Consider the following 115,343-nt stretch of genomic DNA (forward strand, 5'->3'; position numbering starts at 1 on the left):
ACCGCGCCGTTGTAATTGGTGTCCGGGGTGAAGGTGTAAGCGCCGTTGGCGCCGATCACCAGGGTGCCGACGTTGGCGATGGTTGCGGTCTGGCCCGCGTTGAAAGTGCCAGGAACGCCGTCGATGGCGAAACTCACCACGCTGACCGGGCCGTCGACGCTCGAGGTGCCGGTGAGGACGCTGCCGGTGACGGCGGTGTCTTCAGTGGTGGTCACGTTTTCGCTGAGGTCGGTGAAGCTGTCGTCGACCGGGGTGACGCTGATGTTGAGGGTCGAGGTGACGTCCGTGCCGGAACCGTCAGTGACGGTGTAGCTGACGGTTGGCACCGCGCCGTTGTAGTTATCGGCCGGGGTGAAGGTGTAGGCGCCATTTGCCCCGATCACCAGGGTGCCGACATTGGCGATGGTCGCGGTCTGGCCGGCGTTGAAAGTGCCAGGAACGCCGTCGATGGAGAAATTAACCACGCTGACAGGACCGTCGACGCTGCTCGTGCCCGTCAACACACTGCCGCTGACGGCAGTGTCTTCCTGGGTAGAGACCGTTTCGCTGAGGTCGGTGAAGCTGTCGTCGACCGGCGTCACGTTGATGGCCAGGGTCGAGGTGACATTGCTGCCGGAACCGTCGGTGACGGTGTAGCTGACGGTCGGCACCGCGCCGTTGTAATTGGCGTCCGGCGTAAAGGTGTAGGCGCCGTTCGCCCCGATCACCAGGGTGCCGACATTGGCGATGGTCGCCATCTGGCCGGCGTTGAAAGTCCCAGGAACACCGTCGATGGTGAAATTCACCACGCTGACCGGACCGTCGACACTCGAAGTACCGGTGAGCACGCTGCCGGTCACGGCGGTGTCTTCTTGAGTGGAGATCGTTTCGCTGAGGTCGGTGAAGCTGTCGTCGACCGGCGTGACGCTGATGGTCAGGGTCGAAGTGACATTGCTGCCGGAGCCGTCGGTGACGGTGTAGCTGACGGTCGGCACCGCGCCGTTGTAATTGGTGTCCGGGGTGAAGGTGTAAGCGCCGTTGGCGCCGATCACCAGGGTGCCGACGTTGGCGATGGTTGCGGTCTGGCCCGCGTTGAAAGTGCCAGGAACGCCGTCGATGGAGAAATTCACCACGCTGACCGGACCGTCGACACTCGAAGTACCGGTGAGCACGCTGCCGGTCACGGCGGTGTCTTCAGTGGTGGTCACGTTTTCGCTGAGGTCGGTGAAGCTGTCGTCGACCGGTGTAACACCGATGTTCAGGGTCGAGGTGACGTCCGTGCCGGAACCGTCGGTGACGGTGTAGCTCACCGTTGGCACGCTGCCGTTGTAATTGGCGTCCGGCGTAAAGGTGTAGGCGCCGTTGGCCCCGATGAGCAGGGTGCCGACGTTGGCAATGGTCGCGGTGCTGCCGGCGGCGTAGGTGGTTTCACCGATGGTGAAGTTGAGCACGCTGACCGGGCCGTCGACGCTGCTCGTACCGGTGAGGACGCTGCCGTTCACGGCGGTATCTTCAGCGGTGGTCACGTTTTCACTGAGGTCGGTGAAGCTGTCGTCGACCGGTGTAACACCGATGTTCAGGGTCGAAGTGACGTTGCTGCCCGAACCGTCAGTGACGGTGTAGCTGACGGTCGGCACGCTGCCGTTGTAGTTGGCGTCCGGCGTAAAGGTGTAGGCGCCGTTGGCGCCGATCACCAGGGTGCCGACGTTGGCGATGGTCGCGGTCTGGCCGGCGTTGAAAGTGCCAGGAACGCCGTCGATGGAGAAACTCACCACGCTGACCGGGCCGTCGACGCTCGAGGTGCCCGTCAACACGCTGCCAGTGACAGCCGTGTCTTCAGCGGTGGTCACGCTTTCACTGAGGTCGGTGAAGCTGTCATCAACCGGTGTAACACCGATGTTCAGGGTCGAAGTGACGTCCGTGCCGGAGCCGTCGGTGACGGTGTAGCTCACCGTTGGCACTGTGCCGTTGTAATTGGCGTCCGGGGTGAAGGTGTAGGCGCCGTTGGCGCCGATCACCAGGGTGCCGACGTTGGCGATGGTCGCGGTCTGGCCCGCTGTGAAGGTGCCAGGCACGCCGTCGATGGCGAAATTCACCACGCTGACCGGGCCGTCGACGCTCGAAGTGCCCGTCAACACGCTGCCGCTGACGGCGGTGTCTTCCTGGGTAGAGACCGTTTCGCTGAGGTCGGTGAAGCTGTCGTCGACCGGGGTGACGTCGATGTTCAGGGTCGAGGTGACATTGCTGCCGGAGCCGTCGGTGACGGTGTAGCTCACGGTCGGCACGCTGCCGTTGTAATTGGTGTCCGGGGTGAAGGTGTAAGCGCCGTTGGCGCCGATCACCAGGGTGCCGACATTGGCAATGGTCGCGGTGCTGCCAGCGGCGTAGGTGGTTTCACCGATGGTGAAGTTGAGCACACTGACTGGGCCGTCGACGCTGCTCGTGCCGGTGAGGACGCTGCCGGTGACGGCGGTGTCCTCAGCGGTGGTCACGCTTTCGCTCGCGTCGGTGAAGTTGTCGTCGACCGGGGTGACGTTGATGGTCAGGGTCGAGGTGACATTGCTGCCGGAACCGTCGGTGACGGTGTAGCTCACGGTCGGCACGCTGCCGTTGTAATTGGCGTCCGGCGTAAAGGTGTAGGTGCCGTTGGCCCCGATGATCAGGGTGCCGACGTTGGTGATGGTTGCGGTCTGGCCGGCGACGTAGGTGGTATCACCGATGGTGAAATTGACCACGCTGACCGGACCGTCAACGCTCGAGGTGCCGGTGAGGACGCTGCCGGTGACGGCGGTGTCTTCAGTGGTGGTCACGTTTTCGCTGAGGTCGGTGAAGCTGTCGTCGACCGGGGTCACGCTGATGGTCAGGGTCGAGGTGACATCGCTGCCGGAACCGTCGGTGACGGTGTAGCTCACGGTTGGCACGCTGCCGTTGTAATTGGCGTCCGGGGTAAAGGTGTAGGTGCCGTTGGCCCCGATCACCAGGGTGCCGACGTTGGCGATGGTCGCCGTCTGGCCGGCGTTGAAAGTGCCAGGAACGCCTTCGATGGTGAAATTCACCACGCTGACCGGACCGTCGACGCTCGAGGTGCCCGTCAACACACTGCCGCTGACGACGGTGTCTTCCTGGGTAGAGACCGTTTCGCTGAGGTCGGTGAAGCTGTCGTCGACCGGGGTCACGTCGATGTTCAGGGTCGAGGTGACGTCCGTGCCGGAACCGTCGGTGACGGTGTAGCTGACGGTTGGCACGCTGCCGTTGTAATTGGCGTCCGGAGTAAAGGTGTAGGTGCCGTTGGCCCCGATCACCAGGGTGCCGACGTTGGCGATGGTCGCGGTCTGGCCGGCGACGTAGGTGGTATCACCAATGGTGAAGTTCACCACGCTGACCGGGCCGTCGACGCTGCTTGTGCCAGTGAGGACGCTACCGGTCACTGGGGCATCTTCAGTGGTGGTCACACTTTCGCTGAGGTCGGTGAAGCTGTCGTCAACCGGGGTGACGTCGATGTTCAGGGTCGAGGTGACATTGCTGCCGGAACCGTCGGTGACGGTGTAGCTCACGGTCGGCACGCTGCCGTTGTAATTGGCGTCCGGAGTAAAGGTGTAGGTGCCGTTGGCCCCGATCACCAGGGTGCCGACGTTGGCGATAGTCGCGGTCTGGCCGGCGACGTAGGTGGTATCACCAATGGTGAAATTGACCACACTGACCGGGCCGTCGACGCTCGAGGTGCCAGTAAGGACGCTGCCGGTCACCGGGGCATCTTCAGCGGTGGTCACGCTTTCGCTGGCATCGATAAAGCTGTCATCAACCGGCGTAACACCGATGTTCAGCGTCGAGGTGGAGCCGTCGGTGACGGTGTAGCTCACGGTTGGCACTGTGCCGTTGTAATTCTCGGCCGGTGTGAAGGTGTAGGCGCCGTCGGCCCCGATCACCAGGGTGCCGACGTTGGCAATGGTCGCCGTCTGGCCCGCGGTGAAGGTGCCAGGAACACCGTCGATGGTGAAGGTGACCACGCTCAGGGTGTTATCGATGTCGCTGTCATTGTTCAGCACGTTGCCGATCGCGGCGGTGTCTTCAGCAATGGTTTGGGTGTCGGCAGTCAAAATGCTCGGATCATCGACCGCGGTCACGGTGAGATCCAGAGTGCTGCTCGAGCCGGTGCTGGTGGTGTACGTGACTTGCGGTACGGCACCGTTGTAGTTGGCGTCCGGAGTAAAGGTGTAGTTGCCATTGGCGCCGATGGTCAACGTACCGACGCCGACGATGGTCGCTGTCTGGCCTGCGCTGAAACTGCCGGTGACGCCGGCGATGGTGAAGCTGGCGATGCTGAGCGGTGTCTCGGCATCGCTATCGTTGTTCAGTACGTTGCCCGTCGCGACGCTGTCTTCGGCCAGAGTGCCCGTATCCGCAGTCAGTACGCTCGGAGCGTTGAGGGTCGTGATGGTCGTGGAGTTCTGGTTGCCAGTATCGAGCGTAGTGGGAGTGGCCGTGGATTCAGGACCGGCGGTTGGGAAGCCGATGGTCGGGTCGACGCGGCCTGCCGTGGCGTCAAGCATCACGAAGCTGTGACCGCCCCCGGCGGCACCACCCGAACCTGAGGCGGTCGGGCCCGCGGCGGTGGCTTCAAGGTCTTTGGTCGGGTCGGCACCGGCGGCAATGGCTTGTTGCAGCTCTTCAACGGACGGCGCGGCTTGTGCGGTGGCCGCTGCCAGGTCAGCACTGGAGTCCGGCGCGTCAGCACTCCACTGAGTGTCGCGGCCCAGGTCGAGGGTGCGGCCATCGGCCAGTTCCAGGGACACGGCACCGGACAGGCCAGTGTCGATCTGGTCCCCGGCGAACAGTTTGTCGCCTTCAACGAGAACGCGGCGGATGCCCTCTGGGGACACCACGAAAACTTGACCGACAATGCTTTTGACGATGGCAACAACACTGCTCATTGAAGACTCTCCGGGGTGTCACGTTCAGTTGACTTCCATAGACCTGATGGCGTCTGCGCCGACCAGTCTGGACGTTACATTGCAAAATAGATGCACAAGTTTGACGCTTCAATTCGTCAATATTTTGGCTATATTTTTTCGCTATTAACTTTATGCCAAACTATTGACCTTCTTGGAGCCATCCTAAACAATCGCCCCAGTAATGTCACATTGATATTTGAGCTGTGACCTGTCCTTGGTATGTGATCCAGTTCCGCTTTCGAACTTTCCGACATACGGTCATTCCGCTCGCCATCTTCCGACACGGCGCGTTTTTCAGTCGTGATTCAAGACAAGAAGTCCTGGGAAATTCCTACAATGCGTTCGCCTTTGTTCATGGCTATACCCTTCGCGCTCGCCGCGTCTTTCGTACAAGCGCAATCCTTACCCGAAGCCATGCAACAGGCATTGGATGTCCATCCGGAAGTCCAGGCAGGGGTAAACAGTCGTTTGGCTGCGGACTATCAGTTAAAGGCAGCGCAAGGGGGATACCTCCCACGAGTGGACTTGCTGGGTGGTTATGGCCGCGAAGGCACTGACAGCGTCACCACACGCGGGGACGGCAGCAACAACCACTGGGAAAATCTGAACCGCAGTGAATCGAGCTTGCGACTGACCCAAATGGTTTTTGACGGTTTTGCGACGACCAGCGAAGTAGGGCGTCAACAAGCCACCGTCAACTCCCGCGCCTATTCGCTGCTGAGTACTTCCGAGCGTACCGGGCTGACCGTGGCCCAGGTCTATCTCGACGTGCTGACCCGTCGCGAATTCGTGCGCCTGGCCGAGGACAACCTCAAGAGCCACCAACGCATTTACGACCAGATCCAGCTGCGCACCCAGCGTGGCGTCGGCAGCGGCGCCGACCTCGATCAGGCAGAGGCGCGGATGGCCCAGGCGCGCAACAACCTGATCACCGAGCAGACCAACCTGGCTGATGCCGAAACCAACTACCTGTCCGCTGTCGGCCAGATGCCCGATCAACTGGAGCGCCCGGCGAGTTTCCTGGCGCTGATGCCGGCCAACCTGAATGAAGCCCGCGCGCAGATGCTGGAAAACAGCCCGATCCTGCGCTCGGCCGAATCCGACATCGCCGCCGCCGAAAAGCAGTACGACACGGCCAAGTCGACCTTCTACCCGCGCTTCGATGCTGAACTGGGTCGCACCGCAGACAACGATATCGATGGTCAGAACGGCCATAACAACGAATGGCAGGCCATGCTGCGCATGCGCTTCAACCTGTATGCCGGCGGCAGCAACAAGGCCGACCTGGAATCCAAGGCCTACCTGTCGAACCAGGCGCTGGACATCCGCAACAACGCCCTGCGCCAATTGAATGAAGAACTTGGCCTGGCCTGGAACGCCCTGAACAACGCCAATGCCCAGGTGCCGATCGCCCAGCAGTACGTTGATCACAGCACCGCCGTGCGAACCGCTTACCAGCGTCAGTTCAGCCTCGGCGAGCGCACTCTGCTCGATTTGCTCGACAGCGAGAACGAGTTGTTCACCTCTTCTCACCGTCTGGTGGAGATCAAGAACATTCAGTTATTTACTCAGTACCGAATCAAGGCGACCATGGGCGAGTTGCTCAAGAGCCAGGGAGTGGTCGCACCATTGGCATCCGTTGTGCAGAACGACGTGAAGCCGAAGGTCCAATTGCCCGGTATGAATTGAGCAGGACCTTCATTGTTCAATTGTTAGCCAAGAGTGCCGAGCGTGGAATCAGAAGTCAGTCGGGTTCAACTCATTCATGATCCGCGCGCGTTGCATGACGATCCGTTGCTGGATGGTCTGCTCGCTCTTTGCATGCTGCACCAGAAACCGGCCAGCGCGGCCATGCTCACCACCGGCCTGCCACTGCCCGAGCAGCGTTTGAGTGTCGAGCTGCTGCCACGTGCGGCGGCTCGTGCGGGGCTGCAAGGTCGGGTGTTGCAGCGCAAGCTGGGGGACATTCCGGCGATTGCCATGCCGGCATTGTTGCTGCTCAAGGACGGTCGCAGCGCCGTCCTGCTTGGCTGGCAAGGCGAAGATCAGGTGCGGGTGCTGCTCAGCGAAAGCGATGGCGGTGAGTCCCTGGTCAGCCGCGAGCTACTGGCTGACGATTACACCGGTAAAGTCTTTTTTGCCCAGCCGCAGCACAAATTCGACGTCAATCACGGCACGCTGATTCCGCGTGCGCGCTCGTGGTTCCGTGACACCCTCAAGCGTTCGCGCTGGTTGTACGCCGACGCCATCGCCGCCAGTTTCCTGATCAACATCATTGCCATGGCCGCGCCGTTGTTCGTGATGAACGTCTACGACCGTGTCGTGCCAAACCAGGCCGAAGCGACGCTATGGGTGCTGGCTGTCGGCATCTCTGGCGCCTACCTCTTCGACCTGATCCTGAAAAGCCTGCGCAGCCTGTGCCTGGACCTGGCCGGCAAGAAAACCGACCTGATCATCTCGGCCACGCTGTTCGAGCGCATCGTCGGCATGACCATGAAGTACCGGCCGGCACGGGTCGGCAGTTTTGCCCAGAACATCCATGAATTTCAGAGTCTGCGCGATTTCCTCGCCTCGCTGACCCTTACCAGCCTGATCGACCTGCCGTTCACCCTGCTGATTTTCATGGTTATCGCGATCCTCGGCGGCCATCTGGTGTGGATACCGGTGCTGGCCTTCCCGATCGCCCTGGCCATCGGTTATGCGTTGCAGAAACCCCTGGTAGCGACCATGGAGCGGACCATGGCGCTGGGAGCCGAGCGACAGTCGAGCCTGATCGAAACCCTGGCCGGGCTGGATGCGGTAAAGGTCAACAACGCCGAAAGCGAACGCCAGTATCAGTGGGAACAGACCATCGGCACCCTCAGTCGCCTTGAGTTGCGGGTGAAGATGCTGTCCGGCCTGGCGATGAACATCACCTTGCTGATCCAGCAACTGGCCGGGGTGATCATGATTGTCTTCGGTGTGTACCAGATCATCGACGGTCACCTGAGCATGGGTGGCCTGATTGCCTGCTATATGCTCAGTGGCCGTGCGCTCAGCCCGCTGGCGTCGCTTTCCGGGTTGCTGACGCGCTATCAGCAGGCACGGGTGACCATGACGTCGGTCGATCAAATGATGGAGCTGCCCCAGGAGCGCAATTTCGAAGAGCGCCCGCTCAGCCGCAAGGTGCTGCAGGGCGCCATTGAATGCCGCCAGCTCAATTTCACGTACCCCCAACAGCAGAACCTAGCGCTGAAGAACATCAATCTGGTGATTCGTCCCGGCGAGAAGATCGGCATCATTGGCCGAAGCGGCTCGGGCAAGAGCTCGCTGGCAAAACTGCTGGTAGGGCTCTATCAGCCGGATGATGGCTCGTTGTTGGTCGATGGCGTGGATATCCGCCAGATCGACGTCAGCGAGCTGCGCTACAACATCGGCTATGTGCCCCAGGACATTCAGCTGCTCGCCGGTACCTTGCGCGACAACCTGGTTTCCGGTGCGCGTTATGTCGAGGATGAACTGGTGTTGCAAGCGGCTGAGCTGGCCGGTGTCCACGAATATGCGCGTCTGCATCCGCAGGGTTATGAGCTGCAAGTGGGCGAACGCGGGCAGAACCTCTCCGGCGGCCAACGGCAAAACGTGGCCCTGGCCCGTGCATTACTGCTCAATCCGCCGATCCTGCTGCTCGACGAACCGACCAGTGCCATGGATAACACCGGTGAAGAGCGCCTCAAGCAGCGCCTGGCAGCCGTGATCGAAAACAAGACCGTGGTGCTGGTGACTCACCGGGCATCGCTGTTGTCGCTGGTGGATCGGCTGATCGTGATCGACCGCGGGCAGATACTCGCCGACGGCCCGAAAGCCGCGGTGATGGAAGCGTTGAAGAAGGGGCAGATCAGTGTTGCTTAAGTCGGGTAAGGGTTCGATCCTTCGCTACTTCAAGGGCTCTGCTTCGCTTCAGGGCCAGCCGCTGCCGGAGGTCAACAAGGCGTTGATCGAAGACGCGCCGCGTGTGGTGCGGCTGACGATCTGGGCGATCATCTCGTTCTTCGTATTCCTGATGCTCTGGGCCAACTTCGCGGTCATCGACGAAGTGACCAAGGGCGATGGCAAGGCGATTCCATCGTCAAAGATCCAGAAAATCCAGAACCTTGAGGGCGGTATCGTTTCCGAGCTGTTCGTCAAGGAAGGCCAGATCGTCGACGCCGGTGCCCCGCTGCTTCGCCTGGACGACACGCGATTTGCCTCTAACGTCGGTGAAACCGAAGCCGATCGGTTGTCGATGGTGTTGCGGGTCGAGCGTCTGAGCGCCGAGCTCGAAGATCGTCCCCTGAACTTCCCCGAGGATGTACTCAAGGCCGTGCCGGGTCAGGCCAAGAACGAAGAGTCGCTCTATATGAGTCGCCGCCAGCAGTTGCTCGACGAGATTGGCGGCTTGCAGGAGCAGTTGATCCAGCGCCAGCAAGAGCTGCGCGAATTCACCTCCAAGCAGGCGCAGTACCGCCAGCAATTGGGCTTCCAGCGTCAGGAAATCAGCATGTCCGAGCCATTGGTGGCCCAGGGCGCGGTATCGCCGGTGGAAGTCCTGCGCCTCAGGCGTGCCGAAGCGGAGACCCGTGGCCAGCTCGACGCCACCACCCTGGCTATTCCGCGAGCCGAGTCGGCGATCAAGGAAGTACAGCGCAAAATTGACGAAACTCGCGGCAAGTTCCGTAGCGAAGCCCTGACCCAGCTCAATGAAGCACGCACCGATCTGAACAAGGCCCAAGCCACTGGCAAGGCCCTGGAAGACCGGGTCAGCCGGACACTGGTCACCTCGCCGGTGCGGGGTATCGTCAACAAGCTGCTGGTCAATACCATCGGCGGGGTTATCCAGCCAGGCAGCGACCTGGTGGAAATCGTGCCGCTGGACGACACCTTGCTGGTCGAGGCGAAGATCCGCCCGCAGGACATCGCGTTCCTGCATCCGGGGCAGGAAGCGACGGTGAAATTCACTGCCTATGACTACACCATCTACGGTGGGCTGAAGGCCAAGCTGGAACAGATCGGTGCCGACACCATTACCGACGATGACAAGAAAACCACCTACTACATCATCAAGCTGCGCACAGAACGCAGCCACTTGGGCACCGACGAAAAGCCCTTGTTGATCATTCCGGGGATGGTGGCTTCCGTGGACATCATCACCGGCAAGAAGACTATCCTCAGCTACTTGCTCAAGCCGATCATCCGTGCGCGGGCCGAGGCACTGCACGAGCGCTAGATCTCTAGATCTTTAGTGGATTCACTGGCCCCATCGCGGGCAAGCCCGGCTCCCACAGGTTTTTGTGTCAAACACATGATCGTGTTTCAACAAAGAACCTTGTGGGAGCCGGGCTTGCCCGCGATGGGGCCAGTCAAAACACCAAAACCCTGTCAGAAAGTGACAAATAACGTCACTCCGCAATCCACGCAGTCCCTTTTCAATCGCCATATCGTTATTCATTAACGGTATTTAAATTTCAATTCTTATATCTATAAAGTCAATCTCCTGCGTACCTGCCGACCAATCGGCGCGCCGCACGACACGAACCAACACGGAACCTCCGTGAGTTTCTGATCGACGCGCGCGCCCTTGAGCGTGCCGTGCGTGGGAGTGATTTATGTCTGCAGCCTCAGCTTCGCCAAGCATCGCGCCACAATTCTTTGAAATCCGCCCTTTCAGCGGAGCGGTGGGCGCCGAAATCCTCGGCCTCGATTTGTCCCGCCCGATCAATGATCAGGACTTTGCCCGCATTCACCGCGCGCACCTGGACCATCATGTGGTGGTGTTCCGCGACCAGCGCATCACCCCGCAACAGCACATCGACTTCAGTCGTCGTTTTGGCGTGTTGCAGATTCACGTGCTCAAGCAGTTCCTGCTGGCAGGGCATCCGGAAATCCTCATCGTTTCCAACATCGTCGAAAACGGCCAGAACATCGGCCTGGGTGATGCCGGCAAGTTCTGGCATTCCGATCTCTCCTACAAACAACTGCCGAGCCTGGGCTCGATGCTGCACGCCCAGGAGCTGCCAGCGGAGGGCGGCGACACCTTGTTCGCCGATATGCACAAGGCCTGGGACAACCTGCCTGAGGCGCTGCGCAAAGCGGTGGAAGGCCGCTCGGCCGCGCACTCCTACACGGCGCGTTACAGCGAGACCAAATTCGAAGGCAACTGGCGCCCGACCCTGACCCCGGAGCAACTGGCCCAGGTTGCGGAGGTCGTCCACCCGGTCGTGCGGACACACCCGGAAAACGGCCGCAAGGCGTTGTTCGTCAGCGAGGGTTTCACCACCCGCATCGTTGGCTTGCCGGAGGACGAGAGCCAGCAACTGTTGGCCGAACTCTACGCCCACAGCGTGTTGCCGCAAAACATCTACCGCCATCAATGGCAGCCCCATGACCTGGTGTTCTGGGACAACCGTTCACTGATTCACCTCGCCGCCGGCTGCCCCAGCCATCTGCGCCGCAAGCTGTATCGCACCACCATCCAGGGCGACGCGCCTTTCTGAATTGCCGGAGATTTGATCATGTCCAAACGTCTGCCCTTTGCACCCCTGGCCGCCGCCATCGGCCTGGGTTTCAGCCTGATCGCCGGCAGCCTGGTGGCGCCGACCGTGGCCCACGCCGAAGGTGAAATCCGCATCGCCGAACAGTTCGGTATCGTCTACCTGCTGCTCAACGTGGTGCGCGATCAGAGCCTGATCGAGAAGTACGGCAAGCAGGAAGGTATCGACATCAAGGTCGACTGGACTCAGCTCTCGGGCGGCGCGGCGGTCAACGATGCGCTGCTGTCCGGCTCGATCGACATCGCCGGTGCCGGTGTCGGCCCGCTGCTGACCATCTGGGATCGCACCCACGGCAAGCAGAACGTCAAGGCCGTGGCTTCTCTCGGCAACTTCCCGTACTACCTGGTGAGCAATAATCCCACGGTCAAGACCATCGCCGACTTCACCGAGAAGGACCGTATCGCGGTGCCGGCCGTGGGGGTTTCGGTGCAGTCGCGCTTCCTGCAATACGCGGCCGCCAGGCAGTGGGGTGACAAGGAATTCAATCGCCTCGACAAGTACACCATCGCTGTTCCGCACCCTGACGCGACAGCGGCGCTGGTAGCCGGTGGCACCGAGTTGACCGGCCACTTCTCCAACCCGCCATTCCAGGACCAGGCGCTGGAAAATCCCAATGTACACGTGGTGCTGAACACCTATGACCTGCTCGGCCCGAACTCGCCGACCGTGCTGTTCGCCACCGAGAAATTCCGCAACGAGAACCCGAAAACCTACAAAGCCTTCATCGAAGCGCTGACCGAAGCCGCACAGTTCGCACAGAACGATAAAGGCGCGGCGGCGGACACTTACATCCGCGTGACCAAGGCCAAAATCGACCGCGCCGCGTTGCTGAAAATCATCGACAACCCGCAGTTCGAGTTCAGCGTCACGCCGAAAAACACTTACCCGTTGGCCGAGTTCCTCTACCGCGTCGGCGCGATCAAAAACAAACCGGACTCGTGGAAGGATTATTTCTTCCAGGACGCCAAGCCGCTGCAAGGGAGCTGACCGAAATGAACGCCCCTTTGCAAGGCCACACGGTCAGCAATCCGATCGCGGCAGCCCAGGCGCTGCTGTCGGTCGATAACGTCAGCCTCGAATACCGCACGCCGCAGCGGGTGGTGCGGGCGACCCATCAAGTCAGCTTCGAGATCGACCCGGCGGACCGTTTTGTCCTGCTCGGGCCGTCCGGTTGCGGTAAGTCGACCTTGCTCAAGGCCGCCGCCGGATTCATCCAGCCTGTGGAAGGCGAGATCCGTCTGCAAGGCCAGCGCGTCGATGCGCCCGGGCCGGACCGGATCGTGGTGTTCCAGGAGTTCGATCAACTGCCGCCGTGGAAAACCGTCAAACAGAACGTGATGTTTCCGCTGCTGGCCTCGAAAACCCTCAAGCGCAAAGAGGCTGAAGAGCGGGCGTTGCACTACCTGGACAAGGTCGGTCTGGCGGCGTTTGCCGATGCCTATCCACACACCTTGTCCGGTGGCATGAAGGCTCGGGTTGCCATCGCCCGGGCGCTGGCGATGCAGCCGAAAATCCTCCTGATGGACGAACCCTTCGCTGCCCTCGATGCGTTGACCCGACGCAAGATGCAGGAGGAACTGTTGCTGCTCTGGGAGGAGGTGCGCTTCACGCTGCTGTTCGTCACGCACTCCATCGAAGAGGCGCTGGTGGTGGGTAACCGCATCCTTTTGCTGTCGCCGCATCCGGGGCGAGTGCGGGCGGAAGTGCACAGCCACCAATACGATTTGCACAGCCTCGGCGGTGTGGCGTTTCAAGAATCGGCGCGCCGCATTCACCGGCTGTTGTTCGATGAAGGTCAATCGCCGCAAGCCGAGCATGAGCTGGATTTCGCTGATATCCGCATCGCTTATTGAGCCAGTTGAGAGGAGGGCCCGATGAGCCATTTATCATCCCCGCGTGAAGCGTTCGAAACGGTTTTGCAGCCACTGACCAGCGTGCCGCTGGAGCGTGAACTACCCCTCGGGCAACGCCTGTGGCAACAGGGTTGGTTGCGTAAAAGCCTGATTCTGGTGTTGCTCGCTGTGCTCTGGGAGGCCGTTGCGCGCTATCAGAACAACGACCTGCTGTTGCCGAGCTTCTTGCAGACCGCTCACGCGCTGTACGACGGCCTGCTCAGTGGCGAGCTGCTGGGCAAGGTGTGGATCTCTCTGGTGGTGTTGCTCAAGGGTTACCTGATCGGCATCGTCCTGGCGTTTGGCCTGACGACACTGGCGGTGTCGACGCAATTCGGTCGCGACTTGCTCAGTACCCTGACTTCGATGTTCAACCCGTTGCCCGCCATCGCGCTATTGCCGTTGGCACTGTTGTGGTTCGGCCTGGGGCAGAACAGCCTGATTTTCGTGCTGGTGCATTCGGTGCTCTGGGCCTTGGCGCTGAACACCTACGCCGGGTTTCTCGGCGTCTCGGAAACACTGCGCATGGCCGGGCGCAACTATGGCCTCAAGGGCATGCGTTTTGTGCTGTTCATCCTGATCCCGGCGGCGCTGCCGTCGATCCTCGCCGGGTTGAAAATCGGCTGGGCTTTTGCCTGGCGGACGTTGATTGCTGCCGAGTTGGTGTTTGGCGCGACCAGCGGCAAGGGTGGGTTGGGGTGGTACATCTTTCAGAATCGCAATGAGCTGTACACCGACAAGGTGTTTGCCGGCCTGGCGGTGGTGATTCTGATTGGGTTGCTGGTGGAGAACCTGGTGTTTGATTCGTTGGAGCGGGTGACGGTGAAGCGCTGGGGCATGCAGCGCTGATCGAAAATCAAAAGATCGCAGTCCTCTGTAGGCGCTGCCGAAGGCTGCGATCTTTTGATCTGCTAGCATTGCACCTGGATCAATCCTGATCGGCCATGAGTGCCCTGCATGCAACTCCCGGACATGAACCTGTTGGTCGCCCTCGACGCCTTGCTCGACGAGGGCAGTGTGGTGGGGGCGGCGCGGCGGATGAACCTGAGCCCGGCGGCCATGAGCCGGACATTGACGCGCATCCGCGAAGCCATTGGCGACCCGATCCTGGTGCGCGCCGGCCGTGGCCTGGTGCCGACACCCAAGGCGCTGGAATTGCGCGAGCAAGTGCGCAGCGTGGTGGAGCAGGCCGGGTTGCTGTTTCGGTCGGCCGATGCGGTGGAGCTGAGTTCGCTGCGGCGGCGGTTCAGTATTCGGGCCAACGACTTCTTTGTCGGTGTTTACGGCGGCAGGTTGTTCGACACCCTCGACCGGCAGGCGCCGCACTGCGAATTGCGTTTCGTCCCGGAAGGCGATGGCGATGATGAGGCCTTGCGCGAAGGGCGGATCGATCTGAGCGTCAGCAACACACGGCCGCTGACCCCGGAAGTGAAGGTTCAGAACCTGTTTTCCACCCACTTCGTCGGCCTGGTGCGCGAGGATCATCCGCTGCTGGACGAAGAGATCACGGCTGAGCGCTATGCCGGTTATTCCCATATCAGCATGTCCCGGCGTGGCATTGCCCGGGGGCCGATCGATACCGCGCTCAATGCCCTGGGCCTGGAGCGGCGGGTGGCGGTGATTGCGCCAAGTTTTCATGCGGCGATGTTTGCCTTGCCCGATTCCGACCTGATCCTGCCGGTGCCCAAGGAAGCCTTGCTGAGCGTGCGGCGGCTGGGGTTGAAACTGCGCTCGTTCAACCTGCCGATTCCGTTGCCGACCCTGATGCTGACCCAGGCCTGGCACCCGCGCTTCGACAAGGACCCGGCGCACCGCTGGCTGCGTGAAACCCTGAAAACCTGCTGCGATGAGACGTGGCTGGCGGCTCAACCGTGAGCTGATCAGTTCCCCTGTGGGAGCGAGCTTGCTCGCGATGAGGCCGGCAGCCTCGACATCCCTATTGACTGACCTGCCGTTATCGCGAGCAAGCTCGCTCCCACAGGAGGGTATCGTTGCGTCTGACGCATTTATAACCTGCCAATAAGTTGATTTTCGTCAGGCATCACGCTTTTTAGAATGCTTCGGTCTTTCCACGCCGGAGCTCGCAGTACATGACTTCCCTTACCGTGACGGCACCTGCCGCGGCGGCCAGCACGGCAGCCGCACCGCCGGTCTTCGGCCCACGGATCATCATCGGCCTGGTGGGCGTGCTGCTGGCGGTGCTGGTGTCGGGCCTGAACGAGATGGTGACCAAGGTCGCGCTCGCCGACATCCGCGGTGCATTGGCTATCGGCTACGACGAAGGCACCTGGCTGGTCGCCTGTTACACCGCGACGTCGGTGGCGGCCATGGCGTTTGCGCCGTGGTGTGCGGTGACGTTCTCGTTGCGACGTTTCACCCTGGGCGCCATCAGCCTGTTCACCCTTTTGGGTGTGTTGTGCCCCTTCGCCCCGAATTACGAAAGCCTGCTGTTGCTGCGCACTTTGCAAGGTCTGGCGGGCGGCGCACTGCCCCCCATGTTGATGACCGTGGCCCTGCGGTTTCTGCCTGCCAACGTGAAGTTGTATGGCCTGGCCGGTTATGCCCTGACGGCGACGTTCGGTCCGGGCCTGGGCACGCCATTGGCCGGGCTGTGGACCGAATACGTCGGCTGGCAATGGACCTTCTGGCAAATCATCGCGCCGTGCCTGATGGCCATGGCCGCGGTAGCGTACGGTTTGCCCCAGGACCCGCTGCGCCTGGAGCGCTTCAAATCCTTCAACTGGCGCGGATTGCTGCTGGGCTTTCCCGCCATCTGCATGCTGGTGATCGGTATCCTGCAGGGCAACCGCCTGGACTGGTTCGAGTCGAACCTGATCTGCGGATTGCTCGGTGGTGGGCTGTTGCTGCTGGTGCTGTTTTTGGCCAGCGAGTGGTCGCAGCCGATACCGTTTTTCAAGATGCAGATGCTCGGCATCCGTAACCTGTCCTTTGCCTTGCTGAGCCTGGCGGGCGTGCTGGTGGTGTTGCAGGCGGTGATCATCATTCCGTCCAGCTACCTGGCGCAGGTCCAGGGTTATCGCCCGGTGCAGACCGCACCGATCATGCTGCTGGCGGCGCTGCCGCAATTGATTGCGCTGCCGTTGGTGGCGACCCTGTGCAACTTTCGCTGGGTTGATTGCCGCTGGGTGCTGGGCATCGGCCTGGGCATGCTGGCGTTGTCGTGCGTCGGCGGCTCGCAACTGACGTCCGCGTGGATTCGCGACGATTTCTATGTGCTGCAATGGCTGCAGATTTTCGGTCAGCCCATGGCGGTATTGCCGCTGCTGATGCTGTCCACCGGCAGCATCAGTCCGTTGGAAGGGCCGTTCGCATCGGCCTGGTTCAACACCGTCAAAGGCCTGTCGGCGGTCATCGCCACCGGGGTGATCGAAGCGCTGACCACGGCCCGTCTGCATTTTCATTCGACCATGCTGGTCGATCGCCTCGGCAACTCGCCGCTGGCCGAGCGCGACAGTGCAAGTCTCGCTCATCGTCTGCATGAGCAAGCACTGGTGCTCACGTCCTCTGATCTTTACCTGTGCATGGCCGGTGTCGCCGTGACCTTGATCCTGCTGATTTTCTGGCTGCCGACGCGGATCTATCCGCCGCGCACACCGACCTGAATGCTCCACTGAAACAGAAGGTTTTTATGAACACCCAAGCAAAGCAGAAAGTCGCGGTGGCCGTGGCCGTCGCATTGGCCGTCGGTGGGGCGCTGTACCTGGCAATGCCTGGCCTGTTCGGCAAGCGTACCCAGCAGAACACCAACGATGCTTACGTCTCGGCGGATTTCACCCTGGTCGTGCCGCGGGTCGCCGGGTTTATCAAGGAAGTGCTGGTCGAGGACAACCAGCAGGTCAAGGCGGGGCAATTGCTGGCGCTGATCGATGACCGGGATTTACGCGCCGCCGCCCAGGCCGCCGACGCCGAAACGCTGGTGGCCAGGGCGCAGCTGCAAAACGCCCGGGCGACCCTGGAGCGCCAGGCATCGGTGATTGCCCAGGCGCAATCTTCGGTGGTTTCGGCCAAGGCGGAAATGGCCTTTGCCGAGCATGAATTGAACCGCTACAAGCACCTCGCCGGGGTGGGCGCCGGCACGGTGCAAAATGCGCAACAGGCGCAAACGCGCATCGACCAGGCTGGCGCGCGGCTGGCCAATGCCACGGCGGTACTGGCGGCGGAGCGCAAGCAGGTGGAGATCCTGACGGCCCAGCGCGATGCAGCCGAGGGCGGGCTGAAACGGGCGCAAGCGAAGCTGGAAATGGCCAGCTACGAATTGTCCTATACAAGGATCGTGGCGCCACAGGACGGTATGGTCGGAGAACGCGCGGTGCGGGTCGGCGCCTACGTCACGCCGGGCAGCAAGATCCTCGCCGTGGTGCCGCTGGCGCAGGCTTATGTGATGGCCAATTTCCAGGAAACGCAACTGACGGATGTGCAGCCGGGGCAGGCGGTGCAGGTGCGCGTCGACAGCCTGGGCGGTGCGGCACTCAACGGTCGTGTCGAAAGCATCGCACCGGCCACCGGGGTGACGTTTGCCGCGATCAAACCGGACAACGCCACTGGCAACTTCACCAAAGTGGTGCAGCGGATACCGGTGAAGATCGTGCTGGAGCCGGGACAACCGCTGGCCGAGCGCTTGCGAGTGGGGATGTCGGTGGAGGCGAGTATTGATACGGCCATCGCCAAGGCGAAAGAGGTTGTTCAGCGATGAAGATTTTCGTTGATAGCGCTGACGCCTTCGCGAGCAAGCCCGCTCCCACAGTTGACCGCATTCCCCTGTGGGAGCGGGCTTGCTCGCGAAGAGGTCATCAGCCTCGCCTGACTTTTTCTGCCTTGTTTGTGCTGAGCCTGTCAGCCTGCACCGTTGGCCCGGACTTCCAGAAGCCTGATGCACAGCAGATCACCGAATGGGCAAAACCATCAAAGGCAGCCACCAGCCAGGCCATCGCCGAAACAATGGCCGAGCGCTGGTGGGAGGTGTTCCACGACCCGAAACTCTCGGCCTTGAGCCAGCGCGCCCTGACCGACAACCTCGACCTGAAGCTGGCCGGCAGCCGTTTGCAGCAAAGTCGTGCGGTGCGCCAGGTCATCACTGCCAACCGCTACCCCAACACGGCGGCCAGTGGCAGTTACGGGCGCAATCGTAACAGCGCTGAAGGCTTGAACGACCCGTCAGGACACAATGGCCAATCCGCCTTCAACCTGTGGAATGCCGGCTTCTCCGCTTCCTGGGAGCTGGACTTCTGGGGCCGCGTGCGTCGGGAAACCGAAGCGGCCGACGCCACCTTGGAGGTCGCCGAGAACGACCGGCGTGGTGTGCTGCTGTCGGTGCTGGCCGAAACCGCCCAGGACTACATTCAATTGCGCGGTGTGCAGAACACCCGGCTCGTCACCGAACAGAACCTCGGCGTCGCCCGCCATAGCCTGAAGCTCTCGCAACTGCGCCTGGCCGACGGCGTCGCGACGGATCTGGATGTCGCCGAAGCCGCCGCGCAGGTGTCGGCCATCGAATCGCGCCTGCCCGCGCTGGAGCAGCGCCAGTGGCAACTGATCAATGCCTTGAGCCTGTTGATGGGCGAAGCGCCCCAGGCATTGGCGGCGGAGTTATCCACAGACGCCCCGGTGCCACAAACGCCGCGCCAGGTCGCCATTGGCTTGCCCTCGCAACTGGCTGAGCGTCGACCGGACATTCGCCAGGCCGAAGCGCGACTGCATGCCGCCACGGCCAGCATTGGCGTGGCCAAGGGGGATTTCTATCCGCGAATCACCCTGTCGGGGAACATCGGCTCCCAGGCCATGCAGCTGAGCGATTTTGGCTCCTGGGGTTCGCGTTCGTTCGGGATCGGCCCGCAATTGAGCTTGCCGTTGTTCGACGGTGGCCGTTTGCGGGGCGTGCTCCAATTGCGCGAAGCACAACAACAGGAAGCGGCCATTGCCTATCAGCAAACCGTGTTGCGCGCCTGGCATGAAATCGATGACCAACTGACCGCCTATAACGCCAGCCAATTGCGCCGTGACAGCCTGGCCGAAGCCGTGCGGCAGAACCGCATTGCGCTGGACACCGCGCAACAGCAGTACGTGGAGGGCGTGGTGGATTTCGTCACCGTACTCACCGTGCAAGGGGCGTTGCTGGCCACGCAGGAGCAGTGGGTCGAGAGCTCGACCGGCGTGTCGCTGGCGGCCGTCGGGTTGTACAAGGCGTTGGGTGGGGGGTGGCAGTCGGTCTATCCGTTGGCCGAGACGGCGCAGCGCTGATACACAGGCAATGGTGGCCATCTGCTTGACGCTCATCGCCGCTGCCGTAGACTCCGTTGATCCGAAAGGGAGAACGGTCATGCGGATTTTCTGTGTGTTGGGGTTGGGTTTTTTCTTCGTCGCGAGCGTTGTCCAGGCGCAAACGCCCGGGGCAGACGATCCGCTTGCGCAAATGGATGCGAGCGCCAGTGCTGCAACCAGCACCGAGGCCCGTGGTGTATTGCGCGCCAGGGACCAGGCCGTACTGGCCAGTGAGGTCCCCGGGCGGATTGTCGAATTGCCGTTCAGCGAGGGCGAATCGTTCAAGAAAGGCGATACCCTGGCGCGGTTCGATTGCTCGGCCTATCAGGCGCAGCTCAATGCCGCTCAAGCGGCCAGCCGTGGCGCAGGTGAAGAACTGGCGCACAACCGGCAACTGGCCGCGCTGAATTCGGTCGGGCGTTTCGAAGTGGCACGTGCCGAGGCCAAGGTCAGTGAAACCCAGGCGCAGTCCCAGGTGTATCAAGTGCAGGTCAAGCGTTGCAGCGTGCTGGCGCCGTTCGATGGCCAGGTCGTCGAGCGCAAGGTACAGCGCTATGAAAGCGTTCCTGCCGGCGCGCCATTGCTGGACGTGGTCGATAATCGCACCTTGGAAATCCATCTGCTGGTGCCCTCGCGTTGGATGGCCCGACTCAAGCCCGGCCAGACCTTCAGTTTTGTTCCCGATGAAACCGGAAAGCCGTTGGACGCGACGGTCAAGCGCCTGGGCGCGCGCATCGATGAAGGCAGTCAGACCTTGCTGCTGGTGGCCAGCGTGCCCGATGCCAGCGGGTTGCTGGCGGGCATGAGCGGCACGGCGCATTTCGCGGAGTTCAAGTGAACGCGCCGGTGAGCGGCGGTGCCGAACAGGTGTTCGCACGCTTTCTAGATCTGGAGCGCCAGACCCGCGCAGCCCGAACGCCCGCCCAATTGGCCTACAGCCTGGTCAATGATGGCCAGGCACTGTTTGGCTTTCGCCATGCGGCCCTGTTGATCGCCGGGAAGGTGCAGGCCGTGACCGGTGTCAGCGCGGTGGAGCCGAATTCGCCGTTTGTCGCGTTCGTCGAGCAGGCGGTGGCGCAGTTGTTCAAAGGTGAGCAGTTGCAGCAGGCGCGGGTCATTGCCGCCGATGTCATCAGCGAATCGCTGCAGGCGGAATGGCAAAGCCTGTCGGCGGCGCAGGTGTTCTGGCTACCGCTGATCGATCGCCAGGGCGAAGTGTTCGGCGGGTTGTGGCTGGCCCGGGATGTTCCGTGGAACCCTGCCGAACAAGTGCTGCTGTCGCAATTGGGCGATACCTACAGCCACGCCTGGCAGGCGTTGCAACCGCGCAAGCCGTGGCGCCTGCGCTGGACGCGCAAACGCCAGGCATTGCTGGTGGCAATGCTATTGCTCGGGCTGTTGATCCCGGTGCGCCAATCCGTTTTGGCACCGGCCGAAGTGGTGCCGCTGGGCGGTCGGGTGGTGGCGGCGCCGCTGGACGGTGTGATTGCCGAATTCCTGGTCAAACCCAACCAGACGGTGAAGACCGGCGATCTGCTGCTGCGCTTCGAAAGCACCACGCTCAAGGCTCAGGCCGATGTTGCCGAACGCGCCCTCGGGGTTGCCGAGGCGGAACTCAAGGCCAACTCCCAGCGCTCGTTCGCCGATGCCGAGTCCAGCTCGAAACTGGATTTGCTGGCCGCCCGGGTCGAACAGAAACGCGCCGAGCGTGACTACGCCCGTGAGCTGCTCAAACGCAGCGAAGTGCGCGCCGAGCGCGATGGCATCGCGGTATTTGCCGATGCCGAGCGCTGGACCGGCAAGCCCGTGCAGACGGGCGAGCGGCTGATGGAAATCGCCGATCCGGCTCAGGCGCAATTGCGTATCGAACTGGCCGTGGGCGATGCGATTTCCCTGGAGCCCGGCGCCGAGGTCGCCTTGTTCCTCGACAGTGACCCGCTGCAACGGCATCTGGCCAGGCTCGAACGTTCGGCTTATGAAGCGCAGCCCACGGCGGGCGGACAGTTGGCCTATCGCCTGGATGCGAATTTCGACGCGGCACCCCCGCGCATCGGTTTGCGCGGCACGGCGAAAATCTTCGGTGACCGGGCGCCGCTGGCGTTGTACCTGCTGCGTCGACCGCTGGCCGGTTTGCGTCAGAGCGTGGGCCTGTAAATGAGCCTGCCCGGCCTGCGTGCCGACCTGCAATTATCCCCTGCAGCGCCGGCGCTGGACGGTGCGCCCTGCTGGACGCTGGCCGATCCGGTGCGGGGGCGTTACTTCAAGCTCGGTACCACGGCCATGCGATTGTTGCGTCACTGGTCGCTGGGTGAACCCGAGCAAGTCCTGCAAGCGGCCAATCGTGAGCCGGGACTGGCGCTGGGTGCTGCGGATCTTGAGCAGTTGCTGGTGTTCTTGCGCAGCCACGACCTGATTACCGCCCTCGATCCCCAGCAGCGGGCCAGTTACAGCCTTAAAGCGGCTGCGCAACACCAGAGCCTGTGGCACCAGTTGCTGCATCAATACCTGTTTTTTCGTATTCCGCTGTGGCGTCCCGAGCGTTTTCTCAACCGTGCCTGGCCATGGCTGGAGCGCTTTGGCCCGCGGGCGCTGCGCTACGGCTTGCCCACTGTGCTGGGGTTGGGGGTGTTTCTGGTGTCGCGGGACTGGCAGCGGTTTATCGCGACCTTTCCGCATTTGTTCAGCCTTGGCGGCGCATTGGCGTTTGGCGTGGCCCTGTTCTTCGCCAAGCTCTGCCACGAATTCGGTCATGCGTTCATGGCCAAGCGCGCCGGGTGCCGGGTACAGAGCATGGGCGTGGCGTTCATGGTGCTGCTGCCGATGTTCTATACCGATGTCAGCGATGCCTGGCGGGTCAATGATCGCAAGGCCCGGTTGCTGATTGGCGCGGGCGGGGTGCTGGCCGAGTTGCTGTTGGCGTGCATGGCCTTGCTGGCGTGGTCGTTGCTGCCCGACGGGCCGGCTCGCACCGCGGCGTTCATGCTCGCCAGTGCTACGTGGATCACGACGTTGGTGGTCAACCTCAACCCGTTCATGCGCTTTGACGGTTATTTTTTGCTCAGCGATTTCTGGCAGGTCGATAACCTGCAAGGCCGGGCGTTTGCCTTGTGCCGCTGGCGCCTGCGCGAGTTTTTGTTCGGTTACGGTGCCACGGTGCCGGAGCCTTGGTCGCCGACAATGCAACGGCGTTTACTGATCTGGGGGTATGGCTCGTGGTTATGGCGCGCGGTATTGTTTTTCGGGATCGCTCTGGCGGTCTACCACCTGTTCTTCAAGGTGTTGGGGATCTTCCTGATGCTGGTGGAACTGGTGTGGTTCATCTTTCTGCCCATCATGAGTGAATGGCGCCAGTGGTGGAGCCGCCGCGAGCAGGCGCATGGGCCGCGGGTGCTGCTCAGCAGTCTGGCGGTGCTCGGGCTGTTGTTGCTGCTGATCCTGCCGTGGCGCAGTGCCGTCGAGGTGCCGGCCATGCTCGAAGCGGGACGGGTCAGCACCTTGCATGCGCCCGTGGCGGCACGGATCAAGGCGGTGAATGTGCAGGACGGGCAGTCGGTGGCCCAGGGCGATGTCCTGATCGAACTGGAGTCTCCTGATCTCGATTCGCGCCAGGCCATCGCGCGCCGTGAGATCGAGATTCAGCAGTTGCAGATGCGTCGTCAGGCCGGCCGCAGCGAAACGGCTTCCGATGCCGGGATCGTCGAGCAGCGCCTGGCCGAAGCGGTCGCGGAATACCGGGGGCTGGCGGCTCAGCGCGAGCGTTTGCTATTGCGCGCCCCCCATGCCGGCACGGTGCGCGACCTGCTGCCGCAATGGGCGGTGGGGCGCTGGCTGTCGACCCGGGAGCCGCTGGCTCGGGTTGTCGAGCGGGGTGTGCGCTTGCGCGGCTATCTGGCCGAGGCGGAGCTCTGGCGCGTGGCGCCGGGTGCCACCGGGCGGTTTATCGCGGATGATCCGATGCACCCGGCGATTGCCGTGCAACTGAGCGAAATCGATACCAATGGTGCGGCGTTTGTCGATCAGGAAGCGCTGACATCCGATCACCACGGGCCGATTGCCGTGCGCCGCGATCAGTCTCAACGGGCCGAGCCGGTACAGGCGCAGTACGGCGCGCGCTTGACGCCGCTCGATCCGGCCCCGGCGCCCGTGCAGCCGTTACGCGGCGTGGCCGTGTTGCAAGGCCGTGGTGAGTCGGTGCTGGGCGTTGCCTGGCGACGGCTGGCGGCGCTGGGTGTCAGGGAAAGCGGATTTTAGCTCGACCGGCTCTCCTCGCCGCAGGTCGTTTGGTCTGCGGGCCAGCATCGACGATGCTCGGGCTGAAGGTCTAAAGTGAATCGCGAGTAACCTGTCACTGAGCGTTGCAAGGGGAGGCGATGGAGGCGCGCAGAGAGACGCCGATGGGCGACACGCAGGGGCCACGCGCAAATCCCGGTTTCGCCAGGGGGGCGCAACTGATTATTCGCTGGGCGCGGGAGCATTGGCTGGTGCCGATCCTGGTCCTGGCGGCGCTGGTGCGCTTCTACGATCTGACGGCGGCTGCGATCTGGGGCGACGAGGGTTCCAGCCTGTTGCTGGCGCGTTATTCATTGCCGGACATCTGGCTTCACGCTGCCTACGACGTGCATCCGCCGCTGTATTTCATGCTGCTGCACAGTTGGATGGCCGTCTTCGGCGACGGCATATTTTCGATCCGCTGTCTCAGCGCCCTGCCGGGCATCGCCTCGGTCGGGCTCGGCGTGTGGCTGGTGGATCGACTGGCTACCCGCCGCGCCGCGATACTCGCCGGCTTTCTGCTGGCACTGCTGCCCACGGCGGTTCGCTACAGCCAGGAAGTGCGCATGTATTCGCTGTTGGGGATGTGGTTGCTGGGGGCGACGATTGCCCTGGTGTACTGGATCCGCAAACCGCAACGCCGACGTTATCTGGTGATTTACGTCCTGCTCATGAGCGCGGCGTTCTACACCCATTACTTCACTGCGCTGTGCGTGCTTTGTCATTGGTTGTACCTGGGCATCATCCGCGTGCAGCCGGGGTATCGCCTGCGATGCATCCAGCGTGGCGACTGGTGGCTGGCGAACCTGGCCATTGTCGCGCTTTACCTGCCGTGGATACCGGGGCTGGTCGATCTGTTGCAGCACATCGATCAACTCAAGGCCAACGGGGATGTCGGCTGGGAAACACCGGTCACTTTCGACTCCCTGCCGTCCATGGTGTGGTCGCTATTGATCCAGGACGATGGCGAAAACCTTCCGCCACTGGTGTTTGCCGCCCTGCCGCTGGCCTTGCCGATATTGGCGGGGGTGGCGCTGGTGCGGGACCGAAGCGTGTTCCGGGGCAGCGCGTTGCTGGCGGTCTACACCCTGGTTCCGATATTGCTGGTGTTTGCGGTGTCGTTCATTTCACCGATGTTCATCGAACGTTATCTCACCGCCTATGCCCTGGGCCTGCCGATGCTGGTGTCGTTGGCGATCGACCGCCTGTACAGCGGCTCCCGCGTGGTGGCGTTGACGGTGCTGGTGCTGTTTGTCGGTGTCGAACTGGTGGGCTTGAACAACAACGCCACGGTCGACATCCATGACCAGATCAATGTTCTGGTCGATGACGTCAACCAGCACTTCCAGCCCGGCGATCAAATCGTCACCAGCGACATGCTCTGGTACTTGAGCTACGTCTACTACAACCGTACCGGTGCCAAGCCGCTGCTGTACACCCCGCCACATGCCGACGGAACCTCGGGCCGTCCGAATGACTATGGTTTCGGCACTCTGACGGAGCCGGACGAGTACCTCGACAGCCTCGGCGATTTGCCCAAGGGCACCCGGCGAATCTGGTTGATCAGCACCGCCGACGTGCCGGATGAGTTTGCCCCCGTGCCGGCACAATGGCGGCTGGGCCGTCAGGTCAAGGCCGGTGGCGTTGTCGCCAGGTTGTATGTGTCCCCGTTGGCTGGGAAATAAGCAGCGTTGAGGCTAAAACGGTTCAGCCATTCGATGGAGATTAAATAGTCGGTTTCCAGTGGAATTGACTCCGAATTGATATCAAAACACCACTAGGCGTGGACTTTACCTTCGGTTACGCTTTGTCCTACAAAATGGACTTGCGGCTAATGGTGAAGGGATTGCATCAGTTTCATTTTATCTCCGGCTTGCCGCGCTCAGGCTCGACGCTGCTTTCTGCCATTCTTTTGCAGAACCCGCGTTTCCATGCCGGAATGACCAGCCCCGTGGGTTCCCTGTTTTCCGGTGTTCTGGATCAGTGCAGCGCGGGCAGCGAGTTCGGCGCGGTGATCGACACCGACATGCGCCGCCGCCTGTTGCGCGGTCTGTTTGATTCCTTCTATGCCGACAAGGCCGACAAACCGGTGGTGTTCGACACCAATCGCCTTTGGAGCGCCAAGCTGCCGGCCATCAACGATCTGTTTCCCAAGGCCAAGGTGATTGCCTGTGTGCGCAACGTCGCCTGGATCATGGACAGCATCGAGCGTCTTTACCGCGCCAATCCCTATGAAAACACCAAGCTCTTCGGCGATGCCGTCGAGCGCAACACCGTCTACAGCCGTTGCGAAACCCTGGCACAACGCAATCGCCTGGTGGGTTTTGCCTGGGCGGCGCTGAAGGAAGCCTACTACGGCGAACACGCCGACTCCTTGCTGATCATCGACTATGACTTGCTGACCCAGGCACCGGAGCGGGTGCTGCGGCTGGTCTACGACTTTATCGACGAGCCCTGGTTCGAGCACGACTTCGAGCACCTGGCGTACGACGCCCCGGAATTCGACCAAGCCCTCGGGGTAACCGGCCTGCACAAGGTCCGACCCAAGGTTGCCGTACAGGCCCGGCGCACCATCCTGCCGCCGGATCTGTTCAAGCAATACTCAGACTTGTCCTTTTGGCTCGATGGCTCTGCCAGCGCCGCCAACGTCATTCGTATGAAGTCCGACGCCGCGAACATTTGATCGCGGCGTTTTTCATTGATGCGTTACGTACATTCGTTCGAATTCGGGTGAGCAGCATGTGGTGGAGCATTTTTGGCGGAGCAAAGGCAAAGTCACGGGTAACCGAAGGCCAGCGGACGCCAGCGGCGCCCATGATCATGTCCCTGGAACCGCGCATGCTGTTCGACGGTGCTGTCGCTGCCACGGTGGCCGATACCGCCGCCCAGGCGGACAACCATTCCACAGCCGATACCGCCAAGGCGCCGACTGCCGATCACCCGACGGCGAGCAAGGATACCCACGGCCAGGCCGATGCCACACCGGCGGCCAGTCCCGTTGCGGTGCCGGGGCAGAGCGTGGTGTTCGTCGACTCCCGGGTGAAAGATGCCGACAGCCTGCTCACAGGCGTCGCCCCCGGGACCCAGGTCGTGAAACTCGACGCGGGCAAGGATGGGCTGCAACAGATAGCCGACTACCTCGATCAGCACCAGGGCATCAGCTCGGTGCAGATCATCGCCCACGGCAACGCCGGTGACCTGTGGCTGGGCGACAGCTATCTGTCGGCCGACAACGTCGCCGCCCGCAGCGCGGTGCTGGCGGAAATCGGCAAGGACATCAACGCTGGCGGCGACATCCTGATCTACGGCTGCTACACCGCCGAAGGCGAGCGCGGCCTGAGCTTTGTCGATTCGCTGGCGCAAATGACCGGCCGCGATGTAGCGGCGTCGAACAACCGTAACGGCGTGGGCGGTGACTGGGATCTGGAAATCGCCACCGGCAACATCGAGAGCGCCAACGCCCTCTCGAGCACGGCCATGAGCGACTATCAGTGGGGCTTGGCCACCTGGTCCGCCTCCAACAATGCCAACACAGGCGTCGGTTCGTTGCGCGCGGCGATCGCCTCGGCGCAGAACGGCGATATCGTCACCTTCAACAGCGGCATGACGGTGCAGCTGACGTCCGAGTTGTTGATCAACAAGAACATCACCGTTGATGGCGACTTGAACAACGACGGTGCGGCTGACGTGATTCTCGACGGCCAGTACAGGACCCGAGTGATTGAAGTGGCGGCTGGCAGTACCGTGAAACTCGATGGCCTGGTTATCACCCGTGGCCTGGTGTCGGGCACGGGCGGCAACGGTGGCTACGCTGCCACGGGCTCGATGGCCGGGGGGATTTTCAACGCAGGGATTCTGACCCTCAATAACGTTACCGTGACCTCCAACGCCGCTTCTGGTGGCGGTGGTGGCGGCGGTATCACCGGCGCTTTTTACGGCGGTGGGGGTGGAGGTGGCGGCGGCTTGGGCGGCCAGGGCGGCGGGCATGGCGGTTCGGCAGGGCCGGGCACCGGCACGTTGGGCGGCGGTGTGGGCGGCGGTGGCGTCGGCGGTTACGGCGGCGGTTATGACGCCACCCACATGGGCGGTCGCGGCGGTACCACCACTGGCGGAGCTGGCGGCATAGGCGTTTCCTATTACAGCAGCGGCGGTAACGGTGCGACGGCCACCAATGGCACGATTTCCATTGGCGGTGGCGGCGGCGGGGCCGGTTGGGACAAGGTGGGTGGCGCCGGTGGCAATGCGGTGGGCGGGATCTACAACGCCAGCAGCGGCACCCTCACCATCGTCGGCACCTCGACCATCAGCAACAACATCGGCGCTGGTGGCGGCGGTGGCGGTGGCGGTGGCCAGGGCAGCAATGCCAGCAATGGCGGCCTGGGCGGCCGGGGCGTCGGTGCGATCTGGAACAAAGGCACGCTGCTGATGACGGCCGCCAACTTCGCCGCCCTGGCCGGTAATGCCGCGGCCAGTGGTGCAGGCGGTACCGCGCAGGGCGGAGGTACAACCGGTACCTCGCCGACCTCTGTCGCGACCATCTACAACGACGGAGGCGTACTGAATACCGCGTATTCACCGCCGCCGACCGCGACCATTGTGGTGTCGGACAATGCACTGAAAATCGGCGAAACCTCGCTGGTGACGATCACCTTCAGTGAAGCGGTGACCGGTTTCACCAATGCCGATCTGACCATCGCCAACGGCACCTTGACCGCGGTAAGCAGTAGTGATGGCGGCATCACCTGGACAGCAACGTTCACACCGTCCGCCAGTATTTCCGATACGACCAACGTCATCACCCTGGACAACACGGGGGTGATAAACGGTCTGGGCACTGCCGGCGTCGGCACCACCAACTCCAACAACTACACGGTCGACACCGTACGCCCGACCGCCAGCATCGTGTTTGCCGACACGGCGCTGAGAATCGGCGAAACCTCCCTGGTGACCATCACCTTCAACGAAGCGGTCAGCGGTTTCACCAATGCCGACCTGACCATTGCCAACGGTACCTTGACCTCGGTGAGCAGCAGCGATGGCGGCATCACCTGGACGGGGACTTTCACGCCGAGCGCGAGCATCACCGACGCGACCAACCTGATCACCCTGGACAACACCGGGGTCAGTGACCTGGCGGGCAACGCCGGCAGCGGCACCACCGATTCCAACAATTACGCCATCGATACCGTGCGGCCAACGGCGACCATCGTGGTGACAGACAATGCGCTGAAAATCGGCGAAACCTCGCTGGTGACCATCACCTTCAGTGAAGCGGTCAGCGGATTCACCAACGCCGACCTGACCATCGCCAACGGCACCTTGAGCGCGGTCAGCAGCAGCGACGGCGGCATCACCTGGACCGCCACCCTCACACCCTCCTCAAGCACCAACGACACGACCAACCTGATCACCCTGAACAACACCGGGGTCAGCGATCTGGCGGGCAACGCCGGCAGCGGCACCACTGATTCGAACAACTATGCGATCGATACGCTTCGTCCGACCGCCACCATCGTGGTGGCGGACAATGCGCTGAAAATCGGCGAAACCTCGCTGGTGACCATTACCTTCAGCGAAGCAGTGAGCGGTTTCACCAACGCCGACCTGACCATTGCCAACGGGACTCTGACAGCGGTGAGCAGCAGCGATGGCGGCATCACCTGGACCGCGACTTTTACCCCGACCGCCAGCATCACCGACACGACCAACCTGATCACCCTGGACAACACCGGCGTGGCAGATCTGGCGGGCAACGCCGGCAGCGGCACCACCGACTCCAACAACTATGCGATCGACACCGTACGCCCGACGGCAACCATCGTAGTGACGGACACGGCGCTGAGAATCGGCGAAACCTCGCTGGTGACCATCACCTTCAGTGAAGCGGTCAGCGGTTTCACCAACGCCGACCTGACCATCGCCAACGGCACCCTGACTGCGGTGAGCAGCAGCGACGGCGGCATCACCTGGACGGCGACCTTTACACCTTCCGCGAGTATCAATGACACGACCAACCTGATCACCCTGGACAACACCGGCATCGCGGATCTGGCGGGCAACGCCGGCAGCGGCACCACTGATTCCAACAACTACGCCATCGACACCGTGCGTCCGACCGCCACGATTGTGCTGGCGGATACAACACTGGCAGCGGGCGAAACCTCGCTGGTGACCATCACGTTCTCCGAGGCGGTGAGCGGATTCACCAACGCCGACCTGACCATTGCCAACGGCACCCTGACTGCGGTGAGCAGCAGTGACGGCGGTATCACCTGGACCGCGACCTTCACGCCAACCGTCGGCGTGAGTGACCCGAGCAACGTCATCACCCTGAACAATACCGGCGTGACCGACATCGCCGGCAACACCGGCAGCGGCACCACCAACTCCGGTAATTACACCATCGATACGGTGCTGCCGACGGCGACCATCGTGGTCGCCGACAATGCGTTGAAAATCGGTGAAACGTCACTGGTGACCATCACTTTCAGCGAAGCCGTCAGCGGTTTCTCCAATGCCGACCTGACCATCGCCAACGGCACGTTGAGCGCGGTGAGCAGCAGCGATGGCGGCATCACCTGGACCGCGACCTTCACCCCGAGCAGCGCCATCACCGACTCCAGCAACGTCATCACCCTGGATAACAGCGGCGTGCAAAACGCCTCGGGTAACGCCGGCAGCGGCACCACCGATTCCAACAACTACGCCATCGATACCGTACGCCCGACCGCGACCATTGTGGTCGCGGACTCGGCGCTGGCGGTGGGTCAGACATCGGTGGTGACTATCACGTTCTCCGAGGCGGTGACTGGCTTTACCACGGCCGACCTGACGGTGAACAACGGTACCCTGAGCAGCCTGAGCACCAGCGATAACATCACTTATACCGCGACCCTGACGCCAACGGCGAGCATCACCGATCCGACCAACCTGATCACCCTGGACAATACCGGGGTGACCGATGGGGCCGGCAACGCCGGCAGCGGTACCACCGATTCGAATAATTACGCGATCGACAGCCAGCGCCCGACGGCCACCATCGTCCTGGCGGACGCGACCCTGAGTGCCGGAGAAACGTCGTTGGTGACGATCACCTTCTCCGAGGCGGTGACCGGTTTCGACAACAGTGACCTGAGCATCGCCAACGGCACGCTGAGCGCAGTCAGCAGCAGCGACGGCGGGATTACCTGGACCGCGACCTTCACCCCGACCGTCGGCGTGAATGACTTGAGCAACGTCATCACCCTGAACAATACCGGTGTCACCGACGTGGCGGGCAACACCGGCAGCGGCACCACCAACTCCGGCAATTACACCATCGATACGGTGCTGCCGACGGCGACCATCGTGGTGGCCGACAATGCGTTGAAAATCGGTGATACGTCGCTGGTGACCATCTCCTTCAGCGAAGCCGTCAGCGGTTTCACCAACGCCGACCTGACCATCGCCAACGGCACCTTGACCTCCGTCAGCAGCAGCGACGGCGGCATCACCTGGACCGCGACCTTCACCCCGACCAGCGCCATCACCGACACCAGCAACGTCATCATCCTGGACAACAGCGGTGTGCAGAACGCCTCGGGCAATGCCGGCAGCGGCACCACCGATTCCAACAACTACGCCATCGACACCGTGCGCCCGACGGCCACCATTGTGGTCGCGGACACCGCGCTGAGCATCGGCGAAACCTCGCTGGTGACGATCACCTTCAGTGAAGCGGTGAGCGGTTTCACCAACGCCGACCTGACCATCACCAACGGCACGTTGACCGCGGTAAGCAGCAGCGACGGCGGCATCACCTGGACGGCAACCTTCACGCCTTCGGCGATCATCAACGACACGAGCAACCTGATCACCCTGGACAACACCGGGGTCAGCGACCTGTCGGGCAACGCCGGCAGCGGTACCACCGACTCCAACAGCTACGCCATCGACACGGTTCGCCCAACCGCCACGATCGTGCTGGCCGATACGACCCTGAGCGCCGGTGAAACCTCGTTGGTAACCATCACCTTCTCCGAGGCGGTGAGCGGTTTCGACAACGCCGACCTGTCCGTTCCCAACGGAACGTTGAGCGCGGTGAGCAGCAGCGACGGCGGCATCACCTGGACCGCGACGTTTACGCCAACCGCAGGCATCAGTGACGCCAGCAATGTCATTACCCTGGCCAATACCGGCGTGACCGACGTGGCGGGCAACACCGGCAGCGGCACCACCAATTCCGGCAACTACACCATCGATACGGTGCTGCCGACCGCGACCATCGTGGTGGCCGACAATACGTTGAAAATCGGTGATACGTCGATGGTGACCATCACCTTCAGCGAAGCCGTCAGCGGTTTCACCAACGCCGACCTGACCATCACCAACGGCACCCTGAGCGCGGTGAGCAGCAGCGATGGCGGCATCACCTGGACCGCGACCTTCACCCCGACCAGCGCCATCACCGACACCAGCAACGTCATCACCCTGGACAACAGCGGTGTGCAGAATGCTTCCGGTAATGCCGGCAGCGGCACCACCGACTCCAACAACTACGCCATCGACACCGTGCGCCCGACGGCCACCATTGTGGTCGCGGACACCGCGCTGAGCATTGGCGAAACCTCGCTGGTAACGATCACCTTCAGTGAAGCGGTGAGCGGTTTCACCAACGCCGACCTGACCATTGCCAACGGCACGCTGAGCGCGGTGAGCAGCAGCGATGGCGGCATCACCTGGACCGCGACCTTTACGCCGAGCGCCAGCATTATCGACTCCAGCAACGTCATCACCCTGGACAACAGCGGGATCGCTGACCTGGCGGGCAACGCCGGTAGCGGTACCACCGACTCGAACAACTACACCGTTGATACCCTGCGTCCGACCGCGACCATTGTCATGGCGGACCCGACGCTGAGCGCCGGTGAAACGACCCTGGTGACTATTACCTTCAGTGAGTCGGTGAGCGGTTTCACCAACGCTGACCTGTCTGTGCCCAACGGCACGTTGAGCGCCGTGAGCAGCAGCGACGGCGGCATCACCTGGACGGCGACCTTCACACCGAACGTCGGGATCAACGACACGTCCAATCTCATCGCCCTGGACAACACCGGCATCGCCGACCTGGCGGGCAACGCTGGCACCGGTACGACCAACTCCGCCAATTTCACCATCGACACCGTGTTGCCGACGGCCACCATCGTGGTCGCCGACAACGCCCTGAACATTGGCGAAAGTACGGTAGTGACCATCACGTTCAGCGAAGCGGTGACCGGCTTCACCAACGCCGACCTGACCATCGCCAACGGCACGTTGAGCGCGGTGAGCAGCAGCGATGGCGGCATTACCTGGACAGCCACCTTCACGCCGACCGCCAACATCACCGACGCCAGCAACCTGATCACCCTGGACAACAGCGGCGTGCAGAACGCTTCCGGCAACGCGGGTAGCGGCAGCACCGATTCGAACAACTACGCCATCGACACCGTGCGCCCGACGGCGACCATCGTGGTCGCCGACACTGCCCTGAGTGTCGGCGAAACCACGCTGGTGACGATCACGTTCGATGAAGCGGTGACGGGTTTCACGACGGCCGACCTGAGCGTGGCCAACGGCACTTTGAGCAGTTTGAGCAGCAGCGACGGCGGTATCACCTGGACAGCGACCCTCACACCGACCACCAGCATCACCGACACCAGTAACGTCATCACACTGGACAACAGCGGGATCGCCGACCTGGCGGGTAACGCCGGCAGCGGCACCACCGATTCGAATAATTTCAGCATCGACACTCAGCGTCCAACCGCGACTATCGTGGTCGCCGACCCGACCCTGAGCGCCGGTGAAACCACCCTGGTGACCATTACTTTCAGCGAGCCGGTGAGCGGTTTCACCAACGCGGACCTGTCTGTTCCAAACGGCACCTTGAGCGCGGTCAGCAGTAGCGACGGCGGCATCACCTGGACGGCGACCTTCACACCGAACGCCGCGATCAATGACACGTCCAACCTGATCACCCTGGACAACACCGGGGTCGCCGACCTGGCCGGCAATGCCGGCATCGGCACGACCCAATCCGCCAATTTCACCATCGACACCGTGCTGCCAACGGCCACCATCGTGATCGCTGACAACGCCCTGAACGTCGGCGAAACCTCGCTGGTGACCATCACCTTCTCCGAGGCAGTGAACGGCTTCACCAACGCCGACCTGACCATCGCCAACGGCACGTTGAGCGCGGTGAGCAGCAGCGATGGCGGCATTACCTGGACAGCCACCTTCACGCCGACCGCCAACATCACTGACGCCACCAACCTGATCACCCTGGACAACAGCGGCGTGCAGAACGCTTCCGGCAACGCGGGCAGTGGCAGCACCGATTCGAACAACTACGCCATCGACACCGTGCGCCCGACCGCCACCATCGTGGTGGCCGACACGGCCCTGAATGTCGGCGAAACCTCGCAGGTGACCATCACCTTCAGCGAAGCGGTGAGCGGTTTCAGCAACGCCGACCTGACCATCGACAATGGCACCCTGAGCGCGGTGAGCAGCAGCGACGGCGGCATCACCTGGACGGCCACCCTGACACCGTTGGCGGCTATCACCGACACCAGCAACCTCATCCGGCTCGATAACAGCGGTGTTCAGGATGCGGCGGGCAACACCGGCAGCGGCACCACGGACTCGAACAACTACGCCATCGACAGTCAGCGCCCGACCGCGACCATCGTCATGGCCGACACCGACCTGCGTCCCGGCGAAACGACCCTGGTGACCATCACCTTCAACGAGGCAGTCAACGGTTTCACCAATGCCGACCTGACCGTCGCCAACGGTACCTTGAGCGGGTTGAGCAGCAGCGACGGTGGCGTTACCTGGACCGCGACGTTCACGCCGACCGCCAGCATCACCGACACCACCAACCTCATTACCCTGGACAACACCGGTGTTACCGACGCGGCAGGCAACGCCGGGAGCGGGGTGACCAACTCGGCGAATTACCTGGTGCAAACCAGTGTGCCGACCGCCAGCATCGTGATCGCCGACACGTCGCTCAAGGCCGGCGAAACGACCCTGGTGACCATCACCTTCAACGAGGCAGTCAACGGTTTCAGCAATGCGGACCTGAGCGTCGCCAACGGTACATTGAGCAATGTCAGCAGCAATGACGGCGGCATCACCTGGACGGCAGCCTTTACGCCAGCCTCGAACGTGACTGACGCCAGCAACCTGATTACGCTCGACAATAGCGGCGTGGCCAATGCGTCGGGCAATACGGGAGCGGGCACCACCGACTCGAACAACTTCGCCATCGATACCGTGCTGCCGACAGCGACCATCGTGGTCGCCGACACGCAGCTCGGCATCGGCGAAACGACCACTGTGACCATTACCTTCAGCGAAGCGGTGAGCGGTTTCGACCTGTCGGACATCAGTGTTGCCAATGGCACGCTGTCGAACCTGAGCAGCCGCGATGGCGGCGTGACCTGGACCGCGACCCTGACGCCGACCGCCAATGTCAGCGATGCAACCAACCTGATCGTGCTCGACACCGGACGAGTGCAGGACATTGCCGGCAACTTCGGTGCAAGTATCGCCATCTCCAACAACTACGCGCTCGATGCGACCCGGCCGACGGTGACCATCGTGGTTGCCAACCCGAACCTCGGTATCGGTCAGACCACTACGGTGACCTTCACCTTCAGCGAGGCGGTCAGCGACTTCGACCTGTCCGACCTGAGCGTGACCAACGGCGACCTGAGCAATCTCGCCAGCAGCGATGGCGGCAAGACCTGGACCGCGACGTTCACACCGACGGCCAATGTCACCGACCCAAGCAACTTCATCGCGCTGGACACCGGCAACGTCACCGATCTGGTGGGCAATACCGGCAACACGGTCGCGGTGTCGAACAATTACACACTCGACAGCGAGCTGCCGACCGCCACCGTGGTAGTCGCCAATCCAGACCTGGGTGTGGGCCAGACCTCGCAGGTGACCATCACCTTCAGCGAAGCGGTCAGCGGTTTTGATTTGTCCGACATCAGTATTGCCAACGGCACCTTGTCCGATCTGCGCAGCAGCGATGGCGGCAAGACCTGGACCGCGATGCTGACGCCGACCGCCAACGTCAATATCGCCAGCAACGCGATCATCATCAACCGCGCCGGTATCAGCGACATGGCCGGCAACAGTGGCAGCGGCGTGAGCCAGTCCGACAACTTTGTCATCAACACGGTGCCGACCTCGTCGGTCGTGGTCGTTTCACCAGACCCGGCGTTCCGCACCAACACCCCGGTGACATTGCCCGATGTGCCCAACGTGCCGCTGCAACCGTTCGTTTTCACGCCACCGGTGGGCAATCTCGCTTCACCGCTGACCTTCCAGCCGTTGTTCGAACAACGGGTGATCGGCAACGGCATCCGGCCGTTGGGCGATATCTTCATGAACCACGGTGCACTGACCCCGAGTTTCATCGCGCAGGTTTTCACCAGCAATGACAGCGGAGGCGATGGTTCGGGGCATGGTTTCCTCGGATTCGGTGGCGGCGACGGCGGTGTGTTCAGCACCAGCACGCTATCGAGCCTGTTCAATCAGGACAGCAATGCGGAGCGCGATTCGTTGAACGCCTTTGGCAGTCAGTCGATCAAGTCCGGCGATGTTTCCCAGGGCCTGCGCGGGGTATTTGGCGCACCGACCCTGGGTCAGCAATTGCAACAACTCCAAGACAACGAGCAGCAGCAGGTCGACAAGCTGGCCGCCGCTCTGAAGCTGGCCGGCATCAGCGAAATGCAGGCCTGATGAAAACTTTCACTTTTGATGCGGCACCCAGGGGCGATGCAAGGATGAAAAAAAGTCATAAGTTGTTCGGCGCCAGCCTGCTGGCACTGGCGATCAGCGGATGCGCAGTCACCAGTGAGCCGATCGAACGCAGTGTCAGTGAGCAGCGGGCCAAAAGTGACCTGCAAGCCATGTACAAGGGGCAGGAGCCCCTTGGCGGCCCATTGACCCTGCACCAGGCCATGGCCCGTGCGGTGAAGTACAACCTCGAAGGCCGGTTGAAAATCATGGAAGAGGCCCTGGCCAAGCGTCAGCTCGACCTCGCCAGTTTCGACATGCTGCCGCGCATGGCGCTGGACGCCGGATACGTGGGGCGCAACAACGTCAACGCCTCCAGCAGCCAGAGTGTGCGCACCGGCACGCAGTCCCTGGAACCTTCGACCTCCCAGGACCGCGACCGTGATGTAGCGGACCTGACCATGGTCTGGAACGTGCTCGATTTTGGTGTCAGCTACATCAGCGCCAAGCAGCAGGGCGACCAGCGCCTGATCGTTCAGGAGCGTCGGCGCAAGGTGATCAACACCATCGTCCAGGACGTGCGTTCGGCGTACTGGCGGGCGATGGCTGCCGAACGCCTGCTCACACAGATCGACAGCCTGATGGCGCGGGTTGAGACCGCGCGCAACAACAGCCAGAGCATGAGCCAGCAGCGCATTGGCGACCCGGTGCAGGCCCTCGGGTATCAGCGCTCGCTGATCGAGGCGACCCGCCAACTGGAAGAGCAGCGTCGTGCGTTGTCACTGGCCAAGACCGAACTGGCAACCCTGATCAACCTGCCGATGGGCACGGAGCTGACCCTGGCGACCGATAACGGTTATGAGATTCCCGAGCTCAAGGTCGACCTGGCCAGTCTCGAACAGGAAGCCCTGACCAGCCGTCCGGAACTGCGTGAACAGGACTATCAGACCCGCATCAGCGCGGCCGAAACCCGCAAGGCCATGCTGCGCCTGCTGCCGGGCCTGGAATTCTCCGCAGGCGGGCATTACGACAGCAACTCGTTCCTGGTGGAGCAAGGCTGGGCCGATTATGGCGTCAAAGTCACCTGGAACCTGTTCAACGTGATCTCGGCTCCAGCGGCGATCGACGTAGCCAAGGCTGGTGAAGAAGTCGCCACGGCGCGCCGTCAGGCGATGTCGATTGCTGTGCTGGCGCAGCTGTATGTGGCCAATGCCAACTACCGCGAGGCCTTGCGCCAGTTCAAGACCAATCAGCAATTGTCGGACATCGACGGGCAAATCGTCGGTCAGTTGCGCAACCGTCACCAGGCGGACGGTATCGGCGAGCTCGATCTGATCCAGGGGGAACTCAACACCTTGCAGGCCGATTTGCGTCGTGACCTGTCCTACGCGGACCTGCGCAACGCCTATGGGCAGATTTTCGCCAGCGCCGGTCTCGACCCGCTGCCGGATCAAGTGCAATCGACACAAGTCCAGTCCATCGCCACGGCCCTGGCCAACCGCGAAGCGGCCTGGGCGGCAGGTGATATTACGGTGCCGGTGACGCATGCCCCGGTGCGCTGACGTGAAGGCCCCGACCGCCAGCGTCAGCCGGGCTCAGCGAGAGCGACGCAACGGTCATCGCGGCGCGGCGATCCTGCTGACCGGCCTGCCGGCGGCAGGCAAGTCGACCCTTGCGCAAGCGCTGCACGCCGAGTTGTTTGCTCGCGGACTGCAAAGCGTGGTGCTCGATGGTGACGGGCTGCGGGTGGGGCTCAACCGAGACCTGGGCTTTGGCGACAGCGATCGTCAAGAGAACATCCGCCGCGCCAGCGAACTGGCATCGTTGCTGGTGGAGAACGGACACATCGTGATCCTGGCGATGATCGCGCCCTTGGTGGAGTTGCGTGATGTGTTCGCCCGGCGACTCGGTGACGACTACCGGGAAGTCTGGTGCAGCGCGGCCCTGGCGGTGTGCGAGCAACGTGATCCGAAAGGTCACTATGCCCGTGCCCGACGGGGTGAGTTGACCGGCTTTACCGGGGTCTCTGCGCCGTATCAGGCGCCGGTCGATGCGGCGCTGGTGCTCGACACCGGGGTACAAACGGTCGAGGCCTGCCTTGATCGACTGCTGACCTGGCTCGCTGAATCCGAAGTGCTGCCCAGGTCCTGACCGATCGGCGTTCAGGGTTTTGGCGACAAGTCAGCCATGCCCTTGAGCAACTCGATCGGCAACGGAAAGACGATGGTCGAGCTCTTGTCGCCGGCAATCGAACTCAGGGTCTGCATGTAGCGCAGTTGCATGGCCCCCGGTTGGCGGCCCAGCATTTCGGCGGCCTGCATGAGTTTTTCCGAGGCCTGCAATTCGCCTTCGGCGTGGATCACCTTGGCGCGCCGTTCCCGCTCGGCTTCGGCCTGCTTGGCGATGGCACGGACCATCGATTCGTTGAGGTCCACGTGCTTGATCTCGACGTTGGCGACCTTGATGCCCCAGGCGTCGGTCTGGGCGTCGAGCACTTGCTGGATGTCCAGGTTCAACCGTTCGCGTTCGGCCAGCAGTTCGTCCAGTTCGTGTTTACCCAGCACCGCCCGCAACGTGGTTTGCGCCAATTGGCTGGTGGCGGCCAGGAAATCCTCGACCTGGATGATGGCCTTCTGCGGATCGAGCACGCGGAAATACAGCACCGCGTTGACCTTGACCGACACGTTGTCGCGGGTGATCACGTCTTGCGGCGGCACGTCCAGCACCACGGTGCGCAAGTCGACCCTGACCATTTGCTGGACCACCGGAATCAGCAGGATCAGGCCGGGGCCCTTGACCTGCCAGAAGCGTCCGAGCTGGAACACCACCCCGCGCTCGTACTCGCGCAGGATGCGGAACGTCGACCCCGCCAGTGCGATGAGCAACAGCAGCAGCGCGACAAGACCCAATTGCAAACCCATGACTATTCTCCGCCCGGCGCCGCGTCAGCCGCGGCCACTTGCAGCAGCAAGCCCTTGCGCCCCACCACCCGCACCCGTTGCCCGGGTTGCAGCGGCGTCGCGCTGAGTACCTGCCATTGTTCTCCTTGCAGATGCACCCAGCCGCCATAGGCGTTGCCGGCCTGCAATGACGTCACTGCCGTCACGCTGCCAAGCAGCCCGGCATCACCGCTGACCGTGTGGCGGGGTCGGGTTTTCAAGGCGTGAATCACCAGGTAGATCAGTAGCAGCGCGCTGACCACTGCCAGGCCGATCATCAACGGCACGGGCACTTCGGTGTTGGACAGGATCACCGCGCCGATCACGAACATCACGATGCCGCCCAGGCCGATCACGCCGTAATTGGGCAGGGCCGCCTCGGCGATCAGGAATGCGATGCCGAAGGTGATCAGCCAGATCCCCACGGGGTTGGGCACCAGCAACACAACCGTGTCGGCAGCGAAGATCGATCCGCTCAACGCCAACAGCAACGCAACTGCACAACAACGCGTGTTCACCTGACCCTCCGGGAGAGTCGTGGAGTGGCTCTGAGTACAGTTTAGTTGAGCCTCGGCCTGTATGAATTTTGCTCAATTGTCGTCGTCGGCCGATGGGCGGATTTCCCGCCGGATCACGCCGGCGGGCCTAGACTTTTACTACGCAAGCAACGCGTTAACCATCGTCTGCCAGCGATCACGGCGGACACCGAGGTGCATCATGCGTATGGCAAGAACTGTGCAGCGAAGCCTGGAAAAGGCTCAATGCGAATATGACATCGTCAGCCACCCCCACTCGGCCAGCAGCCTCGAAACGGCGCGGGTCGCCGGTATTCCTGCCGAACGGGTGGCCAAATCGGTGATCCTCGACGATCACCATGGGCACTACCTGATGGCCGTGCTGCCCGCCAGCCGTCACCTTGACCTGAGCAAGGTCCGCAGCAGCGGTGAGTGGCAGGTTTCCCGGGAAAGCAACCTGGCGCACCTGTTCGACGATTGCGAGCGCGGTGCCGTACCGGCGCTGGGTGAGTCCTATGGGTTGGAGGTGATCATCGACCCGCTGCTGACCCGGCAGAAAGACATCTATCTGGAGGCCGGCAACCACGTCAACCTGGTGCGCATGGACATGCCCGAGTTCCTGAAAATGGTGCCGCATGCGGAGGTGCGGGAGTTGAGTCATTGAGTTTTGTTTCGTCAATGCTGACGTCTTCGCGAGCAGGCTCGCTCCCACAGGTTTTGTGATCGACACAGATACTTGTGGGAGCGAGCTTGCTCGCGATGACCGCGCAGCGGTCCCCTAATAAATTCACCGGAGTTCAACATGGAAAGCCCGACCCACAACCTGCCATCCCTGTTCAAACAACTCGGCCTACCGGACGACGCCGAAAGCATCGATAAATTCATCGCCACCCATTCACCGCTCAAACCGGAACTGCACCTTGCGGATGCATTTTTCTGGAGCCCGAGCCAGGCGGAGCTTCTGCGAGACGAGATTCTCGATGATGCAGATTGGGCGGAGGTGGTGGATCAACTGGATGTGATGTTGAGGAAGGGGCGGGGGGTGTGAGCCGTCATCGTCCGGGCGGCCACTGCCGGGAGGTATGGACCAGGGCGAGTATCCAGATGGCGTCCAGTCCCTGTTCATAAACAATGCGGTAACTCTGATGTGGAATCAGCTCGCGAGTGCCTGAAATGATCCCGGCAGGGCCGCTTTCCGGGTGTTGGGCCAGTCGGGATAGTGCAACACTGAACCGGTTGTCCATGTCGATGGCTGCCTTCGGGTTAACGGCATGCAGGTAATCCCAAATGTCTGCACGGTCCTGTGCTGCTTCTTTCGTCCATATTATTTTCATTCTTGTCGCTCGGCCCGCCTGCGCCTGGCAGCGAACTCTGCCTCGATTTCATCATTTGTCAGCCCGTCGCCGGCGCGCATCGAAGCACGTGCGGTGTCGACCTTGCGCTGCAGGAATGCTTCGTACTCGCGAGCCTCCCGTTGGGTTTGAACAAACTGACGCATCATTTCCCGGACGATTTGCGAGGCGGGGCGATGAGCGGCGTCCGCTTCTGCCATGAACTGTTCACGCAATTCAGATTCAAGTTTCATCGTAAAAACGGCTTGTTTCGACATGGCTGCCTTCTCGGTTTTCGTAATGACAAAGTATATACATCTTCAGTACGTTGGCTGGTTCACCCCTATGGCTTCGCGACGGATGGCAGCCAATATGTTTCAAAACTTGACGGAAAATCCTCTCCAATGCAATATTGATAGTTAGCAAACTAACAGTGTGTATTTTCCCTCGTGCCGAACAACCTCGACGTTCTCCAGATGAACATCAGCAGCGCCATGGTGGTGGCCGCCAGGCATTGGCGCAAAATCTGCCAGACCACGCTGGTCAACTATGGAATCTCCGAAGCCTGCGCCGTTCCGCTGTTGATGATCGGGCGCCTGGGTGAGGGCGTGCGCCAGGTGACGGTGGCGCAAGCCGCCGGGATGGAGAGTCCATCGCTGGTGCGCCTGCTGGATCAACTGTGCCACTCCGGTTACGTCTGCCGGACCGAAGATGCGCAGGACCGCCGCGCCAAATGCCTGAGCCTGACCGAAACCGGCCGGGAGCTGGTGCAGGCGGTCGAAGTGGAGTTGGTGCGCTTGCGCCAGGAAGTCCTTGACGGCATTGACCAGGGTGATCTGGAAGCTACGCTGCGGGTACTGAGAGCTTTTGAAGCGGCCACGCCGCCATCGGTGGCCAACTCTTGAACGGATTTTTCGCAGGCATGCCCCCGGCGCGAGACTGGTTCTACGGGGTCCGCACCTTCGCCGCATCGATGATCGCGCTGTACATCGCCCTGCTCATGCAAATGCCGCGTCCGTACTGGGCGATGGCCACGGTGTACATCGTTTCCAGCCCGTTTCTCGGCCCTACCAGTTCCAAGGCGTTGTACCGGGCAATCGGCACCTTTATCGGCGCGGCGGCGGCGGTGCTGTTCGTGCCGATGTTCGTGCAGAGCCCCTACGTGCTGGTGGTGGTGATTGCGCTGTGGACCGGCACGCTGCTGTTTCTGTCCCTGCATTTGCGCACCGCGAACAACTACGCCTTGATGCTCGCCGGCTACACCTTGCCGTTGATTGCCCTGCCGGTGGTGAACAACCCGCTGGGGGTGTGGGACGTGGCCGAGGCGCGGACCGAAGAAATCTTTCTCGGCATCGCCGTGGCGGCGGTGGTCGGTGCCATGTTCTGGCCGCGGCGCCTGGCGCCGGTGTTCAATGATTCGGTGAGCAAATGGTTTACCGATGCGTCGACCTACAGCCTGCGTTTCCTCAGTCGCAACGTGCAGCCGGAAGAAGTCAGTGCGTTGCGCGCATCGATGGTCGCTACGTTCAACTCCCTGGAGTTGATGATCGGTCAGTTACCCCACGAAGGTTCGCGTCCGCAGACGGTGCGCAATACCAAGGAATTGCGTGGGCGGATGATTCACCTGCTGCCGGTCGTCGATGCCCTCGACGATGCGCTTTATGCCCTGGAACGACGTACGCCCGAGCTTGTGGACAAGTTCGCGCCGTTGCTGACGGCCACCACCGAATGGCTCGAGCACAAGGATGCCGACCTCGACCGCTGGCAGGCACTGAAGGATCAACTGGAAGCCCTGCAACCCGCCCCCGAAGCGCTGGATGACCGCAAGCAGCTGCTGTTCTCCAATGCGATTTATCGTCTCGGCGAGTGGATCGATTTGTGGCAGGACTGCCGCAGCCTGCAGTACGCGATCCAGTGCGAAAGCCAGGACAGCTGGCGTGCGGTGTATCGGCACTGGCGGCTGGGGCGACTGTCCCCGTTTCTGGATCGCGGCCTGATGTTGTATTCCGCGGCTTCCACCGTCACTGCGATTATCGTGGCCTCGGTGTTGTGGATTCTGCTCGGCTGGACCGATGGCGGCAGCGCCGTGATCCTGGCGGCGGTGGCGTGTAGCTTCTTCGCCTCGATGGACGACCCGGCGCCGCAGATTTACCGGTTCTTTTTCTGGACGGCGATGTCGGTGGTGTTCGCCAGCCTTTATCTGTTCCTGGTGCTGCCCAACCTGCATGACTTTCCGATGCTGGTGCTGGCGTTTGCCGTGCCGTTCATTTGCGTCGGCACCCTGACGGTCAAGCCGCAGTTTTACCTGGGCATGCTGCTGACCCTGGTCAACACCTCGTCCTTCATCAGCATTCAGGGTGCCTACGACGCCGACTTCCTCAGTTTCGCCAACTCCAACCTGGCCGGTCCCATGGGGCTGCTGTTCGCGTTCATCTGGACCCTGATCGCCCGGCCGTTCGGGGCCGAGCTGGCAGCCAAGCGCCTGACCCGTTTCAGTTGGCGTGACATTGTCGGCCTCTCCGAGCCGGCCACGTTGTCCGAACATCGGCTGTTGGGCATAAAGATGCTCGATCGGCTGATGCAGCACCTGCCGCGCCTGGCCATGACCGGCCAGGACTCCGGCGTGGCACTGCGGGAAGTGCGGGTGGCGCTGAATCTGCTGGACCTGCTCGCTTATACGCCGCGGGTCCTCGGTGTGCCGCAGGTGCTGCTGCGCCAGGTGGTGGCCGAGGTGGGCGAGTACTTCAAGGCCTGTCTCAAGGCCGGTGAGCGCTTGCAGGCACCGAGCCCGCTGCTGATGACCCTCGACCGCACGCGTCGCGCCCTCAGCGGTGCCGGCGATGACGAAACCCGTCGGCACTTGCTGCACGCCCTGAGCGGCCTGCGCCTGGCACTGTTGCCCGGCGTCGAATTCGTCGGTGCCGCCGAGCCGGAAGAACCGCTTCCCCATGGCATTGATGGAGCGCCTTTATGATCGGTGACCTGGATCTCAGCGGGGTGTTTCTGCCCACGCTGCTGGTGCTGATGGGCATTACCTATGTGTTGTACCTGTTGGTGCACGGGGTGCTGACGCGCCTGCACTTTTACCGTCTGGTCTGGCACCGGGCATTGTTCAACGTGGCCCTCTACGCCCTGCTGCTTGGCGCCGTGGACTCACTCAGTCGATACCTGATGACATGAAAAAACCCTTTCTAACCCTTGGTCGCGTGGTGTTGACCCTGTTGATCGTGAGCTTCGCCGTAGTCGTGGTCTGGCGCATGGTGATGTATTACATGTTCGCGCCCTGGACCCGCGATGGTCACATCCGTGCCGACATCGTGCAAATCGCACCGGATGTTTCCGGGTTGATCCAGCAAGTGGAGGTGCGCGACAACCAATTGGTCAAGCGCGGCCAGGTGCTGTTCAGCATTGATCCGGACCGCTTCAAGCTGGCCCTGCGCCAGGCAAAGGCGGCTGTCGCCGACCGCGAAGAAACCCTGGCCCAGGCCCAGCGCGAGGCCAAGCGAAACAAAGGTCTCGGTAATCTGGTGCCGGCTGAGCAACTGGAAGAAAGCCAGTCGAAAGTGGCCCGCGCCCAAGTGGCCTTGATGGAGGCCCAAGTGGCGGTGGACAGCGCGCAGCTGAACCTCGACCGCTCGGTGATCCGCAGCCCGGTGGACGGCTACGTCAACGACCGTGCGCCACGGACCCAGGAGTTCGTCAGCGCCGGGCGTCCGGTGTTGTCAGTGGTCGACAGCAATTCGTTCCACATCGACGGCTATTTCGAAGAAACCAAACTGAACGGCATCCATATCGGCCAGAGCGTCGACATCCGGGTGATCGGCGACAATGCGCGCTTGCGCGGGCACGTAGAAAGCATCGTCGCCGGTATCGAAGACCGCGACCGCACCAGCGGCAACAACCTGCTGCCCAACGTCAACCCGGCCTTCAGCTGGGTGCGCCTGGCCCAACGGATTCCGGTGCGCATCGCTTTCGATGACGTGCCGAACGATTTCCGCATGATCGCCGGGCGCACCGCCACTGTATCGATCATCGACGATCAGCAACGGGAGCCGGCGCAATGAGCAAGGCCTCGGGTTTGGCGGTCGCCGGTTTAGGTTTGCTGCTGTCGGCGTGTCAGATGGTCGGGCCGGATTATCACTTGCCCGAAGAGGCGGCTGTCCATCGTCCAGATATCCAGGGCGATCTGGCGGTCGACGGCAAAACGGTGGTGTCCGCACCGGTGCCGGCCGATTGGTGGCGCCTGTACAAGGACCCGCGACTCGACCAGTTGGTACAGCAGGCCATGGCCTCCAACACCGATTTGCGCGTGGCGGCGGCCAGCCTGTTGCGGTCTCGCGCTCAGGTGGATGAGGCCGAAGCGGCAGGCGGCTGGAGCGGCGGCGTGCAGATGGGCGCCCAGCGCTTGCAGGAGTCCGGCCAGGCGTTCCTGATACCGGAAAAAGTGCCGGTGGCCAACATTGGCGACATTGGCATCAGCGCGTCCTATCAGTTCGACCTGTTCGGTACCTTGCAGCGCGGTATCGAGGCGGCCAAGGCCAATGCCGATGCGACACAGGCCGCCGCCGATACCGCACGCATCACCGTGGTGGCCGACGTGGTACGGGCCTACACCCAGGTGTGTGCGGCCAATGAAGAGCGGGAAATCGCCCAGCACTCTCTCGACCTGCAAGCGCAAAGCACCACACTGATCCAGCGCCTGCGCGATGCCGGGCGTGGCGACGAAACCCAGGTCACCCGCTCGCAAACCCAATTCAAATCCCTGCGCGCCGACATGCCGCGCTATGAGGCCTCACGTCAGGCCGGGCTGTATCGCCTGTCGATGTTGCTGGCCAAGCCGGTGGATCAACTGCCGGCCGGCACCGCCACCTGCGACGAGCTGCCGAAAATCGCGCAATTGGTCCCGGTGGGCGATGGCGCCGCGTTGCTCAAGCGTCGCCCCGATGTGCGGCAGGCCGAGCGGCGGCTGGCGGCCGCGACGGCCGGTATCGGTGTCGCCACGGGTGAGCTGTACCCGAATATCAGCATCGGCGCGACCATCGGTACTGTCGGTATCCTCGACGATCTCGGCGACCCGTCGACCAACCGCTGGGGCTTCGGCCCGTCGCTGACCTGGAAGGTGCCGACCAACGGCGCCCGGGCGCGTATCCGCGAAGCCGAAGCAGTGACCCAGGCGACGCTGGCGCATTTCGATGGGGTGGTGCTCAACGCGATTCGTGAAACCCAGACCAGCCTTGCCCAATACACGGCCTTGCTGCAACGCCGCGACGCCCTGGCCGATGCCGAACAATCGGCAAAACTGGCGGCTGAACAGACCCATCGCTTCTTCCAGGCCGGCCGCGAATCATTCCTGGCGGACCTGCAAGCGACCCGCACCTACACGGATGTCACGGCGCAATTGGCCGCTGCCAACACCCAGGTTGCCGCCAGCCAGATCGATTTGTTCCTAGCGTTGGGCGGCGGATGGGAAAGCGGACGAACGCAAGCGTCGAACTCCGGCAAACCCTGAGGCCGTTGCTATGCTTTGAAGTGTTGGAAGGGCGCCTCGTGCAAAGCGCCCTTTCTTCGCACAAGGCTCGCGCAGGTCAGGGGGAAACCAACAATGAAAAACCCTTATGCTCTCGGCTTCTGGTGCGCCATCGTGGCGTTGGTGCTGCTGTCGGCCACCTATTTCTACGGCGTCATGCTGGCCCACCAGATCGACAAGGCTCTGGCGTTCCTCGACAGTGCCGTCGCGTTGATAGCCGTGATGTCCGTTGCGGTGGTGGCCTGGGCGTCGGTCCAGAATCAACGCATCAAAAAAAGACAACTCGAACAAGGCAAGACCCTGGTCCTGATCTGGGATACCAAGGTGGCGTTGCGTCGTGTCGAAACGGTGTTCGACCGTTATTTCTGGGGCAGTTACTGGCAACCGGGGCGCACGTTTCAGGAAGTCATGGGCGAATTGACCGGTACGCCGCTGGAAAAAAGCCTCGAAACCCTGAAAAAACAATGCCTGGCGCTGGATCGGCAAGTGGCTGACGACGGTCGGCACTGGCTCAGCAATGCCCGGGAGCTGGCCGATGTCGCCACGGCCATGGCTCGCGAACGCTATCAACTGGACGTCTGCGACCCACGCGCGGAAGTGACGGGCGGAGCGGTGATCAACCGCGACTTCGAAGTGCTGGTGTACACCTGGACGGCGCGGCTTAAAAGCTTTGATCATCAGCTGGATGAGATCGAAGTCCAGTATTCCTGATTTTGTGGTGGCTGTTATGCCGCCATCGCGGGCAAGCCCGCTCCCACAGGGATCACGTCATACCTGTGGGAGCGGGCTTGCCCGCGAAGGCGATTGAATGCACAGCGAAAATTTCGAACCCTGCGCCCCCACCAAGACACTCTTTCACCTTTAATCATTGGGCCGTTCGTCGCGCCTGATGCTAATCTGCATTCCACTTTCAGCGCAGTCTAGCCGCAACCCGTCATGGGTTCAGGGAAGACGACCACACTTTCAACAACGGACATTGAACGGGTCATACATGAACAAATCAGCAGGCGTGCTACTGGGAATTGTTGTCGCAATCGGTGCCATCAGCGCAGGCGGAGCCTGGTTCACCGGCACCAGGCTCGAAGGTGTGCTCAATACCTCGATTGCCGATGCCAACAAGGAGCTGCAAGCGGCCATGGTCGGTTCCAACGGCACCGCGTCGCTGGAGCTGGTATCGCTGGAGCGTCATGTATTCAGCAGCACCGCGCACTATCGTCTCAAGGGCGAAGGTGAAATGTTCGGCGAAGCACCGGTCGAGTTGCTGTTTGTCGATCACATCGAACACGGCCCGTTGCCGTTCTCGCGGCTGATGTCGCTGAAGTGGTTGCCAGTCCTGGCGACCAGTCACTACGAACTGGAAAAGACCCCGCTCACCGAGAAGTGGTTTGCCGCCGCCAAGGACAAATCCCCACTGACCGGCGTGGTCAACATCGGCTATGACAACGCCACCAATGGCACCTTCGAGTTGCAGCCGCTGGAAATGGCGCTGGATGACAAGTCGAGCATGAAATTCTCTGGCCTGAACATGGACATCGACGCCAGCGCCAAGGCGCAGAAGGTCAAGGCCAATGGCTACATGGACAGCCTGAAAGTGACCACCGTTTCCGAAGACCAGGCACCGGTTCAGGTTGAGTTGAACGGCCTGACCCTGGCCAGCAACCTGACCAAAAGTACCTACGGTTTCTATGTCGGCGAGAACGTCCTTGAACTGGCCAGCGGCAAATCGACTTTTGGCGTCAAGCAGTCGGTGCTGGACTTCAAGAAATTCGAGATGAAAAACCTGACGGAAGAAAAGGGCAGCAACGCTTCCGGACGTGCCGATTACAAAGTTGGCGAAGTATCCCTGAATGGCAAGGCCATCGGTTCCGGTGCGCTGGCCATGAGCGTGAAGAACCTCGACATTCCGGCCACGATGTCGTTGATGCAGGTCTACCAGAGCAAACTGCAACCGTATGAGCGCGCGGCGGCCGAAGCGACGGCAGCGGGCCTGCCGGCACCGGAGCTGAAACTCACCGAAGCCGAAGAAGCGCTGCTCAAGTCCAGCCTGGAAAAACTGCTGGCGGCCGGGCCGCAAGTGGCTCTGGAAAACTTGTCGTTCAACACCGCCAATGGCGAGAGCCGCGCCAACATGGTGCTCGACCTGACCAAGCCACAAGCCATCGATCTGCCGACCGATCAGTTGGTCAGGCAGTTGATCGCATTGCTGGACTTCAAACTGCTAGTGTCCAAACCCATGCTGGTCGACGTGCTCACCGTGCAATCGCAAATCGACGGTCAGACCGACGCCAAGCTGATTGCCGATCAGGCCACCGCCACCGCAGACATGTTCAGCAGCATGGCGGTCGGCAGCCAACTGGCAAAACTGGACGGCAACAACATCGTCACCAACTTGCGTTACGCCAACAATCAGGTGGACTTCAACGGCCAGAAAATGACCGTCGAAGAGTTTGCCGGTTTTGTCATGAGCAAGTTTGCGGAAACTGGCGCCACCGAATAACGGCGGCCGTTTACCCGGTAACGCCCGGCCTCTGCAACGCGCAGACGCTGGGCGTTTTGCTGTCCAGTACCGCTAGGGAACATCACGGATCAGGCGCCATGCCTCTTCCCAGGGCAAGGGTTGTTTCATCCGCTCGGCAAGCGTCGCCATGGCCCTGTCCATCTCGCAGGCTAGCGCCGCCGACACCACGCCATTTTTTCCGAACAGGCCTATGAAGGGCGGATCGTATGGGTCGCCCTTGAACTCGACTTCGTCCCAAGCCTCGGCGTGCCCGAGGTAGTCGTAGGTCTTGCCGAAATGCCAGGTCCAGAAAAACGGCACGTCGAGGTAATGCTCGTCCCCGCCCAGCATATTGGCCGCTGCGATCCGCGCCTGTTGTTGGGCCAGTCGCCAGTGTTCGATGCGCACGTATTGGTTGTTCAGCGGGAAGGTGGCGATATCGCCAGCTGCCCAGAGACCGTCGGCCACGCGCATTGCGCCGTCGACACGCAGCGACTGATCTTGCTCTTTCGCCAACCCGGTGAAGGCGGCGGTGGCCGGTGTGACGCCAATGCCGACCAGCACCAGATCGGCCGCCAGGCGTTGGCCGTTGTCCAGGCGCACGGCTTCGACCTTGTTGGTTCCTTCGATCTGTACCGCATTGCCCTGGGTATGAAACACGACGCCATTGGCTTCATGCCGCGCGCGGATAGCCTTGCCGACCGTTTCGCCGAACTGTTTGGCAAAAGGCACTGCGTGGCGGGCCAGTACGGTCACGTCCAGGCCAAGCTGGCGCAGGGACGAGGCGGACTCCATGGCAATGAAACTGTCGCCGATGATCACCACCCGTTGGCCGGCGCTGGCGCTGTTCAGAATTTGCTGCGCATGAGCTCTGGAGCGTAAAACGAACACCTGCGGCAAGTCGGCGCCGGGCAGCGTCAACAGCTTGGGTATGCCGCCGGTGGCCAGCAGCGCGGCGTCGTAGGTCAGTGATTGGCCGTCAGTCAGCCGCAGTGTGCGGTTTGATGCGTCCAGGCTGGCGACTTCACCCTGCAGGCGCTCGATCCGCTGCTCGCGGTAAAACGCCTCGTCGCGCAGCGGCGGGACTTCCTGCGGCGGCATTTCCCCGGCGATCACGTATTTGCTCAGCGCGGTGCGGTCGTATCCGGCATCGGCTTCGCGGTCGATCAACAGCACCCGGCCACCGAAACCTTTCTCGCGCAACGCCGCCGCTGCCGCCGTGCCTGCCGCGCCAGCGCCGATAATGATGAAGGTTCGTGGATCGTCGGCCGGTGGCGTGTGGGCGTCCGATAATGGCTGGTCACCGACCCAGATGTCGCCGTCACGGACTTCGAGGGGATAGCGCTTGAGACTGTCCAGGGCTGGCGGTTCACACAGGCCGCCATCCTCGATGCGAAACTGCGCCTTGTGCCACGGACAGGTCAGGCGTCCGTTGCATACCGCACCGTCAGCCAGCGGGGCGCCGGCATGCGGGCACTCGGCCTGATAAGCGCGAAGTTGCTCACCGGCCCGCAACAGGAGAATCTTGCTGCCCTGGACTTGCACTTCCAGACCCCGGTCTTCGGGCACATTGGTGACACGCGCAACGCGATGCAGAGTCATGATTGCTCTCCAGACAGACGTTTACTTATGAGTCTGGTGCTTATCGCGAGGTTCAGCCAATTCCCCCCTGCCACGGCGTGAACGGTCCGGCTATAGTTTGCACGCCGACGACGGCCCAACACGCACAAGGTGCTCCGGTATGACCCGATTGACCTCAATCAACGCTTGGCTCGCAGCCGCCGCTGTCGCCCTTTGCGTGCAGTTCCCGGCGCAAGCCCAGGAACGCTTCACCCTGAATATTCCCGGAGTCTCCGATGACCGTCTGTTCACCTCGGCCGCTGCGAGCGATTCCGCGGGCTGTGGCGGACACAACATTTCCCCGGCATTGAACTGGAACGCCGGCCCGGCCGCCACCCAAAGCTACGCCATCGTCATGCACGACCCGGACGGCCAGAAAGGCCAGGGCATCGATCAGTGGGTGCATTACGGCATCAAGGCCGGTACCCACCAGATCCCGGCCGGTGCCGGGAGCAAACCCGGCCTCGAGGGCGTTGGCGGTACCAACAGCCAAAACACCATCGGCTACATCGGCCCTTGCCCGCCCATTGGCGACAGCGCGCACCACTACATCATCCAGATCTACGCCCTGGACCTGGCCCCGGACGCCTTGCCCGCCGGCCTGACCCGTGCGCAGCTGCTGGAAAAAATCAAAGGCCACGTCCTGAGAAACAGCAGCGTGGTACGGCGCTATCACCGCTAAACGCGGATTTGCAGGAAACTGAAGTGCGCAGCATGGCGGGGATTTGGCATCCGCCCCCGAAAGCGCGCACTATCAGGCTATAGCCGATGCGTTGGAGGATGCCGTGGCAAAAAAAATCGACCGCATCGCCCAAATGCTCAACTGCCCGCAAAAGGGTGAAGAACTGCGGCGAGCGATTACCGAGAGTCGCAAGGATTTTCTGCTGAACCAGCCGGAAGAGGATGTTGTTGAAGACGACGACCTTGAGGAGGAGTTTTTCGAGGACGACGAGGACGATGATGAGTACGACGAGTTCGACTGGACGACAGAATGAAAAAACCGCTTCGGCGGTTTTTTTGTGCGCCAGAACAGCACCGGTCGGAGATTCGTTGACCCTTATGCAGAGAATGGAACACTATAAGGTACTTTTTTTCGTACCTTTGGAGCCGTCATGGAGCAGCTACTTGCCAGCCGCTCGGTCAGCATCACCGAACTCAAGCGCAGCCCGAGCACTGTCATCGAGCAAGCGGGTTCCGAGCCTGTTGCCGTGCTCAACCACAATCGCCCAGCTGCCTATCTTTTACCGCAAGCGGCCTATCAACAACTGCTGGATCGGCTGCAGGCTGCCGAACTTCGTGAAGCCATTGCGGCCAGCCGCAACGATCCGCGTCCGGCCATTGCTGCCGATACCGTGTTTGCCGAGCTTGATGCGCTGATTGACGAGGTGGCAGCCGAGCAAGGCCGTTCATGAGGCAATTGCTTTTCACTGCAATGGCACGGGACGATCTGCTGCAAGTCGCTCGTTTTATCGCCCGGGACAACCCTGAACGGGCCCGGACGTTTGTGGGCGAGCTACGCAGGCAGTGCACACGATTGGTCGAACAACCGAACCTGGGTGCTTCAAGGGACGATTGCGCCAAGGGATTGAGAATGCTTGCCCATGGCCGATACCTGATTTTCTACTGTCTGATGGACGACGGGATCAAGGTCGAACGCGTACTGCATAGTGCGAGAGACATCGGCCGGCTGTTTGAAAAAAACAGCATTGATCATTAGGCGCCAAGCCTCCAAACACCCACAAAAAAGCCCCAGAACCTAAGTTCTGAGGCTTTCTCGTTACAACGTATGGTGCACCAGGCGGGATTCGAACCCACGACCCCTGCCTTCGGAGGGCAGTACTCTATCCAGCTGAGCTACTGGTGCAGCGGGCGCCATGATACTCATATGCACTGCGGGCGTCCATGCTGCTGAATCGCCTGCGTTTTTTTAAAGCTGTAACGCGCGTTTGCTACGTTGATCAGAAAATACAGGCAAAAGCGTCGTTTTCGTTCTTTTTTTCGAACAGCCTATTGTCCTTTACCCCCTTTGATCCTAGGATTCGTTTGAGATTTCAAACGCTCTTGTCTGGGTGCTGAACCGCACGAGTTCAATCAGTGCGCTATTTATGTGCTTCAGCCCGGTGAATGATTTCCCTGACGGCAGCCTATCGAGGCGCCTTTCTACAATCATAATTTGCTCCGCGCGTGCGCGGTGCTGTTAAGGAAAGCCGACATGCAGCTTAAAGACACCCAGTTGTTCCGCCAGCAAGCCTTTATCGATGGCGCGTGGGTTGATGCGGACAATGGTCAGACGATCAAGGTCAACAACCCGGCAACGGGCGAAATTCTGGGCACTGTGCCGAAAATGGGCGCTGCCGAAACCCGCCGTGCCATCGAAGCTGCTGACAAAGCGCTGCCGGCCTGGCGTGGCCTGACCGCCAAGGATCGCGCGAACAAGCTGCGTCGCTGGTTCGAGCTGATCATCGAGAACCAGGACGACCTGGCTCGCCTGATGACCCTGGAACAAGGCAAGCCATTGGCCGAAGCCAAGGGCGAAATCGTCTACGCCGCGTCCTTCATCGAGTGGTTCGCCGAAGAAGCCAAGCGCATTTACGGTGACGTGATTCCGGGCCACCAGCCAGACAAGCGCCTGATCGTGATCAAGCAGCCAATCGGCGTGACCGCTGCCATCACCCCGTGGAACTTCCCGGCTGCCATGATCACCCGTAAAGCCGGCCCGGCCCTGGCCGCCGGTTGCACCATGGTGCTCAAGCCTGCTTCGCAAACCCCGTTCTCCGCTTTCGCCCTGGCCGAACTGGCCCAGCGTGCCGGCATCCCGGCTGGCGTGTTCAGCGTTGTTTCCGGCAGCGCCGGCGACATCGGCAGCGAACTGACCAGCAACCCGATCGTACGCAAGCTGTCCTTCACCGGTTCGACCGAAATCGGTCGTCAACTGATGTCGGAATGCGCCAAGGACATCAAGAAAGTGTCCCTGGAACTGGGCGGCAACGCGCCGTTCATCGTGTTCGACGACGCGGACCTGGATAAGGCCGTCGAAGGCGCGATTATTTCCAAATACCGCAACAACGGTCAGACCTGCGTCTGCGCCAACCGCCTGTACATTCAGGATTCGGTCTACGACGCCTTCGCCGAGAAGCTGAAAGTGGCTGTGGCCAAGCTCAAGATCGGTAACGGTCTGGAAGACGGCACCACCACTGGCCCGCTGATCGACGAAAAAGCCGTGGCCAAGGTGCAAGAACACATCGCTGACGCCATTTCCAAAGGCGCCACCGTGCTGTCCGGCGGCAAGTCGATGGAAGGTAATTTCTTCGAACCGACCATCCTGACCAACGTGCCGAACAACGCGGCCGTGGCCAAGGAAGAAACCTTCGGTCCATTGGCTCCACTGTTCCGCTTTAAAGACGAAGCCGATGTGATCGCGATGTCCAACGACACCGAGTTCGGTCTGGCCTCGTACTTCTATGCTCGCGATCTGGGTCGTGTGTTCCGTGTGGCTGAAGCCCTGGAATACGGCATGGTCGGCGTCAACACCGGGTTGATCTCCAACGAAGTCGCGCCGTTCGGCGGCATCAAGGCTTCGGGCCTGGGCCGTGAAGGCTCCAAGTACGGCATCGAAGATTACCTGGAAATCAAATACCTCTGCCTGGGCATCTAACCCCGCAAGAGTATTGCTTCAAGCGCAAAGGGCACGAGAGCGCTGTCCCTTTGCGCCGCTTCAAACCGGAATTTTCTCTGTGGTCGGGAACGCTGTGGCAGTCGATCATCGCATGCTGCCTTAGTTACCTCCCCACCGCTTAATCCTTGAACCACGCCGACCGATGAGCGGCGAATGAGGAATGTAATGAGCAAGACTAACGCTTCTTTGATGGCCCGCCGTACCAATGCAGTTCCACGTGGTGTTGGCCAGATTCACCCGATCTTCGCCGAGTCCGCGAAGAACGCGACCGTGACCGACGTTGAAGGTCGTGAGTTCATCGACTTCGCCGGCGGTATCGCCGTGCTGAACACCGGCCACGTGCACCCGAAAATCATCGCGGCCGTGACCGAGCAGCTGAACAAGCTGACCCACACTTGCTTCCAGGTACTGGCTTACGAGCCGTACGTAGAAGTGTGCGAAAAAATCAACGCCAAGGTGCCAGGTGATTTCGCCAAGAAAACCCTGTTGGTGACCACCGGTTCCGAAGCCGTGGAAAACTCGATCAAGATCGCCCGTGCCGCCACTGGCCGTGCCGGCGTGATCGCGTTCACCGGCGCTTACCACGGTCGCACCATGATGACCCTGGGCCTGACCGGTAAAGTCGTGCCTTACTCGGCCGGCATGGGCCTGATGCCAGGCGGCATCTTCCGCGCGCTGTACCCGAACGAACTGCACGGCGTGAGCATCGACGATTCGATCGCTTCCATCGAGCGCATCTTCAAGAACGACGCCGAGCCGAAAGACATCGCTGCGATCATCATCGAGCCGGTTCAGGGCGAAGGTGGTTTCTACGTCGCTCCGAAAGAATTCATGAAGCGCCTGCGTGCCCTGTGCGACCAGCACGGCATCCTGCTGATCGCTGACGAAGTACAGACTGGCGCTGGCCGTACCGGTACTTTCTTCGCCATGGAACAGATGGGCGTTGCTGCCGACCTGACCACTTTCGCCAAATCCATCGCTGGCGGCTTCCCGCTGGCCGGTGTGTGCGGCAAGGCCGAGTACATGGACGCCATCGCTCCAGGCGGCCTGGGCGGCACCTACGCCGGTAGCCCGATCGCTTGCGCAGCGGCCCTGGCCGTGATGGAAGTGTTCGAAGAAGAGCACCTGCTGGATCGTTGCAAGGCTGTTGGCGAGCGTCTGGTAACCGGCCTGAAGGCCATCCAGGCCAAATACCCGGTGATCGGCGAAGTCCGTGCCCTGGGTGCGATGATCGCTGTCGAGCTGTTCGAAAACGGCGACAGCCACAAGCCGAACGCCGCCGCTGTGGCATCGGTTGTGGCCAAGGCTCGCGACAAGGGCCTGATCCTGCTGTCCTGCGGCACCTACGGCAACGTTCTGCGCGTCCTGGTACCGCTGACCTCGCCGGACGAGCAACTGGACAAAGGCCTGGCGATCATCGAAGAGTGCTTCGCCGAGCTGTGATCACTTAGTGTGACCTGATCGACAAAAAAACCCGCTTCGGCGGGTTTTTTCATGCCTCTGGAAACACATTCCGCGCATTAACGTTGTATCAAATGGCCTGCATTGGCTAAGGTTCCTGCATTGCCAGGGAGAGCTGTATGACAACTGTCATTTTACCCGCGGTTCCGAGAGTACTGATTGCCGAGGCCGACCCCTGGTCCCGGGATCTGCTCAAGGAAGTGTTGTTGAACGTACGCTGCGATGCGCGGCTGGATTTGTGCGCCGATGGCCAGCAGGCGTTGGAGCTATTGGCTGCCAACCCCTATGACCTGGTCATCGCCGATTGGGAGTTGCCGGGTGTCGATGGCCTGAATGTCCTGCGCAACGTCCGCCAGCGCAAACGCAACCCGCCGCTGCCCTTCATCCTCATGAGCAGTCGCAACGACAGTGCCAGCGTGCGCGAGGCCTTGCCGCTGGCGCCGGCCGCGTACCTGACCAAGCCCCTGAATATGGAAAGCCTGACCCATCGGTTGCAGGGGTTGCTGCTGCACGCTGGGGAAGAAGTCTCGTGCGAAGTGCCAGCGCTGGCGCCGGGCATGACGTTGTCGGTGTTTCTGGAGCGTCGACGGGAATTGGCCGACGGCGCGCCGCTGATGACCGACGTGCAAGTGGCAGTCAAGCGCAGCCTCAATCCCAATGGCCTCGACCTGACGGTGCTGGAGGACGAAATCCGCACCGATCCGCAGGTTACGGCGGTGCTGATTGCCGCTGCCAACAGTGCGGCCCAGCACCACGGCGCCGGCGTGCAAACCCTGTCCCAGGCGCTGCATCGCCTGGGCACCGGACAGAGCATGAACCTGATTCTCGGCCTGGCGCTCAAGCGCAGTGCCCGGCTCAGCGATCCGCAATTGGCCGACTATGCCGAGCGTTACTGGGAGCTGTCACTGCATACCGCCGAGTACGCGCGAACCCTGGCGCGCTTGCTCGATCTGGATCAGGAGCGTTGTTATTGCGCCGGCATGCTGCATCGTCTCGGCGATCTGGCGTTGCTGCGCTGTCTGCAGGAGTGGCAACAGGCTGGCGGCGTACTGGACGAGTTGGAAGAAGTGGGTGAAGCGCTGGTTGAGTATGGCGCGGCCTATGGCTCGGCCCTGCGTACACGCTGGCGCCTGCCGCTGGAGTTGCGGGAGCTGATTGCGGCGGCCTACCAGCTCGGTGGCGGGGTTTATTCCCGCGAAGCGCTGGTGATGAACATGGCGGCGCAGATGGCGCGCCTGACCGAGCATGAGGGCATCGAGGAGCTGGCGAAGAGCCGGACGGCGCGGTTGCTCAAGATCGGCTTGCCGGAGTTGATGCGGTTGCGCAAGAAGTAAAACCACCACCCAACCCTGTGGGAGCCGGCTTTTGTGGCGAGGGGGCTTGCCCCCGTTCGGTTGCGCAGCAGCCGTAAAACCAGCGAATGCGGTTGGTCTGACAATGCTGGAACGCCACAATCAGGACTGCTTTGCAGCCCAACGGGGGCAAGCCCCCTCGCCACAGGTATTCGGTGCTGCCAGCGAAATCTCAGGCAGTGACAATCCTGTTCTTGCCCTCGCGCTTGGCCTGATACATCGCGGCATCCGCCCGGGAAAACAGGTCCTCCACGTTTTCGTCCGAGGCGCTCAGGCTGGTCAGGCCCTGGCTGACAGTGATGCCGAACGTCCGGCCTTCATGGTTGAAACTCAACTGCTGAATCTGCCGATGCAGGCGTTCAGCCACTTGCAGGGCCATTTGTGGCGTGCACCCGGGAAACACCGCAGCAAATTCCTCACCGCCAATGCGCCCGAACAGGTCGCGACGGCGCAACGCTGCGCGGCCGCTTTCGGCAATGCGTTGCAGCACGTTGTCGCCTTCCTGATGACCGTAGGTGTCGTTGATTGTCTTGAAGTCATCAATATCCAGCATCAGAAACGACAACGGCTCGCCCTGTTGCCGGGCGTGTGCGAACGCGCGGTGAGCGCATTCGAAGAAATGATGGCGATTGCTGCTCTGGGTCAGGGCATCGGTGGTGGCCAGGCGATGCAGTTCGGTTTCCACTTGCTTTTTGTGGGTGATGTCTTCGGCAATGCCGACGATAATCACCGGTTGCCCAGGCTCGGCCTGGCGATTGATGAAGCATTTGTCGCTGAGCCAGCGCACTTGGCCGTCGGCGGAAATGATTCGATACTCGCGGTCTTCGACGGCGCCTTTGTCCAGCACTTCGGCCAGGCTGCGTTCGGCATAGTCGAGGTCGTCAGGGTGAATGCTGTCGCGCCATTGATTGCAGTCGGCCAGCAAGTGGTCGGCTGAACGGCCAAAAATCCATTCATAGGCCGGGCTGACGTAAAGCACCCGGCGAGTTTCCCAATCGAATGCCCACAGCACCGCGTTGACGCTTGCCAGCAAGGTGTTGAGCAAATGTTCCCGTTCGCTCAGGCGTGCGACTTCGCCTTGGGCGTGCATCAGCGCCATCAGGGTCTGCGCGGTCTCGGGGCAATGTGACGAAGAAGAGTCTTGCAGGTTCTTTTGGGCCATCGACACAAATCTCAAAGGGCATGCGGCCAACACCAAGCCCGCCGGGGATGGCGAAGTGTCTTTGAGATAAGGGTTTCAAGATGAAGTTCCCGCCTTTTGTGGAGAGAGAGCTTGCTCCCGCCGGGCGGTACTGGCGACGCGTTTTTGCGGCCACAAATCCATGTGGGAGCGGGCTTGCTCGCGAATGCGGTGTGTTAGTCACCTTTTATGTCGACTGACACACCGCATTCGCGAGCAAGCCCGCTCCCACAGGTTTTTCAGACAGCGGCAGGGCGCAGGGAGTAGGTTTTCAACTGATCGGCGAAGTCGCGCAGGGATTGAATCCCGCTGGCTTCGGCTTCGTGCACCCAGTCCTTGATCGCCGCCAGCATGTCGTGGCCATTTGAGCTGGTCTTGACCCAGATCTGCTGCAGGGCCAGGCGTTTCTCGTAGATTACCTTCAGTGCCTGACTGTGCTCGAGCATGTTCTGGATGCGTACATGGTGTTTGTCATCCAGCAGGCTGGTCTCTCGCGAAAGCAGGCGTTTGGCCCGGCGGAACTGGTGACGTACCGAGTGATCGACCTTTTCCAGCTCTTGCTTGACCAGTGGGCCGATCACCAATTTGCGGTACTGGGCCATGATCTGGAAGCGGTTGTTGAGGATCGCCATGGCGGTGTCCATGTCCAGATTGCCCTTGCCTTCGACGCGATGGGCAATCGGCGCAACCCGTTGAACCTTGGCCAGGCGCAGGAAGCTGAAGACTTTGATCCACGCCCAGCCCAGGTCGAATTCCCACTTCTTCACCGACAGTTTTGCCGAATTAGGGTAGGTGTGATGGTTGTTATGCAGTTCTTCGCCGCCAATCAGGATGCCCCACGGCACCAGGTTGGTCGCCGCATCGCGGCATTCGAAGTTGCGGTAGCCGATGGCATGGCCCAGGCCATTGACCACGCCGGCGGCCCACACCGGGATCCACATCATCTGGATGGCCCAGATGGTGATGCCGATGGTGCCGAACAGCAGCAGGTCGATAACGGCCATGATCACCACACCCAGCAGTGGGAAGCGGCTGTAGAGGTTGCGTTCGATCCAGTCTTCGGGGCAGTTCTTGCCGTAGATGCGCAGCGTCTCGGGGTTTTCCGCTTCGGCGCGGTACAGCTCGGCGCCTTTGCGCAGCACCGTGGACAGCCCCTTGATGACCGGGCTGTGCGGGTCATCGACGGTTTCGCATTTGGCGTGATGCTTACGGTGGATGGCCGTCCACTCGCGGGTGTTCTGCGCCGTGGTCAGCCACAGCCAGAAACGGAAGAAATGCTTGAGGCCCCCATTCAGCTCCAGGGAGCGGTGGGCCGAGTAACGATGCAGATAGACCGTAACGGCGATGATCGTGACGTGGGTCATCAGCAGGGTGACTGCGACCAGTGACCAGGCCGACAAGCCAAGTAAACCTTCGTACCACATAGGCTGTAGGGCCCTCGATAAAGAAAAAAACAGCCGTTGCATTATCACTAAGCCCACACAGAAAACCAGTCGCCCTTTCAGATAAGAGTGGCTGGATGTGTCTTTAAACTATAATTCCAACCTTTTCGTATGGACATGGATTGCCGGATGCCTGCCACCTATCGCGATGCCTTGCGTGCAGCGCTGCTCTATCTGTTGCTTTCTGTGGTTTGGCTGCAGATCAGTGGCTATTTATTAAACAGTTTCTTCGATAGCTCGGAAGAGCTATTGCGGTGGCAACTGATCAACGGTTATGCCTGGGTGGTGCTAAGCGCCGGGTTGATCTTCATCGCCCGTGCGCGACTGCTTCGTTGCCTCGGGGTCGGCGCCAAACTGCGTGAGCGCAGCGAAGATCGCGAGCGTTTGCGTCAAGCCGCCGCTGTGTTCGACTGCACTCGCGAAGGGGTGTTGGTCACCAATTGCGAAGGCTTGATTATCCATGTCAACCGGGCGTTCATGGAAATCACCGGCTATCAAAGTGAAGAAGTCCTGGGTCAGCGCCCCAGTCTGTTCAAGTCTGGCCGTCATCCAGCGGATTTCTACCGGGCCATGTTCGCCACACTCGACAGTGTGGGAGAGTGGAGCGGGGAGATCTGGAACCGCCGTAAAAGCGGTGAAATCTACCCGCAATGGCAGACTATCCGCGTCATTCGCGACGATCATGGGCGACGTAACCAATACGTGGCGGTTTTTTCCGACATCAGTGCGATCAAGGATTCCGAGCATGAGCTGATGCACCTGGCTCACCATGATCCGCTGACCGATCTGCCCAATCGGCTGCTGTTCACCGACCGAGTCGAGCAGGCCCTGACATCGGCGCAGATCCACAAGCGTGGCTGCGCGTTGCTGATGATCGATCTGGACCACTTCAAGATGATCAACGACAGCCTCGGGCACACCATTGGGGATCATTTGCTCAAGGCTGTAGCCGGACGCCTGAAAGGCATGTTCGACCCCGGTATTACCCTGGCTCGGTTGGGCGGCGACGAGTTTGCCGTGCTGGCCGAATGCTGTCCGCAGTTGGTCCAGGCGGCTGCGCTGGCGCAACGGATCATCAACGGACTGAAAGAGCCGTTTGCTATCGACGGGCATCAGCTGTTCATCAACACCAGCATTGGCATCAGCCTGTTCCCCAGCGATGCCTTGAGCGTTGAACAATTGTTGCGTAACGCCGATTCGGCGCTGTTCAAGGCCAAAAGCACCGGTCGCAATGACTACGCGCTCTACACCGAAGAATTGACCGCCCATGCCCAACAACGCGTCGAGATCGCCTTCGAATTGCGCCGTGCCCTGGACCAGCAGGAACTGCAGGTTTATTACCAGCCGGTACACGACCTCAAGACCAGCCGCCTGATAGGTGTCGAGGCGCTGGTGCGTTGGCAGCACCCGCAGCGGGGGCTGGTGTCACCGGCGGAATTCATTCCGGTCGCCGAACGAACCGGTCTGATCGCCGAAATCGATGCCTGGGTCATGGCGCAGGCGTGCCGGCAGATGTGTCAGTGGCAGCAGGACGGGGTGGTGCTGTCGTTTGTGGCGGTCAACGTTTCTTCGCGCCTTTTCGCTCGTCGCGAGTTGTATCAGCAGGTGGCGCAGGTGCTGCACGAAACCGGGCTGGAACCGGCCTGTCTGGAACTGGAAGTGACCGAAAGCGCGGTGATGGACGATCCGGAAGTCGCGCTGGAACAGATGCACCGCCTGCGCGAGTTGGGTGTACGCCTGGCCATCGACGACTTCGGCACGGGGTATTCATCGCTGTTGCGGCTCAAGCGTCTGCCGGTGCAAAAACTGAAAATCGACCAGGGCTTCGTCGCCGGATTGCCGTGGGACGAGGATGATGCGGCGATCTCGCGGGTGATCATCGCCCTGGCCCAAAGCATGGGCATGCAGGTTCATGCCGAAGGGATCGAGCAGGTCGAACAGGCGGCGTTCCTCCTTGAACAGGGCTGTGATCTGGGGCAGGGCTACTGGTTCGGGCGGCCGGTGCCGGCGGTGCGGCTGGATTGGACATGTGCGCCGGTGATCGGATAGGTGCCCAGTTCAGTTGATGCCCAAACCCTGTGGGAGCGAGCTTGCTCGCGATAGCGGAATATCAGCCGACATTTCTGGCGACTGACACTCCCTCATCGCGAGCAAGCTCGCTCCCACAGGTTTTTGGTGCGCTTGTAAAGAGGGTGATTCGCCTCAAGCCCTTGTCTCTTCAATTAATGTTTTCTGGTTATATAAACATTCTTAAATAGTCTTTTTAAGAATATCAAGACCTCACTAGTATTGCTCCCAAGCCGCAAGCAGTGCCGACACTGCGAGGCAATCTCTCAGTTGAAGGAGCAGCAATATGAGCGCATCCCTGCGTAGCGTCGACGGTCAAGACGAAGCCACCATCCTGCGTGAAATCCAGAGCGCCCTGCGCGACCTGCGGTTTGGTGCCGTGGAAATCACTGTGCACAACGCGCAGGTGGTGCAGATCGAACGCAAAGAAAAATTCCGTTTGCAGCAGCCAGGCAACAAGCCGGGCTGAGTCGAAAGATCAAAAGATCGCAGCCTGCGGCAGCTCCTACGGGAACTGTGTAGGAGCTGCCGAAGGCTGCGATCTTTGAGCGGGCAACCAGATTCCAGATCATAAAAAGCCAATACCAAGAATCCCGGGAGCTTTCACCATGTCGTCGATTCGTCATTTCGCTTTGGCCGCCCTGGCCAGCGCCCTTTTTGCCGGTTCTGCAGTTGCCAAGGACTACGAACTGCTCAACGTGTCGTACGACCCGACCCGCGAGCTGTACCAGGACTACAACGCCGAATTCGTGAAGTTCTGGCAAAAGGAACATGCCGGCGACACCGTGAAAATCCAGCAATCCCATGGTGGCTCGGGCAAGCAAGGCCGGGCGGTGATCGATGGCCTGCGCGCCGACGTCGTGACCCTGGCCCTGGCCGGTGACATCGACGAAATCGCCAAGCTCGGCAAGACCCTGCCGGCTGACTGGCAAAAGCGCCTGCCGGACGCAAGCACGCCTTACACCTCGACCATCGTGTTCCTGGTGCGCAAGGGCAACCCTAAAGGCATCAAGGACTGGGGCGACCTGGTCAAGAATGACGTTTCGGTGATCACGCCGAACCCGAAAACCTCCGGCGGTGCGCGCTGGAACTTCCTCGCGGCCTGGGCCTATGGCCTCAAAGCCAATGGCGGTGACGAAGCCAAGGCCAAGGAATACGTGCAAACCCTGTTCAAGCACGTGCCCGTGCTGGACACCGGCGCCCGCGGCTCGACCATTACTTTCGTCAACAACGGTCAGGGCGATGTGTTGCTGGCCTGGGAAAACGAAGCCTTCCTGGCCCTGAAAGAAGAGGGCGGCGCTGACAAGTTCGACATCGTCGTGCCTTCGCTGTCGATCCTTGCCGAGCCACCAGTGGCGGTGGTCGACAAGAATGCCGAGAAAAAGGGCAACGAGCAGATCGCCGAAGCCTACCTCAAGCACCTGTACAGCCCGGCCGGCCAGGAAATCGCGGCGAAGAACTTCTATCGCCCGCGTGACAAGGACGTGGCCGCCAAGTACGCCCAGCAGTTCCCGAAACTGGAACTGGTGAGCATCGACAAGGACTTCGGCGGCTGGAAAACCGCACAGCCGAAATTCTTCAATGACGGGGGCGTGTTCGACCAGATCTACCAGGCGCAATAACCTGGCTTAAGCTGCATAACATGTGGGAGCGGGCTTGCTCGCGAAGGCGGTGTATCAGGCGGCATTAATGTTGACTGACACACTGCTTTCGCGAGCAAGCCCGCTCCCACAAGGATGGGTTTAGTTGATCGCTTTTTAACCAAGGACTTTTATGTCGCGTCGTATCTCCCCCGTCATACCCGGCTTCGGGCTGACGCTGGGCTACACCTTGGTGTACCTCAGCCTGATTGTGCTCATACCGCTGGCGGCGATGTTCGTGCATGCCGCTCAACTCACCTGGGATCAGTTCTGGGCAATCATCTCGGCACCACGGGTGCTGGCGGCGCTGAAGCTCAGCTTCGGCACCGCCCTGTGTGCCGCCATCATCAACGGCATCATCGGCACGCTGCTGGCCTGGGTATTAGTGCGCTATACCTTCCCTGGACGAAAAGTGATCGATGCAATGATCGACTTGCCGTTCGCATTGCCCACGGCGGTGGCCGGTATTGCACTGACGGCGCTGTACACCCCTACCGGCCTGGTTGGTCAGTTTGCAGCGGATCTGGGTTTCAAGATCGCCTACACCCCCCTGGGCATCACCCTTGCCCTCACTTTTGTGACACTTCCATTCGTAGTACGTACCGTACAGCCAGTATTGGCGGATATTCCTCGTGAAGTCGAAGAAGCAGCGGCGTGCCTGGGGGCTAAACCGTTGCAGGTTTTCCGCCATATCCTGCTGCCGGCACTGCTGCCTGCTTGGCTGACCGGTTTCGCGCTGGCCTTTGCCCGCGGGGTCGGCGAGTACGGTTCGGTGATTTTCATCGCCGGCAACATGCCGATGAAAACCGAGATTCTGCCGCTGCTGATCATGGTCAAACTCGACCAATACGATTACACCGGCGCTACCTCCATTGGTGTACTGATGCTGGTGGTTTCCTTCGTCCTGTTGCTGCTGATCAACTTGTTGCAGCGACGCATCGAAACCCCATAAGGAGGCGCACCCATGTCCCAATCGTCTATTGCTGCCGCTTCCTCGAACGCTGCCCGTCGTGGCAGCGCGACTTCGCGGCGAATCCTGATCGGCCTTGGCTGGCTGATTTTTGCCCTGTTCCTGCTGCTGCCGCTGTTCATCGTGGTGTCCCAGGGCCTGAAGCTCGGCCTCGGTGCGTTCTTCACCGCGATCTTTGAGCCGGACGCGTTGTCGGCACTGAAACTCACGGTCATCGCCGTACTGATTTCGGTGCCGTTGAACCTGGTGTTCGGCGTCAGCGCTGCGTGGTGCGTGAGCAAGTACTCGTTCCGCGGCAAGAGCATGCTGGTGACGCTGATCGACCTGCCGTTCTCTGTGTCGCCGGTAATCGCCGGCCTGGTCTATGTGCTGATGTTCGGCGCCCAGGGCCTGTTTGGCCCATGGCTGCAGGATCACGACATCCAGATCGTCTTCGCCCTGCCGGGCATCGTGTTGGCGACGATTTTCGTCACCGTGCCGTTCGTGGCCCGTGAACTGATCCCGCTGATGCAGGAACAAGGCACTCAGGAAGAGGAGGCCGCGCGTCTGCTGGGCGCCAACGGCTGGCAGATGTTCTGGCACGTCACCGTACCCAACATCAAATGGGGCCTGATCTACGGCGTGGTGTTGTGCACTGCGCGGGCCATGGGGGAATTCGGTGCAGTATCGGTGGTTTCCGGGCACATTCGCGGGGTGACCAACACCCTGCCGCTGCACGTCGAGATCCTCTACAACGAATACAACCACGTGGCCGCGTTCGCCGTGGCGAGCCTGTTGCTGATCCTGGCGCTCTTCATCCTGCTGCTCAAGCAGTGGAGCGAAAACCGTATTAACCGCCTGCGCGCCAGCGCCGCGGAGGAATAATTCATGTCGATCGAAGTGCGTAACGTCAGCAAGAATTTCAACGCGTTCAAGGCGCTGGACAACATCAGCCTGGACATCCAGAGCGGCGAACTCGTCGCGTTGCTCGGCCCGTCGGGCTGCGGCAAGACCACGCTGCTGCGGATCATCGCGGGCCTGGAAACCCCGGACAAGGGCAACATCGTGTTCCACGGTGAAGACGTTTCCGGCCACGACGTGCGTGATCGCAACGTCGGTTTCGTGTTCCAGCACTACGCCCTGTTCCGCCACATGACGGTGTTCGACAACGTCGCGTTCGGCCTGCGCATGAAGCCGAAAAACCAGCGCCCGAGTGAAAGCCAGATCGCAACCAAGGTTCACGAGCTGTTGAACATGGTGCAACTGGACTGGTTGTCGGATCGCTATCCGGAGCAACTCTCCGGTGGTCAGCGCCAGCGCATTGCCTTGGCGCGGGCGCTGGCGGTGGAGCCGAAAGTGCTGCTGCTCGACGAACCTTTCGGCGCCCTCGACGCCAAGGTTCGCAAGGAACTGCGCCGCTGGCTGGCGCGTCTGCACGAAGACATCAACCTGACCTCGGTGTTCGTGACCCACGACCAGGAAGAAGCGATGGAAGTCGCCGACCGTATCGTGGTGATGAACAAGGGGGTGATCGAGCAGATCGGCTCACCGGGCGACGTCTACGAAAACCCGGCCAGCGATTTCGTCTATCACTTCCTCGGCGATTCGAACCGCCTGCACCTGGGCGAAGACCACCACGTGCTGTTCCGCCCGCACGAAGTGTCGCTGTCGCGCCATGAACTGGAAGATCACCACGCGGCCGAAGTGCGCGATATTCGTCCGCTGGGCGCGACAACGCGGGTAACGCTGAAGGTCGAAGGGCAGAGCGATCTGATCGAGGCCGAAGTGGTCAAGGATCACGACAGCCTGATCGGGTTGGCGAAGGGGGAGACGTTGTTCTTCAAGCCGAAGGTCTGGCAGAAGGTTGCCAACATCTAAAGCAAAAGCATCGCGAGCAAGCTCGCTCCCACAGGGATTTGGGTTGGCCACAACTATTGTGTTCGACCCTGATCCACTGTGGGAGCGAGCTTGCTCGCGATTGCTATCTAGACAGCAGCACGCTTCGGATTGACCCGCACTTCACCCGCTCGCGCCTCAATCTGCTCTTTGAGCTCACGCCGCATCCCCAGCATGAACGCCAGTTCCGCCACCACAAACAACGGTCCGACAATCAACCCGGTCACGTCATCGACGAAGGCCGGTTTGCGCCCTTCGTAGTGATGGCCGACAAACTGGATCGCCCAACCGATCACGAACATCGCCACGCCGCTGCCCAGCCAGACCAACGTGCTTTGCTGTGCCAGCGCATGACCGGCCCAGACACTCAGCCCGAGCAACAGGGTCATCAACACGCCCAGGCGCAATTCCAGGCGCAGGTAAAACCACGCCGATGCCAGCGAAACGAGCACCGCCGGTGACAGCCATACGCCACCCAGCGACCATTGCGGCCGGGACAGCAACACCGCGACGGCGACCACGATCAGCGGAATACCGATAAAGTGCGATGCAATATTGCGCGGGTCACGGTGATAGGCGGCGTATTGACTGAGGTGGTCGACGAGGCTTTTCATTGTTGTTCTCCTGTGGGGTGATTGATCATGCCCCGGGGTCACTTCCCGCTCTGTCAGCCAGGCGACAATCTCTAGGAGTTTTCATGGATATGCAGGTCTGGCGTCCACGCCTGATGAGCGGTCAGTGGTTCAGCCATTTGCCTGTTTCCCTACAGGATAGCCTGCTGTCGGCGGCCAGACTGCGGCGGCTGTCGCCGGGCCAGCGGCTGTTCAAGCGTGGCGATCCGCCCTGCGGCCTGTACGCGGTGCTTGAAGGCGCGGTACGCGTCGGTGCCGTGAGCGAGCAGGGCAAGGAAGCCTTGCTGAGCCTGGTGGAGCCGCCGCACTGGTTCGGCGAGATCTGCCTGTTCGATGGCCAGCCACGCACCCACGATGCCTACGGCGTGGGCCAGTGCACACTGCTGCACATTCCCCAGAACATCTTGCTGACGTTACTCGACGAGCATCCGCAGCACTGGCGGCAACTGGCGTTGCTGATGAGCCAGAAACTGCGCATGACCTTCATCAACCTCGAACAGCTGAGCCTGTTGCCGGCCCCCGCGCGGCTGGCGCACCGCTTGCTGATGATCGCCGAAGGCTATGGCGAGACCGCCCCGCCGCGACGCGTCCTGCAACTGCCCCAGGAGCAGCTTGCCGCCATGTTGTCGCTGTCGCGCCAGACCACCAACCAGATTCTCAAGGAGTTGCAGGGGCAGGGAGTTATCGGGCTGAGTTACGGCGAGATCGAAATCCTCGATGCCGAGCGGTTGCGGACACTGGCCACAATCTGAAACTCGACGCATATCCCTTGTGGGAGCGAGCTTGCTCGCGATGACGGTGTGTCAGTCTCCAGGTATGTCGACTGAAAGTCCGCTATCGCGAGCAAGCTCGCTCCCACAGGGGGGCTGGGTGAATCAGAGATTTGTGGTCACCGAAAAACCTGTGGGAGCGGGCTTGCTCCGGGCGGCGTTCCGACGATGGGGCCAGACCAGCCAACTCACCTTCCGAATCAATCAGCGCAACCCATCCCGAAACTGCCCCGGTGTCATCCCTGTCCAACGCTTGAATGCACGACTGAAGCTGCTGGTATCGGCAAACCCGAGCAGATAACTGATTTCGCTCAGCGACACCTGCGGGTCCCGCAGGTGCAACAGCGCGAGGTTTTCGCGGCTTTCGTTGAGCAGCGTATCGAACCGGCAGCCCTCGTCCGCCAAGTGCCGTTGCAGGCTGCGCAGGCTCAGGTGCAGAGCCTTGGCGATGTGCTCGGCGCTGGGTTCGCCTTCGGGCAGTTGTTCTTCAATGGCGTCGCGGACCTTGCGCTCCCACGTCAGCGGCTTGAGTTGCGCCAGGGTGCGCTTGAGCACGGTTTCGTTGTGTTCGGCCAGTTCCGGGTTGGCGTCGTCCAGGTGGCTGTCGAAGTCGATGAGGGCGAACTCAAGCCGGTCCTCGTCGGCACCGAAGTGCACGGGCGAGCGAAAGACTTTATGCCATTGGTGCGCGTCTGCCGGCTCCGGGCGGCGCAGGTAAGTCTCCAACGGTGCGTAGTCGCGGCCCAGGCGATTGCGGCAGGTGCGCACGTAAATCGCCATGAACGCATCGATGGCTTCGAAGGCCGGGGCGGGATTGCCAGCGGGGATTTTCAGACGGAAACGGTAGCGATCCTCGGCGCGAGTCAGTTCCAGCTCCAGGGCATCACTGACCACCTGGTGATAGCGCACGATGCGCTCGAACACTTCCCGCAGGCTGCCGCTGGCCACCAGTGCATACCCTAGCGCATGGAAGGTGGTCGGACTGACGAAACGCGAAACCCGCAAACCGATCGCCGGGTCGCCGCTGGCCTGCACTGCCAGATTCCACAGGTGTGTGGTGCCCGACAGCGGGTAGCGCGCGTTCGGGTCGTCCATCAGTTGCGGGTCGAGCCCCGCTTGCTGGCACAGGGCGGTGCTGTCAATGCCAAGGGCATCGAGTTGCTTGCGCAGGGCGCGGGTCCAGCTGGCGAGGGAGGTCGGTTCAGTCATGCTGATTGGCGCTTCCAGTCAACAGGTTGGCGTTCACGGCTACCGCATTGCGAGGTTCCGCAAGGCAGGATGCAACCATCAATAACCAGAGGATGGAAGCATGGACCGTACTTCTGCAAGCCCCCAACGACTGAATGCAGCCCAACGATCAGCCCATATCCGTGAAGTGGTGCTGGCCAGAGGTGTCGAACTGCGTGAGCAATACCCGATTCTCAAGCATCAGGACGCCCTCGGCGCAGGCATTCTGACCTTCGCCATCGCCGGTATGGTCGGTTCGGCGGCGCTCTATATGACCGGGCACATGGCCTGGTGGGCGTGCCTGCTGCTCAACGCGTTTTTCGCCTCGCTGACCCATGAGCTGGAGCACGACCTGATCCACAGCATGTACTTTCGCAAGCAGAAAGTGCCGCACAACTTGATGATGGGATTGGTGTGGCTGGCGCGCCCAAGCACCATCAACCCGTGGATTCGCCGCCATCTGCACCTCAATCACCACAAGGTGTCGGGCTCTGAGACCGACACGGAAGAGCGCGCCATCACCAATGGCGAACCCTGGGGTTTTGCGCGGCTGTTGATGATCGGCGACAACATCATGTCCTCGGTCATCCGCATGCTGCGCGCCAAAACCTGGGCGATGAAGTTCAGCATCATCAAACGCACGCTGAAGGTCTATGCACCGCTGGCACTGATGCACTGGGGCGCGTGGTACGTGTTTCTCGGTTTCCATGCAGCGAATGGCGTTGCGCATCTGATGGGCGCACCGATCGAGTGGTCGGCGACGACGTTGTCGGTGATGCAGGTGATCGACATCGCAGCCGTCGTGATCATCGGCCCGAACGTGTTGCGCACCTTCTGCCTGCACTTCATCAGCTCGAACATGCATTACTACGGTGACGTGGAGCCGGGCAACGTGATGCAGCAATGCCAGGTACTCAATGCCCCGTGGCTGTGGCCACTGCAGGCGTTCTGCTTCAACTTCGGCAGCAGCCACGGGATCCATCACTTTGTGGTGAAGGAACCCTTCTACATCCGCCAGTTGACCGTGCCGGTGGCGCACAAGGTGATGCGCGAGATGGGGGTGCGGTTCAATGATTTCGGTACGTTTGCGCGGGCGAATCGGTTTGAGCGCAGGGAAGAGTTGGTCGCGGAAAAGGGGCGTACGGCTCAGGCTTAAGGGCTGTCTGTAAGGGCCTCTTCGCGGGCAAGCCCGCTCCCACAGTGATTTGTGCTGAATGCAAATTTTGCATTCACCGCAGAAACCTGTGGGAGCGGGCTTGCCCGCGAAGGGGCCGGTTCAGACAACATCAATCCGGCTGAAACGGCGACTCACTCAGAATCACCCCAGTCTCATCCACATACCGCTGCCAATGCTCGATCAAGGCACTGAGCTTCTGCGGCTGGCTCGACGCCAGGTCATGAATCTCCCCCGGATCACTGCCCAGGTCATACAGCTGCCAGGTCGCCGGCCCCACCGGTCCCGGGATGTACACTGCCTTCCACTGCCCCTGCCGAATCGCCCGCCGACCGAACAATTCCCACCCGGTGACGGTGTGCTCGTCATGCACGTGCGCCGTCTCGCCCGACAGGAACCCCAGCCACGACTTCCCGCGAACTTGCGCCACGGGTTTGCCGTGCCATTGCTTGCCCGGATGGCGCACGCCGGCCAGGTCGAGAATGGTCGGCGTGATGTCCATCACCGTGCCAAACCCATGGCTGATCTGGCCCTTGAGCGGCAGCTGCGGGTAATGCACCAGCGCCGGCACGCGAATCCCGCCTTCGGTGGTGAAGGCCTTGAACAGTCGCGACGGCGCGGTCGCCACTTGCGCCCAGTTCGGTCCGTACCAGACGTAGGAGTTGGCGCGGCCGATGTTGTCCAGGCTGTTGTCGTAATGCTGGTTGAGATAGGTCAGCAACTGCGGACCGAATTTCGGGAAAGCCTCCAGCAATGCCCCTTCCGCACCGTTATCGGACATGAACAGGATGAAGGTGTTGTCCAGTTGTCCCTGCTGACGCAGGTAATCGACGACACGCCCGATGTTCCAGTCCATGCGCTCGACCATCGCCGCATAAACTTCCATGGCCCGCGCGGAAATCTGCCGCTGTTCATCACTCAACGCATCCCACTGTGCGCTCAGCTGGATCAGGGGATGCGGCTCGACATCGGCCTCGATCAATCCCAGCTTCTTGAGCTTTTCCAGACGTTCCAGCCGCAGCACTTCGGGGCCGGCGTCATAGCGCCCGCGGTATTTTTCCACCACCTCGGCCGGTGCCTGCAGCGGCCAGTGCGGTGCGGAAAACGGCAGGTAGGCGAAGAACGGCCGGGTCTGGTCGCGCTCCTTGAGGTATTGCAGCAGCTTGTCGCCAAAGGCATCGGAAGAATAAAAATCCTTCGGCAGTTCGTCGATGAACCGGTCATCTTCGATATACAGCGCCGGCGTGGATTTCAGCAGCCGTGGCGTCGTTTCATCGTAGGTCGGCTCGAAGCCGTAATGGTTGGCCGCACCGGGCAACAGCGAAAACGAACGCTCGAAACCCCGGGCGTGGGGTGCCAATTCGGCGGTCAGGCCCAGGTGCCATTTGCCGCTCATCAACGTCTGGTAACCCGCCTCGCGCAGTAGCTCGGGCAGGGCGACCACGCGGTCGTTCAAGTGCCCTTCATAACCCGGTTTGCCGATCAGGTCCGGGGTCAGGGCTTCGGCCATGGTGCCGATGCCGGCGATGTGGTGGTCGGTGCCGGTGAGCAGCATCGAGCGGGTCGGCGAGCAGGTCGGTGCGGTGTGGAAATCGGTCAGGCGCAGGCCATTGTTGGCCAGGGCATCGAGGTTCGGCGTATTGATTTCGCCGCCGAAGGCGCCGAGGTCGGAAAAGCCCAGGTCATCGGCCAGGATCACTAAAAAGTTGGGACGTTGCGGCATCAAGCATTTCCTTTTTCAGTAGGCAATGAAGGACAGCGGCAGATCGCGGACCTGCACCGGCACGGGAGGCTGGTAGTGACCGTCGCTGGTGAGTTCGTGAAGCAGTTCTTCGCGCAATTGGTGGAAGTCGAAACTGCTGCGCTGGCGTGGATGGGGCAGGGCAATGTCGACCACTTGCTTGATCCGCCCCGGACGCGGCTCCATCACCACCACGCGGTCGGCGAGGAAGATCGCTTCCTCGACATCGTGGGTGACCAGCACTGTGGTGATTTTTGCCCGCGCGCGGATCGCCAGCAGTTCGTCCTGCATCTGCTGGCGGGTCAGTGCGTCGAGGGCGCCGAAGGGCTCGTCCAGCAGCAGAATCCGTGGGCTGGCCACCAGGCCGCGGGCGATGGCCACGCGCTGCGCCATGCCGCCGGAGAGCTGGTGCGGATAGGCGCGGGCGAAGTCGCCGAGGCCCACCAGCTCGATGAAATCATGGATACGCCAGTGCTTTTGCGCGGCGCTCAATGGTTCGTTGACCAGGCCCAGGCCGATGTTGTCGGCCACGCTCAGCCACGGGAACAAACGGTGTTCCTGAAAGACGATGCCGCGCTCGCCACCGATGCCGGTGACGGCTTTGCCATCGACGCTTATCTGCCCGCGAAATTGCCTGTCGAGGCCCACCAACAGCCGCAGTAAAGTGGATTTTCCGCAACCGCTGGAGCCGACGATGGCGACGAACTCGCCCTCGGCGATATCCAGGTTGAATTCGCGAATGGCCTCCAGTTCGAAGCCGTCGACGTCGAAGGTCTTGCCCACGTGATTGAAGCTGACAATCGGTGCGTTCATGCGTGTCTCCAGCGAGTGGCGCGGATTTCCAGGCGTTGGCCAATGAGGTTGAGCAGGGCGCCGGTCAGGCCCACCAGCAGCATGCCGGCCATGATCAGGTCCATGCGCAGCAGTTGCTGGGCGCCGATCATCTGGCTGCCGATGCCGCCGTTGGACGGCATGAAATATTCGGCGCCGATGGTGCCGAGCCAGGCGTAGATCAGGCTCAGGCGAAGGCCTGCGAAAATTCCCGGCGCCGCCCCCGGCAACACCAATCGACCGAGGCGCTGGCGCAGATTCAGGCGCAACACTTGGGCAGCCTCGTTGAGTTGTGGCGAGAGATTGGCGACGCTGCGTTGGGTGGCGATGAACAGCGGGAAAAACGCGGCGAGGGCGACGAACACCCACTTGGCCAATTCCCCCAGGCCGAACCAAGCGGTGAGCAGCGGCACCCAGGCGAATATGGCGATCTGGCGGAGGGCGGCGAGGGTCGGGCCGAGCACGCGTTCACTGGTGTGCGACAGTCCAAGCAACAGGCCCAGAGCAAAGCCGAGCCCGCCACCGAGCAGCAGCCCGCCAAGGGTGCGGCCCAGGCTCAGGGCCATGCCGCCAATCAGCGTGCCGTCGAGCAGGCCATGCCAGGTGGTGTGCAGGACGGCCAGCGGGCTGACCAGTATGTTCGGGTCAATCCACTGCTGATCCGAGCTCAATTGCCACACCGCCAGCAGCGCCAGTGGCAGCAGCCACGGTTGCAGCCGTTGCCAGCCTTGATAACGCGGCCCGCGACGGATTTCGGCGGTGGCCGGGTGCGGCCAGTGCACCAGCTTCCTGTCCAGCAGGCCGATGCCGCGGTCCATCGCCACGCCGATCAAGCCGATCACCACGATGCACACGAAGACGATGTCGAGCATGAACAACTGGCGTGCCCAGACCATCAGGTAGCCGATGCCTTCGCTGGACGCGAGCAGTTCGACAGCGAGCAGCGAGGTCCATCCGGCGGCCAGCGCAAGTCGCACACCGGCCATGAAAGCCGGCAGTGCGGCAGGCAGCACAAGACGGCGGATCAACAGGTGCCTGGGCAGGCGCAACACGGCGGCGGCTTCGCGCAGCCTGGGTTGCGCGTCGCGCACGCCGACCAGTGTATGCAGCGTCACCGGCACCACGATGGCCTTGATCAGCACCACCAGCTTCAGCACTTCACCGATGCCGAAAAACACCATGAACAAGGGAATCCAGGCCAGGGTCGGGACTTGCGCCAACCCGGCGAAGGTGGGAAACACCAGGCGTTCGAGCGTACGACTGAAACCCAGCGCCGCGCCCAATACCGCACCGACACTGATCCCCGCGAGCAGGCCCCAGGACAAACGTTGCAGGCTGATCCACAAATGGCTCCACAACTCGCCTTGGGACAATTCAACGGCACTGCTCCAGACCAGGGTCGGCGCCGGCAGGATCTGCTCGCTCATCCAGTGGTTGCGGCTGGCGAGCCACCAGAGGGCAAACAGGCTGAAGGGTAATAGCCAGGGCAAGAGCCGCTGGCTCAGCGTCGGCCAATGTCGTCGACCATCAAGCCGAGGTGCGGCCAGCGGTAGGCTCAGAAGGGAAACACGGGCCATGGGTGACCTCCGTTGTCGGGTTGCAATGCAAGCCTGCTTTTTGTGGGAGCGAGCTTGCTCGCGATGAGGGTGTGTCAGGCGACTTATGTGCTGGATGACACACCGCTATCGCGAGCAAGCTCGCTCCCACAGGGGGTTAAGGTGTATGCGAAATTGATCTATAAAAATTCAATTCAATGCTATTGAGAGATAAGCGAGACCATTTAAGGCCTCCATCAGCCGCTGCATCCAATGCATTCCAAGAATATTTTCAATGCTGCCAAGGCATACCCGGCGGAGAGGTCCGCAGGTGTTGGCATAGATCCATATGATCTAAAAATGTGAATTTATAGTATTTAAGTGTTGGTTCTGATTCGGCCTACTTTCGGCTCATCAACGCCCGTTGCCCCAAGGAGCCGCACCCATGAACCTTCCCTTCAAACGTGTCATCAGCCTGTTCGCCGCCCCGGCCCTGGCGGGGCTGCTGGCCTTCACGGCCAACGCCGGCGAGCTCAAGGAAATCCGCATCGCCGTGCCGGACCTGAGTGCCGGTACCCAACACAGCGGTGGCGGTGTAGTGGATGTGTTGCGCGATCAACAGATCTTCGAAAAGGCCTTTGCCGATCAAGGCATCAAGATTCAGTGGAGCTTCTTCAAGGGCGCAGGCCCGGTGATCAACGAAGCGTTCGCCAATGGTCAGGTGGACCTGGCCTACCTCGGCGACCTGGCAGCCATCATCGGCAAGTCCAATGGTCTGGATACGCGATTGCTCAGCGCCTCGGCGCGCGGGGTGAAGCACTACCTCGGCGTGGTACCGGGTTCGGGGATCAAGACCCTGCAAGACCTCAAGGGCAAACGCGTGGCGATCTTCCGTGGCACGGCCAGCCAGTTGTCCTTCGATGCGGCGCTGGCCAGTCAGGGGTTGAGCGAGAAGGATGTGAAAGTCATCAACCTCGACTTCAACGCGGCGGTGGCGGCGCTGGCGGCGAAGCAGATCGATGCCTCGTGGGGTGGTTCCGGGCTCACCGCATTACAGGCCAAGGGGCTGGCCGAGTTGCCTCTGACCACCAAGGACCTGGGCGGCGCCGGCAGTGTGCAGGCCGTGTTGGTGGGGACCGGGAAGTTTGTCGACGAGCACCCCGAGGCGGTCGCCACACTGCTCAAGGCTCAACAGCAAGCGGTGGCGTGGCTGACCCAGGACAGCAACAAGGACGCTTACGTTCAGTTGGTGTCGGGGTTGGCGAGTTACCCGCCGGTGATTCTCAGCCAGGATCTGAAGGATCAGAAATTGAGCGAGGTATTCCCGTCGACACTTGATCCGGTGTTCCTTGGCAAATTGCAGGATGCGGTGGACCTGGCGTCGCAGCAGAAGCTGATTCGCAAACCGTTCAAGGTGACGGATTGGGTGGCGCCTCTGAAAATTTGAAAGATCGCAGCCTTCGGCAGCTCCTACAGGGATCACCGTGTCCTTGTAGGAGCTGCCGAAGGCTGCGATCTTTTGATCTTCAAACCGCAACGGCCATCTGCTGCCTGTCCACCGCCACCAACGTCTCGATCATCGCCCGCGCCGCGGGGGACAACCGGAACCCGGTGCGACTGACAATCCCGCACCGCGCATTCATGCTCTCGATGTTCTGCGGCAAATTACGCCAGTGCAGCAGCACCAGCGCACCTTGGGCAATGTCTTCAACAAAGGCCTCTTCAGTCCCCACGCCAATCGCATTCGATTGCAGCACCACCTTCACCAGCGCCGGAAAATGTTCGGTCTCGAGGGTCGGCGAAAAATCCACCCGCCCACTGAGGTTTGCCAGCAGTTTGCGAATGCCTGGCGGGATCTTCGTGGTCGCCAGCGGGTAGTCGAACATGTCGTTGGTCGACAGGCTCTCCTTGGCCAGCAGTGGATGCCCGGGACGGCAGAAAAACACACCGCGCTTGGGCGTCAGCGCCTGGGTCTGGAAGTTCGGGTCGGACTCGAAGTGGCGGATGTCGGCGATGAAGAATTCGATCTCCTCACGGCTCAGGGCGCGGCTGAGTTTTTCCCAGTTATCCACCTCGAAGCAGGTGCGCACTTTCGGGTGTGCATTGATGAATTGCGCCACCGCATCCGGCACCAGTTTTACCGCTGGCGCCGGGCCGCAACCGAAGCGCAGTTCCCCGGCATCGAGCTTGGTCATCTGCGTCACTTCCGAGCTGAGCAGCGCCGCACCCTGCACCAGGCTGCGGGCATGTTGCAGCACCACCAGGCCCTCTGGGGTGGGGCGCAAATCCTTGTTGCCACGGTCCACCAACACGCAGCCGAACTCTTGCTCCAGCCCCTGGATGCTGCGGCTGAAGGCCGGTTGGGTAATGCCCATGGCCTCGGCCGCGCGCACGAAACTGCGGTGTTCGTCGAGGGCGATGAAGTAACGCAACTGGCGAAGATCCATATGCTTTTCCGGCATCCTAAAAATAGCTCGAAGGCATTTGCGACGAGGGTTGACTGAGGTTTTAAATGCAACCTCTTATTCCGTCAACGAAGCATGTAGATATCTATTAGATCTAAAAGGAATATAGATAGAGCAGTGTTTCGCGGCCGGTTCAACCGCAAGCAGTCTGATGAGGGTCTACCCATGAGCAATGCCGCTTTCGCAGTACAACCCGCTGTTCACGCGCTTGAAATCCATCCGGTGGCCGGTCGCATCGGCGCCGAAATCCGTGGCGTACAGCTTTCCGGCGAGCTGGATGCCGCCACTGTTGAAGCCATTCAACAGGCGCTGCTGCAATACAAAGTGATCTTCTTCCGCGAGCAGACCCAACTCGACGATCAGCGCCAGGAGGCGTTCGCCCACCTGCTCGGCGAACCGGTGGCCCACCCGACCGTGCCGGTGCGTGAAGGCACGCGTTTTCTGCTGGAACTGGACGGTGCCGAGGGCCAGCGTGCGAGCTCCTGGCACACCGACGTGACCTTCGTCGAGGCCTACCCCAAAGCCTCGATACTGCGCTCGGTGGTGGCCCCGGCTTTCGGTGGCGACACTCTGTGGGCCAACACCGCCACCGCCTACAACGGGTTGTCGGAGGAGCTGCGTGAGCTGGCCGACAAACTGGTCGCCGTGCACAGCAACGAATACGACTACGCCGGCACCCGGCCGGACGTTTCGGCGGAGAAGCTGGAGCGTTATCGCAAGGTCTTCACCTCGACGGTTTACGAGACCGAACACCCGGTGGTGCGCGTGCACCCGATCAGCGGCGAGAAGAGCCTGTTGCTGGGGCATTTCGTCAAACGCATCAAGGGCTATTCCCAGGCCGATTCGGCGCACCTGTTCGGGTTGCTGCAAAGTCATGTGATCCGCCAGGAAAACATCGTGCGCTGGCGCTGGAAGGCCGGTGACGTGGCGATCTGGGACAACCGCTCGACCCAGCATTATGCGGTGGATGACTACGGGACCCAGGACCGGATCGTGCGCCGTGTGACGCTCAAGGGTGAAGTGCCGGTGGGTGTGAACGGGCAGGTCAGCCAGACGGTGAAAGGTCCGGATATCGACGGCGTCTGAGCCGACGCTATCGCGAGCAAGCTCGCTCCCACAGGGGGTCTTAGGTGTTCACAGGATCAGTGTGGGAGCGAGCTTGCTCGCGATGGCGGCCTGGCAAGCAATAAAGCATTTCTTCTGATCGGGAACCCCGCCTTATGAGTCCGTTGCACTTTGCTCAAACCTCCTCACCCCAACGGCTCAAACGCCTGCCCCTGGCCCTGTTACTGGCAGGCAGTGCCAGCTGGACCCAAGGCTATGCGGCCGAGAGCGCCACCCCTGAAACCACCCCGGCAAAAACCGCCACGGCCGACAATACCCAACTGGCAACCGTGACGGTCACGACTCGCCGCCGCGAAGAAAGCTCGCAAGACGTACCCACCCCGATGAGCGTGGTCAGCGGCCAGACCCTGGAAGCCCAGCGGGTCTATCGCATCCAGGATTTGCAGCAACTGGTGCCCAGCGTCAACGTCGCCTACATGCATGCGCGCCAGTCCAGCGTGTCGATTCGTGGCCTGGGCAACAACCCGGCCAGCGATGGCCTGGAAGGCAGTGTCGGCCTGTACCTCGATAACGTTTACCTCGGCCGGCCGGGCATGGCTGTATTCGACCTGATGGACATCGAGCAGCTCGAAGTGCTGCGCGGTCCGCAAGGCACCTTATTCGGCAAGAACACCACGGCCGGTGTGATCAACATCAGCACCCGCGCGCCAACGTTCACCCCGGAACGCAGCATCGAGTCTTCGGTGGGCGAGGACGGTTACTTCCAGACCAAGGGCACGATTTCCGGCCCGCTGAATGACCAGCTCGCCGGGCGCTTTTCTGCGTATCGCACCCGCAGCGACGGCGATATCAAGAACGAATTCGACGGCCACGATTTGAACGGCGGCTCGCGCGATGGCTTCCGTGGCCAGTTGCTGTTCAAGCCGAACGAATCGTTCAACCTGCGCTGGATCGGCGACTACAACGAAGAAGACTCCAGCGCCGGCACCCGCGTGTTGTTCAACACCGGGCCGACCATCAATGGCACCAACCTTTACCAGACCCGGGCCAATGCCACGGGCGCGACACTGGTCGACGGCACCCACCGCAAGGTCAACCTGAACAACGACCAACATGTCACCGTGCATCAGGGCGGCACGTCGGTGGAGGCCAACTGGACGCTGCCGAGCGACTTCACCCTGACGTCCATCAGCGCCTATCGCTGGTGGAATTTCACCCCGCGCAATGATGACGGCCTGAACACCACCGTCTTCTACAACGCCGGGGTTTCGGTGGAGGACAAGCAGTATTCCCAGGAGTTTCGCCTGGCGTCGCCTACCGGCGGGTTCTTCGATTACGTGCTCGGCGCTTATTACTTCGGCTCCGACCTGGACAACAAATCCTTCACCTTCTACGGGCCGCAAGCGGACATCTGGAACGGCACGCCCAACGGTGCGCTGAACAACATCGACAGTGTCGGTAACGGTCATATCGAAACCAACAGCTTCGCGCTGTTCGCACAGGGCACCTGGCACCTGACCGAACGCCTGGATTTCACTGCCGGCCTGCGCGGCACCTATGAAGAGAAAAACGCCTGGGTGACCCGCAATGCACCCGCCGGTGGTGCCGCAGTCACCGGCGCGGCGGCCGCGGCACGACGCGCTCGTGCGGGGGCCTACGATTCCGGCGATCTGAACCAGTACAGCTCCAGTCCGTCGGGGCTGTTGAACCTCAGCTACCACCTCACCGACGACCTGCTCACCTACGCCACGTTGTCCCACGGCGAAAAATCCGGTGGGGTTAACCTGGCCGTCGGTATGGCGCCTGTGGCCGGTGCCGACTCGTTGCTGATCGGCACCGAGCGCGCCAACAACGCCGAACTCGGCTTCAAGAGCACCCTGTGGGACCGTCGCCTGCAACTCAACGCCAACCTGTTCTGGACCCAGGTCAACGGCTATCAGACCAACGCCTATGACGACGTCAATCGCGTGCAATACCTGACCAACGCCGGTTCCGTGCGCTCCCGTGGCGTGGAGTTCGAAAGCACCCTGATCCCGCTGCGCGGCCTGACGCTGAACATCAACGGTTCGTACAACGACGTCAGTTACCTCTCCTACAAGGATGCGCCGTGCCCGCCGGAAGTCAGCCTGGCGCCGGGCGCTCCGGCGTCTTGCGACCTCACTGGCCATCAAGTGGTCGGCGCCTCGAAATGGATCGGCAACGCCAACGGTGAATACAAGTGGAACCTGAGCAACGGCTTCGAGGAGTACGTCACTGCCAGCTATGCATTCCGCTCCAAAGCGGTGGGCACGGTGGAAGACTCCGACTTCGGGCAGATCCCGAGTTATGCGGTGGTCAACCTGTCCACCGGTCTGCGCGGTGACTTCAACCAGGGACAGTGGGACGTTTCGTTGTGGCTGAAAAACGCCTTCGACAAAACCTACTACACGACGCTGTGGACGGCTGCCAACGGTGGTTATGAAGGCCTGCTCGGTACGCCACGCACGCTCGGCGTGACCGGCCGATACGACTTCTGACGGCGAAAACGCATGCTTCGAATGAATACTTTCAATGCCCGCAAAGCATCGGATTTTTTCCGCTGCGCCAGAGCCCTTGAACGGCGGGCTCTGGCGGTGGGTTGAGGGTTTTGGTTATTCGTTTTAAGTCTAAATATAAGCTTAAACATTGCTTTAAGAGCTAAGCGTTCAAGCCAATGATTGCTCTACCGGGGCGTCGTCGGGGGATGTTCAGCACGACGTTCCGGTTATCCGCAAAGAGACCGCAGGGAGTTAAACAATGGGCAATGTCCAGATCGCCGCCGGTGCACATGAGGTGCTTTGGCGCCAGGCACCCGGTGGCGAATTGGTCGACCTCGGCCGACCGCACCGGGTGCCCTTGGGGCAGTTGCGTTTGCAACGAGCCCCCAAAGGCGTCCTTCGCCGGCGTGAAGCAATTGTGCTGGGCGTGCTGGCGTTGCTGGTGCATGGCGCGGTGATCTATTGGGTCAATCAGCAACCGACCCCGGTGCTGCCGATCGTGCCGCCAGAAGTCCCGCCCATGACCATCGAGTTTTCGCGTCCGGCGCCTGCGGTGGTCGAGCCGCCGCCACCGCAACCTGTGCAACCCGTGATTGAGCCGCCACCGCCTGTGGAGGATGAACTGGCGGTGAAGCCGCCTCCACCGAAGCCGGTACCCAAGCCCAAACCGGTCGCCAAACCGCTACCGAAACCGGCGCCAAAAGCCATTGAACAGCCACCGGCGCCGCCACAACCGGCAGCACCCGTCGCGGCCCCGTCGCCACCTGCACCACCGGCCCCTGCGCCAGTGACACCGGCCTCCGCCACCGCCGGCTACTTGAAAAACCCGGCGCCGGAATACCCGTCGCTGGCCCAGCGTCGCGGCTGGGAAGGCACGGTGTTGTTGCGCGTGCATGTGTTGGCCAGCGGCAAGCCCGGCGAAATTCAGATCCAGAAAAGCAGCGGTCGCGATGCGCTGGACGACGCCGCGCTGAACGCGGTGAAGCGCTGGAGTTTCGTGCCGGCCAAGCAAGGTGATGTCGCCCAGGACGGCTGGGTCAGCGTGCCCATCGATTTCAAGATTCATTAAACAGAAACCAATTTCGCGCGAAACGTTTACACGAGGAATACATCATGACGTTACTGGCCTCTCCACTTGAATCCATCGAAAGCGCGGTGATCTGGCTGCTGGTGGTTTTTTCCGTCGCGACCTGGGGCCTGGCATTGCTCAAGGGTGTGCAGTTCGGTCGCCTGAAGGCACAGGATCGAAAGTTTCATCAGCAGTTCTGGGCCGCTTCGAGTCTCGACTCGGCGGCCGAACTGAGCGAAACCCGACCTGGTGCGGCCGCCCGGGTGGCGCAGGCCGGTTATGCGGCCATCCAGGTGGGCGAGACGCCACAGGCGGCAGACTTGAGCCAGGCGATCAACCATCAGGATCGTCTGGAGCGAGCCTTGCGCCAGCAGATCGTGCGCGAGCGCCGGTCGCTGGAAACCGGGTTGGCCGTGCTCGCGAGTATTGGCAGCACCTCGCCGTTCATTGGCTTGTTCGGCACGGTGTGGGGAATCATGGAAGCGTTGAAAGGCATCAGCGCGGCGGGCTCGGCAAGCCTTGAAACGGTCGCTGGGCCGATTGGCGCGGCACTGGTCGCCACGGGCGTGGGGATCGCCGTCGCGGTGCCGGCGGTGCTGGTTTACAACTACTTTTTGCGTCGCTTGAAACTGACGGCGGCGGATCTGGATGACTTCGCCCACGACTTCTACAGCCTGGCGCAGAAGAGTTCGTTCCGCGTGCTGATCCACCCGACGGCGCACAAGGTGGCAGCCCAGGGCAACGCGCAGAAAGTGAAGGAGGCGTCTTGATATGGCCTTCTCCACACAAGACACCGATGAGGTGCTCAGCGAGATCAACGTGACGCCGCTGGTGGATGTGATGCTGGTGTTGCTGGTGGTGTTCATCGTCACCGCACCGCTGCTGACCAACGCGATACCGATCAACCTGCCCAAGACCGAAGCAGTGGCGCCGGTGGAGCAGAAGGACCCGTTGGTGGTGAGCATCGACGGTGCCGGCAAACTGTTCATCAACAAGGACGAGATACAGCCGGACTTGCTGGAGTTCAACCTCAAGTCGGCGAAGGCCAAGGACCCCGAGGTGCGCGTGCAGTTGCAGGCGGACGACGGTGTGAATTACGGCGAGGTGGCGCGGGCCATGGCATCGATTGAACGGGCAGGGATTACCAAGTTGTCGGTGATTACTGCGCGCTAACGGATTTTCGTTTTCCGGGGCCGTCTCCTTGGCAGGGTGCGGCCCCTTTTTTATACCGATGCAAAACACCAAACCTGTAGGAGCTGCCGAAGGCTGCGATCTTTTGATTTTGCGTATCAAGATCAAAAGATCGCAGCCTTCGGCAGCTCCTACAGGGGGGTGTTTGATATTCGATGTAGGTCTTAATAAATAGCTTCTTATTCCTTAACGAATATAACTCTCCTCCCTATACTCGACCGGGAACAGACACGCAGCAGGAGAGCTCCCCCATGCGCAACGAATCAATTCGCTACCTGATTGTGCCGGGCTGGCAAGGATCGCCAGAAGATCATTGGCAAAGCCACTGGCAGAACAGCCTGCCGAACAGCGCACGGGTGGAGCAGGCCGACTGGCTGACGCCGCGCCGTGAAGACTGGGTCGCGGCGCTGGCCGAGGCGATTGCCGCCGACAGCACGCCGGTCATCCTGATCGCCCACAGCCTGGGTTGCATCACCGTCGCCCATTGGGCGGCCACCGCGCCTGTGCAATTTCTGCGTCAGGTGCGCGGTGCCCTGCTGGTCGCCCCGGCGGACGTCGAGCGCCCGGCCTGTGCACCGGCCTTGCGCAACTTCGCGCCGATCCCGACGGACCTGCTGCCGTTCCCCAGCCAGGTCGTCAGCTCCGACAACGACAGCGCCGTCAGTGCGCCGCGAGCCTTGGAGCTGGCGCGCAACTGGGGTGCCGAGGCGGGGATTCTGGCGGGGGCGGGGCATATCAACGTGAAGTCCGGTCACCAGCGTTGGGAGCAGGGTTTTGCCTATCTCTATCGCCTGCAAAACCGCATGGAACACCACGCCCTGCGCCGCGCTTGAACACTTTCTTTATTTAACGCCCCCGTCTCCCGGCGGTTTTGGGCGGGAGTCTGCCATGAGCTTTGAAACCTTCGGTCAGCCGCTGCTGACCTTTCCCGACGCCGAAAAAAGTCCCCTGAGCATTCGTGCCAAGGCGCTGGTGTTTGTCGATCCGCGTTCGCGGCAATTACGTGAAGACCTTGAGCAACTGGCCACGCGTTCAGTCTCGGTGCTGATCCGTGGCGAAACCGGCACCGGCAAGGAGTTGCTGGCCCGTCATATCCACCGCGCCAGTGATCGCGGCGGGTTGTTCGTGTCGGTCAACTGCGGCGCCATCAGCCCGACCTACGCCGACGCCGAGCTGTTCGGCTATGCGGCGGGCAGCTACAGCGGTTCGGCGAGCAGTCGTGCGGGCTGGTTCGGCTCGGCCAACGGCGGCACGCTGTACCTGGACGAAATCGGTGACCTGCCGCTGCCGATCCAGATCAAGCTGCTCGCCGCCCTGGAGAACCATGAAGTCACCCGCGTCGGCGCGCAGCAACCGAGCCCGGTGGATGTGCGGCTGGTGGCGGCCACCAGCATCGATCTGGCCCAGGCGGTGGCCGCCGGAAAATTCCATGAACGGCTCTATCACTACCTCAGCGAGGGCCCGCTCGAACTGCCGGCACTGCGCGAGCGTACGGGAGACATCCTGCCGCTGGCCGAATACTTCCTCGGCATCTACAGCCAGCGCCTCGACCTGCCGGTGCCGCTGATCAGCGAAGCGGCGCAGCTTGTGCTGGAACGCCACAGTTGGCCGGGCAATACCCGGGAGCTGGAAAACATCATTCACTTTGCGCTGCTGGTGAGTACGGGCGACGAGATTTTGCCGGAGCATTTGAATTTGCCTGATCCGCTGGCGCAGATCGACAGTCGGATCAAGCAGATTCTCGCTAATGGATCAGCCGCCGAACAAGCAGCCCTGAAAAACCTCCTGCGTGACGCCCGGCTTTTGTAGGAGCTGCCGAAGGCTGCGATCTTTTGATCCTCGCAAATTCGGGCCGCCAAAGATCAAGAGCAAAAGATTGCAGCCTGCGGCAGTTCCTACAGGGTTGTATGAACAAAATGGAATATGAAGCTGAATAAACGTTATTGTTCGGGAATAAAAAATCCCGGTATTGTCCGCTTCACGCCAGCGATAGCACTTCACTGGCACTCTCATCTTCAAGCCGTCGCCACAAGCGACTGTGATTTTCGATAAGGACACTGCATGAAAAAGGTTCTGTTGTTCACCGCACTGGCGGCTGCCCTGACCTCGGGCCTGGCCCAGGCTGGCGAGAAACTGGTGGTTGCCGCGACCCCGGTTCCACACGCCGAGATTCTTGAGCTGATCAAGCCAACCCTCGCCAAAGAAGGCGTGGACCTGGAAATCAAAGTCTTCACCGACTACGTTCAGCCGAACGTGCAGGTCGACCAGAAGCGTCTGGACGCCAACTACTTCCAGACCCTGCCGTACCTCAAGAGCTTCAACGAAGGCAAAGGCACTCACCTGGAAACCGTGATCGGCGTGCACGTCGAACCTTTCGGCGGCTACTCGAAGAAAGTCAAAACCCTGGCTGAGCTCAAAGACGGCGCGACCATCGCTATCCCGAACGAAGGCAGCAACAGCGGCCGTGCCCTGATCCTGCTGCAGAAGGCTGGCCTGATCGAGTTGAAAGACCCGAAAAACGCCCTGGCCACCCCGAAAGACATCGCCAAGAACCCGCACAACTTCAAGTTCAAGGAGCTTGAGTCGGCCATGCTGCCGCGTGTGCTGGATCAGGTCGACCTGGACATGATCAACACCAACTACGCGCTGGAAGCGGGTCTGAACCCGGCTAAAGACGCGCTGGTGATCGAAGGTGCCGACTCGCCTTACGTGAACTTCCTGGTGGCCCGTCCGGACAACAAGGACAGCGTTGCCATCCAGAAACTGGCCAAGGCCCTGACCAGCCCGGAAGTGAAAGCCTTCATCGAGAAGAAGTACAGCGGCGCGGTATTGCCAGCGTTCTGATTCGCGAAGCAAACCCCTTCACGGTTTCAAACGCCGACGGCTGATTTAGCGTCGGCGTTTTTTTTACGACTGAAGATCAAAAGATCGCAGCCTTCGGCAGCTCCTACAGGGTCTATGCAAACCTTTGTAGGAGCTGCCGAAGGCTGCGATCTTTTTGGGTTTTATGCGCTCAATCCGGCCAATACCATGCCGGCTCATCCAGCATTCGCTGGCCCACGATCCCGGTCTGGCCCAGATTTTTTTCCAGCACGATGCAGTTGCAGTCCGGGTCCTCCTGCAACGCCGAAATCAAGCGCCGGGCATGGGACACCACCCACACCTGGCACTGCGCTGAGGCACGGATGATCAAGCGTGCCAGTGCCGGCAGCAGGTCCGGATGCAGGCTGGTTTCCGGTTCGTTCAGCACCATCAGTGTCGGCGGCCGTGGCGTCAGCAACGCGGCGACCAGCAGCAAGTAACGCAAGGTTCCGTCCGACAGCTCGGCGGCAGACAGCGGCCGCAACAAACCTTCCTGAAAGAACTCGATGGCGAAGCGTCCACCGGGCAGAGGGTCGATATTCAACCGAGCGCCGGGGAAGGCGTCGCTGATCGCCGCCCGCAAGGCGTCGGGATCGCCGATTTCGATGATCGTCTGCAAGGCCGCTGCCAGATCGCGTCCGTCGTGATGCAGCACCGGCGTGCGAGTGCCCAGTTGCGGTTGGCGCGCCGGGGCGTCGGCATCGCTGCGAAAATGATCGTAAAAGCGCCAGCGGCGGATGAACTCGCGCATCTCCAGCACTTCCGGCGAACCGCGCAGGCTGCCGACCTGATCGAACAGGCTGTCGAAAGTCGGCGTGTGCTGCGTCAGCACATCCCACTTGCGCTCGGTGCGGGCTCGGATCATCGGGCCGTCACGATCGACCAGCAGACTGGCCGGGCGGTAGAACGCGCCTGCCCACAGGCATTCGCGCTTGATCTGCGGGTCGAGGCTGAAATAGGACGGAATCGGCGAGCTGTGTCCAGGCAGCATGAAATGACCATTGGAATCGGGAAGGCCGAGGCTGATCGAGTAGCCGAAATCTTCTCCCGCAAACCCCAGGCGCAGGCGCTTGACGCCTTGGCGCACGGTGGGCTCGATGGCGACTTCGCCGTTGCGCATGCGCCGGGAGAGGGTTTCCGGGCCGGCCCAGAAGGTCGAATCCAGCCCGCCTTCACGGGCCAGGGCATTGACCACGCCGCCGTGGGCGGTTTCCGCCAGCAGGCGCAGCGCACGGTACAGGTTGGACTTGCCGCTGCCGTTGGGGCCGGTGATCAGATTCAGTCGGCCCAGCGGGATCACCAGTTTGTTGATCGAGCGGTAGTTGGCTACCGCGAGCGTGTTGAGCATGTGGGTTCCTGTGGCGGGGTCGAGCGAGGCCCATTGTCCGTTACGGGCAGGTGTCTGGCACAAGTGTTCTGGACGTAAGGCAGGGTGAATTTTTTCTTCATAAGACGCTCGTGCAAGGTTGCTATCCTGTTCTAAGCTCTCTGTCGTGCTGTACATGAAAAAGGCCAAGGAGTTTGCATGGTGGTTCCCGGATTCAAAGTAGTCATGGCCTTGAGTGTCGTCACCCTGCTGACGGCTTGCGATCAGAAAAAACCCGTGCAGGAATTCCTGCCCCGGGTGTTCGTGCAAGTCGTCAAGCCGACGGACTACGCGGCCCCGGTTACCCTCACCGGTGATATTCAGGCGCGGATACAGACGGAGCTGTCTTTCCGTGTGGGTGGCAAGATCATCCAGCGTTCGGTTGACGTCGGCGATCGAGTGACCGCCAAGCAAGTGCTGGCCCGGCTCGACCCCAAGGACTTGCAGAGCAACGTCGACTCGGCCCAGGCGCAAGTGGCCGCCGAACAAGCGCGGGTGAAGCAGAACGCGGCGGCATTCGTACGCCAGCAAAAACTCCTGCCCAAGGGTTATACCAGCCAGAGTGAATATGACTCGGCCCAGGCCGCCTTGAACAGCAGCCAGAGCGCCCTGAGCGCTGCCCAGGCGCAGTTGGCCAATGCCAAGGATCAGTTGAGCTATACGGCGCTGATCGCCGATGCGCCGGGGATCATTACCGAGCGCCAGGCGGAGGTCGGCCAGGTGGTTCAGGCGACGATGCCGATCTTCAGCCTGGCCCGTGACGGCGACCGCGATGCGGTGTTCAACGTTTATGAATCCCTGCTCGCCGAGAAACCCAGCGATGACACCATTGTCCTGAGCCTGCTCGACAACCCGGCGATCAAAACCACCGGCACCGTGCGCGAAATCACCCCGGCGGTGTCGGCGCAATCCGGTACCGTGCAGGTCAAGGTCGGCCTCAACAGTCTGCCCGACGGCATGCAATTGGGTTCGGTGGTGAGTGCCACGGCCAAGGGGTCGGGCAAGTCGGTCATCGAGTTGCCGTGGTCGGCGCTGACCAAAAACATCAGTGAACCCGCTGTGTGGATTGTCGACGACAAGGGCAAGGCCCAGTTGCATTCGGTCACTGTCGGCCGCTACCTGACCGGCAAGGTCATCATCAGCGGCGGGTTGAAAGACGGCGACAAAGTCATCATCGCGGGCGGGCAACTCTTGCACCCTGACATGGAGGTCGAGATTGCCGAAGACACTTACAAGGATCTGACGTGGGGAGCCAAGCCATGAAGCCTTTATGGGCGTTGTCCATCGGGCTGGTGCTGAGCGCCTGTTCCAAAAGCGAACCACCGCCGGCACCGATACGGCCGGTGTTGTCGATCAAGGTCCAGACCTTGAACGAGGAGGATCTGGGGCGCTTCGCCGGCAGCATCCAGGCGCGCTATCAAAGCGATACCGGCTTCCGCGTGGGCGGGCGGATCGCCAGCCGTAACGTCGATGTCGGCACCGAGGTGGAAAAGGGGACACTGCTCGCCACCCTCGATCCTTCCGATCAGCAGAACCAATTGCGTTCGGCCCAGGGCGACCTGGCGAAGATCCAGGCGCAACTGATCAATGCCAAGGCCAGTGCCCAGCGTCAACAGGCCCTGTTCGATCGCGGGGTCGGCGCACAAGCGCAACTCGACGCGGCCAACACGGACCTGAAAACCACCCAGGCCTCCCTCGATCAGGCCCGGGCGGCCGTCAACCAGAGCAAAGACCAATTGGGCTACACCGAGCTGCGTGCCGACCATAAAGCCGTGGTCACCGCGTGGAGCGCCGAGGCCGGGCAAGTGGTGACGGCGGGTCAGCAAGTGGTGACCCTGGCGCAACCGGACATCAAGGAAGCAGTGATCGACCTGCCCGATACCCTCGTTGACCAGTTGCCCAGCGATGTGGTGTTTCAGGTCGCTGCACAACTGGATCCGAGCATCAACACCACCGCCATCATCCGTGAAATCGAACCCCAGGCCCAAAGCGCGACACGCACCCGTCGCGCCCGCCTGACCCTGGCCGAAACGCCACAGGGCTTCCGCTTGGGCACGGCCATCAGCGTCACCCTGAGCTCGGCGGTCAAGCCGCGCATCGAGTTGCCGGTCACCGCGTTGCAGGAGGTCGATGGCAAGCCGCGCATCTGGGTGATCGATGCACAGACTAAAACCGTCTCCCCCCGTGACATCACCGTGATCAGCCGCACCGACAGCACCGTGGTGCTGGCCGGCGGCGTGAAGAACGGCGAGCGGGTGGTCAGTGCCGGTGTCAACAGCCTCAAACCGGGGCAGCAAGTGAAAATCGACGAGGACAGTCAATGAAAGGGCCTTTCAACCTCTCGGAATGGGCCCTCAAGCATCAGTCGTTCATCTGGTATCTGATGTTCGTCGCGTTGCTGATGGGTGTGTTCTCGTATTTCAACCTGGGGCGCGAAGAAGACCCGTCGTTCACCATCAAAACCATGGTGATCCAGAGCAAATGGCCGGGGGCGACCCAGGAGGAAACCCTCAAGCAGATCACCGACAGGATCGAGAAAAAGCTCGAAGAGCTCGACTCCCTCGACTACGTGAAAAGCTACACGCGCCCCGGCGAATCGACGGTGTACGTGTACCTGCGCGACACCACCAGTGCCAAGGACATCCCGGAAATCTGGTACCAGGTGCGCAAGAAGATCAACGACATCAAATACCAGTTCCCGCAGGGCATACAGGGGCCGTCGTTCAACGACGAGTTCGGTGACGTCTTCGGGTCGATCTACGCCTTCACCGCCGACGGCCTGACCCTGCGTCAGTTGCGCGACTACGTGGAACAGGCGCGCATGGAGATTCGCGGTGTGCCGGGGCTGGGCAAGATCGAAATGGTCGGCCAGCAGGACGAAGTGCTGTACCTGAACTTCTCCACGCGCAAACTCGCCGCGCTGGGCATCGATGAGCGTCAGGTGGTGCAGAGCCTGCAATCCCAGAACGCCGTGACCCCGGCGGGTGTCATCGAGGCCGGGCCGGAGCGGATTTCGGTGCGCACGTCAGGCAAGTTCGCTTCGGAGAAAGACCTGGCCGAGGTCAACCTCAAGCTCAACGACCGCTACTATCGCCTGGCCGACATTGCCGAAATCAGCCGCGGCTACGTCGATCCGGCCTCGCCGGAATTCCGTTTCAACGGCAAACCGGCCATCGGCCTGGCGATTGCCATGCAGAAGGGTGGCAACGTCCAGGCATTCGGCAAGGCCTTGCACGCCCGTATTGACGAGTTGACCGCCGACTTGCCGGTGGGCGTCGGCATTTACAACGTGTCCGATCAGGCCGTGGTGGTCGAAGAGGCCGTCGGCGGTTTTACCAGCGCGCTGTTCGAGGCGGTGGTGATCGTGCTGCTGGTCAGCTTCGTCAGCCTTGGCGTGCGCGCCGGCCTGGTGGTGGCCTGCTCGATCCCGCTGGTGCTGGCGATGGTGTTTGTATTCATGGAGTACAGCGGCATCACCATGCAGCGGATTTCCCTCGGTGCACTGATCATCGCCCTCGGCCTGCTGGTGGACGATGCGATGATCACCGTGGAGATGATGGTCACGCGCCTGGAATTGGGCGAGACCAAGGAGCAGGCGGCAACCTTCGCCTACACCTCCACGGCGTTCCCGATGCTCACCGGTACGCTGGTGACGGTGGCGGGGTTCGTGCCGATCGGCTTGAACGCCAGTTCGGCCGGTGAATACACCTACACCCTGTTTGCGGTGATTGCCTGTGCGATGCTGGTGTCGTGGGTGGTGGCGGTTCTGTTTGCGCCGGTGATCGGCGTGCACATTCTCAGCACCAAGGTGAAACCCCATGAAGGCGAACCCGGGCGCATCGGCAAGGCGTTCAACGGCGGGCTGCTGTGGTGCATGCGCAATCGCTGGTGGGCCATCGGCATTACGGTGCTGTGTTTTGTGCTGGCGCTGTTTTGCATGCGCTTCGTGCAGAACCAGTTCTTCCCGTCTTCGGACCGCCCGGAAATCCTGGTGGACCTGAACCTGCCGCAAAACGCCTCGATCGACGAAACCCGCCGGGCCGTCGATCGCCTCGAAGCCACGCTCAAGGACGATCCGGACATCGAGCGCTGGAGCACTTACATCGGGCAGGGCGCCATCCGCTTCTATCTGCCACTGGACCAGCAACTGCAGAACCCCTTCTACGCGCAGTTGGTGATCGTCAGCAAAGGCCATACCCGTGAGGCCATGATGCACAAGCTTCGCGAGCGCTTGCGCAACGACTTCGTCGGCATCGGCAGTTATGTCCAGGCACTGGAAATGGGTCCGCCGGTAGGGCGTCCGATCCAGTACCGGATCAGCGGCAAGGACATCGACCAGGTGCGCCGACATGCCATCGACCTGGCCACGGAGTTGGACAAGAATCCGCACATCGGCGAGATCATCTACGACTGGAACGAACCGGGCAAAGTGCTGCGCATCGACATCGCCCAGGACAAGGCGCGGCAGTTGGGGCTGTCTTCCGAGGATGTGGCCAACCTGATGAACGGCATCGTCAGCGGCCAGTCGGTGACCCAGGTCGATGACGACATTTACCTGATCAACGTGGTCGGTCGTGCGGTGGATTCCGAACGCGGAACGCCGGAAACCCTGCAGAACCTGCAAATCGTCACGCCGAACGGCACGTCGATTCCGCTGCTGGCGTTCGCCACGGTGCGCTACGAACTGGAGCAACCGCTGGTGTGGCGTCGCGATCGCCTGCCGACCATCACCATCAAGGCGGCGATCCGCGACGAGATCCAGCCGACGGACCTGGTGAAAATCCTCAAGCCGTCCATCGACGCGTTCGCAGCCAAATTGCCGGCGGGCTACAAAGTCGCCACCGGTGGTACGGTGGAGGAAAGCGGCAAGGCCCAGGGCCCGATTGCCAAGGTTGTGCCGCTGATGCTGTTCCTGATGGCGACCTTCCTGATGATCCAGTTGCACAGCGTGCAGAAGCTGTTCCTGGTGGCCAGCGTCGCGCCGCTGGGGCTGATCGGCGTGGTGATTGCGCTGGTGCCGACGGGTACGCCCATGGGCTTCGTGGCGATCCTCGGGATTCTCGCGTTGATCGGTATCATCATCCGTAACTCGGTGATCCTGGTGACCCAGATCGAGGAGTACGAGCAGAAGGGTTATGCGCCGTGGGATGCGGTGGTGCAGGCCACCGAACATCGGCGTCGTCCGATTCTGTTGACCGCGGCGGCGGCGAGCATGGGGATGATCCCGATTGCCCGGGAAGTGTTCTGGGGGCCGATGGCCTACGCGATGATCGGCGGGATCGTCATCGCCACCTTGCTGACGCTGCTGTTTTTGCCGGCGCTGTATGTGGCCTGGTACAAGATTCGCGAGCCGAAGAAAGAGGTGCAATAAAGTCAAAAGATCGCAGCCTGCGGCAGCTCCTACACCGTTGCCCCTGTAGGAGCTGCCGCAGGCTGCGATCTTTTGCTATTCAACGCGGCGCCACACACTCGCCAACCAAGGCTGCTGCTCCCGCGGCAGCCCGGCCGGCCGGTAGTAATGCTCCAACTCCACAAAACCCGCCTCGATCAGCAACTGCTGCCAGGCCGCCAGGTCGTGATACGACCCATAACGTGGCCCGTTCCAGCCTTCCTGATTCTCGCCCCGGGGATTGGAACTGAACAACACCCCACCCGGTTTCAGCGCTCCCCACAACTGCTTCAACACCCGTGGCAACTCCTGACGCGGAACATGAAACAGCACCGCATTGGCAAAGATCCCGTCGAAACGCTCGGCCGGCAGATCAAGCTTCAGGAAGTCCTGTTGCCACACCTCGCAACCGCTGTCGTCTCGGGCCATCTGCGCGAATTTTTCCGAACCGTCGAGGCCGACGGCTGTGTGGCCCATGCGGGTGAAGGTTTGCAGATCACGACCGGGTCCGCAGCCAAAGTCGAGAATGTCGAAAGGCGCCTGACCCTGAATGTGCCGCAACAGGGCATCGATGTTCTGGCTGACGTCGTGATCGCGCGTCCCTTCACGGAAACTTTCGGCCACCGCGTTGTAGTGGCCCAGGGTCGTGGTGGTGATCTGTTCGAGGTCGATGGGTGTTTGTTTCATGGTCGGCTGCGCAGGAAAAAGGAGATGTGTTGACTATAAGCGCTTTCGCGCTTTGAAAGATCGCAGCCTGCGGCAGCTCCTACAGAACCTGAGCCTGACGTAAACCCTGTAGGAGCTGCCGCAGGCTGCGATCTTTTAGTCTTGCTTCATCCCCAAACACTCAATGGAGTGATCCACCATCGCCTTGGCAATCTCCAGCAAATGCCAGATCGAATACACCATCGCCCGGTCGGCCCCCTTGAGCTGGTCGCCACATTGATACGCCGTGACCGAAGCACAGCGCAGCAGGTCGGCGACATAAAGTTGGGTGTCTTCGAAACTCACGTCCTTGCTGACGTTGTAGAAGCGCATTTCATCGGGTGGTGCGGGTTGCTTGCCGGTGAGGTGGAAATCGATGGCGCGGTAGAGCGCTGAGCGATCCCTGAGTGGATCTTCGGTGGAGGTTTCGGGCGGATCGGGAACGGATTTTTCCATGAGTGTTACTCCTATTGCTGCATGGGAGCCATCACTTATCGCCTACTAAACGATTGGGTGGCGGCTGTACGCAGGTTAGTAGGCCGGTCAATAGGAAAACCGGTGCACCCGAAGGTGCCCCACGCACAGCCACCATATTCTGCATGCGGCAAAATTTGCCGGACATGAGCATGGAATCGCTATGCGCCTATTGTTCCGGGCTACTAAACCCGATCACTGATGAGCAGTGACGGGCCGAGACTAGCCACCGGATTTGGCAGGCGCAAGCGAGCGAAATGATCTAGGAAGTGTCCTGCAAAGGAAAGGGAACGAGCCTGCAAAATCGCTGATTTCCCTGTACGAAAACTTCCCTCCGAAAGCCAATGATGACCTGTGGCGAAGGCGCTTTTGTGGCGAGGGGGCTTGTCGGACCGCCGCACCGCCCCGTTGGGTCGCGAAGCGGCCCTGAAACCATTCAATGAGGTGCGTCACCTGTAACTTCTTACAGTTTCGGTCCAGCCAAAAAAGGCTCAGTCTGTCCTCAGTCAAAGCGAAGGACCGCCAATTCCGTGAACACTCACCCCCACACCGCGACACCGACGCTGTCGGTCATTGACCCGCGCACTCTGGTGGTGCGTAGCGTCGGTTATTGCCGCCACCCGGACAGCCCGTTGATTGATCCACGGATCACCCGGCAACGCTTTGACATGGCCGGGCGTTTGGTCGAGTCCTGGGATCCACGACTGTGGGGCACCTCGAAGCCGAACCTGACCACGGTCTACGGCTTGAGCGGCCAACCGTTACTGACAGACAGCGTCGATGCCGGATGGCAGTTGAGCTTGCCGGATCAGGCGGGTTCGCCCTGTTCGTTCTGGGATGCGCGCGGGAGCCAGCGCCACACCGAGTTCGACGAACAACTGCGGCCGATCACCGTCACCGAGCAGGCTCTGGGAGAGCTGCCATGCGTGGTGGAGCGCTTGACCTACGCTGGCTCCGGTCCTGCTTTCGCCGAGCACAACCAGTGCGGTCAACTGATCCGTCATGACGATCCGGCCGGCAGTCAGATTTATCCCGAATATGGAATGGCCGCAGGGGTGTTGCAGGAAGAGCGGCGCTTTCTCGCCGAGCTTGAAATCCCCGACTGGCCCCTTGACCCGGATGCACGGGACGAGCGTCTGGAACCCCAGTCGTTCATCACCGGCTACACCTTCAATCCCACGGGCGAGCTACGGCATCAGACCGACGCTATGGGCAACCTCCGCACTTTCGGTTATGACCTCGCGGGCAAACCAAATGAGGTCTGGCTGCAAGTGACTGGGAAGGGGGAACCGCCAAAACAACTGGTCAGCGCCATCCGCTACAACGCGCTCGATCAGGTCGAAAGCGAAACCGCCGGCAATGGCGTGGTGACCCGTGCCGAATACGCGGCGGATGAGGGTCGGTTGGTCGGGTTGCAGGCCGCGCTCGGCAGTCAAAAACCGTTGCAGGACCTGAACTACGTTTACGACCCGGTGGGCAATATCGTCGAATTGCATGACCTGTCTCAACCGGTGACCCATTTCAACAACCAGCGCATCGACCCGATCAACCGCTACCGCTACGACAGCCTGTATCAACTGGTCGAAGCCCGGGGCTGGGAGGTCAGCCAGCCGAGCCATGGCCCGACGCTGCCAACACTGCTGCCCACACCGCTGGACCCCAACCAACGGCGCAATTACACCCAGCAATTTGAATACGACCAGGGTGGCAACCTGATCACCCGCCACCACAGCGGTGCGCCGGGTTTCTCGATGTTCACCTCGGCGCGAAGCAATCGCAGCCTGGCGCAACACGACGATGGTTCGCTGCCGGGAGAGGGTGAAATTACGTTGGGTTTCGATGCCTATGGCAATCAACGGGAACTGCAGCGTGGCCAAGCCATGGACTGGGATCTGCGCAATCAGTTGAGCCGCGTGACGTTGGTAAAACGCGAAACCGCACCTGACGACTACGAATGCTACCGCTACGACCGCCCCGGCCATCGCCTGCGCAAAGTGGGATTCACCCAAAGCAGCGGTCGCACCCTGCGCACCGAGGTCCGTTACCTCCCCAATCTGGAAATCCACCGCCAGGCCGAGGGTGAAGAACATCACGTCATCAGCGTCGAAGCCGGGCGCAGCAACGTGCGGGTGCTGCACTGGCCCCAAGGTGAGCACCGCGACCAGTTGCGTTACAGCCTCAGCGATTACCTCGGCTCCAGCACACTGGAACTGGATCATGAGGCGGGCGTGCTGACGCAAGAACACTATTATCCCTTTGGCGGCACGGCGTGCTGGGCGGGCAAGAGTGCGCTGGTGGCGCAGTACAAGACCTTCCGCTACTCGGGCAAAGAACGGGATGCGACGGGGCTTTATTACTATGGCTATCGGTATTACGCGCCGTGGTTGCAGCGGTGGATCAGCACTGATCCCGGTGGGGATATTGATGGCTTACACTTTTACCTGTTTTGCACTAACAACCCGATTAGTTATCGCGATGCTTTTGGGTTAGTAAGGGGGCGCGGTGATAGTTATGAATGGGCCCAAAGGCTGCAAGGCTACAAATTTTTAGCTCGAGGTACGGAAGAAATAGAGAAGCGCAGCCCTGAGAAATGGAAGCGGTTGGATGAAGGGATAAAAATAGCGTCAGAGTGGTCGGCTGAATCAGTCAAGGCCCTAGAGGAGCCGGTGGTGGAGGAAAAGGTAAAAAAGATAGCTTCTATTGTTTTTTTTGGGGATGTGCCTGAGTCGGAATTGCTATCTAAAGTCAAAGTTATAGAATCGGCTGTGAGGGAGTATGGCGCGGGTGAAAGAGATATCATTATGTTCAAATCAAAGAACAATGATGAAGGTGCGCACGTAGCGTCGCGCGACCCTCATAAACGCATGTTCATCGCCGACAATTTTCTTGATGAAAGCCCTGGAGTGATTGCTTGGGCCATACTTCATGAAGTCACTCACTTTAAAGATAAAATTTCCAATGAAGAGTCAGGGTTAGGTAGTCTGGATTTTGCATACTTTGGCTTCAAGTTTGTGGAGGTGAATGAATATGAAACGAATCAGAAGCTTATTGATACGGAGGTGTTAGATAAACTAATTGCTCAACAGTCCGTAGAATCCGTCTCGGGTGACAAACGACAAAAATTTTTCAAAACCCCGTGGAGTAAAGGAATTCAGAAAGCGTTGAACAAAGACTCTGAACTCAGAACCAAGGTGTTGCTAAATAACGCTGACTCGCTCGCGATGCTTGTTAAGTCTATCGGGGTTAGAAATACGTATTGATATAAGTGAAATGTTTAGTGATTGCTTAGCCCGATTTACGACGAAACTGAAATAAAACTTAGTGCCATATTTTACTTGACGCACCCTGGTTGAGTCTTTGGGCTGCTTCCTGATCCAATGAGGGCAAGTCTCCTCGCCATATGTGTCAGAGCATCGTGTTCAACGCTTGTTCAACCCTGTGCCAGCGCCGGCAGCCCATGGCTTGCGCCGCTTTGATCAAACCGTGGCGCAGACTTGATCGTCAGCGGGAAAACTAGGTTTTGGCGTAATCCATGGTGGGAGCGAGCCTCCGGGCGGCGTTCCAACGATGGCGATTTCAGGGGTTGCCGACCTGTAACTTCTTACAGTTTCGATCCGGCCAAAAAAGGCCCAGTCTGTCCTCAGTCAAAGCGAAGGACCGCCAATTCCGTGAACACTCACCCCCACACCGCGACACCGACGCTGTCGGTCATTGACCCGCGCACTCTGGTGGTGCGCAACGTCGGTTATTGCCGCCATCCCGACAGCGCCGGGATTGATCCGCGCATCACCCGGCAAGGTTTCAATGCGGCGGGGCGCTTGATCGAGTCCTGGGATCCACGGTTGTGGGGCACTTCGAAGCCGAACCTGACCACGGTCTACGGCTTGAGGGGTCAACCGTTGCTGACAGACAGCGTCGATGGCGGATGGCAATTGAGCTTGCCGGATCAGGCGGGTTCGCCCTGTTCATTCTGGGATGCTCGTGGCAGTCAGCGCCACACTGAGTTCGACGAACAACAGCGGCCGATCACCGTTACCGAACAGGCTGCGGGAGAACTGCCACGTGTGGTGGAACGCTTGACCTACGGAGATTCCGGTCCTGCTTTCGCCGAGCACAACCAGTGCGGTCAACTGATCCGTCATGACGATCCGGCCGGCAGTCAGATTTATCCCGAATATGGAATGGCCGCAGCGGTGTTGCGGGAAGAGCGGCGCTTTCTCGCCGAGCTTGAAACGCCTGACTGGCCGCTCGAACCCGAGGCCCGGGACGAGCTTCTGGAACCCCAGTCGTTCATCACCCGCCACACCTTCAATCCCACGGGCGAGCTACGGCAGCAGACCGACGCCATGGGCAACCTCCGCACTTTCGGTTACGACCTCGCGGGCAAACCGGATGAGGTCTGGTTGCAAATGGCCGGGGAGGGGGAACCGCCAAAACGACTGGTCAGCGCCATCCGCTACAACGCCCTCGATCAGGTCGAAAGCGAATCCGCCGGCAATGGCGTGGTGACCCGTGTCGAATACGCGGCGGATGACGGTCGCTTGCTCAGGTTGCAGGCCGCGCTCGGCAGTGAAAAACCGTTGCAGGATCTGAACTATGTCTACGACCCGGTGGGCAACATCGTCGAATTGCATGACCTGTCCCAACCGGTGACCCATTTCAACAACCAGCGCATCGACCCGATCAACCGCTACCGCTACGACAGCCTGTACCAACTGGTCGAAGCCCGGGGCTGGGAAGTCAGCACGCCGAGCCACGGCCCGGCCCTGCCAACACTGTTGCCCACACCGCTGGACCCCAACCAGCGGCGCAATTACACCCAGCAATTTGAATACGACCAAGGCGGCAACCTGATCACCCGTCAGCACAGCGGCGCACCGGGATTCTCGATGTTCACCTCGGCGCGAAGCAATCGCAGCCTGGCGCAACACGACGATGGTTCGCTGCCGGGAGAGGGTGATATTGCATTGGGTTTCGATGCCTGTGGCAATCAACGGGAACTGCAACGTGGGCAAGCCATGACCTGGGACCTGCGCAACCAGCTAAGTCAGGTCACCTTGGTCAAACGCGAAACCGAGCCTGACGACTTCGAGTGCTACCGCTACGACCGCCCCGGCCATCGCTTGCACAAGGTTGGGTTCGCCCAAAGCAGCGGTCGCACCCTGCGCACCGAGGTCCGTTACCTCCCCGGTCTGGAAATCCACCGCCAGGCCGAGGGTGAGGCACACCACGTCATCAGCATCGAAGCCGGACGCAGCAACGTGCGGGCGCTGCACTGGCCCCAGGGTGAGCACAGCGACCAGTTGCGTTACAGCCTCAGCGATTACCTCGGTTCCAGCACACTGGAACTGGATCATGAGGCGGGCGTGCTGACGCAAGAACACTATTACCCCTTTGGCGGCACAGCATGTTGGGCAGGGAAAAGTGCGTTGGTGGCGCAGTACAAAACCATTCGTTATTCGGGCAAGGAGCGGGATGCAACGGGGCTTTATTACTATGGCTATCGGTATTACGCGCCGTGGTTGCAGCGTTGGATGAGTTCGGATCCGGCAGGTACTGTAAATGGATTAAGTTTTTTTTGCTTTGTTGCGAATAACCCAATTTATTTGAATGATATAGACGGAAGGTTTTATGAGTGGGAGGGTGATGAAATTGAACGTCACATAACAGCGAATGGTGGTGTAATTATTGCTCGTGGGCTAGAACAGTTTGAGTCTGAACAGTGTAAAGAAGTTGTTTCTGGAGTAATAGGGGCAGGGAGTAGGTACTCTGGCGCGTTAGCTGCGTTGGATATGAATCTTTCAGGTTCTTCAGATATTTTGCAAACTTATTTTGGTCCCAAATATTCTACAGTTGTAGAAAGTATTAAATATTTTTGGAAGCAAGGCGAAAATCTGGCAGCGCACTACCAAACGCCATTGGGGAAATCAAAGTTTGTGTCGGCTACTATAAATACCTTGTCCTCCGCAATTGTATATCCTGACGATATTAATGGGCGCATTATTTTTAATGTGAATAATATGTACAATATTCCAATGGAGAACATTTTGTCTCATGAATTTTTGCATGTGGGCACGACTGACGAAGCAGGACTTTTTGTTTCGGGTACAGTCGACTATTTTTATTTGAATGGGCCGGCGGCACCAGTTTCTGAAGAAAGGTCCGCTGCATATGACAGCCTTGAGCAAAATTTATCCGATTTCATTATGCATGGGGGGTTAACTGCTCAGTATATGGAAGGGTCATCTGTTCAAACACAATATTTCATCAGTGCTGTTGCAGAAGCATCTGGTTTATTGGATATTCAGTTAGATCTTGATTTTGCGGTTGGCTATTTTAATGGTGACGAAATGTTGCGAGCCAGAGTGGCGGCTGCAAATCCGGACAGTATTGCGTATGCTGCAAGAAGTATGAATGGCTTGTATCGTTCTTCAAGTAGCAATTTTTTTTACAGTGTTCTTAATGAATGAGTTTTTGTGATGAAAAGGCAGTTATGTTTGTGGGACGATGGGGAATACAGACTGACCTCCGTCGTCTTGCCTATTTTGAAGCGTTGAGCTTTTCATCACTAATCTACACTCAACGCTTATTCAACCCCCGAGCCAACCGATCCCCACCCAACTGAATCACCGCCACCAACGCCACCAGTAACACAATCACCGTCAACATGATCTGGCTATCAAACCGCTGATACCCATACCGATAGGCAATATCCCCCAACCCCCCGGCGCCAATCGCCCCGGCCATGGCCGAGGAGTTGATCATGGTCACCAGGGTAATGGTGAACCCACCGACAATCCCCGGCAGCGCCTCAGGCAGCAACACATGCCAGACGATGTGCCAGCGCCGGCAGCCCATCGCCTGCGCCGCTTCGATCAACCCATGATCGACCTCGCGCAAACTGACTTCGGCAATGCGCGCAAAAAACGGCGTGGCCGCGATGGTCAACGGCACCACGGCCGCCCAGACGCCATACGTGGTGCCGACGATGAGCCGGGTGAAAGGAATCAGCGCCACCATCAAAATCAGGAATGGAACCGAGCGAAACAGGTTCACGAACGCACCCAACACGCGGTTCAGCGCCGGTGCTTCGTAGATGCCACCCTTGGAGCTGGTGACCAGGATCACCGCCAGTGGAATGCCCGCCAACAGCGCGATCAGCGACGACACGCCAACCATTAGGAACGTGTCGATAAAACCCTGCAGCAAGCGATCAAACCACATAACCCAGCACCTCCACCTGTTGCGCCCATTGGCGGGCGCGTTGACGCAATTCTTCGGCACCGAGGGGTGAGCCCGTCACCGCCAGCAGCAGTTGCCCAAGGGCATGGCCCTGAATCCGTTCCACGCCGCCTTGCAGCAATCGCACGCGGCCACCTAGTGCACTGAACAGTGCCGCCAGGTCCGGCTCGTCGCGTTGGTTGCCGGTGAACTGCAAGCGCAGGACCACGGCTGCATCCGGGGCGTTCGATTGCGGCTGCAAACGGCTTTGCAGCTCTTCCGGCAAGGCGTGTTGCAACGGCGCCAGCAACGTTTTGCTGACTTCATGTTGTGGATTGCCGAAGACTTCCCACACCGGCCCTTGCTCGACGATGCGCCCGTGTTCGAGGACGACTACGCGATCACAGATCTCGCGGATCACCGCCATCTCGTGGGTGATCAGCACAATGGTCAGGCCCAGGCGTTGATTGATCTCGCGCAGCAGGCCGAGGATCGATTGCGTGGTTTCCGGGTCCAGTGCCGAGGTGGCTTCGTCGCACAGCAGGATTTGCGGGTCATGCACCAGCGCCCGGGCGATGCCCACGCGCTGTTTCTGCCCGCCGGAAAGTTGCGCCGGGTAAGCTTTGTGTTTGGCCTGCAAGCCGACCAGTTCCAGTAGCTCACGGACCTTTTGCTCGCGTTGTTCCTTGGGCACGCCGGCGACTTTCAGCGGCAGCTCGACGTTCTGCCAAACGGTCTTGGCCGACATCAGGTTGAAGTGCTGGAAGATCATGCCGATGCGCCGACGCAGCGCCACCAGGCGGTCTTCGTCGAAGTCGCCGATGTCGACCTGATCGATCAGTACCCGACCGCTGCTCGGTTGCTCCAGGCGGTTGATGGTGCGAATCAGCGACGACTTGCCGGCGCCGCTGCGGCCGATGATGCCGAACACTTCGCCGCGCTGGATCGCCAGGTCGATGCCGTGCAACGCGGCCACCGGGCCTTGCTGGCCGTTGTAGGTTTTGCCCAGGCCGATGAAGCGCACATGGGCATGGTTGAGTTCGGGATGCAGCTCGGTGCGCTCGGCGCTTTGCGGCTCTGGAGTCTCCAGTCGCCGTTGGATGGCGGCGGTCATGCTCAGCTTTCCCAACCGGCTTGGTAGAGCTTGCCGTGAGCCTTGTCCAGTGCGGCGCGCACCGCGGGTGAGTGCTGGTAGATGTCGACGAACTTGATCAGGCGCGGGTCGGTTTTGCTCTTCGGCTGGATCACGAACTGAATCACGTACTCCTTGTGATCGAGGCCGTCGAACAGCAGCGCGGAGCCCGCGTCGAAGGTTTTCGACAAGCGAATGTAGGCCGGGTAGCCCTGCACCAGATCGGCATCGTCATAGGCGCGTACCAGTTGTACCGCTTCGACCTGGAGGATCTTGATTTTCTTCGGGTTGGCGATGATGTCTTCTTCGGTGGCCTTGTAGCCGACGCCGGGCTTGAGGGTGATCAGGCCGGCCTTGGCCAGCAGTTGCAAGCCTCGACCGCTGTTGATCGGGTCGTTGGCGATGGCCACGCTGGCGCCTTGCGGCAGTTCGTCGAAGCTTTTGTATTTCTTCGAGTAGAGGCCGACGTTGTTGATGATCCCCGGCGCGAACGGCACCAGGTCGAAACCCGAGGCGGCCTTGGCGTTTTCCAGGAACGGGATGTGCTGGAAGTAGTTCACGTCGATGTCGCCGGCGGCGAGGCTGACGTTCGGCGCGATCCAGTCGGTGAACTCCACCAGCTCGACTTTCAGGCCTTGTCTGGAAGCCTCTTCGACGGCGGCTTCAAGGGGAATGGCGAAGGCGGCGGTGGTGCCGATTTTCAGCGGCGCGTCGGCGGCGAAAACCGCAGAGCTGAACAGGCCGAGGGCCAGGGCCAGTGCTTTGACTGGGTGGGAGAGGTAGTGCTTTTTCATGGTGAGTTATCCAGTCAGTGCATTAAGTTTGTGGTGTCTGTTCGGGCCTCATCGCGAGCAAGCTCGCTCCCACAGGGGAATGCATTCCAAATGTGGGAGCGAGCTTGCTCGCGATGCTTTTAGCGTCGGAAAGTCGAACCGATGTGTTGCTCAGGCAAAAACGCCTCTTCACGAAACAGCTTTTCGCGCAAGGTCCCATCGTCATAAGCGGTCTTGTACGACCCCCGCCGTTGCAACTCGGGAATCACCAGCTCGATGAAGTCCTCATAGCTTTCCGGGGTAACGATGCGGGTCAGGTTGAAGCCATCCAGCCCGGTTTCGGCGATCCACGACTCCAGCTCATCCGCCACTTGCTGCGGTGAGCCGACCACGGTGATGTAGCGGCCACCCAGGGCGTGTTGTTCGAGCAATTTGCGGCGGGTCCAGTCGTTGTTTTGCAGGTGTTTGGTGGCGGACTGGATCGCGTTGCTTTTCACGTACTGGATCGGCTCGTCGATTTCATATTGGGAAAAATCGATCCCGGTGGATGCCGAGAAATGCGCCACGCCGGCCTCGGCACTGGCGTAGCTCAGATATTCGGCGTGCTTGGCCCAGGCCAGCTCTTCGGTGGCGCCGACGATCACATTCAGGCCCATGAACACCTTGATGTCCTCGGGATTGCGCCCGGCTTCGATGGCGCTGGCACGCACCTTGTCCACCTGCACCTTGGTCGATGGCTTGTTCTGGCCACTGATGAACACGCACTCGGCATGCCGCCCGGCGAACAGCAAACCGCGATCCGAGCTGCCGGCCTGGAACAGCACCGGCGTGCGCTGGGGCGAGGGTTCGCAGAGGTGATAACCCTCGACCTGATAGAACTCGCCCTTGTGCTCGACCTTGTGCACTTTCTCAGGCTGCGCATAGATCCGCTGCTGTGGATCGTTCAGCACAGCGCCGTTTTCCCAGCTGCCTTCCAGGAGTTTGTAGAGCACCTCCAGGTACTCGTCGGCCTGGTCGTAGCGACGGTCATGCTCGACCTGTTCGCGCAGGCCCATGGCCTTGGCGGCGCTGTCGAGGTAGCCGGTGACGATGTTCCAGCCGACCCGGCCACGGCTGAGATGATCCAGCGTCGACAGGCGTCGGGCGAACAGGTACGGCGCTTCGTAGGTGAGGTTGGCGGTCAGGCCGAAACCGAGGTTTTTCGTCACCGCGGCCATGGCCGACACCAGCAGCAGCGGGTCATTGACCGGCAACTGGATCGACTCTTTGAGCGGTACGTCCACCGAGTTCTGGTAGACGTCGTAGACCCCGACGATGTCGGCGATGAACAGGCCGTCGAACAGTCCGCGCTCGAGCAACTGCGCCAGTTCGGTCCAGTATTCGATTGTGTTGTAACGGGTGGACGTGTCGCGCGGGTGCGTCCACAAACCGTGGTTGATATGCCCGATGCAGTTCATGTTGAAGGCATTGAGCAGGATCTTTTTCTTAGCCATTCAGATGGTCCCCCGCAGTGGCGGGTTTTCATCGTTGAGGTAGTAGTTGCCCACGGCGTGGTACTTCCAGCGCACCGGATCGTGCAGGGTGTGCACCCGGGCATTGCGCCAGTGACGGTCGAGGCCGTGTTCGATCAAGGTCGCCTGGCTGCCGGCCAGTTCGAACAGCGTGCTGCCGGCGGTTAGGGAGATTTCGGTGCTCAGGGCACGGGCTTCGGCGACGGCAATCGACGCGGCTGCGACGGTCTCGGCCTGGGTGTCGGCCTGGGCTTTGTCGAGGTATTCGCCGGCACGCTCCAGCAGTGCTTCGGCGGCGTGCAGGCGAATGCTCAGGTGGCCGAAGCTCTTGAGGGTCAGTGGATCGTCCGTGGCTTTTTCGTGGGTGGCGTCGATCCACGGCCGGGTTTTGCTGCGCACGAAGTGCAGTGCATCTTCATATGCAGCGCGGGCGATGCCGGTGTCGATGGCGGCATGGAGAATTTGCGCCAGCGGGCCGACCGGGGTCGGGCGTTCGAAGGCGCTTTGAAAGGGGATGACATCTTCGGCCGCGACGTAGACATCTTCGAACACCACCGAACCGCTGCCGGTGGTGCGCTGGCCGAAGCCGCTCCAGTCGTCAATTACGGTGAGGCCCTTGCTGTTGCGCGGGACGAACGCCAGTTGCTGCACGCCGTTTTCATCCACCACCGAGGTGGGAATGCGCTGGGCGTAAATCGCACCGGTGGCGTAGAACTTGCGGCCATTGATGCGATAGCCGCTGCCGTCGCGGGTCAGGCTGGTGATGCGATCGTGGGCGGTTTTGGTGCCGAGTTCGGCGAGGGCATTGCCGAAGCGCTGGCCGGCCAGCACTTCGGCATAAAGACGTTTTTTCTGCTCATGATTGCCGTTCACGCGCAGCACTTCGAGGGCATAAAAATGGTTCTGCGGAATTTGTCCCAGCGAGCCGTCGGCCTGGGCGATCAGGGCGATGATCTTGGCCAGGGTGACGTTGGAAACACCGGCGCCGCCATATTCCTTGGGCACGCTGATGCCCCACAGGCCCGAGCGGGAAAACACTTCCAGTTCCGGGTGTGGCAAGCGGCGCTCGCGGTCGCGCAGGGCGCTGTCGCGTTTGAAATCTTCGGCCAGATCGCTGGCGACAATCAGGGCTTGCTCATCGCTGGTGATGACCGCGACGTGTTGAGAAATGCTCATGTGCTTCTCCAGATGTCTGGTCGTTAAATCCAGGAATGACGATTAGGCAGCGTGCCGTTGAGGCGATAGGCGCCGATGGCGTGATACTTCCAGCGCACCGGATCGTGCAGCGTGTGCACCCGGGCATTGCGCCAGTGGCGGTCGAGGTTGAATTCGGCGAGGGTGGCGCGGCTGCCGGCCAGTTCGAACAGCTTTTCGCTGGCCTGCAACGAAATCTCGGTGGTCAGCACTTTGGCTTCGGCCACGGCAATCGAGGCGCGGGCGGCGGACTCGGCGGTGAGCGGTGCGGCGCTGACTTCATCGAGCACCTGCCCGGCCTTGCGCAGCAGCGCTTCGGCGGCGTGCAGTTCGATTTTCAGCTTGCCGATATCGGCGATCACATACAGGTCATCGCTGGCCCGCTCGACCTTGGCGTCGATCCACGGCCGGGCGCGGGTTTTCACGAAGTCGATGGCGTCGTCGATGGCGCCCCGGGCGATACCGGCGTCGATGGCCGCCTGGATCAGTTGGGAGACGGCGCCCTGGATGTTCGGCGTGTCGTTGATCCGCCAGTTATCCACCACCAGTTCGGGATCAACCTGCACGTTGTTGAGCAAAATCGTACCGCTGGCGGTGGTGCGCTGACCAAAGCCGGACCAGTCATCGACGATGCGCAATCCCGCCGTGCCGCGACGGATGAACGCCAGCACTTGTTTGCCGTCGTCGTTCAATGCCTTGACCGCAACCCAATGGGCGAACAGTGCACCGGTGGAATAGAACTTCTGGCCGTTGAGAACACCGTCGGCGGTGAGGCGTGCCTTCAGTTCCAGGGTGTTTTTGGTGCCGCGCTCCGGCCCGGCATTGCCGATGCGCCAGCCATCGAGGACGCTTTTGAACAGCTGCCTTTTCTGCGCTTCGGTGGCGCTGCCGAGGATCAGGTTAAGAATGCCGAACTGGTTTTGCGGGATCTGCCCAAGCGCCGGGTCGGCGGCGGAAATGATCGCGAAGACCTCGGCCAGAGTGACGAATGAAACCTGCGGGCCACCGTACTCGCGGGGGATGGAAATGCTGCCCAGGCCGCTGCGGGTGAACTGTTCGATTTCGGACCATGGAAGCTTGCGCAACTGGTCGCGTTTGGCCGCTTGCAGGCGTGCGACGTGCGCCAGTTCGTGGGCTGCCTTGATGGCTTGGGCGTCATTGCGCAAGATTTGTGCGGGCAACAACAACGGGGCGATGTCCAGGTCACTCTGGACGATTGCATCTGCCAGACTGGACATCAGTGCCACTCCTTGGCTGCTCGCAATGCCCTGGCGATCTGCACTGGGGTGATTGTGTTCCGGACCATACCTACCTCACATCTCATGGAAGCGCCGCTTGTGGCCGCGCATGAAAACAAGAATGTCCGGTGGTCCGGTTTATATACCCTAAACGTGTATAAATATTTTATGAACTAACTTTTAGGAATATATATAGAAGGATGGCAATGCCGCTGCCGCCAGGATCGCAGCCTTCGGCAGCTCCTACAGGGGTTTATGCCTTAACCCTGTAGGAGCTGCCGAAGGCTGCGATCTTTTGAATTTTTACAGTAACGACATCATCGTCTGTGAGTCTCGGCAGCCTTGAGGTGCTGTTTCTTCGGGACTTTCAGATAAGGATTGGAGCAACCGATCTTCAGCGTGCGGGCCGGTGCCCAGCGGGAGTTGTTGCCCACCCTGTCGAGAATGCAGTACGTCACTTCCAGCCGCAGATCTTCACCGGCTTCGAGGATGATGGCCGGCGGTATCCAGACCTGGATCGGCTGGCCTACATCGGCGGACTTGAGCGGTGGCAGATCCATGCGCACATCGCCCCAGCGCAGGGTGATCTCGTCGTCGACGGCCATGTTCAGGTACGGCTCGATGGTCAAGGGAACACCGCGTTTGACCTGACTCGGATTGACCCCCTGACGACGAATCGCCTCGGGAATGCTCACCGGTGCCAGGCACTGGTTTTCATCGCCGCACAGCGCCGAGGGTTGGCCGCCTGGACAGTCGAGTTTGACCTGCACGTTTTGACTGGTCGAAACCGCCGGGCCCCGGCCAATCTGCATGACCCGGTAGTGAATGCGCGAGGTACCGTTGGCGACAAAACTCTCAGGCACCCGCAACTGCACCGGTCGGCCGACATCGCTGGCCGTCAGCACGCGGGAAGCCACGTAGCAGTTGTCCCAGAACAGTTCGACCAGGTCTCCTGCGTCCATGGCGGGGTAGGGTGCCACATCGATCAGCAGGTGCGCCGCGCAGGTGACGTTGATGCTGGCCTTGTTCGATTGCGCCAGGGTCGGGGCTGCAAGCCCGGATTTGTTCGAGGTGCTATTCATGAAGTCTCCTTGAAGTCTTGCAACGAAGTCCGTTTCTGGAATATCAAAAACCAATAATCGAACAGATAAACCATTCATTACTTTGAGCGGGAATAATGAGTTTAATGTGATGAGTGTCGCTGGCTGGAGACTAGATAAGAGTCAGGGGGATCCGCTGTCAATAAGATTTGTTAGTTATGGTGGTTGTGTGGAGCTATTCAGAAAGTTCCTACGGTTCCAAGTAATTAAACCGTGCCTGTGTGTCGAAGTTTTCTGCTGAAAGCGGGTGAATACGGGCGGATTGGTGCAAGTCGTGGGCGCTGTCCTACGACGGAGGATCTGGTTGAATTGGCATTGCTTAATTATCGTGAAGCATATATTTGTGCCGTGCACGCGTACAGGATATGCATGTTTAATGGGTGAGTTTTGTTTGGTATTAATGAAAGGTCTTTCGAAGGGGTGTCACTTCCATCCATGGAAGTTTACCGTTGTTGCGCAGGGCTGTTAGTTATGAGCGTTATTCAGGAACTTGCTCAGGAACTGCCGGGTTCGTTCTTCTTTCGGGTTGGCAAACAACGCCTTCGCTTCGCCTTGTTCGACGATTACGCCCTTGTCGAAAAACACCACACGGTTGGCCACGTCCCGGGCAAAACCCATTTCGTGGGTGACGATCACCATGGTGCGCTTCTCTTCGGCCAGGCCGCGGATGGTCGCCAATACCTCGCCCACCAGTTCCGGGTCGAGGGCCGAGGTCGGCTCATCGAACAGGATCACTTCGGGCTCCATCGCCAGCGCCCGGGCAATCGCCACGCGCTGTTGCTGGCCACCGGAGAGGCGACGCGGGTAAGCGTCCTCCTTGCCCGCCAGACCGACCTTGGCCAAGAGTTTTTTACCCAGGGCTACGGCGTCGGCGTGCGGGGTCTTCTTGACCACGATCGGGCCTTCGATGACGTTTTCCAGGGCGGTTCGATGGGGGAACAGGTTGAAGTTCTGGAACACGAAGCCCACGTGCTGGCGCAAACGTCGCACCAGGCTCTGCTGCTGGTTCAGGGGACGGCTGGTATCGATCTCGATATCGCCGACCTTGATCCGGCCGCTGGTGGGTTCTTCCAGGAAATTCAGGCAGCGCAGGAAGGTGGTCTTGCCCGAACCGCTGGGGCCGATGATCGCGACCACCTCGCCTTCCTTGACCTCAAGATCGATGCCATTGAGCACGACTTGACCCTTGAACTGCTTTGTCAGTTTTTCCACGACAATCATTGGGTCAGGACTCCTGGTCGTGCCGATTGACCCGCGCTTCCAACTGGTTCTGCAGGTGCGACAGCACCGTGGCCAGGACCCAGTAGATCAGTGCGGCGGCAAGATACATGGTGAAGATTTCGAAGGTACGGGCGGTGATCAGCTGTGCCTGACGGAACAGCTCCGGCACCTGGATGGTAGCGGCCAGCGCCGTGTCCTTGACCAGCGAAATGAAGCTGTTGCCCAGCGGCGGCAATGCGGTGCGCATGGCCTGCGGCAGGATGGCCCGGCGCAGGGTTTGCGCGCGGGTCATGCCGATACTGGCAGCGGCTTCCCACTGGCCGCGCTCGATGGAGCTGATCGCGGCACGCAGGATTTCGCAAGCGTAGGCGGCCATGTTCAGCGAGAAGCCGATCAGGGCCGCCGGCAGCGGATCAAGTTCCAGACCCAATTGCGGCAAGCCGTAATAGATCACGAACAGTTGCACCAGCAACGGCGTGCCGCGAAAGAACGACACGTAGATGCGGGCGATCCAGCTCACCAGCTTGAAGCGCGACAGGCGCATCAGCGCCAGGCCGAACCCCATCACCAGGCCGAAAAACATCCCGCCCAGGCTGAGGATGACCGTGTAGTACGCGCCCTTGAGCAGGAAGGGCGCGGAGTCCAGTGCGAGTTGGAAAGCTTCTTCCATTATTGAGTGACGTCAGCGTTGAAATATTTTTCCGAGAGTTTTTTCAGGGTGCCATCGGCGCGCAGCTTGTCGATCGCCTTGTTCACCGCGGCCAGCAGTTCAGGCTCGCCTTTGCGCAGGGCAATGCCGGCTTCCTGACGGGAGAACGCATCACCGGCGGCGGTAGTGTCCTTGGCCTTCTTGGCGTATTCCAGTGCAGCCAGACGGTCGATCAGAATGGCGTCGATGCGGCCGACACGCAGGTCCTGGAACTTGGTTGGATCATCTTCGTAGGTGCGGATGTCAGCGGTCGGCACATTGGTTTTCACCCACTCTTCGTAGTTGGTGCCCAGGCCTACGCCGACTTTCTTGCCACCCAGGTCGGCAGCGGTCTTGATGTTCAGCTCGGGGGCCTTCTTGGTCAGCACCAGTGCCTGGATACCGGAAACGGTGTACGGCTCGGAGAAGTCATACTTCTTCTTGCGCTCTTCGGAGATGGTCACCTGGTTGATCACTGCGTCCAGGCGCTTGGATTCCAGGGCTGCGAGGATGCCGTCCCATTTGGTCGGTTGCAGTTTGACCTTGATGCCCAGCTCTTTGGCCAGGGCTTCGGAGAACTCGACTTCGAAGCCGGTCAGTTTGCCGTCGGCATCGACGAAACTGAACGGTGGGTAAGTGCCTTCCAGGCCAACGTTGATCACGCCGGCGTCCTTGATTTTTTGCAGTTGCTCACCGGCAACGGCTTGGCCAATCAGGCCGGCGCTCAGTGCCAGGCCCAGCGAGCCCACCAGCAGATTGCGACGTAGTGCGGAAAAATTCATGACAAGCCCCTGTGTTTTCTTATGGAAGACGCTTTAGGAAAGTTGGCAAATTCGGGATTCGGACGACTGCGATATCCTGCCCTAATGCAGCTTATGCGTCTCGCTGCAAATTCGCCTGCGGCGTGAATATAAGACGCCGCCGTTAGATAGGAAAATAATAAATATTCTTTTTGTTATGCGTTAAATGAATATGTGGCGGTTGTGAGAAAAGATCGCTGCCTTCGGCAGCTCCTACATGGATTGGCATGCACCTGTAGGAGCTGCCGAAGGCTGCGATCTCTTGATCTTCTGAATCGTTTACAGAAAATCCTTATAGGCAAACAACGCCGGCGCCCCGCCAGTGTGCAGAAAGATAATCGGACCTTCGTCGAAACGCTGACGCCCGATCCCGTCCAGCAAGCCCGCCATGGCCTTGCCAGTGTAGACCGGGTCCAGCAGCAAGCCTTCCTGACTCGCCAGCAGCTTCACCGCCGCCAGTGTTCCGGCATTCGGCTCGCCATAGCGCGGGGCGAAGTATTCGTCCCACAACTCGACCTTGAAAGCGTCCGGCAGGTCCACGCCCAGCAGCTCGGCAGTGCGTTCGGCCAGGCCTTGTACCTTTGGCCGCTGGTCTTCATCGCTGCGCGAGACCGTCACGCCGATCACTGGCAGATCCGGCAGTGCTTCACTCAAGGCCAGTGCCAGACCGCTGTGGGTACCGGCACTGCCCGAGGCCAGGACCACGGCGGCGAACGTCAGGCCGGTGTCCTTGATTTGTTCGGCCAGTTCCAGCCCGGCACGTACGTAACCGAGTGCGCCCAGCGCGTTGGAGCCTCCGATCGGGACCAGGTACGGCTTCTTGCCGTTGTTGCGCAGTCTGTCGGCCAGGGCTTGCAGTTGTTCGTCGGCGTTGTCGAGGTTTTCCACCCGTTCGACCTTGGCATCGAACAGGTCGAGCAGCAGGCGGTTGCCGTTGCCGGTGTAATTGTTGTCATCGGTGCCGAGGGGGTTTTCCAGAAGGGCTACGCAGCCCAGACCCAGTTTCGCCGCAATGGCGGCCGTCTGGCGCACGTGGTTCGATTGCAGCGCGCCGGCGGTGATCAAGGTGTCGGCACCCTGGGCCAGCGCATCGGCGGCCAGGTATTCGAGTTTGCGCAGCTTGTTGCCGCCCATTGCCAGTGGCGTCAGGTCATCGCGTTTGACGTATACGTCGCGACCCAGCCAGGTCGACAGGCGTTCGAGTTTTTCCAGGGCGGTGGGGTGACCGAGCAGGTCGAGGCGGTTAAAGCGGGCGAGCTGTTGTTTGATCATGGGTCCGTACTGGCCGTGGAAGATCTCAGGACTATAGGCACGCGAAAAAGGCTGGGCAACCGTCAATTGCTTATAGCTAATCGTAATGAGCACAGCATTATTGGTTCTTAATTTGCCCCGCTGCCCTTGCCGTAAAGTAATCGCCGTCAGTGCGGCCAGACAGTCCGGTCGCCCGTGAGGAGTTTTTACCGTGAGTGAGCGTTCCAGCCATTGGCAATTGCAGACCATCGTCAGCCAGCTGCGCACCGCGCGTGAGCAGTGGCGAGCGCAAAATGGCCGGGCCAGTACCGAGCAGGGCGGTCGCGAGCTGCCCTCCCGGGCGGCCATGGCAGAGATTCTCGAAGCCTTGTGCGGTGCGCTGTTCCCGATGCGCCTGGGGCCGGTTGACCTGCGCGAAGAGAGTGAAGACTTCTACGTCGGCCACACGCTGGATGTGGCGTTGAATGCGCTGTTGGCCCAGGCGCGACTCGAATTGCGCTATGCCGCGCGCCACAGTGCCCAGGCCGATACCGAAGTCGAAGCCAAGACCATCCAGATCATCCAGGACTTCGCCCTCGCCCTGCCGGGGCTTCGCAGCCTGTTGGACACCGACGTACTGGCGGCCTATCACGGTGACCCGGCGGCGCGCAGTGTCGATGAAGTGCTGTTGTGCTATCCGGGGATCCTGGCGGTGATTCACCATCGGCTGGCCCACCATTTGTACCGTGCCGGGCTGCCGTTGCTGGCGCGGATCAGCGCGGAAATCGCCCACTCGGCCACGGGCATCGACATTCACCCCGGCGCGCAGATCGGCCGCAGTTTCTTCATCGACCATGGTACCGGCGTGGTGATCGGCGAAACCGCGATTATCGGCGAGCGCGTGCGTATTTATCAGGCCGTGACCCTGGGCGCCAAGCGCTTCCCGGCGGACGAGGACGGACAGTTGCAGAAGGGTCAGCCGCGGCATCCGATTGTCGAGGATGACGTGGTGATTTATGCCGGGGCGACGATCCTGGGGCGGATCACCATCGGCCAGGGTTCGACCATTGGCGGCAACGTATGGCTGACCCGCAGCGTGCCGGCGGGCAGCAACCTGACCCAGGCGAATCTGCAGCATGAAGATGGGGCGCAAAAATAAGATTCCTGCCGTTGGACCTGTATGACTTGTAGGAGCTGTCGAGTGCAACGAGGCTGCGATCTTTTCCAATGCACCACAAAATCAAGATCAAAAGATCGCAGCCTCGTTGCACTCGACAGCTCCTACAGGTCCTACAGAACCCCGTAAATCCTGCGTATTACCCTCCCTTGAGCTAGCGTATTAACACTACCGCCGAGCCCTGCGATTAGTCCTTAGCCCCCTATCCATGTTTAACTTGAACGTTCATTCAAGTTAAACCGGTGGTTCGCCGCCCGCTCACAACAGGAGGCTTGCCTTTGCTGAGTCCGATTTCTACAGCCACGTTTTACCCCTTCGAGGTGCACCGTACATGAGTGCATCGTCCATCCCCCCAAGCGGCCTGGTCCGCATGAATCCGCCGGTGTTCTGGTTCTCGGCGAGCTTCATTCTGTTGTTTGGTGTCGTTGTCATCGCCATGCCCGAGCAGGCCGGCGCCTGGTTGCTGGCGGCGCAAAACTGGGCGGCCAACACGGTCGGCTGGTATTACCTGCTGGCGATGACCCTGTATCTGGTCTTCGTGGTGGTCACCGCCTTGTCCGGCTACGGCAAGATCAAGCTCGGTGCCGACCACGACGAACCCGAATTCAGCTATTTGTCATGGGCCGGCATGCTGTTCGCCGCGGGGATCAGCATCACCCTGTTTTTCTTCTGTGTGTCCGAACCGTTGACCCACATGCTGCAGCCGCCGCAAGGCGAGGCCGGTACGGCGGACGCGGCGCGTCAGGCGATGCAGATTCTGTTTTTGCACTGGGGCCTGCATGGCTGGGGCGTGTTCGCCTTTGTCGGTATGGCGCTGGCCTATTTCGCCTATCGCCACAACCTGCCGCTGGCCCTGCGCTCGGCGCTGTATCCGCTGATCGGCAAGCGCATCAATGGCCCCATCGGCTACGCAGTGGATGGCTTCGGCATCATCGCCACGGTGTTCGGCCTCGGGGCGGACATGGGCTTTGGTGTGTTGCACCTCAATTCGGGCCTGGACTACCTGTTCGGCATCGCCCACACCCAGTGGGTTCAGGTCGGCCTGATCACCCTGATGATGGGCGCGGCGATCATCGTTGCGGTGTCGGGCGTCGACAAGGGCGTGCGGGTCATGTCCGACATCAACATGCTGCTGGCCTGTGCGCTGTTGCTGTTCGTGTTGTTCGCCGGCCCCACGCAGCACTTGCTCAACACCCTGATCCAGAACCTCGGCGATTACCTCGGCGCCTTGCCGATGAAGAGTTTCGACCTCTATGCCTACGACAAACCCAGCGACTGGCTGGGCGGCTGGACGGTGTTCTATTGGGCCTGGTGGATCGCATGGTCGCCGTTCGTGGGCTTGTTCATCGCGCGGATTTCCCGTGGCCGCACCATCCGCGAATTCGTCTTCGGCGTGCTGCTGATTCCGCTCGGCTTCACCCTGGCGTGGATGTCGATCTTCGGCAACAGCGCCATCGATCAAGTGCTCAACCACGGCATGAGCGCGCTTGGCCTGTCGGCTATCGACAATCCGTCGATGACGCTCTACCTGCTGCTGGAAACCTACCCGTGGAGCAAAACCGTCATCGCGGTGACGGTGTTCATCAGCTTTGTGTTCTTTGTCACCTCCGCCGACTCAGGCACTGTGGTGCTGTCGACACTGTCCGCCAAGGGTGGCAATCCCGATGAAGACGGGCCGAAATGGCTGCGGGTGTTCTGGGGCGCAATGACCGCACTGGTGACCAGCGCGCTGCTGTTTTCCGGCAGCATCGATGCGTTGAAGTCGGCGGTGGTCCTGACTTCGTTGCCGTTCTCGCTGATCTTGCTGTTGATGATGTGGGGTCTGCACAAGGCGTTTTATCTGGAGTCGCAGAAGCAGATTGCGCAGATGCATTCGCTGGCGCCTGTGTCCGGGTCACGACGCGGCGGCTGGCGGCAACGCCTGAGCCAGGCCGTGCATTTCCCGTCGCGCGACGAGGTTTATCGCTTCCTCGATACGACGGTACGACCAGCCATTGAGGAAGTGTCGGCGGTGTTCCGCGAAAAGGGGCTGCACGTGGTCATGCACCCGGACCCGGCCCATGACAGCGTCAGCCTGGAAATCGGCCACGGCGATCAGCATCCGTTCGTTTATCAGGTGCAGATGCGTGGTTATTTCACGCCTTCGTTTGCCCGTGGCGGCATGGGTTCCAAGCAGCTCAACAATCGCCGTTACTACCGGGCCGAAGTGCATTTGAGCGAGGGCAGCCAGGACT

At 60.9% G+C, this 115,343-nt stretch carries 87 protein-coding genes and 1 tRNA gene (1 of these 88 running past the window's edge); 59 read left to right on the top strand and 29 right to left on the bottom strand.

Annotated features, from left to right (window positions below):
* Positions 1 to 4,910: retention module-containing protein (locus tag C9422_RS24875; RefSeq protein WP_116582488.1), on the bottom strand; the 4,910-nt coding region annotated here is incomplete at its 3' end.
* 357 nt (positions 4,911 to 5,267) lie between these two features.
* Between C9422_RS24875 and C9422_RS24880 the strand changes: the two genes are divergently transcribed.
* From C9422_RS24880 to cysC, 19 genes are all read left to right on the top strand, one after another.
* Complete coding sequence (locus C9422_RS24880; RefSeq protein ID WP_116582489.1) at positions 5,268 to 6,620, top strand: TolC family outer membrane protein; 1,353 nt, start codon at positions 5,268 to 5,270, stop codon at positions 6,618 to 6,620.
* A gap of 42 nt (positions 6,621 to 6,662) precedes the next feature.
* Positions 6,663 to 8,819: a type I secretion system permease/ATPase gene (locus C9422_RS24885; RefSeq protein ID WP_116582490.1), complete on the top strand. Its 2,157-nt coding sequence runs from the start codon at positions 6,663 to 6,665 to the stop codon at positions 8,817 to 8,819.
* On the top strand, positions 8,809 to 10,173 hold the full coding sequence (locus tag C9422_RS24890) for an HlyD family type I secretion periplasmic adaptor subunit (RefSeq protein ID WP_116582491.1): 1,365 nt from the start codon (positions 8,809 to 8,811) through the stop codon (positions 10,171 to 10,173). Before C9422_RS24885 ends, C9422_RS24890 begins: the two co-directional genes overlap by 11 nt.
* A gap of 379 nt (positions 10,174 to 10,552) precedes the next feature.
* The gene (locus C9422_RS24895; protein WP_104451591.1) at positions 10,553 to 11,440 is read left to right on the top strand and encodes a TauD/TfdA family dioxygenase; all 888 of its coding nucleotides are present in this window, start codon (positions 10,553 to 10,555) and stop codon (positions 11,438 to 11,440) included.
* 18 nt (positions 11,441 to 11,458) lie between these two features.
* On the top strand, positions 11,459 to 12,484 hold the full coding sequence (locus tag C9422_RS24900) for an ABC transporter substrate-binding protein (RefSeq protein WP_116582492.1): 1,026 nt from the start codon (positions 11,459 to 11,461) through the stop codon (positions 12,482 to 12,484).
* Positions 12,485 to 12,489: 5 nt separating this feature from the next.
* Complete coding sequence (locus C9422_RS24905) at positions 12,490 to 13,350, top strand: ABC transporter ATP-binding protein (protein ID WP_116582493.1); 861 nt, start codon at positions 12,490 to 12,492, stop codon at positions 13,348 to 13,350.
* Positions 13,351 to 13,371: 21 nt separating this feature from the next.
* Entirely contained in the window at positions 13,372 to 14,238 is an 867-nt protein-coding gene (locus C9422_RS24910; protein ID WP_007977620.1) for an ABC transporter permease, read from the top strand.
* A gap of 108 nt (positions 14,239 to 14,346) precedes the next feature.
* Positions 14,347 to 15,264 carry a LysR family transcriptional regulator gene (locus tag C9422_RS24915; protein ID WP_102702427.1) on the top strand — a complete coding sequence of 306 codons (918 nt, stop codon included), beginning with the start codon at positions 14,347 to 14,349 and terminating at the stop codon, positions 15,262 to 15,264.
* A gap of 215 nt (positions 15,265 to 15,479) precedes the next feature.
* Positions 15,480 to 17,012 carry an MFS transporter gene (locus C9422_RS24925; protein ID WP_116582494.1) on the top strand — a complete coding sequence of 511 codons (1,533 nt, stop codon included), beginning with the start codon at positions 15,480 to 15,482 and terminating at the stop codon, positions 17,010 to 17,012.
* Between the two features lie 26 nt (positions 17,013 to 17,038).
* Positions 17,039 to 18,103 carry an HlyD family secretion protein gene (locus tag C9422_RS24930; protein WP_116582495.1) on the top strand — a complete coding sequence of 355 codons (1,065 nt, stop codon included), beginning with the start codon at positions 17,039 to 17,041 and terminating at the stop codon, positions 18,101 to 18,103.
* The gene (locus C9422_RS24935) at positions 18,100 to 19,647 is read left to right on the top strand and encodes an efflux transporter outer membrane subunit (protein ID WP_116582496.1); all 1,548 of its coding nucleotides are present in this window, start codon (positions 18,100 to 18,102) and stop codon (positions 19,645 to 19,647) included. Before C9422_RS24930 ends, C9422_RS24935 begins: the two co-directional genes overlap by 4 nt.
* 79 nt (positions 19,648 to 19,726) lie before the next feature.
* Complete coding sequence (locus C9422_RS24940) at positions 19,727 to 20,506, top strand: efflux RND transporter periplasmic adaptor subunit (RefSeq protein WP_116582497.1); 780 nt, start codon at positions 19,727 to 19,729, stop codon at positions 20,504 to 20,506.
* Positions 20,503 to 21,822, top strand: a complete 1,320-nt coding sequence (locus C9422_RS24945; protein ID WP_116582498.1) for an efflux RND transporter periplasmic adaptor subunit — start codon at positions 20,503 to 20,505, stop codon at positions 21,820 to 21,822. Before C9422_RS24940 ends, C9422_RS24945 begins: the two co-directional genes overlap by 4 nt.
* The gene (locus C9422_RS24950; RefSeq protein WP_116582499.1) at positions 21,823 to 23,919 is read left to right on the top strand and encodes a biotin/lipoyl-binding protein; all 2,097 of its coding nucleotides are present in this window, start codon (positions 21,823 to 21,825) and stop codon (positions 23,917 to 23,919) included. It abuts the gene before it with no gap.
* Positions 23,920 to 24,038: 119 nt separating this feature from the next.
* A complete protein-coding gene (locus tag C9422_RS24955) occupies positions 24,039 to 25,622 on the top strand; it encodes a glycosyltransferase family 39 protein (protein ID WP_116582500.1) in 1,584 nt (527 codons plus the stop codon).
* A 152-nt stretch (positions 25,623 to 25,774) separates the two neighbouring features.
* Positions 25,775 to 26,620, top strand: a complete 846-nt coding sequence (locus C9422_RS24960) for a sulfotransferase (protein WP_116582562.1) — start codon at positions 25,775 to 25,777, stop codon at positions 26,618 to 26,620.
* A 56-nt stretch (positions 26,621 to 26,676) separates the two neighbouring features.
* Positions 26,677 to 36,723, top strand: coding sequence for an Ig-like domain-containing protein (locus C9422_RS24965; protein ID WP_116582501.1), 10,047 nt, complete (start codon positions 26,677 to 26,679; stop codon positions 36,721 to 36,723).
* Between the two features lie 44 nt (positions 36,724 to 36,767).
* Positions 36,768 to 38,282: a TolC family protein gene (locus C9422_RS24970; RefSeq protein WP_116582502.1), complete on the top strand. Its 1,515-nt coding sequence runs from the start codon at positions 36,768 to 36,770 to the stop codon at positions 38,280 to 38,282.
* On the top strand, positions 38,266 to 38,871 hold the full coding sequence (gene cysC, locus C9422_RS24975) for an adenylyl-sulfate kinase (RefSeq protein ID WP_116582503.1): 606 nt from the start codon (positions 38,266 to 38,268) through the stop codon (positions 38,869 to 38,871). Before C9422_RS24970 ends, cysC begins: the two co-directional genes overlap by 17 nt.
* Positions 38,872 to 38,882: 11 nt before the next feature.
* On the opposite strand, the gene C9422_RS24980 is transcribed toward cysC, so the two are convergent.
* Positions 38,883 to 39,641, bottom strand: a complete 759-nt coding sequence (locus C9422_RS24980; protein WP_116582504.1) for a slipin family protein — start codon at positions 39,639 to 39,641, stop codon at positions 38,883 to 38,885.
* Between the two features lie 2 nt (positions 39,642 to 39,643).
* A complete protein-coding gene (locus C9422_RS24985) occupies positions 39,644 to 40,177 on the bottom strand; it encodes an NfeD family protein (protein ID WP_116582505.1) in 534 nt (177 codons plus the stop codon).
* A 199-nt stretch (positions 40,178 to 40,376) separates the two neighbouring features.
* Here C9422_RS24985 and C9422_RS24990 point away from each other — a divergent pair, with 199 nt between their 5' ends.
* A complete protein-coding gene (locus C9422_RS24990; RefSeq protein ID WP_104451600.1) occupies positions 40,377 to 40,838 on the top strand; it encodes an aminoacyl-tRNA deacylase in 462 nt (153 codons plus the stop codon).
* A 138-nt stretch (positions 40,839 to 40,976) separates the two neighbouring features.
* Complete coding sequence (locus C9422_RS24995) at positions 40,977 to 41,222, top strand: DUF2789 domain-containing protein (RefSeq protein WP_007975644.1); 246 nt, start codon at positions 40,977 to 40,979, stop codon at positions 41,220 to 41,222.
* 4 nt (positions 41,223 to 41,226) lie between these two features.
* Here C9422_RS24995 and C9422_RS25000 read toward each other — a convergent pair whose 3' ends face one another.
* Together C9422_RS25000 and C9422_RS25005 are read right to left on the bottom strand one after the other, a co-directional pair.
* On the bottom strand, positions 41,227 to 41,508 hold the full coding sequence (locus C9422_RS25000) for a type II toxin-antitoxin system RelE/ParE family toxin (protein WP_116582506.1): 282 nt from the start codon (positions 41,506 to 41,508) through the stop codon (positions 41,227 to 41,229).
* Positions 41,505 to 41,783, bottom strand: coding sequence for an antitoxin of toxin-antitoxin stability system (locus C9422_RS25005; protein WP_102702591.1), 279 nt, complete (start codon positions 41,781 to 41,783; stop codon positions 41,505 to 41,507). Before C9422_RS25005 ends, C9422_RS25000 begins: the two co-directional genes overlap by 4 nt.
* A gap of 198 nt (positions 41,784 to 41,981) precedes the next feature.
* On the opposite strand from C9422_RS25005, the gene C9422_RS25010 reads away from it, so the two are divergent.
* From C9422_RS25010 to C9422_RS25040, 7 genes are all read left to right on the top strand, one after another.
* Complete coding sequence (locus C9422_RS25010) at positions 41,982 to 42,410, top strand: MarR family winged helix-turn-helix transcriptional regulator (RefSeq protein WP_178082436.1); 429 nt, start codon at positions 41,982 to 41,984, stop codon at positions 42,408 to 42,410.
* Positions 42,407 to 44,479 carry an FUSC family protein gene (locus C9422_RS25015; RefSeq protein ID WP_116582508.1) on the top strand — a complete coding sequence of 691 codons (2,073 nt, stop codon included), beginning with the start codon at positions 42,407 to 42,409 and terminating at the stop codon, positions 44,477 to 44,479. The genes C9422_RS25010 and C9422_RS25015 overlap by 4 nt, the downstream gene beginning before the upstream one ends.
* Positions 44,476 to 44,685 carry a DUF1656 domain-containing protein gene (locus C9422_RS25020; protein ID WP_007987399.1) on the top strand — a complete coding sequence of 70 codons (210 nt, stop codon included), beginning with the start codon at positions 44,476 to 44,478 and terminating at the stop codon, positions 44,683 to 44,685. Before C9422_RS25015 ends, C9422_RS25020 begins: the two co-directional genes overlap by 4 nt.
* Positions 44,682 to 45,569: an HlyD family secretion protein gene (locus C9422_RS25025; protein ID WP_116582509.1), complete on the top strand. Its 888-nt coding sequence runs from the start codon at positions 44,682 to 44,684 to the stop codon at positions 45,567 to 45,569. Before C9422_RS25020 ends, C9422_RS25025 begins: the two co-directional genes overlap by 4 nt.
* Positions 45,566 to 47,014: an efflux transporter outer membrane subunit gene (locus C9422_RS25030; protein ID WP_116582510.1), complete on the top strand. Its 1,449-nt coding sequence runs from the start codon at positions 45,566 to 45,568 to the stop codon at positions 47,012 to 47,014. The genes C9422_RS25025 and C9422_RS25030 overlap by 4 nt, the downstream gene beginning before the upstream one ends.
* 93 nt (positions 47,015 to 47,107) lie before the next feature.
* On the top strand, positions 47,108 to 47,743 hold the full coding sequence (locus C9422_RS25035; RefSeq protein WP_007975635.1) for a hypothetical protein: 636 nt from the start codon (positions 47,108 to 47,110) through the stop codon (positions 47,741 to 47,743).
* A 280-nt stretch (positions 47,744 to 48,023) separates the two neighbouring features.
* Positions 48,024 to 49,529: a YdgA family protein gene (locus C9422_RS25040; protein ID WP_116582511.1), complete on the top strand. Its 1,506-nt coding sequence runs from the start codon at positions 48,024 to 48,026 to the stop codon at positions 49,527 to 49,529.
* Between the two features lie 72 nt (positions 49,530 to 49,601).
* Here C9422_RS25040 and C9422_RS25045 read toward each other — a convergent pair whose 3' ends face one another.
* Positions 49,602 to 51,131: an FAD-dependent oxidoreductase gene (locus C9422_RS25045; protein WP_116582512.1), complete on the bottom strand. Its 1,530-nt coding sequence runs from the start codon at positions 51,129 to 51,131 to the stop codon at positions 49,602 to 49,604.
* Between the two features lie 139 nt (positions 51,132 to 51,270).
* Here C9422_RS25045 and C9422_RS25050 point away from each other — a divergent pair, with 139 nt between their 5' ends.
* From C9422_RS25050 to C9422_RS25065, 4 genes are all read left to right on the top strand, one after another.
* Positions 51,271 to 51,831, top strand: coding sequence for a YbhB/YbcL family Raf kinase inhibitor-like protein (locus C9422_RS25050; protein WP_116582513.1), 561 nt, complete (start codon positions 51,271 to 51,273; stop codon positions 51,829 to 51,831).
* A gap of 43 nt (positions 51,832 to 51,874) precedes the next feature.
* On the top strand, positions 51,875 to 52,144 hold the full coding sequence (locus C9422_RS25055) for a hypothetical protein (protein ID WP_033047979.1): 270 nt from the start codon (positions 51,875 to 51,877) through the stop codon (positions 52,142 to 52,144).
* A gap of 117 nt (positions 52,145 to 52,261) precedes the next feature.
* Positions 52,262 to 52,561, top strand: a complete 300-nt coding sequence (locus C9422_RS25060) for a type II toxin-antitoxin system Phd/YefM family antitoxin (RefSeq protein WP_116582514.1) — start codon at positions 52,262 to 52,264, stop codon at positions 52,559 to 52,561.
* Complete coding sequence (locus C9422_RS25065) at positions 52,558 to 52,866, top strand: type II toxin-antitoxin system RelE/ParE family toxin (protein WP_116582515.1); 309 nt, start codon at positions 52,558 to 52,560, stop codon at positions 52,864 to 52,866. The genes C9422_RS25060 and C9422_RS25065 overlap by 4 nt, the downstream gene beginning before the upstream one ends.
* Before the next feature lie 70 nt (positions 52,867 to 52,936).
* Here the strand turns inward: C9422_RS25065 and C9422_RS25070 are convergent.
* Positions 52,937 to 53,013: transfer RNA gene (locus tag C9422_RS25070), tRNA-Arg, on the bottom strand.
* Between the two features lie 348 nt (positions 53,014 to 53,361).
* Between C9422_RS25070 and gabD the strand changes: the two genes are divergently transcribed.
* The 3 genes from gabD to C9422_RS25085 all read left to right on the top strand — a co-directional run bounded on the left by gabD (position 53,362) and on the right by C9422_RS25085 (position 57,620).
* On the top strand, positions 53,362 to 54,804 hold the full coding sequence (gabD, locus tag C9422_RS25075; protein WP_116582516.1) for an NADP-dependent succinate-semialdehyde dehydrogenase: 1,443 nt from the start codon (positions 53,362 to 53,364) through the stop codon (positions 54,802 to 54,804).
* A 186-nt stretch (positions 54,805 to 54,990) separates the two neighbouring features.
* Entirely contained in the window at positions 54,991 to 56,268 is a 1,278-nt protein-coding gene (gene gabT / locus C9422_RS25080) for a 4-aminobutyrate--2-oxoglutarate transaminase (RefSeq protein WP_007975624.1), read from the top strand.
* Positions 56,269 to 56,405: 137 nt separating this feature from the next.
* Positions 56,406 to 57,620 (top strand): response regulator, encoded by a 1,215-nt coding sequence (locus C9422_RS25085; protein WP_116582517.1) that lies wholly within the window; start codon positions 56,406 to 56,408, stop codon positions 57,618 to 57,620.
* Between the two features lie 190 nt (positions 57,621 to 57,810).
* On the opposite strand, the gene C9422_RS25095 is transcribed toward C9422_RS25085, so the two are convergent.
* Positions 57,811 to 58,800 (bottom strand): sensor domain-containing diguanylate cyclase, encoded by a 990-nt coding sequence (locus tag C9422_RS25095; protein ID WP_116582518.1) that lies wholly within the window; start codon positions 58,798 to 58,800, stop codon positions 57,811 to 57,813.
* Between the two features lie 257 nt (positions 58,801 to 59,057).
* A complete protein-coding gene (gene desA / locus C9422_RS25100) occupies positions 59,058 to 60,242 on the bottom strand; it encodes a delta-9 fatty acid desaturase DesA (RefSeq protein WP_116582519.1) in 1,185 nt (394 codons plus the stop codon).
* A 147-nt stretch (positions 60,243 to 60,389) separates the two neighbouring features.
* Here desA and dibA point away from each other — a divergent pair, with 147 nt between their 5' ends.
* The 6 genes from dibA (at position 60,390) to C9422_RS25135 (ending at position 66,794) form a co-directional block, all read left to right on the top strand.
* Positions 60,390 to 62,309: a phosphodiesterase DibA gene (gene dibA, locus C9422_RS25105; protein WP_116582520.1), complete on the top strand. Its 1,920-nt coding sequence runs from the start codon at positions 60,390 to 60,392 to the stop codon at positions 62,307 to 62,309.
* Between the two features lie 304 nt (positions 62,310 to 62,613).
* Positions 62,614 to 62,796: a sulfur starvation response protein OscA gene (gene oscA, locus C9422_RS25115; RefSeq protein WP_007975618.1), complete on the top strand. Its 183-nt coding sequence runs from the start codon at positions 62,614 to 62,616 to the stop codon at positions 62,794 to 62,796.
* A gap of 139 nt (positions 62,797 to 62,935) precedes the next feature.
* Positions 62,936 to 63,949 carry a sulfate ABC transporter substrate-binding protein gene (locus tag C9422_RS25120; protein ID WP_102701901.1) on the top strand — a complete coding sequence of 338 codons (1,014 nt, stop codon included), beginning with the start codon at positions 62,936 to 62,938 and terminating at the stop codon, positions 63,947 to 63,949.
* Positions 63,950 to 64,100: 151 nt separating this feature from the next.
* Positions 64,101 to 64,919 carry a sulfate ABC transporter permease subunit CysT gene (gene cysT / locus C9422_RS25125; RefSeq protein WP_007972956.1) on the top strand — a complete coding sequence of 273 codons (819 nt, stop codon included), beginning with the start codon at positions 64,101 to 64,103 and terminating at the stop codon, positions 64,917 to 64,919.
* 12 nt (positions 64,920 to 64,931) lie between these two features.
* On the top strand, positions 64,932 to 65,801 hold the full coding sequence (cysW, locus tag C9422_RS25130) for a sulfate ABC transporter permease subunit CysW (protein WP_007972954.1): 870 nt from the start codon (positions 64,932 to 64,934) through the stop codon (positions 65,799 to 65,801).
* A gap of 3 nt (positions 65,802 to 65,804) precedes the next feature.
* Positions 65,805 to 66,794: a sulfate/molybdate ABC transporter ATP-binding protein gene (locus tag C9422_RS25135; protein WP_007972953.1), complete on the top strand. Its 990-nt coding sequence runs from the start codon at positions 65,805 to 65,807 to the stop codon at positions 66,792 to 66,794.
* Positions 66,795 to 66,901: 107 nt separating this feature from the next.
* Here C9422_RS25135 and C9422_RS25140 read toward each other — a convergent pair whose 3' ends face one another.
* A complete protein-coding gene (locus tag C9422_RS25140) occupies positions 66,902 to 67,426 on the bottom strand; it encodes a DUF962 domain-containing protein (RefSeq protein WP_116582521.1) in 525 nt (174 codons plus the stop codon).
* An 83-nt stretch (positions 67,427 to 67,509) separates the two neighbouring features.
* Between C9422_RS25140 and C9422_RS25145 the strand changes: the two genes are divergently transcribed.
* The gene (locus C9422_RS25145; RefSeq protein ID WP_116582522.1) at positions 67,510 to 68,196 is read left to right on the top strand and encodes a Crp/Fnr family transcriptional regulator; all 687 of its coding nucleotides are present in this window, start codon (positions 67,510 to 67,512) and stop codon (positions 68,194 to 68,196) included.
* Between the two features lie 222 nt (positions 68,197 to 68,418).
* On the opposite strand, the gene C9422_RS25150 is transcribed toward C9422_RS25145, so the two are convergent.
* Entirely contained in the window at positions 68,419 to 69,423 is a 1,005-nt protein-coding gene (locus tag C9422_RS25150; RefSeq protein WP_116582523.1) for an AraC family transcriptional regulator, read from the bottom strand.
* 100 nt (positions 69,424 to 69,523) lie between these two features.
* Here C9422_RS25150 and C9422_RS25155 point away from each other — a divergent pair, with 100 nt between their 5' ends.
* Positions 69,524 to 70,597, top strand: a complete 1,074-nt coding sequence (locus C9422_RS25155; RefSeq protein WP_116582524.1) for a fatty acid desaturase — start codon at positions 69,524 to 69,526, stop codon at positions 70,595 to 70,597.
* A 130-nt stretch (positions 70,598 to 70,727) separates the two neighbouring features.
* On the opposite strand, the gene C9422_RS25160 is transcribed toward C9422_RS25155, so the two are convergent.
* Genes C9422_RS25160 through C9422_RS25170 form a run of 3 tightly spaced genes read right to left on the bottom strand, consistent with a single transcriptional unit; the run spans position 70,728 to position 74,764 of the window.
* Positions 70,728 to 72,338: an arylsulfatase gene (locus C9422_RS25160; RefSeq protein ID WP_116582525.1), complete on the bottom strand. Its 1,611-nt coding sequence runs from the start codon at positions 72,336 to 72,338 to the stop codon at positions 70,728 to 70,730.
* 15 nt (positions 72,339 to 72,353) lie between these two features.
* Positions 72,354 to 73,169: an ABC transporter ATP-binding protein gene (locus tag C9422_RS25165; RefSeq protein WP_116582526.1), complete on the bottom strand. Its 816-nt coding sequence runs from the start codon at positions 73,167 to 73,169 to the stop codon at positions 72,354 to 72,356.
* Positions 73,166 to 74,764 (bottom strand): ABC transporter permease, encoded by a 1,599-nt coding sequence (locus C9422_RS25170; RefSeq protein WP_116582527.1) that lies wholly within the window; start codon positions 74,762 to 74,764, stop codon positions 73,166 to 73,168. The genes C9422_RS25165 and C9422_RS25170 overlap by 4 nt, the downstream gene beginning before the upstream one ends.
* A gap of 403 nt (positions 74,765 to 75,167) precedes the next feature.
* On the opposite strand from C9422_RS25170, the gene C9422_RS25180 reads away from it, so the two are divergent.
* Complete coding sequence (locus C9422_RS25180) at positions 75,168 to 76,169, top strand: ABC transporter substrate-binding protein (protein WP_116582528.1); 1,002 nt, start codon at positions 75,168 to 75,170, stop codon at positions 76,167 to 76,169.
* Between the two features lie 79 nt (positions 76,170 to 76,248).
* Here C9422_RS25180 and C9422_RS25185 read toward each other — a convergent pair whose 3' ends face one another.
* Positions 76,249 to 77,169, bottom strand: coding sequence for a LysR family transcriptional regulator (locus C9422_RS25185; protein WP_116582529.1), 921 nt, complete (start codon positions 77,167 to 77,169; stop codon positions 76,249 to 76,251).
* Positions 77,170 to 77,352: 183 nt separating this feature from the next.
* Here C9422_RS25185 and C9422_RS25190 point away from each other — a divergent pair, with 183 nt between their 5' ends.
* The 8 genes from C9422_RS25190 to C9422_RS25225 all read left to right on the top strand — a co-directional run bounded on the left by C9422_RS25190 (position 77,353) and on the right by C9422_RS25225 (position 85,872).
* Positions 77,353 to 78,273, top strand: a complete 921-nt coding sequence (locus C9422_RS25190) for a TauD/TfdA family dioxygenase (protein ID WP_095964486.1) — start codon at positions 77,353 to 77,355, stop codon at positions 78,271 to 78,273.
* Between the two features lie 134 nt (positions 78,274 to 78,407).
* Positions 78,408 to 80,768 carry a TonB-dependent receptor gene (locus tag C9422_RS25195; protein ID WP_116582530.1) on the top strand — a complete coding sequence of 787 codons (2,361 nt, stop codon included), beginning with the start codon at positions 78,408 to 78,410 and terminating at the stop codon, positions 80,766 to 80,768.
* Between the two features lie 259 nt (positions 80,769 to 81,027).
* Entirely contained in the window at positions 81,028 to 81,837 is an 810-nt protein-coding gene (locus C9422_RS25200; protein ID WP_116582531.1) for an energy transducer TonB, read from the top strand.
* Between the two features lie 44 nt (positions 81,838 to 81,881).
* On the top strand, positions 81,882 to 82,607 hold the full coding sequence (locus C9422_RS25205) for a MotA/TolQ/ExbB proton channel family protein (protein ID WP_007972931.1): 726 nt from the start codon (positions 81,882 to 81,884) through the stop codon (positions 82,605 to 82,607).
* 1 nt (position 82,608) lies between these two features.
* Positions 82,609 to 83,010, top strand: a complete 402-nt coding sequence (locus tag C9422_RS25210; RefSeq protein ID WP_007972930.1) for a biopolymer transporter ExbD — start codon at positions 82,609 to 82,611, stop codon at positions 83,008 to 83,010.
* Positions 83,011 to 83,279: 269 nt separating this feature from the next.
* A complete protein-coding gene (locus C9422_RS25215) occupies positions 83,280 to 83,861 on the top strand; it encodes an alpha/beta hydrolase (RefSeq protein WP_007972928.1) in 582 nt (193 codons plus the stop codon).
* Positions 83,862 to 83,916: 55 nt separating this feature from the next.
* Positions 83,917 to 84,837, top strand: coding sequence for a sigma 54-interacting transcriptional regulator (locus tag C9422_RS25220; RefSeq protein WP_116582532.1), 921 nt, complete (start codon positions 83,917 to 83,919; stop codon positions 84,835 to 84,837).
* 252 nt (positions 84,838 to 85,089) lie between these two features.
* Positions 85,090 to 85,872 carry a MetQ/NlpA family ABC transporter substrate-binding protein gene (locus C9422_RS25225; protein WP_116582533.1) on the top strand — a complete coding sequence of 261 codons (783 nt, stop codon included), beginning with the start codon at positions 85,090 to 85,092 and terminating at the stop codon, positions 85,870 to 85,872.
* Between the two features lie 169 nt (positions 85,873 to 86,041).
* Here the strand turns inward: C9422_RS25225 and C9422_RS25230 are convergent, their stop codons facing one another.
* Positions 86,042 to 87,238 carry an AAA family ATPase gene (locus C9422_RS25230; RefSeq protein WP_116582534.1) on the bottom strand — a complete coding sequence of 399 codons (1,197 nt, stop codon included), beginning with the start codon at positions 87,236 to 87,238 and terminating at the stop codon, positions 86,042 to 86,044.
* Positions 87,239 to 87,415: 177 nt separating this feature from the next.
* Here C9422_RS25230 and C9422_RS25235 point away from each other — a divergent pair, with 177 nt between their 5' ends.
* Genes C9422_RS25235 through C9422_RS25245 form a run of 3 tightly spaced genes read left to right on the top strand, consistent with a single transcriptional unit; the run spans position 87,416 to position 92,627 of the window.
* Complete coding sequence (locus tag C9422_RS25235; RefSeq protein ID WP_116582535.1) at positions 87,416 to 88,519, top strand: efflux RND transporter periplasmic adaptor subunit; 1,104 nt, start codon at positions 87,416 to 87,418, stop codon at positions 88,517 to 88,519.
* Entirely contained in the window at positions 88,516 to 89,580 is a 1,065-nt protein-coding gene (locus tag C9422_RS25240) for an efflux RND transporter periplasmic adaptor subunit (RefSeq protein WP_116582536.1), read from the top strand. The genes C9422_RS25235 and C9422_RS25240 overlap by 4 nt, the downstream gene beginning before the upstream one ends.
* A complete protein-coding gene (locus C9422_RS25245; protein WP_116582537.1) occupies positions 89,577 to 92,627 on the top strand; it encodes an efflux RND transporter permease subunit in 3,051 nt (1,016 codons plus the stop codon). The genes C9422_RS25240 and C9422_RS25245 overlap by 4 nt, the downstream gene beginning before the upstream one ends.
* Before the next feature lie 75 nt (positions 92,628 to 92,702).
* Here the strand turns inward: C9422_RS25245 and C9422_RS25250 are convergent, their stop codons facing one another.
* Positions 92,703 to 93,332 (bottom strand): bifunctional 2-polyprenyl-6-hydroxyphenol methylase/3-demethylubiquinol 3-O-methyltransferase UbiG, encoded by a 630-nt coding sequence (locus C9422_RS25250; protein ID WP_116582538.1) that lies wholly within the window; start codon positions 93,330 to 93,332, stop codon positions 92,703 to 92,705.
* Between the two features lie 135 nt (positions 93,333 to 93,467).
* On the bottom strand, positions 93,468 to 93,806 hold the full coding sequence (locus tag C9422_RS25255; protein ID WP_116582539.1) for a DUF6124 family protein: 339 nt from the start codon (positions 93,804 to 93,806) through the stop codon (positions 93,468 to 93,470).
* Positions 93,807 to 94,354: 548 nt separating this feature from the next.
* On the opposite strand from C9422_RS25255, the gene C9422_RS25265 reads away from it, so the two are divergent.
* Both C9422_RS25265 and C9422_RS25270 read left to right on the top strand, forming a co-directional pair.
* Positions 94,355 to 97,084 (top strand): RHS repeat-associated core domain-containing protein, encoded by a 2,730-nt coding sequence (locus C9422_RS25265; RefSeq protein WP_256590029.1) that lies wholly within the window; start codon positions 94,355 to 94,357, stop codon positions 97,082 to 97,084.
* 408 nt (positions 97,085 to 97,492) lie between these two features.
* Positions 97,493 to 100,294 (top strand): RHS repeat domain-containing protein, encoded by a 2,802-nt coding sequence (locus C9422_RS25270; RefSeq protein ID WP_116582541.1) that lies wholly within the window; start codon positions 97,493 to 97,495, stop codon positions 100,292 to 100,294.
* Between the two features lie 109 nt (positions 100,295 to 100,403).
* Here the strand turns inward: C9422_RS25270 and C9422_RS25275 are convergent, their stop codons facing one another.
* From C9422_RS25275 to C9422_RS25325, 11 genes are all read right to left on the bottom strand, one after another.
* Positions 100,404 to 101,048, bottom strand: coding sequence for a methionine ABC transporter permease (locus tag C9422_RS25275; RefSeq protein WP_102701880.1), 645 nt, complete (start codon positions 101,046 to 101,048; stop codon positions 100,404 to 100,406).
* A complete protein-coding gene (locus tag C9422_RS25280; RefSeq protein WP_116582542.1) occupies positions 101,038 to 102,159 on the bottom strand; it encodes a methionine ABC transporter ATP-binding protein in 1,122 nt (373 codons plus the stop codon). Before C9422_RS25280 ends, C9422_RS25275 begins: the two co-directional genes overlap by 11 nt.
* A gap of 2 nt (positions 102,160 to 102,161) precedes the next feature.
* Positions 102,162 to 102,971, bottom strand: coding sequence for a MetQ/NlpA family ABC transporter substrate-binding protein (locus C9422_RS25285; RefSeq protein ID WP_116582543.1), 810 nt, complete (start codon positions 102,969 to 102,971; stop codon positions 102,162 to 102,164).
* Positions 102,972 to 103,090: 119 nt separating this feature from the next.
* Entirely contained in the window at positions 103,091 to 104,443 is a 1,353-nt protein-coding gene (locus tag C9422_RS25290; RefSeq protein ID WP_116582544.1) for an LLM class flavin-dependent oxidoreductase, read from the bottom strand.
* Positions 104,444 to 105,637, bottom strand: a complete 1,194-nt coding sequence (locus C9422_RS25295) for an SfnB family sulfur acquisition oxidoreductase (protein WP_116582545.1) — start codon at positions 105,635 to 105,637, stop codon at positions 104,444 to 104,446. It abuts the gene before it with no gap.
* Positions 105,638 to 105,660: 23 nt separating this feature from the next.
* Positions 105,661 to 106,893, bottom strand: a complete 1,233-nt coding sequence (locus C9422_RS25300) for an SfnB family sulfur acquisition oxidoreductase (RefSeq protein ID WP_116582546.1) — start codon at positions 106,891 to 106,893, stop codon at positions 105,661 to 105,663.
* Positions 106,894 to 107,210: 317 nt separating this feature from the next.
* The gene (locus C9422_RS25305; protein WP_116582547.1) at positions 107,211 to 107,975 is read right to left on the bottom strand and encodes a hypothetical protein; all 765 of its coding nucleotides are present in this window, start codon (positions 107,973 to 107,975) and stop codon (positions 107,211 to 107,213) included.
* Between the two features lie 483 nt (positions 107,976 to 108,458).
* Positions 108,459 to 109,214: an L-cystine ABC transporter ATP-binding protein TcyN gene (tcyN, locus tag C9422_RS25310; RefSeq protein WP_007972898.1), complete on the bottom strand. Its 756-nt coding sequence runs from the start codon at positions 109,212 to 109,214 to the stop codon at positions 108,459 to 108,461.
* Positions 109,215 to 109,218: 4 nt separating this feature from the next.
* Positions 109,219 to 109,884 carry a cystine ABC transporter permease gene (gene tcyL, locus C9422_RS25315; RefSeq protein WP_007983131.1) on the bottom strand — a complete coding sequence of 222 codons (666 nt, stop codon included), beginning with the start codon at positions 109,882 to 109,884 and terminating at the stop codon, positions 109,219 to 109,221.
* Entirely contained in the window at positions 109,884 to 110,684 is an 801-nt protein-coding gene (gene tcyJ / locus C9422_RS25320) for a cystine ABC transporter substrate-binding protein (RefSeq protein ID WP_116582548.1), read from the bottom strand. The genes tcyL and tcyJ overlap by 1 nt, the downstream gene beginning before the upstream one ends.
* Before the next feature lie 297 nt (positions 110,685 to 110,981).
* Positions 110,982 to 111,974 carry a D-cysteine desulfhydrase gene (locus C9422_RS25325; protein ID WP_116582549.1) on the bottom strand — a complete coding sequence of 331 codons (993 nt, stop codon included), beginning with the start codon at positions 111,972 to 111,974 and terminating at the stop codon, positions 110,982 to 110,984.
* Between the two features lie 190 nt (positions 111,975 to 112,164).
* Between C9422_RS25325 and epsC the strand changes: the two genes are divergently transcribed.
* Together epsC and betT are read left to right on the top strand one after the other, a co-directional pair.
* The gene (gene epsC / locus C9422_RS25330; RefSeq protein ID WP_007972891.1) at positions 112,165 to 113,091 is read left to right on the top strand and encodes a serine O-acetyltransferase EpsC; all 927 of its coding nucleotides are present in this window, start codon (positions 112,165 to 112,167) and stop codon (positions 113,089 to 113,091) included.
* Positions 113,092 to 113,479: 388 nt separating this feature from the next.
* Positions 113,480 to 115,343, top strand: the 5' portion of a protein-coding gene (gene betT, locus C9422_RS25335) for a choline transporter BetT (RefSeq protein ID WP_165824813.1). Its footprint extends 92 nt past the window's final position; 1,864 of the gene's 1,956 nt are visible here — the first part of the coding sequence; it begins with the start codon at positions 113,480 to 113,482; its stop codon lies beyond the right edge, outside the window.

The sequence above is a fragment of the Pseudomonas sp. B1(2018) genome (assembly GCF_003097365.1).
Classification (GTDB): Bacteria; Pseudomonadota; Gammaproteobacteria; order Pseudomonadales; family Pseudomonadaceae; genus Aquipseudomonas; species Aquipseudomonas laurylsulfatiphila.

What these genes read in the sequence shown, in the direction of transcription:
- C9422_RS25195 (WP_116582530.1), top strand. Translation starts at nt 78,408, where the DNA reads ATGAGTCCGTTGCACTTTGCTCAAACCTCCTCACCCCAACGGCTCAAA.
- cysT (WP_007972956.1), top strand. Translation starts at nt 64,101, where the DNA reads ATGTCGCGTCGTATCTCCCCCGTCATACCCGGCTTCGGGCTGACGCTG.
- C9422_RS25040 (WP_116582511.1), top strand. Translation starts at nt 48,024, where the DNA reads ATGAACAAATCAGCAGGCGTGCTACTGGGAATTGTTGTCGCAATCGGT.
- C9422_RS25185 (WP_116582529.1), bottom strand. Translation starts at nt 77,169, where the DNA reads ATGGATCTTCGCCAGTTGCGTTACTTCATCGCCCTCGACGAACACCGC.
- C9422_RS25220 (WP_116582532.1), top strand. Translation starts at nt 83,917, where the DNA reads ATGAGCTTTGAAACCTTCGGTCAGCCGCTGCTGACCTTTCCCGACGCC.
- C9422_RS25145 (WP_116582522.1), top strand. Translation starts at nt 67,510, where the DNA reads ATGGATATGCAGGTCTGGCGTCCACGCCTGATGAGCGGTCAGTGGTTC.
- tcyN (WP_007972898.1), bottom strand. Translation starts at nt 109,214, where the DNA reads ATGATTGTCGTGGAAAAACTGACAAAGCAGTTCAAGGGTCAAGTCGTG.
- C9422_RS24900 (WP_116582492.1), top strand. Translation starts at nt 11,459, where the DNA reads ATGTCCAAACGTCTGCCCTTTGCACCCCTGGCCGCCGCCATCGGCCTG.
- C9422_RS25205 (WP_007972931.1), top strand. Translation starts at nt 81,882, where the DNA reads ATGACGTTACTGGCCTCTCCACTTGAATCCATCGAAAGCGCGGTGATC.
- C9422_RS25010 (WP_178082436.1), top strand. Translation starts at nt 41,982, where the DNA reads ATGAACATCAGCAGCGCCATGGTGGTGGCCGCCAGGCATTGGCGCAAA.
- C9422_RS24895 (WP_104451591.1), top strand. Translation starts at nt 10,553, where the DNA reads ATGTCTGCAGCCTCAGCTTCGCCAAGCATCGCGCCACAATTCTTTGAA.
- C9422_RS25135 (WP_007972953.1), top strand. Translation starts at nt 65,805, where the DNA reads ATGTCGATCGAAGTGCGTAACGTCAGCAAGAATTTCAACGCGTTCAAG.
- desA (WP_116582519.1), bottom strand. Translation starts at nt 60,242, where the DNA reads ATGTGGTACGAAGGTTTACTTGGCTTGTCGGCCTGGTCACTGGTCGCA.
- C9422_RS24935 (WP_116582496.1), top strand. Translation starts at nt 18,100, where the DNA reads ATGAAGATTTTCGTTGATAGCGCTGACGCCTTCGCGAGCAAGCCCGCT.
- C9422_RS25095 (WP_116582518.1), bottom strand. Translation starts at nt 58,800, where the DNA reads ATGGCCCAAAAGAACCTGCAAGACTCTTCTTCGTCACATTGCCCCGAG.
- C9422_RS24910 (WP_007977620.1), top strand. Translation starts at nt 13,372, where the DNA reads ATGAGCCATTTATCATCCCCGCGTGAAGCGTTCGAAACGGTTTTGCAG.
- C9422_RS25025 (WP_116582509.1), top strand. Translation starts at nt 44,682, where the DNA reads ATGAAAAAACCCTTTCTAACCCTTGGTCGCGTGGTGTTGACCCTGTTG.
- C9422_RS25045 (WP_116582512.1), bottom strand. Translation starts at nt 51,131, where the DNA reads ATGACTCTGCATCGCGTTGCGCGTGTCACCAATGTGCCCGAAGACCGG.
- C9422_RS25035 (WP_007975635.1), top strand. Translation starts at nt 47,108, where the DNA reads ATGAAAAACCCTTATGCTCTCGGCTTCTGGTGCGCCATCGTGGCGTTG.
- C9422_RS24905 (WP_116582493.1), top strand. Translation starts at nt 12,490, where the DNA reads ATGAACGCCCCTTTGCAAGGCCACACGGTCAGCAATCCGATCGCGGCA.
- C9422_RS25155 (WP_116582524.1), top strand. Translation starts at nt 69,524, where the DNA reads ATGGACCGTACTTCTGCAAGCCCCCAACGACTGAATGCAGCCCAACGA.
- C9422_RS25300 (WP_116582546.1), bottom strand. Translation starts at nt 106,893, where the DNA reads ATGTCCAGTCTGGCAGATGCAATCGTCCAGAGTGACCTGGACATCGCC.
- tcyJ (WP_116582548.1), bottom strand. Translation starts at nt 110,684, where the DNA reads ATGAATTTTTCCGCACTACGTCGCAATCTGCTGGTGGGCTCGCTGGGC.
- C9422_RS25235 (WP_116582535.1), top strand. Translation starts at nt 87,416, where the DNA reads ATGGTGGTTCCCGGATTCAAAGTAGTCATGGCCTTGAGTGTCGTCACC.
- cysW (WP_007972954.1), top strand. Translation starts at nt 64,932, where the DNA reads ATGTCCCAATCGTCTATTGCTGCCGCTTCCTCGAACGCTGCCCGTCGT.
- cysC (WP_116582503.1), top strand. Translation starts at nt 38,266, where the DNA reads ATGCCCCGGTGCGCTGACGTGAAGGCCCCGACCGCCAGCGTCAGCCGG.
- C9422_RS24995 (WP_007975644.1), top strand. Translation starts at nt 40,977, where the DNA reads ATGGAAAGCCCGACCCACAACCTGCCATCCCTGTTCAAACAACTCGGC.
- C9422_RS25120 (WP_102701901.1), top strand. Translation starts at nt 62,936, where the DNA reads ATGTCGTCGATTCGTCATTTCGCTTTGGCCGCCCTGGCCAGCGCCCTT.
- C9422_RS25290 (WP_116582544.1), bottom strand. Translation starts at nt 104,443, where the DNA reads ATGGCTAAGAAAAAGATCCTGCTCAATGCCTTCAACATGAACTGCATC.
- C9422_RS25180 (WP_116582528.1), top strand. Translation starts at nt 75,168, where the DNA reads ATGAACCTTCCCTTCAAACGTGTCATCAGCCTGTTCGCCGCCCCGGCC.
- C9422_RS24940 (WP_116582497.1), top strand. Translation starts at nt 19,727, where the DNA reads ATGCGGATTTTCTGTGTGTTGGGGTTGGGTTTTTTCTTCGTCGCGAGC.
- C9422_RS25190 (WP_095964486.1), top strand. Translation starts at nt 77,353, where the DNA reads ATGAGCAATGCCGCTTTCGCAGTACAACCCGCTGTTCACGCGCTTGAA.
- C9422_RS25170 (WP_116582527.1), bottom strand. Translation starts at nt 74,764, where the DNA reads ATGGCCCGTGTTTCCCTTCTGAGCCTACCGCTGGCCGCACCTCGGCTT.
- C9422_RS25305 (WP_116582547.1), bottom strand. Translation starts at nt 107,975, where the DNA reads ATGAATAGCACCTCGAACAAATCCGGGCTTGCAGCCCCGACCCTGGCG.
- C9422_RS25140 (WP_116582521.1), bottom strand. Translation starts at nt 67,426, where the DNA reads ATGAAAAGCCTCGTCGACCACCTCAGTCAATACGCCGCCTATCACCGT.
- tcyL (WP_007983131.1), bottom strand. Translation starts at nt 109,884, where the DNA reads ATGGAAGAAGCTTTCCAACTCGCACTGGACTCCGCGCCCTTCCTGCTC.
- C9422_RS25200 (WP_116582531.1), top strand. Translation starts at nt 81,028, where the DNA reads ATGGGCAATGTCCAGATCGCCGCCGGTGCACATGAGGTGCTTTGGCGC.
- dibA (WP_116582520.1), top strand. Translation starts at nt 60,390, where the DNA reads ATGCCTGCCACCTATCGCGATGCCTTGCGTGCAGCGCTGCTCTATCTG.
- C9422_RS24955 (WP_116582500.1), top strand. Translation starts at nt 24,039, where the DNA reads ATGGAGGCGCGCAGAGAGACGCCGATGGGCGACACGCAGGGGCCACGC.
- C9422_RS24970 (WP_116582502.1), top strand. Translation starts at nt 36,768, where the DNA reads ATGAAAAAAAGTCATAAGTTGTTCGGCGCCAGCCTGCTGGCACTGGCG.
- oscA (WP_007975618.1), top strand. Translation starts at nt 62,614, where the DNA reads ATGAGCGCATCCCTGCGTAGCGTCGACGGTCAAGACGAAGCCACCATC.
- C9422_RS25240 (WP_116582536.1), top strand. Translation starts at nt 88,516, where the DNA reads ATGAAGCCTTTATGGGCGTTGTCCATCGGGCTGGTGCTGAGCGCCTGT.
- C9422_RS24950 (WP_116582499.1), top strand. Translation starts at nt 21,823, where the DNA reads ATGAGCCTGCCCGGCCTGCGTGCCGACCTGCAATTATCCCCTGCAGCG.
- C9422_RS25160 (WP_116582525.1), bottom strand. Translation starts at nt 72,338, where the DNA reads ATGCCGCAACGTCCCAACTTTTTAGTGATCCTGGCCGATGACCTGGGC.
- C9422_RS25280 (WP_116582542.1), bottom strand. Translation starts at nt 102,159, where the DNA reads ATGACCGCCGCCATCCAACGGCGACTGGAGACTCCAGAGCCGCAAAGC.
- C9422_RS25325 (WP_116582549.1), bottom strand. Translation starts at nt 111,974, where the DNA reads ATGATCAAACAACAGCTCGCCCGCTTTAACCGCCTCGACCTGCTCGGT.
- C9422_RS25285 (WP_116582543.1), bottom strand. Translation starts at nt 102,971, where the DNA reads ATGAAAAAGCACTACCTCTCCCACCCAGTCAAAGCACTGGCCCTGGCC.
- C9422_RS25215 (WP_007972928.1), top strand. Translation starts at nt 83,280, where the DNA reads ATGCGCAACGAATCAATTCGCTACCTGATTGTGCCGGGCTGGCAAGGA.
- C9422_RS25150 (WP_116582523.1), bottom strand. Translation starts at nt 69,423, where the DNA reads ATGACTGAACCGACCTCCCTCGCCAGCTGGACCCGCGCCCTGCGCAAG.
- C9422_RS24980 (WP_116582504.1), bottom strand. Translation starts at nt 39,641, where the DNA reads ATGGGTTTGCAATTGGGTCTTGTCGCGCTGCTGCTGTTGCTCATCGCA.
- C9422_RS25050 (WP_116582513.1), top strand. Translation starts at nt 51,271, where the DNA reads ATGACCCGATTGACCTCAATCAACGCTTGGCTCGCAGCCGCCGCTGTC.
- C9422_RS25225 (WP_116582533.1), top strand. Translation starts at nt 85,090, where the DNA reads ATGAAAAAGGTTCTGTTGTTCACCGCACTGGCGGCTGCCCTGACCTCG.
- C9422_RS24925 (WP_116582494.1), top strand. Translation starts at nt 15,480, where the DNA reads ATGACTTCCCTTACCGTGACGGCACCTGCCGCGGCGGCCAGCACGGCA.
- C9422_RS25020 (WP_007987399.1), top strand. Translation starts at nt 44,476, where the DNA reads ATGATCGGTGACCTGGATCTCAGCGGGGTGTTTCTGCCCACGCTGCTG.
- C9422_RS25245 (WP_116582537.1), top strand. Translation starts at nt 89,577, where the DNA reads ATGAAAGGGCCTTTCAACCTCTCGGAATGGGCCCTCAAGCATCAGTCG.
- C9422_RS25250 (WP_116582538.1), bottom strand. Translation starts at nt 93,332, where the DNA reads ATGAAACAAACACCCATCGACCTCGAACAGATCACCACCACGACCCTG.
- C9422_RS25255 (WP_116582539.1), bottom strand. Translation starts at nt 93,806, where the DNA reads ATGGAAAAATCCGTTCCCGATCCGCCCGAAACCTCCACCGAAGATCCA.
- C9422_RS25275 (WP_102701880.1), bottom strand. Translation starts at nt 101,048, where the DNA reads ATGTGGTTTGATCGCTTGCTGCAGGGTTTTATCGACACGTTCCTAATG.
- C9422_RS25210 (WP_007972930.1), top strand. Translation starts at nt 82,609, where the DNA reads ATGGCCTTCTCCACACAAGACACCGATGAGGTGCTCAGCGAGATCAAC.
- C9422_RS24990 (WP_104451600.1), top strand. Translation starts at nt 40,377, where the DNA reads ATGCGTATGGCAAGAACTGTGCAGCGAAGCCTGGAAAAGGCTCAATGC.
- gabT (WP_007975624.1), top strand. Translation starts at nt 54,991, where the DNA reads ATGAGCAAGACTAACGCTTCTTTGATGGCCCGCCGTACCAATGCAGTT.
- C9422_RS25295 (WP_116582545.1), bottom strand. Translation starts at nt 105,637, where the DNA reads ATGAGCATTTCTCAACACGTCGCGGTCATCACCAGCGATGAGCAAGCC.
- C9422_RS25005 (WP_102702591.1), bottom strand. Translation starts at nt 41,783, where the DNA reads ATGTCGAAACAAGCCGTTTTTACGATGAAACTTGAATCTGAATTGCGT.
- C9422_RS24965 (WP_116582501.1), top strand. Translation starts at nt 26,677, where the DNA reads ATGTGGTGGAGCATTTTTGGCGGAGCAAAGGCAAAGTCACGGGTAACC.
- C9422_RS24880 (WP_116582489.1), top strand. Translation starts at nt 5,268, where the DNA reads ATGCGTTCGCCTTTGTTCATGGCTATACCCTTCGCGCTCGCCGCGTCT.
- C9422_RS25085 (WP_116582517.1), top strand. Translation starts at nt 56,406, where the DNA reads ATGACAACTGTCATTTTACCCGCGGTTCCGAGAGTACTGATTGCCGAG.
- C9422_RS25000 (WP_116582506.1), bottom strand. Translation starts at nt 41,508, where the DNA reads ATGAAAATAATATGGACGAAAGAAGCAGCACAGGACCGTGCAGACATT.
- C9422_RS25230 (WP_116582534.1), bottom strand. Translation starts at nt 87,238, where the DNA reads ATGCTCAACACGCTCGCGGTAGCCAACTACCGCTCGATCAACAAACTG.
- C9422_RS24930 (WP_116582495.1), top strand. Translation starts at nt 17,039, where the DNA reads ATGAACACCCAAGCAAAGCAGAAAGTCGCGGTGGCCGTGGCCGTCGCA.
- C9422_RS24915 (WP_102702427.1), top strand. Translation starts at nt 14,347, where the DNA reads ATGCAACTCCCGGACATGAACCTGTTGGTCGCCCTCGACGCCTTGCTC.
- C9422_RS25165 (WP_116582526.1), bottom strand. Translation starts at nt 73,169, where the DNA reads ATGAACGCACCGATTGTCAGCTTCAATCACGTGGGCAAGACCTTCGAC.
- C9422_RS25065 (WP_116582515.1), top strand. Translation starts at nt 52,558, where the DNA reads ATGAGGCAATTGCTTTTCACTGCAATGGCACGGGACGATCTGCTGCAA.
- gabD (WP_116582516.1), top strand. Translation starts at nt 53,362, where the DNA reads ATGCAGCTTAAAGACACCCAGTTGTTCCGCCAGCAAGCCTTTATCGAT.
- C9422_RS25060 (WP_116582514.1), top strand. Translation starts at nt 52,262, where the DNA reads ATGGAGCAGCTACTTGCCAGCCGCTCGGTCAGCATCACCGAACTCAAG.
- C9422_RS25030 (WP_116582510.1), top strand. Translation starts at nt 45,566, where the DNA reads ATGAGCAAGGCCTCGGGTTTGGCGGTCGCCGGTTTAGGTTTGCTGCTG.